This is a genomic window from Quadrisphaera granulorum, from assembly GCF_003149145.1.
Classification (GTDB): Bacteria; Actinomycetota; Actinomycetes; order Actinomycetales; family Quadrisphaeraceae; genus Quadrisphaera; species Quadrisphaera granulorum.
Genome location: NZ_QGDQ01000002.1, coordinates 1 through 115,343 on the forward strand (window position 1 = coordinate 1; position 115,343 = coordinate 115,343).

The window sequence follows — 115,343 nt, forward strand, 5'->3', positions numbered from 1 at the left end:
CCATCGTCGCCGCAGCGCTGGTGGTGCTGCACCTGGAGTACCACCGCACCGTGTGACGCAGCGTCACCACTCAAAGTCCTAGTGGCAAAGGCTCAGTGACTCCGAAGTCGCTGTCGCTCACGTGAGTCTGCCTGACGAGGGTGACCGACATGTGCTCGCGGCCGCGGTCGCCGTCGACGCCGACGTGCTCTGCACCGACAACCTCAAGGACTTCCCGACCGACGTGATGGCGGAGTTCGGCATCCGACCCATGTCGGCGGACGCCCTGCTGGCCCACCTTGTCGCCGAGTTCCCGGTCGGCATGCTCGCCGCACACCGACTTGCGGTGTCGCGACTCCCTGGCGCGACCGACGCCTCGACTCTTGCCGCACTCCGCCGTGTGGGGGCACCGAACACGGCTGACCTCATGGCCGTGCTCCTCCGCGCCGATACGGGATGAACCGCCACCGCTGGCTGCTCCTTCTGGAGCAGGTCGCCGAGCTGGAGCGGAGCCGGTTCGAGGGTGGCCGCGCCTTCATCGGCCCTAGGCCGACGTGGGTCGCGTCCCGCGAGGCCTAGGTTGCTGCGCCGTGCTGCGTGACCCCGTCGACGTCGTCGTCGACGATGTCTCTTCCCGCCACCGGGAGGTCTGCAGAGACTGCCTGTGGGAACTGCTCGACGGGCGGCGGGTGCACCTGCACGCCGACAACCCGCGCCGCTGGCGTGCCGGTGATGTGAGGGCCGTCCTGGAGCTGACCGCCACCCGGCTTGTCGACTACTGCGACCTGCCGGCGCACGCCGTCCCCGCGTTGCGCGCCTACCTGGACGACCTCTCAACGCGCGACACGCTGCACCCCGGCAGCGCTCGCCCTGCTGCCCTGCAGAAGGAACTCGACAGAGAGGGGGAGACCTTCCCGGAGGCCATCACCGACAGGTCTCGCTGGATGTTGGCCAAGACGATCTACGCCGCCATGCGCGAGGACGGCGTCGACCTGCGCGATCCCCAGGCCACCGACCGGTGGGCCGCACGGTTCACCCAGCTCTCACCCGCCCAACGGGAACCGATCCTCGGTCACCTCGCCACGGAGCAGCCTGGGCTGCTGGTCGGTGAGCTGTTCGCCGCCGATGGCATCGCGGTCTTCGTCGAACCGCTCCCCCACGGCGAGCGGACGGCGACCAGCACCGAAGTGCTGGACGATATGCTGGACAGACCTGGCCCCGAGCTGGGCGTCGCCGCCGCCATGGCCGCTCTCAGCGGCGCCAACCGGCTCGCGGCGATCCTCGTGGCCCGAGACTCCGAACTGCTGGCTCACCTGCTCACGGTGAGCCACTGGCTCATCGGCAGGACGACGACGACGCGCGGCGGCCTGGTTCCCGCGGACATCACCGCGCTCGTCCACATCACGGGCGAGACGACGGCAGCGCAGCGCCCGCGATCTCCCGAGGAAGCCCCTCACTCCTCGCGTCTGGTGCGCATCGCCGAGGAGGTGGGGCTGGTGGTGGCCGGCACACCGCGATGGGCGCCGGGGCCTCGGCTGATCTCCGACCCGGAGGACGTCGACGGCGACGTCCTGCTCGACCTGTGGGTGGCCGTACTCGACGTGCTGTCACGCGAGACATGGGCACGTCCAGCGGCCACAGCCTCCGAGAACTCCGCGCTGAACGCCGGGTCCGCCCTCAACTGGTGAGCCCGCAGCCGCGGGCGATTCCCCGCCGGCTTCGTCAGAGCGGTCCGAGCGCCTCGGTCGCGGCGTGCTCACGCAGGTAGTCGCGGACATAGGGCAGCGTGAAGTCGACCTTGCCATGGCCGACCGGCTCGATCAGCTCTGCGGCGATCAGCCTGAGCCGGTACTGGCTGGCGTACGTGGCGTCGACACCGAGACGTTGAGCGATCACACCCATCGCTGAAGGGCCGTCGTCGACAGCCATGGCAGCGAGGAACGACTTGTCGACCGCTGACAGCGATGAGAGGGCGGGCTCATGCACAAGGTGGCCGACGCGTCGCACCGACCGCTCGATTCCCTCACGGACATGCTCCGCGGTCACTTCGGTGCTGCCTGGGTCGGCTCTCCACGAGTGGAAACCCACGAGCTGGACAAGGAAGGGGTAACGCTGCGTGCCCTCGACGGCCAGCGATAAGGCGTCATCGCCAATGGCCCGGCCCGACGACTCGATGGGCTCGCGCAGGGCGCGAGCGACGTCAGACGCCGGCACCTTGCCCAGGGTGAACCGCTCAGCACGACGTAGGAACGTCAGCACGTCGTCGTTGAGCAGGTCCGTGACAGCGGAGGGCAGCCCCGCAGCGACCAATGCGACCTCGCGGCCTTCTCGAAAGGCGTGCTGGACCGTGTGCGCGAGCTCGCGAAGGTCAGTGATGGCCGACCGGTGGACCTCATCGAGCGAGATGAGCACTCCGCTGCCGCGCGGGGCGATGGCCTCGGTGAGCTCATCCAGCCTGGACCGGAGCGACGCCGCGACAGGGTGGCGGTCCTCGTGGTGTCGGGTGACGCCACCGCCAACTCCGAAGACCGAGGCGCTTGCCTGGGTGAGACGGCGCCGCACAGCCTCGTCAGTGTGCTGCGCGAGGAGGGCGGTGAGGTGCGTGTCGGCGATGCGCTGGGCCACTCCCGGGCGCACCGTCTCCGAAACGACGAGCCAGCCCCGGTTCCGGGCGAGATCCTCCACGGCGTTGAGCAGAGCAGTCTTGCCGCATCCTCGGACGCCCGTGAAGAGCGTCGCTCGCGCTGGCGAACCGGGGCCGCCGTCAAGAGACTCAGCAACGGCTTCCAGCTCAGCATCGCGCCCCACGAGGAGCGGCGGGGAGACCCCGAAGGACGGGGTGAAGGGATTGGAAGCCACGAGCCCTCCAGCTTTAGACCCTTTTAGATCTTTTAGATATTAGCTGGAGGAGGTTGGTGGCAGCGGTGGTCTCGGTGGGGAAGTCACGAGACCACCGCTGCTGCTTGGGGGACCTCAGGCCAGCGCGGCCCAGGTGCCGGGCTCGGCCGGTGCGGCCGGAGCGGGGATTGCCGGCACGGGGCCGCGCACAACGGCTTCGGCCGTCTCGGGCAGGGCTGCGACCGGCATGACAGCCGCATGGGCAGCAACGGCCGCAAAGTAGGCCTGGCGGCGGCGGTCCACCACTCCCCCGGGCCGCTCGGCTGGCGTCACCAGCGATGGCTCGAGAGCGGAGTTCATGCCGTCGCGCATGAGCTGCAGCGCCTCGGTGCGCAGCTGGCTGATCCGCGACTCGGTGACGCTGAGCTCAGCGGCCACCTCGGCCACCGACCGGTCCTCGAGGAACAGGGCCTGCACCACGGTGCGCAGCCGCATGGGCAGCGACTCGATGGCCGCATGCAGGTAACGAACCTGCTCGTTCTGCAGCAGGTGCTCCTCAGGTCCGGGACCCTCGTGGGGCAGCACCTCGGCAACGACGCCGTCGTAGGCGTCCATGCTCACGAGCGCCCGCTCGGTGGTGGCGCGGGCGGCGTCCAGCTCTTCCGGCGAGCACCCCAGGGCCGCCGCCAGCTCTGCGCGCTCGGGCTTGCGCCCGAGCTGGCCGGCCAGCGTCTCCTCCGCGACGGCGAGCTGCCGCGTGCGGGTGCGGGCACCACGAGGAGCCCAGTCCATAGAGCGGAGCTCGTCGAGTAGCGCCCCGCGGATACGCAACGTGGCGTAGCGGCTGAAGGGCACGCCCGTCTCGGCGTCGTAGCTCATCGCGGCCTGCGCCAGCGCCGCCATGCCGGCGGAGACAAGGTCGTCACGCAGCACGTGCCCGGGAAGTCGAGCCATGGTCTCGCTGACCTGATACCCGACGATGGGCAGGTGGGCGCGGACAAGCTCGTCCACCTCACGGCCCGACCGGCGCGGCCGGCTGGCTGGGGTGCTCGCTGAGTTGCTCACGGAGAGTGTTTCGGCCGCCCGGGTGACTTCCTTGAGCCACTCGGGTCACACGCGCCTCCGTAGCCTCGGGAACGAGCAGTGAGAGCCGAGAGAACGGTGTGGTCCGCCCCGTGACGAGGTGAGCGGACCGCAGAACCCTCAGGGACGGGGGGTCACCGCCGATGGACTGGCGAGGAAGACCCGACCGAAAGTTCCAAGGGGGTGTTCGTGGGCGTCGCCGAAGTGTCCAACGTGCTGTGGCGCGAGCGAGAGCAGCTGGACCTACTGCTGTTCAAGCTCGAGGAGGAGCAGCTGGTGCTCAACAGCGGACGCACCCGCTGGGTGGCTCACGCCACCCGTGAGGTGGAGATCGTGCTGGAGCAGGTGCGCCAGAGCGAGCTCCTGCGCGCCGTCGAGGTGGACGCCTACGCCGAGTCTGTCGGCCTGGGCCCCAACCCGAGCCTCAAGGACCTAGCAACCGCCGCTGGGGAGCCGTGGAGCGAGCTGCTGCTCGCCCACCGCGATGCCCTGGTCGAGGTGACGGATGAGATCCGGCGCCTGTCCGAGAGCAATCGGATCATCCTCTCCGCCGCTGCGCGGGCCACCCACGAGACGCTCCTGAGCATCAACGGGACACTCGAAACCTACGCCCCGACGGGACGGACGACCTCTGCCGCCCCCGCCAACCTCGTCGACCGATCCCTGTAGAGGACCCCACCCATGAGCTCCTTCTCCGGCCTGTCGACGGCGCTGTCCGCGCTGCAGGCGACCCGCAAGGCCCTCGACGTCACGGGCAACAACATCGCCAACGTGGCGACGCCGGGCTACACCCGTCAGCGGGTGGACCTCCAGCCGGCCACCACGGCCGTCGGTCTCATGACCACCGGGCAGCAGGGTGGCAATGGCGTCATGCTGACCGGCGTCAGCCGGCTGGCCAGCGCCTTCTGGGACGCCCAGGTGCGCTCCCAGACGTCCCTGCACGCTGACCTGGCCTCCCGCGCTGACACCCTCAATACCCTTCAGGACCTCACCGGCGAGCCCAGCGACACGGCCCTGGCCGGCAGCTTGTCGAAGATGTGGTCAGCGTTCGCCAACCTGGCTAGCAACGCGACCGGCACCAACAAGGACGCCGCGCGCTCCGTGGTGGTCTCTTCCGCCGAGAACGTCGCCAACTCCCTCAAGAACGGCTACGCCGGCATCGTGGCGATGTGGAACGACCAGCGCACACAGGCCACCTCCATCGCCAACGAGGTGAACGCCACCGCCCAGGCCGTCGCCACCTTCAACCAGCAGATCAAGACGGCGGTCGCCGCCGGCAACAGCGCCAACGAGCTGATGGACCAGCGCGACCAGCTCGTGGTCCGCCTCGCCGAGCTGACCGGCGCGACCACCGTTCAGGCGCCGAACGGCGTGGTGGACGTCTACCTGGGGTCCAACGCTCTGGTTCAGGGCGGCTCCTCCTACACCGTCGCGATGAGCGCCCCGACCACCACCAACACGCTGCCGCCGACCGGCTCGCCGTCGCTGAAGTTCACCGACGGCTCCGTGGCCTCGGTCCGCGGCGGCCAGCTGGCCGGCGTGCTCGACGCCCTGCGGGTGGGCGGCACGCTGGACACGGCGGCCGCCCAGTACGACACCGTCGCCAACACGGTCAAGTCTGTGGTCAACACCGCCTACGCCGCGACGCAGGTCGCCGCTGACGGCGCCACGGTGCCCGTCTTCTTTTCCACCAGCGGCACCGGCGCGACCGGCCTGTCCGTCGCGGTGACGACGTCGACCCTGCGGACCGGCAATACCGACACCAAGGGCGCCGGAGACGCGTCGGTCGCGCTAGCCATGAGCACGCTCGGCAAGGCCACGGGAAGCCCCGACAGCCTCTGGACGACCTACGTCTCCCAGCTCGGAGCCGACGCCGCCGGCGCCACCTCCCGTACCACGGCGACGGCCGCGACGCTAGCCAACTCGGTCTCGTCCAAGCAGTCCGAGACCGGCGTCTCCCTCGATGAGGAGACCGCCAACCTGCTCACACTCCAGCGCGCCTACCAGGCCGCTGCCCGAGTGCTCACGTCCGTGGACGAGGCACTCGACACCCTCATCAACAAGACCGGTCTGGTCGGGAGGTAACGGACATGAGCGGACTTAGCCGCGTCACCCACCGCACGATCCAGGAGCAGTCGCTCGCGAACCTGCAGAGCAACCTGTCGGCGATGGCCACACTCAGCGAGCAGCTGTCGACGGGCAAGCGCATCAACAGGCCGTCGGACGACCCGACCGGCACCGTCGACGCGCTGCGCCTGCGCACGCTGCAGCGCGACAACGAGCAGTACGGCAAGAACGCGAACGACGGGCTCGCCTGGCTCGGCGCCACCGACAGGGCGCTGCAGTCCACGCTGTCCCAGCTCAACGTCGCGACCAACCGTGCGATGCAGGCCCTCAACAGCGGCACCCAGAACACGACGTCGCGGGCTGCGCTCGCGGCGGAGGTCGACGGTGTGCTGTCCGCGGTCAAGGGGATGGCCAACAGCACCTACTCCGACCGTAACCTCTTCGCCGGAACCGCCACCGGTGACGCGGTCACGGCCACGGGCACGGCTCCGACTCAGACGTTCACCTGGGGAACGATCGGTCTCGGCACGGTCATGCGCCAGATCGGTCCGAACGACAGCGTGCGCGTGGACACCGACGGCAGGGACGTCTTCGGAGACGGAGCGACGTCCGTCTTCAAGACTCTGGAGGGCTTGGCCGCCGCCATCCGCTCCGGTGACGACGCCACCACCCGCACGCTGTACAGCCAGCTGCAGGACCGGCAGTCCACCGTCACCACGGCCCTGACCGAGGTCGGTGCTCGCTACAACCGGGTCACCGCTGCGCAGAACGCCGTGGCCGACCGCGACGTGGAGCTCACCAAGCAGCTCTCCGACGTGCAGGACCTCGACTTCCCGAAGGCTGTCATCGCCATGCAGTCGCAGAAGACCGCGTACGACGCGGCGCTGCAGGTCACGGCGAAGACGCTGCAGACGAGCCTGATGGACTTCATTCGATGACGGTCACAACGGGGGGTACGGTCACGATGACGAGCATGAGCGTTCAGGAGACCACGGAGGACCAGGTGTCCGTGATCGAGAGCACCGACGACGCCGCCTCGGCGCCCGAGGTCCGCTTCTCAGCGCCCCTGCTGGGTCTGGAGCACCTCACCCGGTTCGCCCTGGAGCAGGTCGAGGCTGACAGCCCGCTCTTCTCCCTGCGCAGCCTCGAGGACAACGACGTGAGCCTGCTCCTGCTCGCGCCGGACGCCGTCTTCGACGGGTACGCCCCGAAGATGGACGCCGTCTCCCGCGCCGCCGTGGGCCTGCCCACCGGTGACGACGGCATCATCCTCAACGTGGTCAACGCCGCCGGGGCGAAGTCCCTGGAGGAGGCCACGGTGAACCTGCTCGCGCCGATCCTCATCAACCCCAACAGCGGCACGGCGGCCCAGATCGTGCTGACCGGCAGCGACTACCCGCTGCGCCAGCCGCTGGCCGGCTGACGCCGTCTTCCGCTCGTCCTTCGCCGCGGGTCAGCCCGCGGCGAGGGACGACGCCGAACCCGACAGGTCCGACAACTCGCTGAGAATGCGCAGGTGCCGGGCCCGGATGGCCTCGACGTCGGCGGCGGCGCGCGCCAGCGCGGCCTTCGCTTCTTCACGCATCCGCTCTGCCTCAGCGGCGGCCTCCTCACGCAGCGAGGCGGCCGCCGCTGAGGCGTCGGCGAGCAGCTCGTCGCGCTCGGCGCGGGCAGCGGCGCGGTCACTCTCGGCCTCGGTGCGCAGCTGCTGGGCTGCGGCCTGCTCAGCAGCAGCGCGCTCGCTCGAGGCGGCAGCCTCTGAGAGCGCCTCGTGCAGGATGCGCTCCGCCTCCGCGCGGGCGGCGGAGAGGGCGTGTGCGGCAGCCTCGACCTGCTCCTCGGCCTGGGCCCGGAGCTCCTCGGCCTCCTCCTCAGCGGCCTCACGGACCGCGAGGGCGTGCGCCTTCGAGTCCGCGCGCAGACGCGCGGCCTCGTCCAGGAGCTCGCACGCCCGCTGCTCGGCGCTGACCAGGACGGCGTCAGCCTCCTCGCGGGACTCGCTGCGCAGCGTGGCTGCCTCGTCGAGGATCTCATCGGCGCGTTCCTGCGCAGCAGCCAGCGCATCGGCCGCCTCCTGCGAAGCGCGCGCCAGCTCCGCCTCACCCTCAGCACGAAGACCCGCCGCCTCAGACTCCGCAGCAGCACGCACCGCCGCAGCATCCTCATCAGCAGCCCCACGCACCGCCACGGCCTCCTGCGAGGCACGAACCAGCTCCGCCTCACCCTCAGCACGAAGAACCGCCGCCTCAGACTCCGCAGCAGCACGCACGCCGGCGGCATCCTGCGAGGCACGAACCAGCTCCGCCTCACCCTCAGCACGAAGAACCGCCGCCTCAGACTCCGCAGCAGCACGCACCGCCGCAGCGTCGTCATCAGCAGCCCCACGCACCGCCACGGCCTCCTGCGAGGCACGAACCAGCTCCGCCTCACCCTCAGCACGAAGACCCGCCGCCTCAGACTCCGCAGCAGCACGCACCGCCGCAGCGTCGTCCTCCGCCGCGGCCAGCAGCTGGGCGACGCGTGCATTGGCGCGCTCGCGCAGCGCGTGGAGGCGCTCCCGCACCTCTCGCGCGTGCTCGGCGGCGTCGGCGTGGCTGCGCTGGTCAGCGTCGGCGAGCATCGCTGCGACCTGCTCGGCGGCCTGCACGCGCTGCAGATCAGCCTCGGCGGTGAGGGCCTCGGCCCGCTCCAGGGTGTCCGCGAGCTGCTTCTCCGCCTCGGCCACCACACGTGCAGCGTCCTGCGCGGCAGCGGTCATGACCCGCGAGGCATCCTCGTGCGCGTCCCGCATGACCTGCTCGGCATCGCCGTGGGTACGGACGAGTACGGCGGCAGCCTCGGCCTCCGCGTGCTGCAGGGCAGCGTGCGCGCGCTCCTTGAGCCGGGCGACCTCGGCGCGCAGCTCCCCCGCCTGCGACATCGCCTTGGCGACGACCTCTTCGGCCTCGGCCTCGGCGCGCTGACGCACCTGCTCGGCCTCCGCCTCGGTACGCCCGAGCTCCACGCGAGCCTGCGCGAGCTCCGCGCGGGCCTGCTCGGCCTCTTCCTCGGCCTGCTCACGGATCGCAGCTGCCTCGCGCACCATGCGCTGCACCTGCTGCTGAGCCTGAACGCGAGCGCCCTCGACGAGCGCCTCGGCCGCGGCAGCGGCCCCCGCCTCGACCGCCTCACGGGCCCCCTCGGCGTCCTTGAGGAGCGCAGCCCCGCGCTCACGGGCGCGAGCAAGCATCTTGTCGGCATCGAGGTGTGCTGCGGCACGGATCTCCGCGGCGGCAGCAGCGGCAGAGGCAGCGATCTTGTCCGCTTCCACGTGCGCATCGGCCATAACCTGGTCGGCCAACTGCACGGTGTCTGCGTTGAGCCCGTCGGCGTCATCGGCAGCGATGCGCCAGAGACGGTCGGCTTCCTCGCGAGCCTCAGCCACCAGCTGGACGGCACGCTCGCGGTCTCGATCAGCCTCCGCCTGGAGCAGGTTCGCCGCGGCGCGCGCCGCCTGCAGCACCTCCTCGGCGTCACGCTGGACGTCGTCGCGCAGCGCCTGGACGTGGTTGCGTGACGTGGTGGCGTGCTCGCGCGCGCCGGCAAGCAGGTGATCGGCTTCGGCGCGGACCTCGACGGCGGTGGCGCGCGCCCGTGCGACCGCGGCCGTGGCCTCCTCGCGGAGCGTCGAAGCCTCGACACGAGCCGTGGCTAGCAGCTGCTCCGCCTCGCCACGCGCGACGAGACCCTGCCGGCGAGCGGCCTCGGTCTGCTCCTCGGCAGTGGAGCGCGACGCCGCCAGCAGCTCCTCTGCCTGGTCCCGCGCCGACTCGAGTAGCTTCTTCGCCCCGACGCGAGCCGCTTCCAGCAGGGCCTCGGACTCCGCGCGGCTGGAGGCGAGCACCTGCTCGGCCTCGGCCCGCACGGCCAGCCCTTGCAGACGGGCTGCCTCGGACTGCTCCTGCGCACTCGAACGCGTCGACTCCAGCAGCGCGTCGGACTCCGCACGCGCACGCTCGAGCAGCGCCTCGGCCTCGACGCGACTCGAGGCGAGCACCTGCTCGGCCTCAGCCCGAACAGCCGCACTCTCCTGACGCGAAACCTCCGACTGCTCCTGCGCACTCGACCGCGTCGACTCCAGCAGCGCCTCAGCCTCCAGGCGCGCCGACTCCAGCAGCGCCTCAGCCTCCACACGACTCGCCGCCAACACCTGCTCGGCCTCAGCCCGAACAGCCGCACTCTCCTGACGCGAAACCTCCGACTGCTCCTGCGCACTCGACCGCGTCGACTCCAGCAGCGCCTCAGCCTCCAGGCGCGCCGACTCCAGCAGCGCCTCAGCCTCCACACGACTCGCCGCCAACACCTGCTCGGCCTCAGCCCGAACAGCCGCACTCTCCTGACGCGAAACCTCCGACTGCTCCTGCGCACTCGACCGCGTCGACTCCAGCAGCGCCTCAGCCTCCAGGCGCGCCGACTCCAGCAGCGCCTCAGCCTCCACACGACTCGCCGCCAACACCTGCTCGGCCTCAGCCCGAACAGCCGCACTCTCCTGACGCGCAGCCTCGACCTGCCCCTCAGCCGTTGACCGCGTAGTGGCCAGCAGCTGCTCGGACTCGGCGCGGGCGCGCTCCAGCAGCACCTCCGCCTCGCTGCGGGCAGCGAAGAGCAGACGCTCGAGGTCTTCTTGGGCCCGCTCGCGGTCGGCGTCCAGCGACTGCAGCACCGCAGCGCGCTCGGCGTCGAGCTCCTCACGGACCCGGGCCTTCTCCTGCGCCGAGGCGGTGGCCGCCTCCACGCGGATGGCTTCAGCCTCGACGGCGGCGTCGGTGCGGAGGACCTCGGCCTCCGCACGCAGCAGCTCGGCCTCCGCGCGCAGCTGCTCTGCCAGCGAGGTGGCCTCGGCGCGCAGCCGGTGAGCGTCCTCCTCGGCGTCGGCCAGCAGCTGGCGCGAGTCCTGACGGGCCTGAGCCATGGCGCGGTCAGCGGCGTCAGCCGCCTCCGCGGCACGTGCCACGGCCTGGGCGCGGAGACGCTCCGCCTCCGCGAGGGCCTGGTCGCGCTGCTCCTCGGCCCGGACGACGAGCCTGATCGACTCGGTGCGCACCGCGTCGCGGTCAAGCTCGGCCCGCTCGCGTCGGCGCTGGACATCCCGCAGGTCGCCGACGACGTCGTCCGTGAGGCGTGACGCCCGCTGAGATGCCTCGTTGATGACGACGTCGGCGATCGACCGCAGCACGCTGATGCGGTCCTGCAGCGCCAGCGCCTGCGCGCTGACGCGCTGACGGCGGTCACGCAGGGCGCCGAGGTCGGTGCGCAGCAGCGTCACCTGCTCGCGCAGCTCGGCGTGCTGGGAGTGGACGGCGTTGAGCGCGCTAAAGCTCTCAGCGACGCGGGCCTCCGCCGCCTCCAGCACCTGGGCCGCCTCCTCGGCGGCACGGGCGCGCTCGGCAGCGCTGGCCTCGGCGCCGGCGTGGACGTCAGCCTCGGCCTCTTCGAGGATCTCCTCCGCGCGGGCTTCCGCCGCCCGCAGCACCTCGGCGGCCTCCTCGGCAGCACGAGCACGCTCGGCATCGGCCTCCTCGGCAGCACGAGCACGCTCGGCTGCGGCCTCCTCGGCAGCACGGGCACGCAGCTCGGCGGCCTCCTCGGCAGCACGAGCGCGCTCCTCTGCACTCGCCCCGGCGCGGGCCTCGGCATCCCCGACCACCTCGGCAGCGCGGGCCTCGGCGGCGCGGACCACGTCGGCGGCCTCCGCCGCGGCACGGGCGCGCGCCTCGGCGGCCTCCTCGGCAGCGCGGGCCAGCACGGTGCGGGCTTCTGCCTCGGCCTGGGCCCTGACCTGGTCGGCCCGCCCCTGAGCGAGGTCGAGCAGCATCGCCGCGTGCTCGTAGCTGGTGGGGGTCGCGACCGGTTCAGGCTGGCGGACGCCGTCGCGAAGGTCGATGACGGGCTGGCGGCGCTGTCGCGGAACGGCCGGCATGGAGCCTGTGCACTCGGGGCAGGCCCCGCATCCACCGCATCCGTCGGTATCAGCCAGGAAGTCGACGTCGTCGAGTCCGCTGCCGTAGCCGTCCCGCGTGTTCCACGGGGACAGCGGGGCGTGACGCCCGGTGCGGTCGCTGTCCATGCACGGATCGTGACACTGGGAGAGCGCGGAGTGTGGGACTTCCGTCGTCGTCGGCCTGTCACCGATCTTCGATGCCCTTGTCGAAGGCACGAGAAGAGGGGGCCGGGCCCGTAGGCCCGACCCCCTCCCCCGCTCGTCCTGGACCCGCCCGGCCCGGTGTTCGACCTGCGACGGGACCTCAGACGAGGACGATCGACAGCGTTCCCGTGCCGTAGCCCTTGACCGACACGGCCCAGTCCACGCGACCACCGAGAGCGGTCAGGTGGCCGATGACGTCGGTGGGGATCTGCTCGCCGAGCGCGTGGTGGGAGTACAGCTTCAGGTGCGCGGCGTCACCGACGTTGAACAGCGCCGCCATGACGTTGAGCACCTCGGCTGCGTTGGTGCGCAGGTTGGGGAACAGCTCCTTGTCGTCGACGGCGTCCGCCGCGGCGCCCGGGGGCAGCAGACCGATGGCCGCGCCGATGTACGCCGCCATCGGCAGGTCGAACGCGACCACGGCGCGCAGCTTGGTGGTCGAGTCGACGTAGGTGCCGACGACGCCGACGTTGCCCGAGGGACGGTTGCCGTCGGCGAAGGTGCACTCCTTGTTGAGGAGGCCCTCGAGCATGTCGCGCGCGTCCTTCGCCACCGGCAGCTGCGTGGCGCCGGTGCCGGTGGTGGTGACGTGCTCCAGCTCGGCGCTGGCGCTGCCGCCACCGAGCACCGGCCCGAGGGCCGCCTCGAACGTGTCGGCGGAGAACGGCTTGGCGATGAGGAACAGCGCGCCCGCGGCGGCCGCGGCGGAGCGCATCTCTTCGCTGCCCTCGGAGGTCACGAAGCCGAACGGCACGTCGGCGCCCGACGCGCGCAGCGCGCGCAGGCACTCGATGCCGGTCATCTCGGGCATGTTCCAGTCGGACAGCAGGAGGTCGGGAGCCTCGGAGCTGACCTTCTCGAAGGCGTCGCGGCCGTTCTCCGCCTCGATGACCTCGTGGTCGTCGAAGCCGGCCTGACGCAGGGTGCGGATCACGATCTGCCGCATGACGCGGCTGTCGTCAGCGATCAGGATCTTCACGGTGGGGTTCCTCGGGTCGTGGTGATCGGATGGGCGGGCGGGTACAGCGGGATGGTGCTAGGTCGGGTCTCAGTACTGCAGCGGCACGCTGGAGATGACGATGTCGACGCTCTGCCCGCGCCAGATGCTCTGGATGACGAACATGTCCTCGCCGTGGGCGGGCGGGTTGGCGCCGACCAGCGGCAGGGTCAGCCGCGAGGCCTCCGGCAGGAGGGCCTTGAGGCCGCCACCGACGACGTTGGCGAGCTCGCCGAAGCCGTCCTCGACGTCGTCCTGGGACAGCTCGCCGACGGTCTCCTCACCGAGGAGGCAGCGGGTGAGGTCCTGCGCGACGCTCTCGTCGCACGTGATGACCACGCGACCGCGCCACGGACCGTCGATGCCGACCCAGGCGCTGAACGGGTTGGCCGGAGCCTCGCCGTCCAGGGGGATGAGGAACTCCTCCTCACCGATGAAGGACAGCCAGATCTCCTCGGCCACCGCGCGCACCGACTCCTCGGGCAGCAGCTCCGCGGCGGACAGGGTGCAGGCCCCGTCCTGCGTGGTCGCCTCAAGCAGGTGCTCGCTCACGGCACCTCCACCGGCACCAGGCCGAGCAGCGACAGCTTGTCGCGCAGGGCGTCGGGCGTGAACGGCTTGATGAGGTACTCGTGAGCACCGGCGGCAAGGGCACGGACGATCTGCCCGTGCTCGCTCTCGGTGGTCACCATCATGAGCGTCATGTCGCGCCAGGCCGGGTTGGCCCGCACGGCGCTGACGAAGGACAACCCGTCCATGACGGGCATGTTCCAGTCGACGCAGGCCAGGTCGGGGACGCGCCCCGCCTCCAGCACGTTGAGCGCCTCCTGACCATCGCCGGCCTGCTCGACCTCGTAGCCGAGGTCACTGAGGATGCCGCCGACGATCCGGCGCATCGCGCGCGAGTCGTCGATCACCAGAGCGTGCACTGCACTCCCCTTTTCCGTGGATCCCCGCGCCGGTCGGCGCGAGGGGGTGTGGTTGGTCATGTCAACCGGCCGGTCAGTCGACCAGTCGGCCGGTGAGTCAGATGGGGAATCAGCCGACGGGTCAGCCGGCGATGGGCCGGTACGCGGAGGTGCGGCCGAGAGCGACGCGCTCCCAGCCGGCGTCGACGCCGAGGGTGGTCTCCGCCGCGCCGAGGAACAGCCAGCCGTCGGGGCGCATGAGGGTGCGAACCCGGCGCAGGATGTCCTGCTTGGTGGGCACGTCGAAGTAGATGAGCACGTTGCGCAGGAAGACCACGTCGAACGGGCCCATCCGCGGGTACGGCTGCGCGAGGTTGAGCTGGCTCGCGGTGACCATGGCGCGCAGCGCAGCCGCGACCTCCCACTCGGCGCCGGCGCGGGTGAAGTGCCGGACGAGCATGGGGGCGGGCAGGCCGCGGTTGACCTCGAGCTGGCTGAAGCGGCCGGCGCGAGTGCGCTCCACCATCTCCGTCGACAGGTCGGTGGCGGTGATCGCCACACGCGAGCTGCCGCCCGGGATGGTCTCGGAGGCGACCATCGCGATGGTGTACGGCTCCTGGCCACTGGACGACGCCGCCGACCAGATCCGCAGCTTCTCGCCCGCGGGCCGCGCGGCGAGCAGCTGCGGGAAGACCGTGGTGCCCAGCTGGGAGAACGGGTCTCCGTCGCGGTACCAGGAGGTCTCGTTCGTGGTCAGCGCCTCGACGATCGACTGCGTGGTGGCGCGGTCGGGGTGGCGACGGGCCTTCTCCACGAGCTCGGACACACCGGCGGCACCGGCCTTGCGGGCCAGGGGCAGCAGGCGCGCCTCGACGAGGTACTCCTTGCCGGGCGCCAGGACGATGGAGCTCTCACGTCGGACGAGGTCCGAGACGAAGGAGAAGTCCGCTGCGGCGAGCGTCATCACACACCTCCGGGGGTGGACGTGGGGGTCGGGAACGCGGTGGAACCCGCGGAGGCGGGCAGGGGCTGGCGAGGCAGGCGACGGATGATGGCGTCGGCGACGGAGCCCAGGGGCACGACCTCGTCGGCGAAGCCCGCGGTGGTGACGGCACCGGGCATGCCCCAGACCACCGAAGTCTCCCGGTCCTGGGCGATGACGTAGCCGCCCGCGGCGCGCACACGCCCCGCGCCGGCCTTGCCGTCAGAACCCATACCTGTGAGGACGACGGCGAGCACTCCGCCGTCGTAGGCGTCCACCGCGGACCGGAACAGCGGGTCGACGGCGGGCCGGCAGAAGTTCTCGCGGGCGCCCTGGGTCAGCACGGTGCGCCGGTCGCGCTTGTCCCCGGACACCGTGAGGTGCCAGTCACCAGGAGCCAGGTGGATGGTGCCGGGCTTGAGCGGCGTGCCGTCCTTGGCCTCGACGACGTCGAGGGCGCACAGCCTGTCGAGGCGCGCGGCGAACTGCGTGGTGAACACCGGCGGCATGTGCTGCACCAGCAGCACCGGCACGGGGAGGTTGCGGGGCAGCTTCGGCAGCACTGCCGAGAGCGCCTCGGGGCCCCCCGTGGAGGAGCCGATGACGAGGACGGCCGGCTGGCGGACGGCGCCGTTGCGGGGTGCGGGCACCACGGTCGGGGTGACGGGGGCCGGGGCGCCAGCTGCGGCAGCGCCAGCGTGGCCACCCGCGCCACCGGCACCGGGAGCACCGGCGACGGAGGGGGTGCGGCCGGTGAGGGCCAGCAGCTTGGGCAGCAGCTCCTCGCGCACCTGCGCCATGGAGGCCTGCACGCTGCCGACGTTGGCCGGCTTGGTGACGTAGTCCGACGCACCCGAGCTCAGGGCCTCCAGCGTGGCGCTGGCGCCGCGCTCGGTGAGCGTGCTGAACATGATGATCGGCAAGCGCTTGTTGAACTTGCGGATCTCCTTGACCGCGGAGATGCCATCCATCTCGGGCATCTCGATGTCCATGGTGACCACGTCAGGCTTCAGCGCGGTGATCTTGCCCAGGGCGAGCCGCCCGTTAGAGGCGGTCCCGACGACCTCGACCTGAGGGTCACCCGACAGACAGTCAGTGACGATCTTGCGGATGACGACTGAGTCGTCAACCACCAGGACCTTGACCGGCGTCACGCGGAGCCTCCCCACTTCAGGACGCCCCACGGTGCGGCGTACTGAGGGGATCGGCGGAAGACCCCGGGGAGTTGAGCAGTCCGTTCGACTTTGTGCCAGCTGTCCGCCGAGCGGGTGGCTAGCCCGTGCTCACCGCGTGCTGGGAGAGCGCTGGGCGAGCACGGGAAGGCTGGTCAGCGACCCACGGGAGCCTGACCTGTCACGACCGTCCACGGACGGGAGAGCACCTCGAGCGACTCCTCACCGAGCAGATCGCCCACGAGGGCCGCCTGCACGCACCCTGCGACGGCGTTCCAGGCGCCCGTGGCGCCGTCGTCGGGAGTGAACCCCCCGTCGAGGAAGGCCTGGACAGCCAGCATCTGCGCGGCGGCGGCAGCCTCGATGCGGCCGGAGGTGTGCGCGGCCCAGCACGCGTCGTGCATGGCGAGGGTCCAGCTGCGCTGCTCTGCGCCGGCACCGGCTGCGCCGCGACCGTGGGCACGTCCGGCCTCGACGGCGCGACGCCACCGCTGCCGGCCCGCCGCGTCGAGTTCGCGCAGCGACACGAGCAGCTCAGATAGGGCGGGTCCCCACGGGACGGCGGGGTCGGGGGCGACGTCGAACGTGCCGGGCACCGCCCCGGCGACGGCGCGCTCGTAGGGCTCCGACAGACGACGACGCAGCAAGCGCGGCAGCTGGCGGGCGGCGTACGCGGCCACGGCGGCGTCCGCGAGGACGTCGGCGGCCAACGCCCGGTCGAGAGCGGCGCCGTCGGGCCCGTCGGGGTGGTCGGTCGGCCAGGACGGGTCGGCCGGGTCGAGCGCCTGCTCGCGGATCAGACGCTCCAGGGAGGCGGCACTGCCGACCATGGAGCTGCGCAGGTGCTCGGCGAGGGCCGCCAGGCGCACCTGCTCCCCCGTGGGGCCCTCGGCGGGGGCCGTGGCGACCGGGTTCATCTCCGAGAGCTTGGGAGCCTGCTCGGCCAGCTCACGAGCGCTCGCGGCGTCGTCGGCGGCGGACAGCGGGTCGCTGGAAGGGTCGGAGGTGCGCAGCGGGTGGTGTGCGGCCAGGAGTCCCCACTCCGAGGGGCCACTACGGAGGGCGGCGACGACGACGCCCGCCGCCTGGCGCCCTCCCGGAAGCCGCACGAGGTCGTAACCGAGAGTGGCGGCGCTGGTGAGGGTGTACGGCATGGACGGAGTCTGCCCGTCACTCTCAGCCACGACCACCGCTCGGAGCGTGGTCTCACCCAGACGCGCTAACGCAGCGTGACGACTCTCGCCCCCCACCCCCGGGCGTGATCATGGGCGTCCGCCACCCCAGGGCGTGATCATGGGCGTCCGCCACCCATCGCCGTGATCGAGCCTGTTGCGAAATGCGATCTGAGGCGACCTGCGCTGAGAATCACCGCAGGTCAGAGCTTTGCCCTCATGCGCCGAAGGGCCCGGAATGGCCATTTCGCAACAGGATCGATCACGGGCGGTTGGCCACCTCGGCGACAGCGAGTTCACGCCATGTCGGCCAGCCACCGACCGCTTCGCCGAGCCCACCACCGACTCAAGCCGGCCCACGATGTCAGTATCCGGCCGCAGGTGTCGGAATCGAGACGCCATTCCGACACCTGCGGCCACATTGCTGCACCTACGGAACCGTCAACCCCGGCCAATGGGGCTCACCGGGAGTCCATGGGGCCGAGCGGGCGCCTCCATGACGCTGAGGACCCCGCCCAGATGCAGTTCGCGCCCCTTCGCCGCAGTTGACGCCCCATCACGCCGACTGATGGGGCGTCAACTGCGGCGAAGGGGCGCTTTCTGCTGGGCTCTCATCAGGGCGCGGCATCCCGATGCGACGTGCGGAACCTCTGCACCGACCCCAGAGAGGCCCCGGCGGGAAGTGCGCGGGAAGCCCATGATCACGGGCTGAAAGTGCTTCGGACGCCCATGATCACGGCGGGGGACGACGGAAGGCCCCCGCCCTGGGGAGGGCGGGGGCCTTTCGTCGTCGTCAGAACTGTCAGCCGGCGACGGCGCGCTGCACGTCGAGCGCCAGCAGCAGCCGGCCCTCGGTCTTGTACGCGCCGCGCAGGAGCTCGCGCACGTCACCGTCGAGGGTGTCGGGCACGGGCTCGAAGCTGCGGTCGTCGAGTTCGACGACGTCGGCGATCGAGTCGACGAGCAGGCTGATCGACTCGCCGTGCAGCCGCACGACGATGTTCACGGCGTCCTGGCCCTCGGGCCGGGGCGCCAGGGACAGGCGCGCCCGCAGGTCGATGGCCGTGACCACCTCACCACGCAGGTTGATCAGCCCGGCGATCGCGGCGCCGTGCAGCGGCACGCGAGTGACCTTCTGGGCCCGCAGCACCTCCTGCACGTGCTCGACCTCGAGTCCATACAGGCCTCCCGCCAGCTCGAAGGTGAGCAGGCGGGCGGCGGCCGCACCGGTGGCGGCGTTCGGCTTCGTCTTCGTCAAGCCAGACATGTCAGACCTCCACCACGTCGGCGCCGAGGGCGCCATCCAGCTGGGCGCCGAGGGCGCTGTGCGAGAAGAACCCGGGGTCGGCGGTGAGGATCGCGGCCCTCACGTCGAGCATCTCGGTCACGTGACCGGCGATGACCGCCGAGCCGAGCAGGCCGTGGTCGTCGATGTCCGACAGCACCGAGGCGCTGGCGCCGTCGACGACGTCGAGGATCGCTTCGACCACGATGGCGACACTGCGGCCGCCCTGGTGCGCGTCGGCGTAGACGACGACCTCGAGGTCTTCGCGGTCCGCCTCCGCATAGGCGCCGAGGAACCTGTCCAGACGGACGATCGGCAGGATCTCGCCGCGGTACTGGACCACCTCGCGGGAGCCCACCACCTCCAGGGTCTTCGCCGGGATGCGCTCCAGGCGGGTGACCATGTCGAGCGGGATCGCCACCTGGCGCGCGCCGCCGATGCCGGCCACGAGCAGCCGGTCACCGCCGCCGGCAACCTGGTCGGCGTGCTCGTAGCGCTCGGCCTCGAGGCGCTCCGCCGAGATGCCGCGCATGGCGCGACGCGCCAGCGACTGCACGTCGAGGATCAGCGCGACGGCGCCGTCGCCGAGGATGGTGGCCCCGGAGAACAGGCCCACCGCCTTCAGCTGGTTGCCGAGCGCCTTGACGACGATCTCCTCGGTGTTGAGCACCTTGTCGACCACGAGACCGAAGCGACGACCCTCGGAGGCGAGGACGGCGATGGTGATGCGGCCACCGTCGCGCGTGCCGGAGGTGACGCCCAGCACGTCGGCGAGGTTCACCAGCGGCAGCAGCTCACCGCGCAGGCGGTAGACGGGAGCCCCGCCGACCTCCTCGATGAGGCGGGGGTCGGCCTCGACGTCGAGGGTCACGAGCTCCTGCAGGTTGACCTGCGGGATCGCGTACTGCTCCGGCCCGGAGACCACGGTGAGCGCGGGCATGATCGCCAGCGTCAGCGGGATCCGGAGCCGGCAGGTGGTGCCGCGGCCCTTGGTCGACTCCACCTCGATGGTGCCGCCGATCGCCTCGACGTTGGTCTTCACCACGTCCATGCCCACACCACGGCCGGAGACGTTGGTGACGGCAGCGGCGGTGGAGAATCCGGGGGCGAAGATCAGCTGGAGGACGTCGTTCGGCGCCATACGGTCGAGGCGCTCCTGGGTGACGACGCCCTTGCGCACGGCCGAGGGGCCGATGATGTCGGGGTCGATGCCCTTGCCGTCGTCGGAGACCTCCACGACGACCTGGCCGCTCTCGTGACGGGCGGCCAGACGCAGCACACCCTCGCGGGGCTTGCCGGCGGCCTCACGGTCCGCGGGCGCTTCGATGCCGTGGTCGACGGCGTTGCGCACGAGGTGCGTCAGCGGGTCCTTCACGGCCTCGAGCAGCGTCCTGTCGAGCTCGGTCTCGCGGCCGATCATGTCCAGGCGGACCTGGCGGCCACACGTGGCTCCCAGGTCACGGACGACGCGCGGCAGCTTGGCCCACAGGGCGTCGATGGGCTGCATGCGCGTCTTCATGACGCCCTCCTGCAGCTCACCGGCGATGAGGTTCAGGCGCTGCGCGGCGCGGGTGAGCTCCAGGTCATCGGTAAGGATGGCGACCTGGCGCAGGATTTGGTTGCGGGCCAGCACCAGCTCGCCGGTGAGGCGCATGAGGTCGTCGAGGACGTCGACGTCCACGCGGATGGAGGAGTCCGCAGCGCTGCGGCGGTGCTCACCCTCCGCGGCCGGCGGGTGAGCGGCCGGAGCCGGGGCAGGAGCGGGAGCGGGAGCGGGAGCCGGGGCCGGGGCCGGGGCGGCAGCCACCGGGGCAGGGGCCGGGGCAGGAGCGGGTGCCGGAGTGGACTCGACAGCCGGCTCGACAGCAGCTGCGGGCTCCGGCTCGGCGGCGGGCACCTCGGCGGGCACGTCGACCTCAGCAGTCGCTTCCACGACCGGCTCAGCGGCAGCCTCGACGGCGGGCGCAGCAGCCGGCGCGTCAGCGGCGTCAGCCACGGGCGCAGCCTCGGCAGCAGGCGCCTCGACCTCGGCAGCGGGTGCAGCAGCCGGCGCAGCGGCGGGCGCTGCCGGCCCACGGCCCTCGAGCACGGCCTTGATCTGCTCGACCGTGGCGGTGACGTCGACGTCACCCTCGGAGCCCTGCTCCTCCAGGTTGCCCAGGAGCAGGCGGATGGTGTCGACCATCGCCAGCAGCGCGTCGGCGGTGGGCGGGTTCATGACCATCACGCCGTCGCGCAGCTTGGCGAGGAGGTTCTCGCCCACGTGCGCGACGCTCTCGAGCTTACTCAGGGCGAGGAAGCCACTGGTGCCCTTGATCGTGTGGATGGTGCGGAACACGCTCGCCAGCAGCTCTCGCGAGCCAGGCTCCTGCTCCAGGGCCACCAGGTCCCTGTCGAGCTGGTCGAGGTTCTCGTAGCTCTCGACGAGGAACTCGCCGATGATCTCATCCATGCCGTCCATGCGGCTTCCTCCTGCTCTCTGTCTCGTGCGCTTGTGCGTGGGGGGGGTCAGAGCTGGAACGAGCCGACGGCTGCCCGCAGCTCGTGAGCGGTGCGCGCCAGGTCGCTGGCCGTCGTCGTCGTCTCCGACGACGCGGCGGTGGTCTGCGCGGCAGCCGTGGCCACCCCGCTGATGTTGGCGCTGATCTCCTGTGTGCCAGCGGAGACCTCGGTGACGGAGCGGACCATCTCCGCCGTCGTCGCCGACTGCTCCTCCACCGCCGAGGCCACCGTCGCCTGGAGGGCGTCGATGCGGGCGATCACCTCGCTGATCTGCTGAATCGCCGCGGTGGCGTCAGCGGCGTCCGCCTGGGTGGCGGAGACCTTCCCGACGATCTCGTCGGTAGCTTGGGCGGTCTGGCGGGCCAGCTCCTTGACCTCGCCCGCCACGACGGCGAAGCCCTTGCCGAGCTCACCGGCCCGGGCGGCCTCGATCGTCGCGTTGAGCGCGAGCAGGTTGGTCTGTTCGGCAATGGAGGTGATCAGCTTGACCACCTCGCCGATCTCTCGTGAGGACGTGCCGAGCCGCACGAGGATCGCGTTGGCCTCTTCGGCCGTGCTCACCGCGTCGGCGGCGGTCTGAGCGGCTGTCGCGGTGGAGGAGGCGATCTCGCCGATGGCGGACGTCATCTGCTCACCGGCAGCGGCGATGGTCGACATCGAGGAGGAGATCTCCTCCGACGCGGCGGCCACGAGGTTCGCCTGCACCGAGGACTCCTCCGCGCCCGCGGACAGCTGGGACGAGACCGTGGTGAGGTTCGCGGAGGCCTCGGAGACGTGGTCGGCGCGCAGGCCGATGTCCCGCACGACGCCGGAGAGCTTGTCCAACGAGCTGTCGGTGGCGGCGGCCAGCTGGCCGACCTCGTCCGTGCTCGTGATGCCGGTGCGCTGGTCCAGGCGACCGTCGGCCATCGCCAGGACGACCGTCAGCACGCGGCTCAACGGGCGGGTGATGCCGCGGCTGATGGCCACCCCGAGCAGGATCACGAGCAGCAGGCCGGTGACGGCGATCACGCCGAAGGCGACGAGGCTCTGCCGGTACTCCGTCTTGCCGGCGACGACGAGGCGGTCAGCTGCTGTGGCCTCTGCCTTGAGCACGCTGGCGAGGGCCGTGAAAGCGGCGTCCGCCGCCGGCGTGACCTTGCTGTCACGCAGGGCCCTGTACCCGGCGGTGTCGCCGGCCACGGCCAGCTTCACGGACTGATCCCGCACCGTGCCCCAGGCGCCGACGGCGTCCCAGAGGGCCGTGCGGTCAGCCTCGGTGGCCTGCGGGGCACTGTCCTGGTAGGTCTTCCACGCCTCGCTGAGGACCTCGACGTCCTTCGCGAGAAGGTCCGCCGCCGCCTGCTTCTTGTCAGAATCGGCGAGGGCGACGAGCAGCACGTCAGTGCGCACGGTCAGCATGCCGGCGCGCACACTCGCGATATCCGACACGGAGTCGAGCTGGGAGTTGACTGCCTCAGTGCGCTCCTGAGCGTCCATGAGCTGCACCACGGCCGCCACGACGATGACGCCGACGAGCAGCACGCTCGACACCAGCATGATTGCGAGCTTGACCGCGATCTTCAGGTTGGCAAAGCGCTGAGACATCGTGCTACACCTCCACTTCGGTCCTCGACTCCGGAGGACTGCAAGCTCTTCATCGGCTGCCAGTGGGTCGGACCTGAGGAGGTCGGCGCACGGAGTAGTGCCCGGTCACCGAACGTGCGGTCTCCCGGATGGCCGACGCCTCGATCGGCCCCACCACTCCTCAACGGGGATCATGCTCGTACCGATGACTTCGGCTATGCGCTCCCCGCTACGCCAGCGAGCCCCGTGGCCGCTGCGTCGCGCCGGCACCCAGACCCCCCTGGTGGTCAAGGTGGCCGGCCCGGTGGTGGCGCTGTGCCTCGGAGCAGCTCTCGTGCTCGACGTCGGTCTGGCGAACCTCACCTGCACGACATCCGACTGCCAGCGGGTGAGCGACCGCCTCTCCTGGGGTGCCGCTGCGGGGACGGCGTTCGCCGTCGTCGTCCTCTGGGTGGTCTTCGTGGCGGTGGTCGGTCGTCCGACGCGGCGCCTCGCGGAGGTCGCTCGGCGCGTTGCCGACGGTGACCTGTCGGCGCGGGTCGGCGTCACGACCGACCCGACGCGACCGCCGCGGGACGAGCTCGTGCTCGTGGGCGACCAGTTCGACAGGATGCTCGACGCGCTCGTGGCGGAACAGGAGCGCCTGCGCCGGCTCACCGAGGAGCTGGAGCACCGAGCCACGCACGACCCCGCCTCCGGGCTGGGCAACCGTGCCCTGCTGAGCCATCAGCTGGACGCGGCGCTGACCACCCCCCGCAGCGCCCCGCTGGCCGTGGTGAAGCTGGAGCTGGACGGCGTCGACGTCATCGACGCGACGATCGGCCACGGCGTCGGCGAGCTCGTCATCAGCACCACCGCACTGCGCCTGTCGGCTGCGGTGCGCAGCGGTCAGTCCGTCTACCGCGCGGGCGGGTCGACGTTCGCCGTCGTCATCGACCATGCCACCGACGAGGCGACCGCCGCGGCGATCGCGCGGCGGCTGTTGGAGGTGGTGGAGCAGCCGGTAGACGTGGACGGGGCGACCGTCGTGCTCACCGCCTGCACGGGCACGGTGCTGCACCGCCCCGGCGACGTCAGGACGGCGGAGGACGTGCTGCGCGACGCCGCCCTGGCGCTGCACTCGGCCCAGACGACGACGTCAGCGGGCACCTCCGAGGTCCGCTCGGCGATGTACACGCCGTGCCTGCGCGAGGTCGCCGTGGAGCGCTCTCGCACGGCTGACGAGCTGCGCGCCGCGCTGGCCGGGACACCCGGCGCCGGTGAGCTGCTGGTGCACTACCAGCCGTACGTGCTGCTCAGCGACCCCTCGACGGTGGCCGGCTTCGAGGCACTCGTGCGCTGGCAGCACCCCGAGCGCGGGCTCGTCTCCCCCGCCGACTTCGTGCCGGTGGCCGAGGAGGTCGGCCTCATCCGCCCGATCGGGCTGCGGGTGCTGGAGCAGGCGGCCGCGCGCTCCGCCGCCTGGCACGGCCTCGACAGATCACGGCCGTGGACGACGAGCGTCAACCTCTCGCCGCAGCAGCTGCTCGACGTCGACCTCGTGCGCCGCGTCCGCGAGGTGCTGGACCGTACGGGCCTCCCGGCGGAGCTGCTCACCCTCGAGCTCACCGAGACGGCCATGATGCTCGACCTGGACGGCGCGGCCCGGCGCCTGCAGACGCTGCGCGACCTCGGCGTGCGCATCGCGCTGGACGACTTCGGCACCGGATCGTCGTCGCTGTCGTACCTGCACCAGCTGCCCGTCGACGTCGTCAAGCTCGACCAGGCCTTCATCTCCCGGCTGGGGCAGGACGCGACAGCGCTGGCCCTCGTGCGGGCTGTACTGGACATCGCCTCCGCCCTGGGCCTGACGACCATCGCCGAGGGCGTCGAGACGCCCAGCCAGCTCCGCATGCTCACCGAGCTGGGCTGCGACAAGGCGCAGGGGTACCTGCTCTCGCGCCCGGTGCCGGCTGACGTGGCGCAGGAGCTGCTGGTCGGCACCCGCGCGCTCGGCGGGGTTGGCGCCTTCACCTCAGGGGCTGTTGGCGGCGCGGCTCCGCGTCGCTAGCGTCGCAATTCGACAACTTTTCTTGTCAAACGCAGCCGTGTCGCCGATGGTTGTCACGTGAGGATCGCTGCGAGCGCGCTGCGCCACGGGGTCACTCCCGAGGACATCGAGCACGCAGCCCGGTTCGCCATGCGCCGCATCGATCAAGACGACGACGTGACCATGCTGCTCCGCCCTGGCCAAGACGGCACCCTCCTGGAAGTCGGGATTTTGACCCTCCATGGCCATGTGACCGTCATCCACGCCATGCCCGCCCGCCGCAAGTACCTGCGGCTGCTCTGAGACGAGGTGATCACGATGACCCACATCACCACCGGACACGAGATCGTCGAAGACACCGACGAGATCCTGGCCGCCGCCCGCCGCCTTGAGTCGCAGGGTGATGACGACGCAACCATTGACCCGACCCATGTCAGCCGTCCCGACAATCCCATGACCCGTTTGGAAGACGCTGTGGCTGCGTCACACCGGGCCGACGTCGCTCTCTTCGAGGCCGTTCAGTCCGCCGCAGCGGCAGGCGCCTCATGGGCTGCCATCGGCGCGGTCCTCGGCGTCAGCCGGCAGGCCGTGCGGCAACGGTTCGGCCCACTCATCAAGACGAAGTAGTCCGTCAAGAGCGAGCAGGGCCTCCCACCAGCGCGTGAGCGCCAGCGGGAGGCCCCGCGTCCGGGCGGAGGGCGTGGGATTCGAACCCACGGACTGTTTCCAGTCAACCGCTTTCAAGGCGGTCCAGTTCGGCCGCTCCTGCAGCCCTCCTCGGCGCGCCCATCCTGCCGCACCGTCGCCGTCGCTGTGCAGTCGGCAGGATCGGCGCGGCGTCAGAAGGACGTGCTGTACTGCGGTTCGCCGTCGCAGGCCAACGCGGAGTGGAGCCGAGCGACGACGGCGGGGGCGTCGGCCTGCACGAGCCCGGCCCGCGCCAGCGGCGCCAGACGCGGGCCGCCGAGGAACGCCGCGCCCAGGGTGCCCACGCCGAGGCGCACGTCGGCCGGGGTGTCGGTGCGCGTGCACTCCGCGCCGTCCGGGCCGCCGCGCAGGCGCACGCGGGCCGAGGCATCGACGCCGGGCAGGCCGCCGTCGTCGTCGACCTCCAGCACGACGTCGACCTCGCAGGCGTAGCTGCGGGCCGCGAGCGCGGCGGGCACGTCGAGCAGGCGCACCCACATGCCGTCGCGCAACGCGGTGGTGGTGACAGCCCGTGGGTCGGTGAGCAGGTGGGGCAGCGGGTCATCGAGGGGGACGGCGCGCCGGGCGACGACGTCCTCGACGAGGTCGAGGGCCAGCAGCGAGCGCCACAGGGAGGCGTGGGCGGCGGGCGTGGTGGCGACGACCTCGACGACGCGGGCGGTGTCGCCGTCGTCGGTGACCTGATAGGTCGCGTAACCGTCGGGGTGGACGAGCGCGAACAGTTCAGTGCCGCCGGAGCGCTGGTCCGGCGGGTCCGTAAGCACCCAGTCCCACCAGGCACTGCTGCGCGAGAGGGCCCCGGGGGTAGCGGCGCACCAGCGGTCATGGACGGCGGCGAGGTGGTTCTTGGCTGCCGCGATGCTGGCGTGGCGAGCCACGGCTGCGCCGGCGAGGGCCTCGGCGGCCGGAGTGAAGCGGGCGCAGCGCCTGTCGATGCTCACCGAGCGGTTGGTGGTGGCGGCGCCGTAGCCGAAGCGGCCGTAGATGCCGGCCTCGCTGGCAGTGAGCACCGCGAGGGCGGCGCCTTCCGCGACGAGCCCGGTATGCAGATCAGCGAACATCCTTCGCAGCAGCCCGCGGCGGCGCTGGTGCAGGGCGACGGCGACCCACGTGACGCCGGGCACGGGCAGCTGGGCGCCGCCGGGGAGCGTCATGGTGAAGGGGTAGGCACCGGCGGTGCCGGCCAGGGCGTCGATGCCGTCGATGCCCTGGGCGGCGTGATCGCCGGGCTCGACGGCGACCACGAACCGCTCGGCCTCGAAGAGGGCTTCGAACCCGGCGAATTCGTCGTCGGGCCAGCTGGCGCCGAAGGCGCGGCTGTCGAGCGCACGCAGGGCGGGGAGGTCGTCGCGGGTGGCGCGACGGATGACGGGGTCGACAGGAGCGCCGGCGGTGATGGCCGCGAGGGGGGTGGCGGTGGTGCTCACGCTGCCGAGCCTGTCAGGCCGTGTCACGGGCGCGCCACCGACTTCCCGTCCGTGATCATGGACTCTGTGCACGCTCGCATGGTCATGGTCATGGTCATGGTCATGAGGCGATGACGCTGCAAACCACCGACGATCAAGCACCGGAGCGCCACCAGTCGCTGGGGCTGCCGGCCACGTGGCCGCCCAGATGTGGCCCCCCGGACCTGGTCTCAGAAGCGTGCGGATCTTGGCGATCAATCGGGGCCTTGCGCAGGCGCCGTCCGACCGAACGCCAAGATCTGCACATCAGCCATGGCAACTGAGCTCGGGCAGCCCGGCGATCTCGGGATGTGGCGCACACTCGCGTGATCGTGGCCGGGACGGCGACACAGGGCCTCATCGCCCCCGTCCCGAGATGTACGTAGCGCCCATGATCACGGAGGGCGGGATGGATCTGGGGGGTCCGCGACGTTGAGCCGGGCAGACGCATGTCGCGCTGAGGACGGAGGAGCAGTGCTGGCACCGGAAGACCTGTACGAGGTGACCGACGAACCGTCGCCGGGGTCCGTGCTCGTGCACGCCCTCACCGGCTTCGTCGACGCCGGCGCGGCCTCGCAGCTCGTCGCCACCCACCTGCTCGGCCGGTTGGAGTCGCGAGTCATCGCGCGCTTCGACGTCGACCTCATGCATGACTACCGCGGCCGTCGTCCCCCGATGACCTTCACCGGAGACCGATTCGAGGACGTCGACCTGCCCGAGCTCGTGCTCCATGAGCTCCGCGACGAGGCCGACACCCCGTTCCTGCTGCTCGCCGGCGCCGAGCCCGACCTGCACTGGCAGCGATTCGCCGCCGCCATCCACCAGCTCACCCAGCGCGCCGAGGTGCGCCTGGCGGTGTCACTGCAGGGCATCCCGTGGGCAGCGCCGCACACGCGCCCGGCCGCGCTCACCGCGCACGCCAGCGACCGCGCGCTCATCACGGGGCGTCCGCGGTGGTTCGACGCCGTCGTCGTCCCCGGTCATGCCGGCGCCTTCGTGGAGCTTGCCCTCGCCAAGGCGGGGCTGCCGTCGATGGGCTTCTCCGTGCACGTGCCGCACTACCTGGGCGCCACTGCGTTCCCGCCGTCGGCGGTGGCGCTGCTGGAGGCGCTCTCCCAGGCCACGGGCCTGCAGCTGGACGGCGCCATCGCCGAGCTCGCCAACACCGGCGTGGCGGTGCTCGCCCAGGTCGACGAGCAGGTCGCGGCCTCGGCCGAGACCCGCGAGGCTGTCTCGGCGCTGGAGCACCAGTACGACGCCGTCGCCGCCGGCCGCGGCCTGACCGGCCCGTCGCTGGTCTCCCCGCACCTCCCCGAGGACGAGGTGGCCGACGGCGACGAGCTCGCCGCGCAGCTCGAGGCCTTCCTGCGTGCCCAGGAAGGCCCGCCGCAGGGTCAGGACGGGTCGGCCGCCGGCTCCTGAGGCTTGCCGCCGCCGGAACGCGGGAGCAGCACCCGCGCGGGCACCCCGACGGCGGTAGCGCCGTCGGGCACGTCGACCAGGACGACGGCGCCCGCACCCACGCGCGCGTCGTCGCCGACCCTCACGGCCCCCAGCACCGTCGCGCCGGCCCCGAGGACCACGCGGTCTCCGACCGCCGGGTGGCGGCGGCCCTGCTGCTCGGCCTGGAGGCCGCTGACGCGGCCCCCGAGCGTGGTGCCGTGGTACATGAGCACGTCGTCGCCGACGATCGCGGTCTCCCCGATCACCACGCCCATGCCGTGGTCGATGACGATGCGCCGACCCAGCCGCGCCGCGGGGTGCACCTCGACGCCGGTCCGCCGCCGCGCCCAGTGCGAGACCAGCCGCGCGGGCAACCGCCACGCCGGGCCCCGCTGCCACAGGACGTGCGCCACCCGGTGCGCCCACAGCGCGTGGAGCCCGGGGGCGGTGAGCACCACCTCCAGGCGCGAGCGGGCCGCGGGGTCGCGCAGGAGCACTGCGTCGACGTCTTCGCGGATCCGCTCGCGCCAGGAGGGCGGAGCATGGTCGATCACGGCTGAGTCACTCCCGCGTCGTTGCTGGGGGGGCCAGCGTCATTGCTGGAGGTCACTGCATGAGGTCGCTGTAGAGGACCGTCGACAGGTACCGCTCCCCGAAGCTGGGGATGACGACGACGACGAGCTTGCCCGCCATCTCCGGGCGGCTCGCCACCTGCACGGCGGCCGAGAGCGCGGCGCCGGAGGACAGGCCCGCGAGGATGCCCTCCTCGGCGGCCGCGCGGCGGGCCCAGGCGACGGAGGTGTCGATGTCGACGTCGACCACCTCGTCGTAGACGGAGGTGTCGAGGATCTCCGGCACGAAGTTGGGGCCGATGCCCTGGATCTTGTGGGGGCCGGGCTGCCCGCCGTTGAGGATCGGGCTCTCCTTCGGCTCCACCGCGACGACGCGCAGCCCGGGCTTGCGCTCCTTCAGCACCTGCCCGACGCCGGTGATGGTGCCGCCGGTGCCGATACCGGCGACGACGACGTCGACGCGGCCGTCCGTGTCGTCCCAGATCTCCTGCGCCGTGGTGCGGCGGTGCACCTCGGGGTTGGCGGCGTTGGCGAACTGGCGCACCTGCACCGCGCCACGCTCGGTGGCGACCTCGACGGCCTTGGCGACGGCGCCCTTCATGCCCTCGCTGCCCGGCGTGAGCACCACCTCGGCGCCGTACGCCTTGAGCAGCGCGCGCCGCTCCAGGCTCATCGTCTCCGGCATGGTCAGCACCACGCGGTAGCCGCGCGCCGCACCCGCCATCGCGAGCCCGATGCCGGTGTTGCCGCTGGTCGCCTCGACGACGGTGCCGCCCGGCTTCAGCTCCCCCGACGCTTCGGCGGCGTCGAGCATGGCGACCGCGATGCGGTCCTTCACGCTGGCCGAGGGGTTGTAGAACTCGAGCTTGGCCACCACCTCGGCCACCGCGCCTTCGGCGAGGCGGCCCAGGCGCACCAGCGGGGTACGGCCGACCAGCTGCGTGACGTCGTCGTAGATGCGCACGCTGGCATCGAACACCGTGGAGCTCGCAGATCTTCCGCGGGACCCTCGTCCGGCCCTACCGGACTCGTCCGAGGTGGCCAACTTCCCATGATCACCGCGGTCGGGGTGATCATGGGCGGTTGGCCACCGTCACGCAGCGAGCTGCTGCACCGCCATCTGCACGAGGGTCACCAGCGTCTGTTTGGTGGCGGGCCGGGCCCGCGCGTCCGTGTAGAGCACCGGCACGTGCGCGGGGACGGCGAGTGCCTCCCGCACGTCGTCGAGTTCATGCCGCGCGATCCCGTCGAAGCAATTCACCGCCACGACGAAGGGGATACCGCGCTGCTCGAAGTAGTCGACGGCGGCGAAGCACTGCTCCAGGCGCTCGGTGTCGACGAGGACGACGGCGCCGATCGCGCCGCGGACCAGGTCGTCCCACATGAAGAGGAACCGGTCCTGGCCGGGCGTGCCGAACAGGTACAGCCAGAGGTTGCCCGGCAGGGCGATGCGTCCGAAGTCCATGGCCACCGTGGTGGTGGTCTTGCGGTCGCGGCCGCCGGCGTCGTCGAGGCCCACGGAGTGCTCCGTCATGGCCGCCTCGGTGCTCAGCGGCTCGATGTCGGACAGCGAGCCGATGAACGTCGTCTTGCCGACCGCGAACCCACCGGCGATGACAATCTTGACGGTGGTGGGGGCGGCCTCCAGGGCCGTCTCAGAGGGTGCTGATGCCATCGAGGACGCTCTCCAGCAGTCGGCGGTCGGAGGTGGGCACCCACTCGCGGCGGTCCGCGGTACCCGAGCGCCGGTCTGCCGGCGGGAGGACGGGGGCGTGCACGCGCACGGCGCCCTGGCGTTGCAGGTCACCGATGACGACGCGCGCGACGGGCACCGGCAGACGCACGTGCGCCGACAGCTCAGCCACCGACAGCCATCCCGACGCCGTGAGCTCGAGAATGCGGCGGCACTCGCGGGTCATGCCCGTCAGGGGCGTACTGAGGGCCTGCACGAGGGCCTCCAGCGGCAGCTCGGTGGCACTCGGAGCTCGGCGACCGCCTGCCACCGCGTAGGGGCGGACGGTGGGGAGGTCCTCGCCGTCGTCGTTGCTGTCGTCACTGCCGGCGGCGACATGGCTGCCGGGGTGGCGGGCGGACACCCTCAGCCCTCCCGGCTGGTGCGCCCGGGGCCGTCCACCGGGAGCGTGGCGCGCATCTCCGCCACGAGCTGCGGGGTGAGCGCGGCGTCGGCGCGGGAGACGAGCATCGCCATCTCGTAGCCGACCAGGCCCACGTCGCAGGTGGCATCGGCGACGACGGCGAGCACCGACCCGTCCGAGACGCTCATGGTGAACAGGAACAGCTCGTCCATCTCGACGATCGCCTGCCGCACCTCTCCCCCGCGCAGCTGCCGCGCCGCGCCGCGCGTCAGGCTCGACATGCCGGCCACGATGGCGGACAGCTGGTCACCCTCGGTGCGGTCGAGGTCGGCCGACATGGCCATGAGCAGGCCATCCGCGGAGACCGCGAGGGTGTTGCGGGCTCCGGGGACGCGACGGACAAAGTCGTCCAGGAGCCAGCTGAAGCCCGCGGCAGTGGTGGTGTCCCCTCCCGCCTGCGCCGACGTCGTCACGCTGCCGGTCTGAGCTGTCACCGGTCCTCCTTGGTCTGGGCTTCGCCCGGGACCCCGGCGGGGGCGCGACGGGCTCGACTGACACCGCTCGTGTACCCCGCCAGCATGCTGCGAACCTCGGAGGGCTCGCGCCGGCGGGGCGGGTGCTGCCCTCCGGGCGGACGCTGCGTCACGGTCGGAGCCGACGCGGTGGGAGCGCGGCGGGCGAGCGGGGCGCCACCTGCGGACACCGCGGCCGGGCGGTAGGGCTCCCGGGGGATGCGGCCCGTCTCGAAGGCGGCGAGGGCCGGGGCCACGCCCGTGGCGGGCGGCATCGATCGCAGGGGCCGCAGCGGCGCGCCCGGCTGCGCGTGCCAGCTCGAGGCAGAGCTCCCCGTGCTGGGCGTCGCGCCAGATGTCGTGCCCTCCGCGGAGGCGGCCGTGGCGGAGGTGCGTCGCGGCAGCGCCACCGGAGTGTCCCCCGTGGTGGCGGGGGCGGTGACCGGCGTGAAGAGCTGGGCGGGCATCGCGGCGGCGAACCCGGCGGGCAGTCCGGACGCCAGACCGGCCGCGGCCGCCCCGGCACCCGGCGCATGCACACCGGTGGGCTCCGGGACCAGCGGCGAGGCCACGGGCACTGTCTCGGGGCGCGGCGCCTGAGTCGGCTGGGACGGCAGCGCGGAGGATCCAGGACGCCGGGCGACCGATTCCGAGCGGGCAGGAACCGGAGGGTTCTGCCCGGTGCGCCGGTTGCGGACCGCGGTTAGCTTTCCGCTGGCTTCCAGGGCTCGCAGCTCTCGGCGTGTCATGGGCCGGACCTCCTCCGAGGCCGGCGCTGCCGGAGCCGGGGCCGCCGAGGCCGGCGCTGCCTTTGCCGGCGCTGCGGCCGCGATCTCGTGGCTCCGCGTCGGCAGCGACGGAGCTGCGCCGGTGTCCCGGCTGACCGGCGCGTACGGCTCGGCCACCGCCTCGTCGAGGGCGCTCAGGGAGGTCGGGCGCGGAGCGCTACCGGCGCCGGACGGCCCGGTCGCCGTCGTCGTTCCCATCTCGGTCGCCGTCGCCGGGGAACTCGACGCGGACGCCGTGAGCGGCGAGCGCAGGGCGGTGAGGTCGATGTCGGGGACGGCGGTCGGGTCGAGCTGGCCGCGCCGGGCGGCGAAGGTCCGAAACACGGCGCTGCGCCGGGCGACGGCGGGATCGCCGGGCATGGCGGCCGGTGCGTCCTGCACGGCGTCCAACGATGCCGCAGGCACCGCGGGAAGCGCACCGGTGCGAGCTCGCCGAGCAGCCTGTGCCGCCTCCGCGGCCCGCGGGGCGCGGCGGGGTAGGCCACCGGTGGACCGCGTCCTCCCGGTGCTGGGCGCCACGGCGGAGGCCGGCTGGGCGCCACGGGCGACGGCGTGCTCCGGGACGGGTCCTGGGACGGCTGCGGGGCCCGTCTCGGGCAGACGCACTGCAGGCAGCGGCGCCGAGGGGAGTGGTGCCGCGGACAGCGCAGCGCCGGCAGCGGACACGGCCGGCAGGGCGCCGGTGGCGGTGCCGCGGACCGGCAGCGCCGGTCGGGCGGCCCGGTCGTCCGGGGCGATGGACTCCACGCTGCCCGCGAACACCGTCGCCGGGAGCGCCACCGCCACCACCGTGCCGCGGACGGCACCGGCGTGGACCTCCACGGAGGCACCGAGGCGCCGGGCGATGCGGCCCACCACGAAGTAGCCCAGCTCGGAAGCGCCGACCGCTGCGCTCGCCGAGGGGTCTGCCAGGCGGGCCGCCACCTCGGCGCGCTGCGTGGGCGTCATGCCGATGCCCTCGTCGGTGACGGTCAGCAGCACACCGGTCGGCATCGGGGAGGTCGCCACGCGCACGCGAGTGCTCGGGTCGGAGGAGCGGGTGGCGTTCTCGAGAAGCTCCGCCAGCAGGTGCGCCGCGGGCAGCGCGAGGTGTCCCAGCACCGCGGGGTCGGCCCCGAGGGCGAGGTCGACACGGCGGTAGTCCTCGATCTCGCTGGACGCCGTCCGCACGACGTCCGACAGCGGCATGGGCACCCTCAGGCGCCGGCCGCTGTCGATGCCCGCGAGCACCAGCAGCGACTCGGCGTTGCGGCGCATGCGGGTGGCGAGGTGGTCGAGAGTGAAGAGGTCCTCCAGGGTGTGGGGGTCCTCCTCGGCGCGCTCAAGGGTGTCGATGAACGACAGCTGCCGATTGAGCAGCGCCTGGTCGCGCCGGGCGACCGTGACGAAGGTGCTGGCGATGGCGGCGCGCAGCGCGGCCTGCTCCTGGGCCACCTGCACCGTGGTGGCGTTCACCTCGTTGAAGGCCGCGGCCAGGCGGCCGATCTCGTCGCGCCCTCGCACCGGGATCGGCTCGAGCTCGACCTCCGGTGCTGCGCCAGCGGTGCCGTCGGTGCCGTCGCCGGAGTGGGCGGCCTCCACGAGGCGGGGCAGGCGCTCGCGCACCTGACCGGCCGCGCGGGTGAGGGCGCGCAGCGGCTCGGTGATGCTGCGGACGATGAGCAGGGCGATGAACAGGGGGACGACGACGGCGGCCAGCGCGCCGGCCCCCAGCGTCAACGCCGACCGACGGGCGTCGGCGGCCTCTCGGGCGACAGCATCGGCACTGGTGGCAGCGAGGGCCTGAGCGGACGGCGTGAGGGCGGCGATCTCGGCGTTCAAGGCCGACCGCCACGACTCGACCGAGGGCAGCGGGAAGCCGGAGTCGGGATCGCCCTCGACGGCGGCGCGCATCTGGACCACGGCAACGCTGGGCTGCGGGATCTGGACGCCAGCGCTGCGGGACAGGCGCACCGCCTCCGGACGCGTGGTGGCGATCTGCGCGGCGATGCCCACGAGCGTGGTCCGCTCGGCACTGTCGACGGCGGCACCGGTCTGCAGCGCGCGGGAGCCGACGTCGCGCTCGTCGGCGAGGAAGCCCACGAGCTGCTGCAGGGACGTCGAAGCCCGCAGAGCATCCGCGGCGGCTGGGCCCGCGTCATCGGCGAGCGCCCCCGGCAGCGCGCTCTGGGCGCCGATGGCGGTCTCGTACGTGGCGGAGACGAGCGTGCCGCTCTGCTGGCCCTGGTCGACGACGGCGCGGACGTCGTCCACCTGCCCGAAAGTGGCGACCGCAGCCGCGATGGCACGGGCGGGGCCCTCGCTGAGGCGGGAGGCGTCGACCTGCTGCAGACCGGTCGTGACACCCTGGAGCAGGGGGTCGGTGGTGGCCCGGGCGCGGATGACGTCCTCGCTGGCCGAGGAGTCACCGTCGAGCAGGCGCGCGGACGCCGTGCGCTCGGCGTCCAGCGCGGCGACCAGCGCCGGGACCTCGCGCACCGCCTGGACGGCGCGCTGCATCGCCGCGGCGTCACGGGCTGCGGTGAGGCCGTTCCAGGAGAAGGTGGCGGCCGCCGCCACGAGCACCAGGACCGGGAGGGCCAGCACGGCCAGGATCCGGGACCTGATGCTGAGGTTGCGGACCATGTCCACCTTCCGAGGAGCGTGCTCACGATGAGTCCACCGATCACTCGACCGGCCCACTCGGAGCACATCCTCCCCCAGGACAGCGCCCGCGTCGACGGGCGAGACGTTGTCCGCTCACCCGGCGCCGCCCGAGTAGTCACCGACGGTGGCAGTCACCGGGACTTCGCGGGAGCGTCCGCTCGGGGCATCGGTGCCTCGGACCACGGCCTCTGGGGTGTCGTCGTGCCGGCCGGTGGCGGGGGCTCCCGGCTGGGCGGAGCCGACAAGCCCGGGCTGCAGCTGAGTGGTCGCAGCCTGCTGGAACGCCTGGTAGACAGCCTGCCGCGCGACGTGCCGGTGGCCGTGGTGGGACCTGACCGCGAGCTGCGACTCGAGCGCGACCGGCCGGTGCTGTGGTGCCGGGAGGACCCGCCCGGAGGCGGACCGGCGGCGGCCGTGGGCGCCGGACTCGCGGCCCTCGAGGACGACGACGCCGCCGGCCGGCTCGCCGTCGTCGTCGTCCTTCCTGGAGACGCTCCGTTCTCCGCGCTCGCCGTGCCCCGGCTGCTCGCCGCGCTCGACGCCGCGCCGCAGGCGCAGGCGGCGGTGGCCGTCGACGGCTCAGGACGGCGCCAGATGCTCCTCGCCGCGCAGCGGAGGACGGCGCTCGCCGCGCGCGTTGCGGCACTCCGCGCTCGCGACGGCGGCTTGGCGGGCCTGGCGGCGGCGCGGCTGCTGCCGAGCGACGGCGACCTCGTCGAGGTGACCGTGCCGGACACCGTGCTGGCCGACGTCGACCTGCCGGGAGACCTCGAGCGGCTCGCGTCCCTCGCCGCCGAGCTGCCGGGGCACCCCGACCAGCTCGACCGTCCCGACCAGCTCGACCAGCTCGGCCAGGCGCCGGGGTCTGCTCCTGCGTAGGGTCGACGACGTGCGAGCTGTGCTGGTCCCCGAACCGGGTGGGCCGGAGGCGCTGGTCGTGGTGGAGCTGCCCGACCCGGAGCCCGGGCCTGGCGAGGTGCTGCTCGACGTCGTCGCTTCGGGGGTAAACCGCGCCGACCTCCTGCAGCGGCAGGGGCACTACCCGCCGCCGCCGGGGGCCAGCGACGTGCTCGGCCTGGAGGTCTCGGGCGTGGTGGCCGCGCTCGGCGAGGGCGTCGAGAACGCCACCGAGCTGCGGGTCGGTGACGCCGCCTGCGCGCTGCTCGCCGGCGGCGGGTACGCCGAGCGGGTCGTGGTGCCCGCGGGCCAGGTCATGCCGGTGCCGACGGGAGTCGACCTGGTCGACGCCGCCGCGCTGCCCGAGGTGGCCGCCACCGTCTGGTCCACCGTGTTCATGAGCGCCGGGTTGCGCCCCGGTGAGGTGCTGCTCGTCCACGGCGGCGGCAGCGGCGTCGGCACGATGGCTGTCCAGCTGGCACGCCAGCTGCTCGGCCGTCGTGCCGTCGTCGCCGTGACCGCCGGCAGCGAGCGGAAGCTCCGCGCGTGCGCCGACCTGGGTGCCAGCGTGCTCATCGACTACACCCGCCAGGACTTCGTCGCGGAGATCCGCGCGGCCACGGGCGGGCGCGGGGCCGACGTCGTCGTCGACGTCGTGGGGGGTCCCTACCTGGAGCGGAACCTCGCGGCGCTCGCCACCGGCGGGCGACTCGTGCAGCTGGGGATGCAGGGCGGGCGGCGCGGCGAGGTCGACCTGGGCCTCATGGTGTCGCGGCGGCTGTCGCTGCTGGGCATCGCGCTGCGCCCGCGTCCGGTCGACGGGCCGGACGGCAAAGCGGCGATCTGCGCGAGCGTGGTCGAGCACGTGTGGCCACTGATCGCCGAGGGCACCGTGCGCCCGGTGGTCTCGGAGCGGGTGGTGATACCTGCCGGGGTCTCGGAGAGCGCAGCCGCGCAGGCGGTGGCGCGGGCCCACCGCGACCTGGAGGCGGGCGCGCACGTGGGCAAGGTCTTGCTGGTCTGGGAGAGGAGCGGTCGGTGAGCGAGCAGTCGCACGGTCAGGGTGGCGAGCCGGTGGTGGTCGTGTCGGGGACGGCGCTCTCGCACGGCGGAGGCGAAGACTCCGACGCCGCCCGCGCCGTCGGCAGCGTGGAGCAGCCGGCCAAGGTCATGCGGATCGGCAGCATGGTGCGCCAGCTGCTGGAGGAGGTGCGCGGGGCGCCCCTGGACGACGCTGGCCGGGCGCGTCTCGCGCAGGTGCACGAACGGTCGCTGGTCGAGCTGGAAGACGGCCTCTCGCCTGAGCTGGTGGCGGAGCTGCGCCGCATCACCCTCCCGTTCGGCGAGGGCGAGACCCCCACGGACGCGGAGCTGCGGATCGCCCAGGCGCAGCTGGTCGGCTGGCTGGAAGGGCTCTTCCACGGCATCCAGACGGCGCTCGTGGCGCAGCAGGTGGCGGCGCGCTCTCAGCTGGAGCAGATGCGGCGGGCGTTGCCGCCGGGCGCGGGCGGCCCGGACGGGCCCGGCGGGCCGCCGGCTCCGCCATCTCCCCCCTCGTCGACCGGCCAGTACCTGTAGCTGGCCCGTGCCTGCGCGGAGGCGGCTACGCGACGTCCTCGCGCGCCGCTCCCCCGACGACCTCGAGCTCGGTGAGGGCGGCGTCTGGCGTCGCCTGCACGACAGGTTCCGCCGCGCCGTCGACAGATACCACCAGCTGCTCGAGGGCGTGCCGGACGGCGCGCTGCGCGACGCACTGGAGGGGTGCGGAGCGCGGCTAGCCATCTGCCTCGACGACGTGCGCGCCGCATGCGTGGCCGAGCAGGCCTCCTCCCCCAGCTCGGGGCTCGAGGTGCCCGGCGGCGCGGCGGGCGAGCATCACGCCCGTCTGTCGCGTGCCGCCACGCTCGCGGCGCAGGCCGCTGAGGCCGTGACGATGGCGCGGGTGCGCGCCCGGACCGACTCGACGGTGCTGTCGGACGCCTCCGCCGCAGAGGCTGCTGACCGCGCGGTGGCGCAGGTCGAGGCACTCGTCCACACCTGACACCCCGTCCGTGGTCATGGACGCTGCGCACACCTCCGTGCGTGATCATGGGCGTCCGCCACCCTGGCGCGTGACGACGGACGTGCAGAAGTCTGCTCGACACCCCTCTGACGCGGCGTGGGTGGACTTCTGCCCGTCGGTCGTCACGCGGCCCTTACCTCGGCATCCCGTCGAGCATGCAGAACGTGGCCGAACCAGCCTCAGGCCGCCCGGGGCGCGACTTCTGCATGCTCGGCGGGACGAGCTTCCTTGAACGACCCTGGCCGGGGGCCGTCTCAGGCCTGGAAAAAGCGGACGCGTCACCGCATCCCTTGACGATCAAGGACGTGAGCGCCACAGCGCTGTCGTTGCGGCGTGGAGGGACCTGCCCATCAGAGATCACGCAGATCTTGGCAATCGATCGGCTCCCCGTGCGGGAGATCCCGATCGATCGCCAAGATCTGCGACCCATTGCTGCAGTAACTGTCCAGGTCACGGGCTGTTGTGACGCACATTTCCTTGATCGTCACCGAGGGGGCGGGACGACGACTTCTGCGACCAGGGAGAGGCATTTTCGAGTGATCGGGCCGGGGAGGTGGCGCGGGCAGGTCAGGGCGTGAGCTGCAGGAGTCGCTCCACGACCTGCGCGACGCCGTCCTCCTCGCACGGCGGCGTCACGCCGCTCGCCGCGGCGAGCACATCAGGATGACCGCCACCGACCGCGTAGGAGTGCCCCGCCCAGCGGAGCATGGGCACGTCGTTGGGCATGTCGCCGAACGCGGCGACCTCGGCGGCGTCGATGCCCAGGTCAGCAGCGAGCGCCGCGAGCGCGCTGGCCTTGCTGACGCCGCGGGCGGAGACCTCCACGAGACCGTCCATGCCCGAGTGGGTCGGTTCCACAAGATGGCCGGCGGCGCGCTGGACGACGGTGAGGAGCCGGTCCGACGGTGTGGACTCCTCGCGCAGCAGCAGCTTGACGACGCCGGGGTCGTCGCTGAGCAGTTCCGGCAGCTCCCCCACCACCGCGGTGCGGCGGGCGTCGTAGCGGGGCACGTACGCCGGCTCGTGCCGGAACCCCGCGAGGGTCTCCAGGGCGGCCGAGACGCCGGGCAGCTCGCGGCGCACCGCGGGCACGGCCTCGAGCACGGCGGCCGGGGGGACGGTGCGCGAGCTCAGCACCGAGCTCGTCGCGAGGTCGAAGGTGATCGCGCCGTTGGCGCAGACCACCACCACGGGGCCGAAGAGGTCGGCGAGGTCGACCACCCACCGCGGCGGGCGCCCGGTCACCGCGACCACGTGGACGCCGGCAGCGCGGCAGGCGTCGAAGGCGGCGCGGGTGCGGGGCGAGATAGTGCCGTCGCCACGGACGACGGTGCCGTCGAGGTCGGTGGCGACGAGCCGCACGCCCGCCGATCCGCTCGACCCGCTCATGAGGCGGCCCGGACGAGCAGCCCTTCGAGCACGTCGGCGAGACCGTCCTCGTCGACAGGGGCGGTGACCTCGTCCGCAGCCTCCCGCACCTCCAGCGGCCCCTGGCCCATGGCGACGCCGCGGGCCGCCCAGCGGAGCATCTCGATGTCGTTGCGGCCGTCCCCCACGGCCAGCGTGGCCCGCGACGGCACGCCCAGGCGCACCCTGACCTGCTCCAACGCGCTGGCCTTCGTGACGCCCAGGGGCGCGAGGTCGAGCCAGGCGGTCCAGCCGACGGCATAGTTGACGCCGTGCAGGCCGACCCTGCCGACCAGCTCGACGAAGTCGGCGGTGGTGTGCTCGGGGCTGCGGACCACCACGCGCGTGGCCTGCGCGCCCGCCAGCTCGGCGAACTCCACCGTGCGGAGGACGCCGTCGAGCTCCCCGGCGGGGAAGTCACCGGCGACGAGCACGCCACCGTCGGCGAGTTCGACGGCGAAGGCGGCGTCCGGGAGTTCGGCGTGCAGCAGGGACAGCGCCTCGGACGGGTCGAACGTCACGACGTCCACCACCTCGTAGCCGTTCGGGAGCTGCGGATCGAGCCGGGCGGTGACAGCACCGTTGCTGCACACGAGGTACCCGGAGTCGAGGCCGAGGGCGGCGAGGATCGGCCGTGTGGACGCCACCGAGCGTCCCGTGGCCACCACCACGTGGTGACCGGAAGCGGCGACGGCGCGGACGGCGTCGCGGACGCGCGCCGACAGGCCGAGGTCGTGGTCGACGATCGTCCCGTCGACATCCAGGGCCACGAGCACGCCGCCACCCTACGAGGCCGCGCGCAGCCAGGATCAGCGCGGCGCGCGCGGGGGGAGTTCCCCGGAGCCGCGCACGATGAGCTTCAGCGGCACCTGCTCGTGAACAGGCGGCGTGCGGTCACCGTCGATGCGGGCGAACAGCAGCTGCGCGGCGCGCGCACCGATGGCCTCGACGTCCTGCTCCAGCACCGTCAGGGGCGGGCTGAAGGCGTCGGCGCCGGCGAGGTCGTCGATGGCGGCGAAGGCGAGGTCGCGCAAGCCGAGGTGGGCCATGGCCGAGGCCAGCCCCATGGTGACGCGCGCGACGCCGGACAGGACGGCGGTGATGCCGCCGTCCTGAGCGCCCGGGTCGGTCAGTTCGCGCAGCACCGCCACCGCCCGCTCGGTGGTCTCACTGGGCAGGTACCCCAGCATGGTCGAGACGGGCTCCAGGCCGGCCGCGCGCATGGCCGCCTCGTAACCGCGGCGGCGGATCTCGACGGTGGTGGCGGCAGGCCCCGACCCGACAAAGAGGATCCGCCGGTGGCCGTGGGCGATGAGGTGCTCGGTGAGCAGCCGGCCGGCGGCCTCGTTGTCGATGCCGACGGTGTCGGAGGACGCGCTCGGCGCCGGGGCGTCGACCTGGACGACGGGCAGTTCCGCAGCCAGCTCCGCCAGGTACCCCTCGGGGGCACCTGCGGTTCCGGTGGCGACGACGAGCCCCGCGACGCTACGGGAGAGCAGCGGCTCGACGGCCTCTTCCTCCGAGCGCCCCGCTCCCGCGCACGTGATGACCACCCCGTAGCCGCGCTCGTGGGCGGCGCGCTCGACCTGCGCGACGATGCGCCCGAAGAACGGGATGGTGAAGTCCTCGCACGCCACGCCGATGGCGGTGTCCTTGCCGCGCCGCAGGGTGCGCGCCTGACGGTTGACGGAGTAGCCGAGCTCCCGGGCAGCCCGGCGCACACGTTCGGACAGCTCGTCGGTGACGCCGGCGCCGCCGTGCAGCACCCGCGAGACGGTCGAGGCGCTGGTACCCGCCGCTGTGGCGACGTCGACGAGGGTGGCTCGCGCTGCGCGCGGGGCGCGGGGCGCTGACGGTGGGATGCCGGTCATGGTGATCACGCTCGCGGACGTCGTCGTGGTGACTGGCTGAGGCGAGATCGAACCACGCGTGCCTGCGGACATCGCGCGAAGGTCCCCCCGATGGACGACGCATCAGCCTGTCAGCGGGTCAGCGCAGCCGCCGCAGCGTGGCGCGGGCGCCGTCGTCGTGAAGTCCTCGCAGTGCGTCGAGGTAGGCGTCGGTGAACCGAGCGTCGTCGACGAGGTCACCGAAGAGCTCGCGGTCGCGCAGGAAGGCCAGGGGGTCGTCCCCGAGCTGGCGCTGGGCGGCGGCCATGACGCGGTCGCGCCGCCGGTCGACGACGGTGATCGACTCGCCGTGCTCGTCGACGCCCTCGGCGTAGCGCGCCCAGCTCGCCACCACCGCGGCGGAGCGGTGCACGTCACGGCCTGCGGCGAGGTTGGCCCGCACCACCGGCACCAGCCACTTGGGGATGCGGTCCGAGCTCTCCGCGGCCAGGCGTGCGGTGGTGTCGCGCACGTGGGGGTTGCCGAACCGCTCCTCGAGGGTGTCCTTGTACTCGTCCAGGTCGACCCCGGGCACGGGCGCGAGCGTCGGGGTGGCCTCGGCGTCCATGTAGGCGCGCACGAACGGCTTCAGGTCGGGATCGGTGGCGGCGCCGTCGACCAGCTCGTGGTCGAGCAGGCGCCCGAAGTAGGCCAGCGCCTGGTGGCTGGCGTTGAGCAGCCGCAGCTTCATCAGCTCGTACGGCTCGACGTCGGGTACCACCTGCACGCCGACCTCCTCCAGCGGCGGACGACCGGCCCCGAAGGAGTCCTCCAGGGCCCACTGGGTGAAGGGCTCGCACACCACCGGCCAGGCGTCGACGATGCCGAACTCCCGCTCCACCAGCGCCACGTCGTCACCCGTGGTGGCCGGGGTGATCCTGTCGACCATGGAGTTGGGGAAGTGCACGTGCTCGCGCACCCACTCCCCCAGGGCCTCCTCGCGCAGGTCCGCGAAGGCGGCGAAGGCCGTCCGCGCGAGGTGGCCGTTGCCCTGGAGGTTGTCGCAGCTCATCACCGTGAACGGCTCCAGGCCGCGCTCCCGGCGGCGCACGAGCGCCTCGACCACGAGCCCGAAGACCGTGGTGAGCTTCCCGGCGTCGGACCCGGCGGCCGCGTCGGCGGCCACCGCGGGGGTGTCGGTGACGAACTCGCCGGTGATGTCGTCGAGGTTGTAGCCGCCCTCGGTGACCGTCAGCGAGACGATCCGTGTGGTGGGCGCGGCGAGCTTCTCGACCACGGCCTCGGGGTCGTCGGGGGCGAAGAGGTACTCGACGATCGAGCCGACGATGCGCGGCTCCAGCGAACCGTCGGGGTGCTTGAGCACGAGCGTGTAGAGGCAGTCCTGGGAGGCCATGGTGTCGCGCATGCGCGCGTCTCCGGGGAGCACGCCGACGCCGCAGATGCCGTAGTCCTTGGCGGCCTCGACGTCTTTGCTGAGCAGCCTGTCGAGGTACATCGCCTGGTGGGCCCGGTGGAACCCGCCCACGCCGAAGTGCACGACGCCGGCGGTGACGGCGGACCTGTCGTACCCGGGCACCGGGACGCGGGAGCCCACCTCCGCCAGGTTCTGGGCGTTGAGTGCGGTGGCGTGGTCAGGCATCGGTGCCTCCAAGGGAAATGGCGAGAGAGAGCCGACAGGTCAGCGGGCGGCCTCGAGGAAGCGCCGGTCGGCGTCCAGGGTCTGGGGGTGGGTGAGGAGCTCCTCGGCGAGCGCCGTGCCCAGGGTCGCGGCGGGCACGCCCGCGGCGGCCAGCGCCCCGACAGCGGCCAGGCTCCGCAGGCTGGCCGCGAGAACAGCGCACCCACTGCCGGTGCCGGTCCCACTGGAAAGGGCACGGTGCATGGCGACGACGACGTCGACGGCGGCGCCCTCGTCGTCGTCGACCTTGCTGACGTAGGGCGCCACCCACTGCGCACCGACAGCCCCCGCAAGAACAGCGTGGGCAACCGTGTGGGCTGCGGTGAGCAGCGTGGGAACGCCTTCGGCCGCGAGGCGCGCACACGCGGTGGTGCCGTCGAGCGTGGCGGGCAGCTTCACCACCACGTGGTCGCTGAGGGCGCGCAGCTGCCGCCCCCGCGCGGCCAGCTCGTCGGCGCTGGTGCCCCAGGTCTGGAGGAACACCAGCTCCGCGCCGTGCTCGACCGCCCACGCGTGGACGGCGGGGATGTCGGCGCTGCCCAGGCCCGCCCGCTGGAGGATCACCGGGTTGGTGGTGATGCCGCGGAACGCGCCGGTGACCAGCAGCGGCACGGCGGCGGCGCGGTCGGCGGTGTCGAGGTAGAGCTGCACGGGTCTTTCACGGTCCTCACGGTCGGGGTGGGGCGGGAGATCGAGCGGGCGGTGGCGTGGGCGGCAGCCTTCAGGAGAACCACATGCCGCCGTCGACGACGACGGACTGGCCCGTGATGTACGCCGCGTCGGGCGATGCGAGGAAGGACACCACACCCGCGACGTCGTCCGGGGTCTGCAGCCGCCCGAGCGCGATCTGGCCGGTCATCGCGGCCATCGGCGCCCCCGGCTGCGCGCCGGTCCGCTCGGCGACAGCGGCGTCGATGCCGTCCCACATGGCGGTCTGCACCACGCCGGGGCTGTAGCAGTTGGCGGTGATCTGGTGCTCGGCGAGCTCCAGGGCCACGGCCTGCGTGAGCCCCCGGACGGCGAACTTGGAGGCGGAGTAGGCGCTCTGCCAGCGGCCCGCGCGGTGGGCGGCCACGGAGGCCGCGCCGATGAGCCGCCCGCCGCGCCCCTGGGCGATCATGAGGCGAGCGCCGGACCGGTAGCAGTTGGCGACGCCGCGCACGTTGACGGCCATGGTGGTGTCCCACTGCTGCGTGGTGGTCTCCAGCAGTGGCGCCGTCATCGCGATGCCGGCATTGGCGACGACGACGTCGAGCCCTCCGAACGCCTCGGCGTGGGCCTGCAGCGCCCGTTCGACGGAGTGCTCGTCGGTCACGTCGGCGTGGTCGCTGCGCACCTGCGCGCCTGCGGCCTCCTGCAGGCGGTCCTCGACCGCGGCGAGCGCCGCGGCGCTGCGTTCGAGGTCGAGCAGGGTGACCGCGAGGCCGTCGGCGGCCAGGCGCGCAGCCACGGCCTGCCCGATCCCGCCCGCCGCTCCGGTGACGACGGCGGAGCGCCGTCCAGTCGGTCCGCTCGGTTGGCTCGGTCCGCTCACTTGACGGCGCCGAGGGAGAGGCCCTGGACGAGCTTGTCCTGCGCGGCGAAGCCCGCGGCGAGCACCGGCAGGGAGATGACGACGGCGGCCGCGCACACCTGCGCCAGGAACAGGCCCTGGCTGGTGGCGAAGCTCGTGAGGAACACCGGGGAGGTGCTCGCCACCGTCGACGTGAGGGTGCGCGCGAGCAGCAGCTCGTTCCAGCTGAAGATGAAGCAGATCAGCGAGGTCGCGGCGATGCCGGGCAGTGCCACCGGCGCCACCACCGAGCGGAGCATCGTGATGAGCCCGGCGCCGTCGAGCTGGGCCGCTTCCATCATCTCGACCGGCACCTCGGCGAGGAAGCTGCGCATCATCCACACCGCGATGGGCAGGTTCATCGAGGTGTAGAGCAGTACCAGGAAGCTGATGTTGTCGAGCACGCCGACGGAGTTGGCGAACAGGTACAGCGGCAGCAGACCCGCCACGATCGGCAGGAACTTGGTGGAGAGGAAGAAGAACAGCACGTCGGTCCACTTCTCGACCGGCTTGATGCTCAGCGCGTACGCCGCGGGCACCGCCAGCACCAGCACCAGCAGCGTGGAGACCACCGAGGCGGTGAGGGAGTTGATGAGCGGCGGCCACGGCTGGCCCGCGAAGAACGAGCGGTAGCCGTCGAGGGTGAGGGGCGCCAGCAGCGACGGCGGGTTGGTGGCCGCGTCGGTCTCGGAGTGGAACGACGTCAGCACCATGAACAGCACGGGAGCGGCGAAGAGGAGCCCGACCGCCCAGGCGGCGATGCCCCAGGCCGGGTGCCCGCCCTGCTCAGGCGTTCGCCGCTTCATGCGCGGACCCTTGAACGAGGTGGCGGCCACAGCGCTATTGGTGTGCGTGCTCATCGGCCGGTCTCCTCGTCGAACAGGCTGGACACGGTGCGCAGCGCGAAGGTCGCGATGATGATCGTTCCGATGACGACGACCACGCCCTGCGCCGAGGCCAGGCCGTAGTTCTGCTGCTGGAAGAAGGTCGCGTAGATCGTGTACGGCAGGTTCGCCGTGCCCAGGGCGCCGGCGGTCATGATGAAGACGGAGTCGAAGGCCTGGACGATGTAGATCGACCCGAGCAGGCCGCCCAGCTCCAGGTAGCGGCGCAGGTGCGGGAACGTGATGTAGCGGAAGATCTGCCACGCGCCGGCGCCGTCCATGCGGGCCGCCTCGACGACGTCACCTGGCTTGGACTGCAGGCCCGCCAGCAGGATCAGCATCATGAACGGCGTCCACTGCCAGATGAGCGACAGCTCGATGGACACGAGCGGGTAGTCGCTCAACCACTGGGGCTGCGGAGGGTTGCTGCATCCGAACAGGGACCAGATCCACGTCAGGACACCGTTGATGAGGCCGTAGCCGGAGTTGAGGATGCCGTGCTTCCACAGCAGCGCGGAGGCGACGGGGACGACGAGGAACGGCGCGATCATCATCGTGCGGACCGCTCCGCGGCCGATGAACTTGCGGTCCAGGAGCAGCGCGATGGCCGTTCCGAGGATCAGGCTGACGATGACGACGGTGGCCGTCAGCAGGATCGTGGTGAGCACCGCCTGGCGGATCGCCGGGTTGGTGAAGACCTGGACGTAGTTGTCGAAGCCGGTGAAGCCGCGCTGGTCGGGACGCAGGGCCCGGTAGTCCATGAACGAGATGACGATCGTCGCGAGGAACGGCAGCTGCGTGGCGGCGATGGTGAAGACGAGCGCCGGCAGCAGCGGGATCCGGCGGCGCCGGGCCTCCCGCCGGTCGCGGGCGGCCTGCCCCTGGGGGGCTTGGTAGGTGGTGCGCTGTTCCGGCGTCAGCTCCGACGCCGCAGGTGTGGCTGTGGTCACGGGAGTCCTTCTTCCGCCGGGTGGGCGTCCCCGCCGTCCGCCGTCCTCACACCGCAGGGCTCGAGGAGGACGGATGGCGGGGAGCGCTCACCACCGGATGGGGGGCCTACTTGTTGGCGTCGGCGGCGGCCTGCGCCAGCGGCTGCCCGGCGTCGAGGGCCTGCTGGACGGTCTGCTGACCGGCGATCGCCGCGCTCACACCCTGGGAGACCTGGGTCGCCATGCCGGCGAACTCGGGGATGGCGACGAACTGGATGCCCGGCGCCGGACGGGGCTGCACGCCCGGGTTGTTGGGGTCGGCCGCGTTGATGGCCGCCTCGGTGGCCGCGTAGAAGGCCTGCGCCGACGCCTGGTAGTCGGCGTTCTGGTAGGTCGAGGAGCGCTTGCCGGCGGGGACGTTGGACCAGCCGATCTGCTCACCGACCAGCTGCTCGTACTCCTTGCTGGTGGCCCAGGAGATGAACTTCCAGGCGGCGTCCTTCTTGGTGGAGGACTCCTGCGTGGCGAACGCCCAGCTGTACAGCCACCCGGAGGATGCGGTCTCCTTCACCGGGGCGGCGGCGTAGCCCATCTTGCCCTTGACCGGCGAGCTGTCGGCCTCGAGTGAGCCGGCGGCGGAGGTCGCGTCGTACCACATGGCCACGCCGCCCTGGGTCATGGCGTTGAGGCACTCGGTGAAGCCGGCGTTGGCGGCGTCGGGCTCACCGTGCTGCTGCACGAGGTTGACGTAGAAGTTGGTCGCCTCGACGAACGGCGGGGCGTTGACCTGGGCGTTCCAGTCCTTGTCGAACCAGGTGCCGCCGAAGGTGTTGACCACCGTGGTGAGCGGGGCGAAGACCTGGCCCCAGCCGGCCTGGCCGCGCAGGCAGATGCCGCGCATCTTGCCCGGGCCCTCGTCGACCTGGGCGGCGAGCTGGGCGACCTGGTCCCACGTGGGCTTCTCCGGCATCGTCAGGCCCTTGGCCGCGAAGACGTCCTTGCGGTACATGAGGAAGGAGCTCTCGCCGTAGAACGGCTCGGCGTACTGGGAGCCGTCGGCGCCCTTGAGGCCATCGGCGATGGGCTTGAGGATGTCGTTCTGGTCGTAGGCGGAGTCCGCGGCGATGTTCTCGTCGAGGTTGGCGATCCACTTGTTCGCCGAGAAGAACGGCACCTCGTAGTTGGAGATCGTGGCGACGTCGTACTGACCGGACTGCTGGCTGAAGTCGGTCTGGATGGTGTCGCGGGCGTCGTTCTCGGGCAGCACCTTGTAGTTGACCGTGATGCCGGTCTCCTTGGTGAAGTTGTCTGCCGTCAGCTTCTGCAGGTCGACCATCTGCGGGTTGTTGACCATCACCACGTTGATGGAGTTGGCCTCACCGCCACCGGTGCCGCCACCACTGCCGCTGCCACCGCCGCCTCCGGCGCCGGCGCAGCCCGAGGCGAGCACGGCGACGCCTGCGGCGGCGGCGATGGAGGCGAGGACACGTCGTCGTGCTGCCATGGGAGACCTTCTTCCTCGGAGGTGACCGAGCGCCGCCGTCGGCGCCGGGGTCGAGCTGTCGGTCGGTGGACGACCCGCCGGGAGTGCCGGTGGGTGCCGTCTGGGGGTGTGTGGGTGCTGCGGTGGTGTCTCGGGGCGGGCCTCTTGCGGCTCGCCCTCTCGACGTCGTCGTCGTGATGCACAGGAGTCTGCCGACATTCTGCAAACGTTGTCAACGCGAGCTGAGTCACGAACAGGTCACGCTGAGTCTCTCTTTCGGGGGTGGGTCTCAGCTGGCGACGAGGAGCGCGCGCGCCAGCGAAGCGTGGGTGACGAGGGTGTCGACGAGGCCGCTACGGACCACGGAACGCACGGCGAGGGCGCGCGAAGCGCCCACCGCCACGGCGACGACGCGGGCCCGGCGCAGCTGCGTCTCGCCCACCGCGACGACGCGGTCCGGGAGCGCATCGACGACGACACCCTCGGCGGTCAGCAGCAGCCCGGTCGTCTCGGCGACCACTCCGGCGCCGGTCACGCGGTCACGGTCGGCTTCCTCGAGGGCGTCATAGACCGTCGACTCCCGCGGTGACCACGCGCCGATGCTGACAACGGCTTTGGTGAGGCCGTCGAGGAGCCCGAAGGCCTCACGCACCCCGATCTGCTGCTGCAGCGCCGTGGCACTACCGGCGTCCGGCAGCACGATGGGGGCGTAGTAGCAGGCAGCCCGGCCGCCGGCGCGCTCCGCGGTGGTCCGCACCAGCTCCGGGGCGCCGAGGGCGAGGTCGGGGCGTGCGATGGAACCCGCCAGCTGGACGAAGGTGGCCGCGACCCGCTCGCTCCATGCACCGCCGAGAGCGGCCATGGCGTGCCCCCAGGCGAGCCCGACGACGTCGTCGGGGCCGACGAGGTGCTGCAGGTAGTCGCACGCGAGCTTGCCGACGGCGGCGCCGAGAGGTCCGCGCTCGCCGCCGTCGTCGTCATCGCCGTCGTCGTCGTCGGAGGACTTGCCGACTGGACCACGACCATCGGCCAGGACGACGGCGTGACGCAGGTCCAACGCGCGCCGCAGGCCCGCCGACAGGTACGGATCGACCTGCGGCGGCGCCCCGATGGTGATCTGCACGAGCCCAGCGGCCCGTGCGGTGTCGAGCAGGCGGGCCACCTTGAACCGGCTGACGCCGAGCTCATCGGCGATCTGGACCTTGGAGGCGCCCTCCACGTAGAAGCGGCGGGCCGCCTCCACCGCGAGGGCGAGGCCACCCGCCCCGTAGGAGCCGCCAGCCTTCGTCGCCACGCGGTCAACCTCCCACAGCGTTGACACGCTGGACTTCTGCCGCCGAGACTGGTGCTGCTCATCTGAAGCATAGGCGCTCATCTGAGCGCGCCACACGACGTCGTGGAGGTCCCAGTGCGTGCAGCGTTCTTGCCGGGAGGCAGCCGGGTCGACCTGCGAGAGGTCCCCGACCCCACCCCCGGCCACGGCCAGGTGCTGCTGGCCACCAAGGCCTCCACCATCTGCGGGTCGGACCTGCGGGCGATCTACCGCGAGCACCTTGGTGAGGGCCCGGAGGCCTACCAGGGCGTGGTCGGCGGCCACGAGCCCGCAGGCCTGGTGATCGCCGTCGGCACCGGGGTCGAGCGCATCACCGTGGGTGACCGCGTGGTCGTCTACCACATCTCCGGCTGCGGGCAGTGCGACGAGTGCCGGGCCGGCTACCAGATCTCCTGCACCGGCACCGGGCGCGCGGCCTACGGCTGGCAGCGCGACGGCGGGCACGCCGACCTGCTGCTGGCCGAGGAGCGCGACCTGCTCGTGCTGCCGGAGTCGCTGACCTACCTGGACGGTGCGGTGGTGGCCTGCGGCTTCGGCACCGCCTACGAGGCGTTGTGCCGGGTGGACGTCTCCGGGCGCGACCGGGTGCTCGTCACGGGGCTCGGCCCGGTCGGGTGCGCGGTCGGGCTGCTGGCCAAGGCGATGGGCTCGCCGCTGGTGGTGGGCACCGACCCCAGCCCCGAGCGCCGCGCCCTCGCACTGGACCTGGGCGCGGTGGACGTGGCGGTCTCGGGTGCCGATGACGACCTCGACGCCCTGCTCGACGGGCCCGGCGGTGGCGCGGAGGTGGCGGTCGACTGCTCCGGCAACGGCCGCGGGCAGCTGACGGCGCTGCGCCACACCCGCCGCTGGGGCCGTGTCGCACTGGTCGGCGAGGGCGGGCAGCTGTCGGTGGACGTGTCCGAGGTGCTCATCCACCGCCAGCTGACGGTGCACGGCTCATGGGTGACCTCGACCGGGCGGATGAGCGAGCTGCTGACCAACCTGGCCCGGTGGGGATTGCACCCCGAGCGCCTCGTCAGCGACACGTTCGGCATCACCGAGGCCGCGAAGGCCTACGAGGTGGCCGACGCCGCCACCGGCGGCAAGGTCGGCATCACCTGGCCCGACGACGACGCACCGGTGGCCGACCGTCCATGATCACGGCGGGGGTCTCCGGCTTCGTCCTGACATACGGCCTTCCGGTCCTCTGGACCACAGAGTCGTCGGTGCTGGTGACGGAGGCCTCCCGCCTGCGATGATGCGCCGATGAGCAGCCCGGCCGCGCCAGATGTCGCTGCGCTGCTGGCTCGCGGCATCGACAGGTCCAGTCCGGTTCCGCTCTACCACCAGCTCGCGGAGCGGCTCCGCGCCGCCATCGCCGACGGGACGCTGCCCCCGGGGTCACGCCTCGAGAACGAGGTGGCGCTCGCCGGCAAGCTGGGACTGTCACGCCCGACCATGCGCCAGGCGCTGCAGGAGCTGGTCGACAAGGGCCTTCTCGTGCGACGACGCGGGGTCGGCACCCAGGTGGTGCATCCCCACGTCAACAGGTCGATGGCGCTGACCAGCCTCCACGACGACCTCGCCCGCAGCGGACGGGTCCCCACCACGGAGGTGCTCGACTACGCGCTGGCACCCGCACCCCGCGAGCTGGCCGAGGCGCTGGCCATCGCAGCGGGAGTGGAGGTGGTGACGGTGCGGCGCCTGCGCTCTGCCGACGGTGAACCACTGGCCCTTATGATCAACCACATCCCCGCCAGTACGGCACCGACGCGCGAGCAGCTCGAGACCGAAGGGCTCTACGAGGCGATGCGGGCCCGCGGCATGCAGTTCCGGGTGGCACGGCAGACCGTAGGCGCCCGTCTCGCCACGGCGGCGGAGGCCCGCCTGCTGCACGAGCGGCCGCGCGCGGCGCTGGTGACCATGCACCGCACCGCTTACGACGACGCCGGCTCCGTCATCGAGGTGGGCGACCACATCTACCGGGCCAGCCGGTACGCCTTCGAGACTACCCTCGTCGACCGCTGAGACGGCCGGTCCGGCTGCTCAGACGGTGAAGCGCCCGGTGAGCTCCTGCAACCTGCTCGCGGAGGCGTTCAGGTCAACGGCCATGGACGCGGTCTCGCCGGCACTGCCCTTGTTCTGCTCGGCGCCTGCGGCGATCCCGGCGATGTTCGCCGAGATCTGCGCCGAGCCGGTGGAGACCTCGGTGACGTTCCTGACCATCTCCGACGTGGTGGCGGACTGCTCCTCCACTGCCGCCGCAATGGTCGACTGCAGCGCATCGACCTCACCGATGACGTCGCCGATGCCGCTCACCGCGGCGGCAGCCGCCGCCGCGTCACCCTGAGTGGCCGACACCTTGGCGGTGATGTCCTCGGTGGCCTGCGCCGTCTGACGTGCGAGCTCCTTGACCTCCCCCGCGACGACGGCGAAGCCCTTACCCAGCTCACCAGCGCGAGCCGCCTCGATGGTCGCGTTCAACGCCAGCAGGTTCGTCTGCTCGGCGATGCTCGTGATGAGCTTGACGACGTCACCGATCTCCTGGCTGGAGGCACCCAGCCGCTCGATCGCGTCACCAGCCTGACCCGCAGCGCGGACCGCCGAGGCGGCCATCGTCGAGGCATTGGCGGTAGCCGAAGCGATCTGGGAGATGGCGGCGGTCATCTCCTCCCCCGCGGCGGCCACGGTGGAGATGGAGACCGTGACCTCCTCGGAGGCGGCAGCCACCACCTGGGACTGGGCGGAGGACTCCTGGGCCCCCGTGGCGAGCTGGGCCGAGACACCGCTCAGGGAGACAGCGGAGGCGCTCAGAGCCGCCGCCTCGTCGCGGATCTCGCGCATCGCACCGGCGAGCGAGTCCAGAGAGGCGTCCGTGGACGAGGCGAGCTGGCCGACCTCGTCCTTGCGGACCAGACCCACCCGGCGGTCCAAGCGACCCTGGGCCACCCCGCGCATGACGTCGACGACCCGGGCCAGCGGACGCGTCACGGAGCGAGCCACCGTGAAGGCGATGCCGACGGCGAGCGCCAGGGCGACCACGGCGCACGCGACGAGCACAGCGACCGCCGTGCGGTGGTCAGCGCGGCCGTCAGCGGCGATGCGCAGCGCCGCCTGCTTCTCGGTCTTCGTCAGCTCCTCCAGGGCCGCGCTCGCGGCGGACGCGGCGGGGTCGGCGTTCGTCGTCCTCACGGTCACGAAGCCTGTGAGGTCGTTGGCCTCGGCCAGCGGGACCAGCTGGTCGGCCACCGTCCGCCAGGTGCCGAGCGCCGTGGTGAACGCCTCCTGCTGGGCCTTGCTGCCGGACGGGTCGCTGTCGAGGTAGGCCTTCCAGCGGACGTCGAGCTCCTTCTGGTCAGCGGCCAAACGGTCCAGCGCCTTCTGGGTGCCAGCGGCATCAGGCGTGAGCGCGGCATTGGCCAGGTCGAGCTGCACCTGGGTGAAGGCCTTGGCGGCGATGTCGGCGGCGTCCACGGACTCCAGCCCGCTCGTCGCGAGGTAGTCCATCCGCTCCTGGGCCGCCCCGAGGCGGCTGATGCCCAAGCCGGAGACCACGGCCAGGAGCAGGCACACGACACCGAAGCCGACGTAGAGCTTGTGAGCGATCTTCAAATCGGCGATGCGACGCATCTCTCTCACCTCCTGCTCGAGACTGGGTAGGTCCGCTGCTCGGACAGACCCCTGTTCAGGACATCGGAACTCTCAGCGCCCTTTTGACCTTGCACGCACAGCGACGGACGGCCGCCCGTGATGATCGGTCGGGGCGCTCCGGAACCCTGGCTCAGACGGTGAAGCGTCCGGTCAGCTCCTGCAGCCGACTCGCCGCGGAGGCCAGGTCACCCGCCGTGGTGGCGGTGTGACCCGCGGACTCGCGGTTCTGCTCGGTGCCCGCGGCGATGTCGGAGACGTTCTCCGAGATCTGCGCCGAGCCGGTGGCGACCTCGGTGACGTTCCTGACCATCTCCGACGTGGTGGCCGACTGCTCCTCCACGGCCGCGGCGATGGTGGCCTGCACCTCATCGATACGGGCGATGACGTCGCTGATCTGGGTCACGGCGGCCGCCGCTGCGGCGGCGTCGTTCTGGGTGGCCGAGACCTTGCCGACGATCTCGTCGGTGGCCTGCGCGGTCTGACGGGCCAGCTCCTTGACCTCACCGGCCACCACGGCGAAGCCCTTGCCGAGCTCTCCGGCCCGGGCGGCTTCGATGGTGGCGTTCAAGGCAAGCAGGTTGGTCTGCTCGGCGATGGAGGTAATGAGCTTGACGACATCACCGATCTCGCGGGAGGACACCCCGAGCCGCTCGATGGCCTGACCCGCCGACCCGGCTGCGCCTACCGCAGACGTGGCCATCTGGGAGGCCTCGCTCGTGGCCGAGGCGATCTGCGCGATCGCCGCGGTCATCTCCTCACCGGCGGCGGCGACGGTGGCGATCGAGACGGTGACCTCCTCGGATGCTGCGGCGACCACCTGGGTCTGGCTGGCGGCGTCCTGCACGCCGGAGGCCATCTGCGCGGAGACGCTGCTCAGCGTCGCCGAAGAGGCTGCCAGTGCCTGAGCCTCGGTGGTGATCTCGCGCATGGCCGCCGACAGGGCGTCCAGTGACTCGTCGGTGGAACCCGCGAGCTGACCGATCTCGTCCTTGCGCTGCAGTCCGACCCGGCGGTCCAACCGGCCCTGAGCGACGCTCTTCATGATTCCGACGACCTTGGACAGCGGGCTGGTGATGGAGCGGGACACCATGACCCCGATGACCACGGCCAGGACGACGGCGAGCGCCGAGATCCCGATGAGGAGAGCCAGCGCGGCGCGGTAGGCGCTCCGGCCCTCCTCCGCGATAGCCAGAGCAGCGCTGGTCTCAGTCTCCACGAGCGTCGTCAGCGCGGCCTCAGTGTCGGCAGCCGCGGGGATCATCGTGTCGGCCCGGGCCTGCATGAAGTCGTCCAGGTCAGAGTTGATCGCCAGGGGCTTCGCCTTCTCCCACGCCGCGATGAACCGGGCGGCCGCTGTCGTGTAGGCCTCCTGCTCGGCCTTCGAACTCGCGGGGTCGGTGCCCAGGTACTCCGTCCACGCTTGGTCGAGGGCTTTCTCTTCGGCCTGCAAGTCCTGGAGAGCCTTCTGGGTACTCGCCTCGTCGACGGCCAGGGCGACCGCGAGGCCATCGAGGCGGATCGCGCGGAACGCCAGTGCGGTCTGCTTGGCCGCGGACACCGACGCGATGCCGCTACCGGCGAGGTACTCGGTGGTCTCCTGCGCCTTCTGGAGCCGGAAGACCCCGACGCCACTCACCACGAGCAGGAGAAGACAGACAGTGGCGAAGCCGGCCGCAAGCTTGTGCGCAACCCGAAGATCAGCGAATCGCTGGAACACGAGGTCTCCCGAGGACGTGGACGTGGCGGTGCTGACAACAAGATCATCGACACCCGCCTCCCACTCTTTCGATCATCCTCCGTCTGCCCTTCGGGAGATACCGGAGAACCTGACGCCTGAGCGGTGGACGCCCCCTCGGGAGGGCCCCGTTGCGTACGCGCCCCGCACCGGACCACTTCCTCTTGACCTCCACCGCGACGTGATGCGCCCCGCACCGGAGTGCGTCCGCACCGTGGTGGGGCTCGCGCTGCCACTCGTCGAGCAGGACTGGTGGGGTCGCTCGAACGACTCGTTCGGGGTCGGCCAAGAACAGCTCGCGTGTCGCCGGCTCGTCCAGGCGGACGGTGGTGGATGCTCGCTGGCTCGCCGTAGCGGTCTTCCCGACACCCTTCGGACCATTGAGGCAGAGGGCGGGCAGCGCCACGAGGAGGTCGTCGAGCTCGTCGTCGATGACGCGCCGCCGGTAGCCGTCCACCTCTCAGGACGACCTTGAGCAGCCTTTCTAGGCTACCTATAGCAGGCCCTCTAGACGACCATCAGCAGAACCCGTGGGCCCGGGGAGGCCGGGCCCCCCGGGCCCAGGACCTCAGCGGGCTCCCGCTGCCTCGGGCCGCAGGTCAAGGAGCAGGGGCGCCTCGACGTCGTCCCCCGCCGCCGGAGGCGCGCTGGTGGCGCGCTCGGCGAGGCGCAGCCAGGTGGCCACCACCGTGTCGGGGTTGAGCGAGACCGACGAGATGCCCTGGTCGACCAGCCACTCCGCGAGGTCGGGGTGGTCACTGGGGCCCTGACCACAGATGCCCACGTACTTCCCGCGCTCGCGCGCCGCACTGATGGCCATCGAGAGCAGCTTGAGGACGGCGGGGTCGCGCTCGTCGAAGCCGGCCGCCACGAGGGCGCTGTCCCTGTCGAGGCCGAGGGTGAGCTGCGTCATGTCGTTGGAACCGATAGAGAAGCCGTCGAAGTGCTCGAGGAACTCCTCCGCCAGCAGCGCGTTGGAGGGCAGCTCGCACATCATGACGACCTCGAGCCCGTTCTCTCCTCGCACGAGGCCGTTCTGCGCGAGCAGCTCGACCACCGCCTCGCCCTCGGTGACCGTCCGCACGAACGGCACCATGATCTTGACGTTGGTGAAGCCCATCGCGTCGCGGACGTGCTTGAGGGCTTCGCACTCCATCTCGAAGCAGGGCGTGAAGTCGGGCGAGAGGTACCGCGAGGCGCCGCGGTAGCCCAGCATCGGGTTCTCCTCGTGCGGCTCGTAGAGCTCCCCGGCCACGAGGTTGGCGTACTCGTTGGACTTGAAGTCGCTCAGGCGCACGATGACCGGCTCGGGCCAGAACGCCGCGGCGATGGTGGAGACCCCTTCGGCCACCCGGCGCACGAAGTACTCCCGCGGCGAGGGGTGCGCGGCGGTGCGCTGGTCGATCTGCGCAGCGACGTCCTCGGGCAGCTGGTCGCGCTCGAGCAGCGCGCGCGGGTGCACGCCGATCTGCCGGTTGATGATGAACTCCAACCGCGCTAGGCCGACCCCGGCGTTCGGCAGGCGGGAGAAGGAAAACGCCTGGTCGGGCGTCCCGACGTTCATCATGATCTTGACCGGGCTCTCGGGCATCGAGTCCAGCTGGGTGACGACCTCCTCGAAGGGAAGCAGCCCCTCGTAGACGAGCCCGGTGTCACCCTCGGCGCACGAGACAGTCACCTCGGTGCCCTCGGCCAGCAGACGCGTGGCATCACCGGTACCGACGACGGCGGGGATACCGAGCTCGCGAGCGATGATCGCGGCGTGGCAGGTGCGCCCGCCACGGTCGGTGACGATGGCGCTGGCCCGCTTCATGATCGGCTCCCAGTCGGGATCGGTCATGTCGGCCACGAGCACGTCGCCCGCGCGGAACTCGTGCATCTGCTCCACGCTGCGTAGCACTCTCACCGCACCAGCGCCGATGCGCTGGCCGATGGCCCGTCCGGAGACCAGCACGTCACTGCTGCCCTGCAGCTCGAAGCGGCGCAGCGCCCCGTGACCGGTCCGCGAGACCACCGTCTCGGGCCGCGCCTGGAGTACGTACAACTGGCCGTCAAGGCCGTCCTTGGCCCACTCGACGTCCATCGGACGGCCGTAGTGCTCCTCGATGACAAGGGCGTGCCGAGCGAGCTGCTCCACCTCCTCATCGGTGAGCGAGAAACGCAACCGCTGCTCGGCGGGCACGTCCTCGAAGGCAGTGCTGGCCCCGGCCACGCGGGAGTCGGTGTAGCGCATGGCGATCGCCTTCTCCCCCACCGAGCGGCTCAGCACCGCCGGCCGCCCGGCGCGCAGCGCCCGCTTGGAGACGTAGAACTCATCGGGGTTCACCGCCCCCTGCACCACGGCCTCACCAAGACCGTAGGAGCTGGTTACGAAGACCACCTCGTCGAAACCGGACTCAGTGTCCACCGTGAAGAGGACGCCGGACGCGCCCACGTCGGACCTCACCATGCGCTGCACACCCGCGGACAGCGCGACGTCGTGGTCGAAGCCGTGGTGGGCCCGGTAGGCGATGGCCCGGTCGTTGTAGAGGGAGGCGTAGACGCTGCGGACGGCGGCGAGCACGTTCTCCACCCCGCCCACGTTGAGGAACGTCTCCTGCTGGCCCGCGAAGGAGGCGTCGGGCAGATCCTCGGCGGTAGCCGAGGAGCGCACCGCCCACGTCACCGCATCGGGGTCGGGCTCGCGCTCCAGCAGCGCGGCGTAGGCGCGGCGGATCTCGGCCTCGAGATCGGCGGGGAACGGCTGCTCCTCCACCCAGCCGCGCACCTGCGCCCCGACACGTGCCAGCTGGGTAACGTCCTCGACGTCGACGGCGTTGACGGCGTCGATGATGCGGGCGTCCAGCCCCTCGTGCGCCAGGAACCGCCGGTAGGCGTCGGAGGTGGTGGCAAAGCCACCGGGCACCTTCACCCCCAGCGAGGCAAGGTGGCTGACCATCTCCCCGAGGGAGGCGTTCTTGCCACCGACCCGGGGCAGGTCGGCCATGGTGATCTGCTCGAACCACAGGACGTCGGTCATGACGGCTCTTCTCCGGACAGGCGCTCGCGGCGCAGCTCGAGGGACTGGAGGATCACGGCGGACATCTCCTCCACGCTCTTGGTGGAGGAGTTCACGAAGGGGACGCGGTTGCGCTGGTAGAGCTGCTCGGCGCGGCGCAGCTCGAGCGTGCACTGCGCGAGGCTGGCGTAGCGGGACTGCGGGCGGCGCTCGTGCCGCACCTGGCTGAGCCGCAGTGGCGTGGTGGTCACCCCGAAGCAGCGGTGCGTGTAGGGGGCGATGAGCGGCGGCAGGCCGTCGGTGGGGAAGTCGTCGTCGGTGAGCGGGTAGTTGGCCACGAGCACCCCGTGCTGCAGCGCGAGGTACATCGTCGTGGGCGTCTTCCCGCACCGGCTCGGCGCCACGATGATCACCTCCGCTTGGTCGAGGGCACGGGCGCTCTGCCCGTCGTCGTGCTCGATGGCGAACTCCACCGCTCGCATCCGCGCGAAGTAGGCGGTGGTGTCGCCCAGGGTGTGGAACTGCCCGAGCTGCTCGGACGCCGTCGTCCCGAGCACCTCCTCCAGCTCGGTGAGGTGCCCACCGAGCAGGTCGATGCGGGCCCCCGGTGCCGCGGCCAGCGCCGCCCGCACCGCCGGGTCCTTCACCGTGGTGAAGACGATCGGCGCGAGGCCGGCCGCCTCGGCGCGCTCCAGCGCCTTCACCATCTGCGCGGCGCCCGAGGCCCCGGAGACGAACGGCAGCGTCCGTCGCTGGAACTGCACCCCGGGGAAGTTGGCGAGCAGTGCGCTACCGAGGGTCTGGGCGGTGATGCCGGTGCCGTCGGAGACGAAGAACGCCGCGCGGCGCACCGGTGGCGCGCCCGGAGGTGGTGAAGGGTCCGGTGGGTCTGGCTGCGCCGTCAGGCCCACGCGACCGGGGAGCCGCAGGTCCACACCTCGGTGCCGGAGCGCAGCTCACCGGCGAAGCGGGTACCGCACGGCCAGGGGACGTCGTCGCGTACGGGCTGGCCGTCCTCGTCGTCGAGGGGCAGACCCACCGAGTGCACGTACGCCGTCCACGGCGCACCGTCCTCGATGCGCCGCAGCGGGCCGGCGCCCACTTCGGCGCGCTCCTGGAGGGCCAGCACCGCGACGAGCGAATCGGTGACCAGCACGCCCAGGGCGCCCGTCGGCAGGGCGAACGGGACCAACCACGCGGTGCGTCCGCGGCTGACGCCGGAGAAAGCACGCAGCACGTGCGCCTCGACGGTGGCCTCGTCGGGGTTCCCCTCGAGGCTGCCGGCCGGCTCCGGGGCGGTGGCGAGTTCCAGGTCGTGCAGCTCGCGATGTGCGGCGGGGAGCAGGTCCTCCAGGCGCAGCTCCGACAGGTCGGCACGCGAGTCGGTGCGAGAGGCGGTCGCGTGCGGTACCTCGAGCATGCCGCGACGCACCCCGGCGGCGACCAGCCGGTGCCGCTGCGCGCTCGTGCCGTCGACCAGCTCCACGGTGACCGGCCGCAGGATCCTGCGGACCCGGGCCTCCCAGACGTGAACGTCGCGGGAGGTGGCCGCGCGGGAGGTGGCCGCGCGGGGGGCGGTCGTGGTGGCACTGCGGTGGGCCAGGACGGTCACGCTGTCTCCTCGTGGTCCGGACGACGGGTTCATGAGCATGACCGTGGAGGAGGCGAGATCACCAGGGGTTGATGACGTCAAGAAATGCACTTCTTGCGCTCCCGTCATGCATGACAGAGCGCGACCATTCAGTCACTCCGACCGAAAACCGCCTGCGCGGATTCAGGCCGGTTCGTTGACGCGCGGGAACGCCGCAGCGGGCATGCGGTGCCGCGGCACCCTGTCGCGGGCGTAGGTGACCTCGGTGTAGCCGTGCGGGGCGGGCCGGCCGTCGTCGCCGAGGTTGACGAACACGATCTCGTCGATGGTGACGATCTCCTCGCGGGTCACCATGTTGCGGACCTCGGCGCGCAGGGTCAGCGACGTCCGCCCGAACCGCACCACGCGCAGGCCGAGCTCGATGAGATCGCCGACCTGCGCGGGCGCGCTGAACGCCGCCGACGAGATGAGCTTGGTGACCACCCGGTAGCTGCCCAACTGGAGGAACGCGTAGATCGACGCCTCCTCGTCGACCCAACGCACGATGCTGCCCGCGGACGTGGTCCCGTTGGCGTTGAGGTGCTCGGGTCGCACCCACGTCCGTGTGCGGAAGCTGATGGGCGCGACGTCCTCAGCACCCTCTACAGAGCCGATCACGCCACCGAAACTACCTGGCCTCCCCCTCAGAACAGCTCGATGGCCACGGCCGGAGCAGTAGCCGCCACCTCGGGGGCATGCGATGCACCGGCCGACGACACCCGGCCAGCACTGCCGTGCACCTGCCGCTGACGTGCGGAGACGTAGGAGGCGAAGAGGGTCTCGACGGCGTCGTCGAGTGCTGCGAGGGCGGCGGAGTCCGCCGTCCCCTCGAGGTGGTCGCGCAGCGTGCCGAGGTTGCCGCTCAGCCCGTCGAGCGACCCGACGATGCCCTCGACGGACTGCCGCGTCATGTCCTGGAACTGGGCCTGCGCCAGCACCTGGGACGTGCGACCGCTCAGCGAGGTCACCGACGTCGCCATGGACCGCGCCGCCCCCTCGATGCCGCGGCCACTGTCGGCCAACGTCTGCGCCGCGCTCCGCTGCGCCGCGGCCAGCGCCTCCAGGCGCTGCGCCAGGTAGGCGGCCGTGCCGACGTCCTGGCTCTCCCCGCCCACGCCGAGCCGCTCCTCCATGAGGCCGGTGACCCGCGCGATGCCGGCGCGGATGGTCTCCGCGGCCAGGCTCGACTGGCTGGACAGGTCGCGCACCTCGTCGGCGACGACGGAGAAGCCGCGCCCCGCCTCGCCGGCGCGAGCTGCCTCGATCTTGGCGTTGAGCGCGAGGAGCGCGGTGGTCTTGGCGATGGCGTTCACCGCCTCGATGTCCTGGTCCAGGCTGCGGACCTGGCCGATGAGCTCGAGCACGGCGGCGTCGCGGTCGGTGACCACGCCCACCAGGTGCGCCACCTCTTCGGAGGCGTCGTCGCTGGCGGCGAGCACGGTGTCGGCGCCCTGCTGGCACTGCGCCACGAGCCCGTCGAGCTCGGCGGACAGCTCCAGCAAGCCGGAGGTCGCCTCGTCGATGCCGAGCACGCCCTCCATGACGCCGAAGGCGGCCTCCTCGGTGACGGACACGACGTCACCGAGCTGGCCGGTGAGGATGCCGAGCAGCTCCTGGGAACGCGCGAGCAGCGCCGTCGACTTCTCGGTGTCGACGACGCCGGCGGGGTCAGCCACCTGTCCCCGCCTCCAGAACACCCATGCCACTCATGCCCCCGGGACCACTTGGCGGACGACGGCGAGCAGCGCGTCGGCCTGGATGGGCTTGACGAGCCAGCCGGTGGCGCCGGCGGTCTTGGCCGCGTCGCGCTTGGTCTGCTCGGACTCCGTGGTCAGCATGAGGATGGGCGTGAACCGCAGCCCCGCCTTGCGCGCCTCACGGACGAAGCTGATGCCGTCGAGGCGAGGCATGTTCACGTCGGAGATGACGAGGTCGGGCTTGAGGCCGCCCTTCACGCGGTCGAGCGCCTCCTGCCCGTCCGCAGCCGTCTCCACCCCCAGGCCGCCCTTGGTGAGCATCGACTTGACGCTCATGAGCATGGTCGGCGAGTCGTCGATCAACAGGACGGTCTTCACTCGGACTCCTCAGTCGTGAGGGCGACCTCTTCACCCTCGGCTCCAGCAGTGCCGTCAGCCGAGTCGGTGACGGTGTCTTCGGGGGAGACGGCCTCGGGTTCCGGGGTCGGCTCGACAGTGGGCTCGGCGAGTTCCTGGGTCCGCAGGATCGGGACGACGACGTCACGCAGGAACGGGTCGGTGGGCTCCGCCACGACGGCCGCCCCTGCGGCCATCACTGCCTGCAGCACCGCGGTGTGCAGGTGCTCGCAGCCGGACAGGTCGACCTGCGGCTCGACGGTGCCGCGCAGCCAGGCGGCCAAGCTCTCGGCGTCTTCGACGGTCACCGCACCCGTGAGCACGGCGGTGCGGTCAGCGGTGGTCAGCGGCACGGGAGTTCAGCTCCTTGACGTCGAGGACGAGCAGGACCAGGCCGTCACCCAGGAGGGCCGTGCCGCAGTAGCCGGGGGTGCCGGCGAGCAGGCCTTCCAGCGGTTTGAGGATGACGTCGGTGTTCTGGTGGAAGGTGTCCACCACCAGGCCCAGCGGTCCGGTGGCGGTGCGGACCACCAGCACGTTGAGCGGAGCGTCGGTGGTCTGGTCGCCCAAGGCACTGAGCTTGTCCAGTGCGCGGGGTGTCGCTCCGAGCAGCTCGTCGAGCCGCACCAGCGGCACCACCGTGTCGCGCAGCGCGAGGGCGGGATACCCGGCGACGCGCGTGACCTCGTGACGGTCCACCCGGACGGTCTCGACGACGTCGTCCAGCGGCACCCCGAACCGCTGCGCGCCCGTGGTGAGCAGCAGCACGCGGGAGACGGCCATGGTCAGCGGCAGGCGCAGCCTCACCAGGAGGCCCTCGCCGGGGCGGTTCACCGTGACCACCGAGCCACCGAGGCCCTCGATGAAGGCGCGGACGGCGTCCATGCCCACGCCGCGGCCCGAGACGTCGGAGACGACGGCGGCGGTGGAGAAGCCGGGCGCGAAGATCAGCGCGGCGGCGTCCTCGTCGGACATCGTCTCCAGCGCGCTCTCGTCGATGAGACCGCGCTCGTAGGCCTTGCGACGGACGACGGCGGTGTCGATGCCGCGTCCGTCGTCCTCGATCTCGATGACCACCGAGTCGCCGTCGGGAGCAGCGCGCAGGGTGAGAATGGCCTCCTCGGGCTTGCCCGCTGCGAGACGGCTCTCGGGGGTCTCGATGCCGTGGTCGAGGCTGTTGCGCACGAGGTGCACGAGCGGCTCGGCGAGCTGCTCGATGACGTCCTTGTCCGCGGCGGTGTCCTCGCCCTCCTGCACCAGCCGGACCTTCTTGCCCAGCTTGTGCGACAGGTCGCGGACCAGACGGGGTACGCGGGCGAAGGCGGTGGAGACCGGCAGCATCCGGACCTCCATGACCGCCGCCTGCAGCTCCTCGCTGACGCGGCTGACCACGGCGTACTCGTCCATGACCCGGCGGGCCAGGCCGCGGGATCCGGCGGTCTCGGCCTCGGCCGCCACGAACGGCAGGGCGTTCTTGGCGACGGCGAGCTCCCCGACGAGGTCGAGCAGCTTGTCGACCTTCGCCTGGTCAATCTTGAGGATGCGGGTGCGGGGGACGTCGTCCCCGCTGGTGGCCGGTGCCTCGGTCACGGGACCCGTGGTGGCTCCGGAGCTGGCCCCCGCGGGGGCTGCGGAGGCGGCCTCGGCGGACGCCCGCGGCGCCGGCACGGCGGCAGTGGCCGGGTGTGAAGCCCCGGGAGCGCCGCCCGTGGGAACAGCAGCCGCAGCGGCGCGAGCGCCCCCGCTGGTGTCCGCCTCGCCCACGAGGTCGAGCACGAGCAGCGCCGAGCGGACGGCGGCCTCGCTGACTCCCTCGCGCTCGAGCAGCCTGTCCTGCCAGACCATGAGCTGGCCCAGCAGCGCGTCGGACTCGGCGGGAGCGTCGCTGGCTCCGGTGGAGGCCGCACCGTCGATCGCGCTGTCGTTCAGCGGCCCAGCGGGCACCCCGTCGATCAGGCGCCCGAGCCCGAGCGCACCGACCTCGACGACCTCGACCTGGTCCGGCACGTAGCGGAACACATGCGCCAGCTCGCCCGCCGCGGCGCGCGTCAGCGCCGTGAAACGCAGCAGGCACTCGTACTCGTCGAGCTCGGCCATCGGCGCGAACGGTTCCTCGGGCGCCACGTGGAGCAGCTCGAGGGCCGGCACCTGGCGGAACAGGGAGAGCGGGTCGTCGCCGCGGAAGTAGCAGCCGGCATCGGGCTCGTAGCGCACCGCGCGCACGGTCGAGGAGGTGGTCTCCAGCCAGGTGCGCAGCTGCGCGAGGTGCTCGGAGGGCAGGTCGGCCACCCAGCCGGGCAGGTCGGCGGGAGCAGCGGCGGTACCGCTGACCGTCGCCGTCGCCGTCGTCGTCCCACTCGCCGACGCAGCGACCGGCTCCGGCTCGGCGCCGGTGAAAGAGCGCAGCACACCGGCGCGGAACGCCGTCACGGCGGCGGCGTCGTCAGGGGTGCGGCCGGTCGCCTCGATGGTGGGCATCCAGCGGCGCACGGTGTCGAAGGCCTGCAGCAGCGCGTCGACCATCTCGGTGGTCAGCGCCAGCTGGCCCGAACGCACCTGGTCGAGGAGGTCCTCGGCGGCGTGGGTGAGGCGGGTCAGCTCGGGCAGGTCGAACAGGCCCGAGGAGCCCTTGAAGGTGTGCGCGGCCCGGAAGACCGCATTGACGATCTCGGCGTCCTCAGGGTCGGCCTCCAGGCGCAGCAGGCCGGAGTCGACGTCGGCCAGCAGGTCGGCCGACTCGTTGATGAACTGCTCGAGCAGCGGGTTGCTCACGAGGCGCTCCCCACGCTGACAGGGCTGCTGACAGGGCTGCTGACAGGGCCAGCGACACGGGCGGTGAGCACCTGCGCGATGCGCACGAGCACCTCGGGCGCCGCCGGCTTGGACAGGTGGAAGTTGGCGCCGGAGGCCAGTGCCGCCTCGTTGTCGGCGTCGCGGGCCTCGGTGGTCATGACGACGACGGGTACCGCCGGCTCGAGAGCGCGCTCGCGCAGGTGGCGGACCAGCTCGTAGCCGTCCATCTGCGGCATGTTCACGTCGGTGACCACGAGGTCGACCGTGCGCGCCACGAGCAGCTCCATCGCCTCGAGGCCGTTGCAGGCCTCCTCGACGGTGAACCCGGCCGCGCGCAGCACCCCGCTGGCGTAGGCGCGCACGGTGGGCGCGTCGTCCACGACGAGCACCGTCGGGCTGGCACCTCCACCAGCATCGACATCGGTGGCGCTCATGGACGGGCTCCGTTCGAGGGGCGGGAGTAGCGGCTGGTCATCCGGGTCGCGGGACGCTGGTAGGCGATGCCGTCGGGCAGTCGGACGGCGTCGAAGATCGGCGAGATGCGGCTCATCGACTCCGAGTGGCCCAGGAACAGCAGGCCGCCGGGGCGCAGCGCACCGAAGAGGTGCTCGGCGGCGCGGCGCGCGGAGACCTCGTCGAAGTAGATGAGGAGGTTGCGGCAGAAGGCGACGTCGAAGTCGCGGAAGGACCGCATGGCCTCGGTGTCGGTGATGTTCATGAGGGTGAAGTCGATGGCGCCGCGGATGTCCTCGGCGACGCGGTAGCGGTCTCCGATCCGCTCGAAGTGCTCGCGCAGCACCGCCGGGGGGACCTTCTGCACGGACCGCTGGCCGTACTCGCCGCGCCGGGCCTGGTCGAGCACGCGGGTGTCGATGTCTCCGGCGACGATCTCGACGTCCATCTCGGCGATGTCCGCCCAGTCGGTGAGCAGGCGCAGGGCGATGGAGTACGGCTCCTCACCGGTGGAGCACGGCAGCGACAGGATGCGGACCGGACTGGTGTCGCCCGTGGCTCGCCGCTCCGCCGCCACCTGCGGCAGCACGTGCTTCACCAGCGAGTCGAACTGGTGGTCCTCCCGCAGGAAGTACGTCTCGTTGACGGTGAGCTCGTTGACGAGGGCCTGCGCGGCGCGCTCGTCGGCGCCGGTGCGCAGCGAGGCGAACCAGGCGTTGAAGTCGCCTCCGTGATCACGCACGCAGGACAGGACGCGCTTGTCCACGAAGTAGCGCTTGGAGTCGGCGAAGCGCATGCCGGTGCGGCGGTAGACCCACTCGCGCACCCGCAGGAACTGCGCGTCGGTGAGCTGGTCCGACGCTGCTCCCGCAGCAGCGCTGCCGGTGCTGGTGGGCCGGGCGGAGAGTGAGGTCACGGGGCACCCACTTCGGAGAGCGAAGCGGTGGGCGCGACCGACGCCGCGAGAAACGCGAGGTAGGGGTTGTCGGGGAAGCGCGCGGCACCTTCGGTGGCGAGCTGGTGGCCGAGGGCGTCGTCCACCAGCACGCCGGCGTCGATGGCTGCCGCGACGACGTTCTCGTCGGCATCGCCCTCGGCGATGCGGAGCAGCCAGCGCGGCACCTCCGGACGCGGGAGCGCGGTGATGACCATGACGGCCATGAGGCGGGCTCGGACGTCTGCGCCGGCCAGCACGTGCTCGAGCACCGAGGCGACGCAGGAGGGCATGGACTGCAGGGCGACGACGGCGGCGTTGCGGCGTGCGGCGTCGTCCAGACCCAGCCACCCGGCCAGCTCGCGGGCCACCTCGACGAGGTCGAACGAGGCGACCGTGGCGAGGGCGGCGTCGCGAGCGGCGGGGTCGTCCTCTTCACGGGCCGCAGCCAGCAGGGCGGGCGCGGCGCGCAGCTCACCGTGCAGGTCGAGGGCGGCGCGGCGGCGCGCCTCCGGGTCGGGATGACGCAGCTGCTCGACGAGCACCGACCACGTGCGCTCGGCGCGGCGCGGTGCGTCGGCGTCACGCTCGGCGGGCGCGGTCTTGCGGACCAGTGCCATCGGGTCTCCTCGGTCGGGGGCTGCAGCGGGAAAGGGACTGGAGTGGGGGACGGGGAAGGAGCTCAGACCCAGGCGTTGACCTGGGCGGCGACCTGCTCGGCGTCGAGGACGCGGGTGGCTCCGCCGCGGGCGACGAGCTGCCCGGGCATGCCCCAGACCACCGCCGACTCCTCGGACTCGGCCACCGTGCGCCCGCCCAGGGCGTGCAGGCGGGAGAACTGCTCGGCGCCGTCGTCGCCCATGCCCGTGAGCAGCACCCCGACCGTGCGGTGGGGGTCCACCCGGTCCAGGGCGCTCGCCACGAGCCTGTCGACGCTGGGGTGCCAGCGGTACTGCGGCCCCGCGGGTGCGGGCCTCGCCATGAGCTGGCCGTCGCGGTCGCTGATGACGATGTCGGCGTCGCCGCGGGCGATGTAGACGTTGCCGCGTTCGAGCGCCACCAGCCCGGTGACCTCCTGCACCCGCAGGGCGCAGCAGGCGTCGAGTCGCTGGGCCAGGGCCGCGGTGAAGGAGGCCGGCATGTGCTGGGCGATGACGACGGGCGCGCCGAGGTCGTGGCGCAGGCCTTCGGCCAGCATGGTCAGGACGGCGGGGCCGCCCGTGCTGGACCCGACGAGCACGAGGTCGGTGAGCGCCGAGAGCTCCCCCGGCGCACCGCCGCCCGTAGGCTCCGCCGGGGCGCTCCACGTGGCCGTCGGTGTCCGGGGCGTCCGGGGCGTGCGCGGCACCCGTGCTGTCAGGTCATGCGCCGACGTGGTGCCCGCCGTCGTCGTCCTCATCGCCGAGGTGCGACGGCTCGACGACGATGAGGACGACGCCGACGCGGCGGCCGCCTGCTCGCGCCGGCTGCGCAGCCGCGAGAGCAGCGAGGTTCCGCTGCTCACGCGGGCCTGTGCCGCCGAGCGCACCTTGCGGCGGATCTCCTCGCCGGCCTCGGCGAGGTTGAGCGAGACCGTGCCGCCGGGCTTGGCGACGTAGTCGACAGCACCCAGCTCGAGGGCCTCGAGGGTGGCGATGGCGCCCTTCTCGGTGATGGAGGAGACCATCACCACCGGGCGGGGAAAGTCGGCCATGATCCGCGACAGGCAGGTGATGCCGTCCATCACGGGCATGTTGACGTCGAGGGTGACGACGTCGGGCTGCTCCCGGGCGATCACGTCGAGGGCGTCCTCGCCGTTGCGGGCGAGGACGACCTCGACGTCGTCGTCGACGGTGAGGATGCCCGTGAGGGCCTTCCTCATGAGGGCGGAGTCATCGACGACAAGCACCTTGATCCCTGCACCTGCCATGTCGAACACCCGCTCTCGTCGTCGTCGTGGTGGTTGTCGTGATGGGTCGGGTCAGGCAGCGGCGCTGAGCTGCCCGTCCAGCTGCTCGGACAGCTGGGCGACCTGGTCGCCCCCGAGCAGCTGGGAGGGCTCGAGCACGAGGAGCATCCGCTCCTGCGCCGGGAGGTTGGCCACGCGCGTGACGAGCTTGGCCTGCTCCTCGGACAGCTCCGGGGCGCATTCGAGGTCGCTCGACGACACGCGCAGCACCTCGGCCACGGAGTCGACGACGAAGCCCGTGCGAACCCCCTGGACGATGAGGACGACGATGCGCTGGCGCTCGTCGCGCTCGCTGCGCTCCAGGCCGAGTCGCGTGCGCAGGTCGACCGCGGGGAGCACCGCGCCGCGCAGGTTGACGAGACCCTCGACGAAGTCGAGCGCCCGCGGCACCTTCACGAGCTGCTCGGGCACGCGGATGATCTCCTGCACCTCGTCGACAGCCACGCAGTACTCCTCGCCCTGCAGGCGGAAGACCACGAGGATCTCGTCGTCGCCACGGCCGTCGTCCTGCACGTCGGTGTTCTCCTCGTCGCTGCTGCTCGCACCGGTGCGGTCGACGAGCTGGTCAGTCAGGTCCGCGGGCACGTCGCCGGCCCCGACCAGGGAGTCGGCGGCCAGGACGGACACCAGGCGCTCGCCCTTGTCCAGACGGCACACCGACTCCACCTCGCGCCCGCGTCCCCCTGCGATGACCGCCGGCAGCGGGTCCACGAGGTCGGTGGAGACGCGCAGCACCTCGCGGACCTGGTCGACCCGGACCCCGAAGACCGTCTCGCGGCCTTCGCGCTCCGTGGTGACCACGGCGATGCGCTGCGACGGCAGGATCTCCGGCACCTCGAGGCCGAAGATGCGGCGCAGGCTGATGACCGGCAGCAACCGGCCCCGCAGGTCCATCACGCCGAGCACCCGCGACGCCGCGTTCGGCACCGAGGTGAACTGCTCGGGCACCTGGACGATCTCGCGGACCCTGTCGATGGGCAGCGCGTACTCCTGCCCGTCCACGGCAAAGCTCACCAGCTCGAGCGTGGCGGAGGAGTCCTCGCCCGCCAGCTCGCCGGTCGCGTCCGCCGACCGGGTGGCCGCCGGGGCGCCGGCCGCCGCCGTGCTGCGAGCGGCGAGCACCGCCAGCTGGGAGGTAACCAGGCGCTGTACGTCGAGCACCGTGGTCATCCGGCCGTCGTCACCGGCGACGCCCTTGAGCACCGCCGCCAGCAGGTCCGAACGCACCGCGCCCTGCACGGACTCCGCGCTCTCGAGCCGGTCCGGCTCCACGGAGACGACGGCGGCCACCCTGTCGACCACGAGGCCGATGGCCGCACCCGCGGCCTCGACCACCACCACGCGCGTGGCTTCGTCGTGCTCGACGTCGGCCAGACCGCAGCAGGCGCGCAGCCCCATGATGGGGAGCACCCGCCCGCGCAGGTTGGCCAGGCCCTCCAGGGCTGGCGGCCCCAGCGGCACCCGCACCAGCTCGGGCATGCGGATGATCTCCTGCACCCGCTCCATCGGCAGGGCGTAGGACTCCCCCGCCATCTCGAACGTCACGAAGTCGGCGGTGCTGCTCGCGGCGTCGTCGTCGTGCTCCTCCACGCCCGCAGGCGTGGTCGCCGTCGTCGTCGGCTCGATGGTCTCTGTCATGTCAGTCCTCCTCGCACTCCTCGTCGGGCCGTGCGGGGTCAGGGCTGCTGGAGCTCGTCGGCGAGTGCGGCGATCTCCTCGATGGCGGTGGCCAGCTGCTCCGCGCCGGCCGCCTGCTGCTGGGCCGCCGCCGAGGCGGTGCCCGAGAGGGTGGCGGCCTGCTTGCTCGCGGCGGAGATCTGGTCCAGGGCGGTCTTGACCTGCACCAGGCCGGAGGCGATCTCGGCGCTCGCGGCGCGGACCTCCTCGTTGCCGGTGCGGACCACGCCCATGTCGCGCTCCACCTCGATGAGGCGGGCGGTGCTCGCCTTGGCGCGCTCGACCTCCACGAGGGCCTGGCGGGAGGTCTCCTCCAGGTCGGCGCGGACCACGCCGATGCGGTCCTGGACCTCCTTGACGAGGTCCTTGATGCGCTCGGCGTTGTCGGCGGAGTCGCGGGCGAGGTTGCGGATGTCGGTGGAGACCACCGCGAAGCCCTTGCCGAACTCCCCGGCGCGGGCGGACTCGACCGAGCCGTTGACGGCGAGCATGTTGGTCTGGATGGAGACGTTGGCGATGGCGTCGACGATCTTGTCGATCTTGCGGGAGACGATCTCCAGCTCGACGACCTGCTTGACGCTCTCCTTGGCCGCGGACGACGCGGTGGCGATGGCGGTGATCATCGCGTCGACGGCGTCCTTGTTCACCGCCAGCAGCTCGACCATCTCGTCGGCCTTGGTGATGGCCGCGCCGGCGCGCGTCTCCGCGAGCTGGGCGCCGGTCTCGATCTGGTTGATGGCGGCGGCCGACTCCTGGGTCTTCGCGGCCTGGGCCTTGGCCCCGCTGGAGATGTCACCGATGGCCTGGGAGATCTGCGACGCGGCGCGGTTGATCTCCTCGGTGGCCGCGGCGAGCTCCTCGGCGGCGCCGGCGACCTCCTCGGCGCTCTTGCCGATGTCGGCCGAGCCGCGCAACTCGTCAGCGATCTCCGAGAGCGCCTCGGAGCCCTTCTGCGCCTGGCTCAGGGCGGCGCCCTGCTGGTCGACGGTCTGGAGGATCTCCTCGGCGGCGGCCGACTGCTCCTCGGACGCGGCGGCGATCTCCTCGGCGCGCAGCTGCGCGTCCTGCGAGGCGCGCTCGGCCTGGGCGGCGGCGGTGGCGATCTCCGTGGCCCCGTCGATGATGACCACCATGTCCTTGCTCACGGACGCGAGCTGGGCGGTGATGCTCTTGCCCTTGTCGACCTCACCGCGGGAGGTCTCGGCGGAAGCCTGAACACCCTCGGCGACGGCGACGACGCCGGCGCGGATGACGTCGATGAGCTCGCGGATCTGGCTGGCGGACCGCTCGGAGGTCTCGGCCAGGGTGCGCACCTCGTCGGCCACCACGGCGAAGCCCTTGCCGTGCTGGCGGGCGCGGGCCGCCTCGATGGCGGCATTGAGGGCCAGCAGGTTGGTCTGGTCGGCGATGCGGGCGACGGCGGCGACGATCGCGCCGATCTCCTCGGCCTGCTTCTCCAGCTCGGAGATCATCTCGACGGAGGCGGCCTGACGGTCAGCGGCGTCACTGACGTTGGCGACGAGGCTCGCGATGCCCTCGGCGGTCTCCACGAGCAGGGCCTGGAGGGTGACGGTGGTGTCCTTGACCCGCACGCTGGTCTGCTGCTGAGCGCGGATCTTCACGCCGATCTGCGTGGTGGCGGCCAGCGACTCCTGCGTGGCGCCCGAGGCCTCCTCGGCACCGGCGGCAATCTGCTCCATGGCCTCACGCAGTTGGGCGGAAGCGGCCGCGGCCTGCGTCGTCACCGAAGCGAGCTCGGTGGTGGCCGAGGCAATGCGCTCAGCAGCCTGCTGCTGCTTCGCGACCGTGCGGGCGCGGCGACGGGCCTCGTCGGACTCACGCGAGGTGGTGGCGCGCTGCGCCGGGACGGCGGAGGTCGCGGGGCGAGTGGCCGACGCGCTCGCGGCGCCGCCGTTCCGGGTGAGGGGCATGCCGAGGCTCCTGAAGTCGAGGGTGACCGCGGAGGCTTCTCGTGCCCTCTGCGGGTGACCCCCCACTCATCGACCTGCCCAGAGTCACCGTGAACGTGGTACCCCCACCCCTTTAGGGATACGCAGAGTAATTGGTTGGCAGTGCCCACCCAGACCGCGGCGAACACCCGCCTGGCCTGGAGAAAGGCCCATTCCCTCGACAAACGTGCTGTATGCCGCTCGGCAGACGGCGCAGAGGCTGTCCTGTGAGCGACAACGTTGTCCTCACGTCCCCCCGACGGCAGTCACGAAGAGTAATCGACTGCCCTTCAGATCACTGGGCGGGGTGCTGCCTGCCCAACGGCGTGCAGATGCAGACCCGATCGCCGCACGGGTCGGTGAGCACTGTGAAGGCGGGGGCCTCAGCGGGGTCCGCGGAAGCCCCCGCTGCCGTCACTGCGGCGACGACGTCGTCCGCAATCTCCGAGGCAACGCTGACATCGAGGTGCCACCGGCTCGCGGCCGGCGTACTCGTCCTCTGGAACCAGACGCTCGGACCGCGGTCGTGGGGGTCGTAGAGGGAGTCCTCGTCACCGGGGCGCTGCTCGTACCCGAGCGCCGTGGCCCACACACCCCTCACCAGGGCGGGATCGGTGGTGTCGAGCGCCAACTCGAGCGAACGCGGCAGAGCCGGCTCGGCGACGGCACCCAACGCCTGCGCGATCTGCGAGGTGCGCTCGGCGGCGGCCACGTCGAACGCCGTCACCCGCCAACCCGCGCTGTGTGTCGTCCAGCTGATGAAGACCAGGTCGTAGCGCCAGTCGAGGCTGGGGTGGTGGTCCAGCTCCTCGGCCAGCTCCCCGACCCGCGCCACCAGCTTCAGCGCCACGGCCGCCGACGGTGCACGGAACGCCGTGCGCAGCGCACCGAGGCGACCCCGCCAATCCGGCAGCGCGTCCAGCGCGGCCTGGGTGGCGGCGGCATCCAACGGGGTCCGGTTCACCGGCGGCACGCTAGCCGCGGTCAGCGGACGGGCTCGAGCACCTCAAGCCCACCCATGAACGGCCGCAGAGCCTTCGGCACCACCACGGAACCGTCGGGCTGCTGGTGGTTCTCCAGGATCGCTACCAGCCAGCGCGTCGTGGCCAGGGTGCCGTTGAGGGTGGCGACGGGGCGGGTCGCTCCCCCTTCGCCGTCGGTGCGCTCTCGCACCGACAGGCGCCGCGCCTGGAAGGTGGTGCAGTTCGACGTCGAGGTGAGCTCGCGGTAGCGGCCCTGCGAGGGCACCCACCCCTCGCAGTCGAACTTGCGGGCAGCGCTGGTGCCGAGGTCACCCGCGGCGACGTCGATGACGCGGTAGGGCACCTCGACCGCCTGCAGCACCTCCTCTTCCCAGGCGAGGAGCCGCTCATGCTCAGCGGCGGCGTCTTCCAGGCGGCAGAAGCTGAACATCTCCACCTTGTGGAACTGGTGGACGCGGATGATGCCGCGGGTGTCGCGCCCGTGGCTGCCCGCCTCGCGGCGGTAGCAGGCTGACCAGCCGGCGTACCGGAGCGGGCCGTCGGAGAGGTCGAGGATCTCGTCGGCGTGGTAGCCGGCGAGAGCCACCTCGGAGGTTCCGACGAGGTAGAGGTCGTCGGCGGCGAGCCGGTACACCTCGTCGGCGTGCTCCCCCAGGAAGCCGGTGCCGGCCATGACCTCGGGCTTGACGAGCGTCGGGGTGATCATCGGGCTGAAGCCGTTGGCGACGGCCCTGTCGACGGCGAGGTTCAGCAGCGCCAGCTCGAGCCGCGCGCCCACACCGGTCAGGAAGTAGAAGCGCGATCCGGAGACCTTCGCACCACGCTCGACGTCGATGGCGCGCAGCAGTTCGCCGAGCTCGAGGTGGTCCTTCGGGGCGTCCAGCGTCGGCAGGGTGCCCACCTCGCGGAGGACGACGTAGTCGTCCTCGCCACCGGTGGGCGCGCCTTCGACGACGTTCGCGATGCTGCGGATGAGCCTGTCGAACTCGGCGCCCTGCACCTCGGCCTCGGCGGCAGCGGCCTTGGCCTGCTCCGCGAGCTCCTTGGCCTTGGCCAGCAGCGTGGTCTTCTCGTCACCCTTGGCCTGCGCGACCTGCTTGCCGAGGGCCTTCTGCTCGGCACGCAGCCCCTCGGAGGTCGTCATCGCCGATCGGCGGGCGGTGTCGGCCGCTAGCACGGCGTCGACGACGCCCTCGTCAGCTCCGCGGGCGCGCTGGCTGGCGCGCACCGCCTCCGGGTCATCGCGCAGAAGGCGCACGTCGATCACCCACGGAAGCCTAGTCCGCCGAGTGAGTGAACACCTGAGGACGGCGGGCGCGTCGCGCAGCGGAGCCCCAGGACGTCGTCCTGCTCGCTCAGAAGGTGGGTTCGTCGGGGAAGGCGATGACCGTTCTGGTGCGGGGTGTGCGGTCCTCGGCGGTGTTCAGCAGGTCGAGGAGCTGGCCGGGGGAGCTGTCGTTGCGGCGTCGTCCCCGCATCTCTTCTTCGGTGGGGTTGCGCGGGGGCCACGGCGGGGGCCGGTACCGCTCAGCGGGTCCAGCGCACCACAGGGTGCGTGCCTCAACCTGCTGGTTCTGCCCTGCGTCGTCTTGAAGTTCGGGCCCACGATGCCGATACTTGTCGTGCGGACCCGCCCAGCGAGCGTTGGATCACGGGTCTAGCTGCGCGACAGGCCTCACCTACGGGTGAGGCCTTCGTGTTTCCGGGCTCAGGTGCGAGCGCCGAAAGGTTCCCGCAGTTGCATCTGCAACGCTCGTTCGAGATGCGTCGCGGCGGCTCAGTTGGGTGCTAGACGCGCAGGGGTGGGAGGGGTCACCGCGGCCGTTGAGGAACTTGGTCGCGTGCAGCTCAGTTTCGACCGCGATGGCGTCGGAGGTGTACAGCTCTCGACGCCAGGTGATGAGCCGGCGTAGGCAGGTGCTCCAGTCCTGAGCCGCCACGGCGACCCAGCTGTAGGTCACGAAACCGGTCTGATCTGAGCCGGAATCGTCCACGTAGATGATCTGCACTGCCGCGCCTCCCCTCGAGTCGCCTGTGGTGCGGTGGCGTCAGTTGCGCTCAACGACGATCCGCACGCTGGGGGGCGGAAATGATCAACTGGTCGTCAGTGCGGCTCACGGTCACGTTGCCCAGGCGGGCGGCCCGTGCATCGCGGCCCGCTCCGCCACCACCGCCCCCACCTCAGTCGTCGGAGGGGACCTCGTGCGGGATCTGCTGGGGAAAGTCCTCACCGACCTCGTCGGCGGCGGTCACCACCCGCCAGTCACCCACGGTCGGGCCCCAGCACCACTCCGCCTCCGGCACCGCCCGAGCCGTCACGGCGAAGTCGATCAGGGACGGGTCCATCCCCTCCGGGCCGGGAAGGCCACGGCGGGCGACATCCTTGCGGGTGGCCGCGTGCACCCGCCGCGCCGGACCCCGCGGCGGCAACAACGACGCTGCGGCCCGGCAGCGGCGTGCCTGAGCGCGGGTGTGGGGAGCACGGTCGGGGCGGGTCGGGTCATCACAACGCGCCGGAGCCTGAGCTGCAGGCACGGCTGAGGCATCAGGGTCGGCTTCTGAGCCAGCCTCGCGGGCCTCATCGGCAGCGGTGGCGTTCTCCGCGGGGCAGTCGTGCGCGCTACTGCCGGTGGTGTTCGCCGCCTCCTCCGCGCCACCGATCATAGCGACACATGTTCGATAAAGCAACATCAACAAGGCTCTGAGCTGCAATGATGCCGCCGCAGCAAAGAGTCAAGGTGGGCCCAGCGTCGACCCTAGCCACCACCACCGACAGCCCTCGCGCAGCGCCGAACGGACCAGCTCCTCAAGACCACGCTGCCCCGACCGCCGTCCGCCGTTACCGTGGCGCGTCGTGACGACCATCGAACTGATCTCCCTGGTCGTCGCCTCCATCGCGCTCCTCCTGTCGGTGATCGCCACCACCGTCGCGGTCCAGCTGCGCCGCAGCATCGCCGCACGGATCGCCCAGCGCGCCGCCGCACTGGAGCGCACCGCGCCGGACCGGCGCCCGCTGGCCGCCGTCGTCGTCAATCCCACCAAGGTCAGCGACACCAGTCCGGTCCGCGCAGCCCTGGAACGCGCCTGCCGTGACCTGGAGTGGCGCGAGCCGCTGTGGCTGGAGACCACCGCGGAAGACCCGGGCACCAGCCAGGCGCGGCGCGCGCTGGCCGCCGGGGCCGACGTCGTCGTCGCCTTCGGGGGTGACGGCACTGTCCGGCGCGTCGCCTCGGTGCTGGCCGGAACGGGCACCCCGCTCGGCCTGGTTCCCGCGGGCACCGGCAACCTCCTGGCCCGCAACCTCGACGTCGTGACGTCGCGCGCCGCGGAGATCGCCCCGGACGACGTCGAGGCCGCCATGCGCGTGGTGCTCTCCGGCATCGACCGACGCATCGACGTCGGGTGGATCTCCGTGGAGCGGCCCGGCGCAACCCAGCCCGAGCCCGAGGAGTGCTTCCTCGTCATGGCAGGCATGGGCTTCGACGCGGAGATCATGGCCAACGCACCGGAGGCCCTCAAGGCCAAGGTCGGGCCCGCCGCGTACTTCGTCTCGGGGCTGCAGCGGTTCAACGGTGACCGCGTGCGGATGGACATCGTCGTCGACGGCGTCCCCCACCGCCGGCGCGTGCGCACCGCCGTCGTCGGCAATGTCGGTCGGGTTCAGGGCGGCCTCGCGCTCATGCCTGACGCAGAGGTCGACGACGGCTACCTCGACGTGCTGGCCGTGGGCCCGCGGGGCTTCGTGGGGTGGCTCGACGTCGCCGGTCGCGTCATCACCCGGCGCACCTGGGGAGACCAGCGCCTCGCACACTGGCGCGGCCAGCGCATCGACCTCTTGGCGGAGCAGCCGCAAGAGGCACAGATCGACGGCGATCCCATCGGCGAGGCCGTGGCGATGCGCGTCCGTGTCGACGAAGAAGCGCTGGTGGTGCGCGTCTCCAACCGCGCTCCGCGCCGCCCGATCATCGCGAGGGCGCGGTTCACGCGGAAGCTCAGGAGCTGACCTCCCCGCATTCCAGCAGCTGCGAGAGCCACGAGCGCGCGGCGGTGAAGTCGTCATCGGATGTGCCCGGCGGCGGCACGGGGGCGAGCCCGTCGGCACGCGGGTAGGAACCGAGGTACCGCACCTGCGGGCACACCCGGTGCAGCCCCATGAGCGCCTCGCCGACCCGCGGATCAGCGACGTGGCCCTCGCAGTCGATGGAGAACGTGTACCGGCCCAGCGCCGTCCCCACCGGACGCGACTCGATGCGCGTGAGGTTGATACCCCGCGTGGCGAACTGCTCCAGCAGCTCCAGCAGCGCACCGGAACGGTCTTCCGCCAGCGCCGCCACCACGGTGGTCTTGTCGGAACCCGTCGGAGCCGGAGGGGCAGCAGGTCGACTGACGACGACGAAGCGCGTCACCGCACCGGCGTTGTCGGCGACGTCGCGCGCGAGCACGTCGAGCCCGGCGGCCACCGCGGCCGGCTCGGCGCAGAGTGCGGCGTCGTACGGGGCCTCACCCTCCCCCGCGAGCACCTGCGCCGCGGCCGCCGTGGACAAGGCTGGGACGGTGACCGCCTGCGGCAGGTTCTGGGCGACCCACCCGCGGCACTGCGCGAGAGCGTGCGGATGACTACCGACCCGCAGGATGTCGCGCATCGTCGTCCCCGGTCGGACCGCCAGCACGAAGGCCACCGGCACGAGCACCTCGGCGCGGATGGACAGGGGCCGCCCAGCGCCCAGCGCGTCAAGTGTGGACGTGACGCCACCCTCGACGGAGTTCTCGATGGGGACGACGGCGAGGTCAGCTTCTCCGTCACGCACGGCTGCCAGCGCGGCATCGACGCTCGCGACCGGAACCCGCTCGGCGCCCGCGGTGCCCGGGGCACGACCCACGGCGGTCTCGGTGAACGTCCCCGCCGGACCCAGGTACACGACGCGCCGCGACGGCGCGGAGCCGGAGGGAGAGATGCCGGGGGCTGCCACCCCGGCACGGTACCGAGGTCGGGTGCCCGAGCTGGTTGGGCCGGCCGAGCCAGTCAGGCGCTAACGCGCTCCGCTGCCGGCTCGGTGAGGAACGGGACGAACGCCCAGACCGTCCGACGGCCCTCGGCGTCCAGCGAGCTGCCCCAGCGGCGGGTCAGGGTCTGCACGATGTGCAGGCCGCGCCCGCTCGTCGCCAGAGGGTCAGCGTCGTACGCGGCAACGTCATGCCCCGGTGCGCCACCCGTGCCGCCGTCGACAACTTCGACGGAGACCTCGTCATCGGTGATTCGCCACCTGACGATGAGCCCACCATCCAGGGGAGACCCGTGTCGCACAGCGTTGCCGACGAGCTCGCTGGTCACCACGGCCACGTCATCGGCAACCTGCGCCGCCCGCGGGTCGCGGAGCAGATCCTCGTGGAGGGCGCGCCTCACCGAGGAGACCTCGCGAGGTTCATGGAGGACTCGGACGCACCGGACGGCACTGAACGGCACTTCGATGGTGACCGGCACGCTGCTCCACCCCTCGTCTCAGCCTCGTCTCGACTCGACCCCTCAGGGATACCCGTTGATCGCCAGGTGAAACCGCCGCCGCCGCATCGGCGTCTCACCGTGACCGGATTGCGACCCGTCCGGCCCCTTCGTCAGACCCGTCAGGCAGTGACATCCACGAGCACCTTGCCGACGGCGCCGCCCTCGACGGCGGCCTGCGCCTGCGCGGTCTCGGCCAGGGGCAGCACGGTGAGCGGAAGTCCCGCCTCGCGGCCGATGCGAACGGCTCCCGCGGCGACGGCAGCCTCGACGTCCTCGACCGCGGCGGCCTTCGCCGCCCGCGGTGCGGTGTAGACCAGCACGAAGTGCCACTGCCCGTTCAGCGTCATCTGGTCACGCAGCGGAATGGTGATCGACTCGCCGGGCGTGCCCGCGTACAGGGCGACGGTCCCGTGCGGAGCCAGCACGGCGGAGTCGAGACCGGCGTTGACTCCGGAGACTTCGACGACGACGTCGACCCCGCGCGGCGCCACCTCACGCACGCGCGCGGCGACGTCCTCGCGGCGGTAGTCGATGACGTCGTGAGCCCCCGCGGCAGCCGCGAGCTGCGCCTTCTCGGGTCCCGACACGGTGGTGAGCACCCGGGCGCCCGCCCAGGAAGCCAGCTGGACGGCAGCGTTGCCCACCGCTCCGGCGCCGCCCTGGACCAGCACGGTGCGGCCCTCGAAGGTGCCCGGTCCGATCCGGGAGGGAGCCGACTCACCCAGCGTGAGGCACCGGTGGGCGGTGAGGAAGGGGATGCCCAGCGAGGCACCCAGCTGGAACGACGTGTGGTCGGGCAGGGGCACCACGTGGGCCACGGGCACGAGGACCAGCTCCGCCGCGGTCCCCCACGGTCGCCCGAAGGCGGCCTCCCAGATCCACACGCGCCGCCCGACCAGCGCGGCGTCGACACCCTGACCGACGGCGTCGACCACGCCCGCGCCGTCCTGATGGGGAATCTGCCACCCCGCGGCCGGCGCGGCGGTGGCGCGGACCTTCCAGTCGGTGGGGTTCACCCCGGACACCGCGACGCGGACCCTGACCTCACCCGGGCCGGGTTCGGGGACCTCACGCTCGACCAGCTGGAGCACCTCGGGCCCACCGGCCCGCTCGTAGACGACGGCTCGCACGCCCTCCATCCTGCGGATCCGCGCCCGAGCCGCACTCCGAGCCCTCCCCCATCTCGCACTTTCCGCGGCACGTGCGGCGTGGGGGGCAGGGCGAGATGGCCGATGATGGGGCGGTGAGCGGCGGCGGGATCCATACGCAGGTGCGTGTCAGCGTGGTGCCGCTGACGTGCGCGCGGTGCAAGCTTCCCGTTCCCGCTGGTCAGCGGCACCTGAGGCACATCGACACCCGCGCCACGCCGACGGTGCGCTTCGTGGAGTGCGGAGACTGCGCGCGACGCGCGGGCCGCGGCGACCTGCTCGACATCCGCCCGGGCGCGCGACCGGCCCCCTGACGGGCCAGCGCTCCTGCGTGAGGCATGAGCTGGCAGACCTGAGCTCTCAGACTTGAGGGGCGGTCCACTGCTCCCAACTCAACACCCAATCCCCCAACCCATTCGTCAACTCCATCGGACGATCCGTCCCCGTGATATCCACCACATCACCACGACGCGACAGATCAAAGAACCACTTCGCGTTCGCATCCGACACATTCAAACACCCATGCGACACATTCCGCTTCCCCTGCGACGCCACCGACCACGGCGCCCCATGCACAAACTCCCCCGAATTCGCAATCCGCGTCGCCCACTTCACCTGCGTCGCATAATCCTGACCCACCGTCCGACCATCCATCAAATAATCAGCATGCTTCTCCAACACCAGATGCACACCCGACCGCGTCACAAACGCCGGATCAGAATCCTCCCGACCCGCCGAAATCGGGATCACCCTCGCCACCTCACCATTGACCCGCACCGTCATCTGATGCGTATTCGTGTCCGCCGTCGACACATGCGCATCACCCACCGTGAACGTCACATCCCGATCCGCAGCACCCCACGCACCACCGACCTGAACCTTCGTCAACGGCACCTTCACACTCACACTCGTCCCAGAAGGCCAATACACCTTCGGACGCCAATGCACCCGATCCGCCCCGATCCACCGCCACGCACCCTCAACACTCGACCCATCCGGCGCCTTCGAGACCAGCTGAATCGCCTCGACCAACCTCGCCCGCTCAGCCTTCGGGACCTCCCGCGTGAAAATCACCACCACGGGCATCCCCACCCCCACCACCTCGCCGTCCAACGGCATCAACTTCGCCCGCACCGCGCCGTCCTCACCGGTCACCGTGAACGGCAACGACACCGACGCCACCTGCCCATCAACGTTCACCGCCGACGCCACCGCCGTATACGACCCGCCCAGCTCCAACGGCTCCTCCGGAGACCACGACCCATCCGCAGCACCCGTCCCCGTGATCTGAGAACCATCAGCAGCGGTCACCACCACCCCCTGCAACGTCCCCGACACCACCGCCGGACGCAGCACCGGCACCGGAGACGTCACACCCCCCGCACCCACACCCTCCGCCACCAACGACACCTGCGCCGCCGGTGCAGAAGACTTTGACGGTGAGGCTCCGGCAGCGCCCGCATCGGCCTTGCCACCCGCGGGACCGCACCCCGCCAACAACCCCGTCCCACCGACGATCCCGCCGGCCACCGCCAGCAGGAACGCCCGCCGGCTCGCGGCCGACACCCCCGTGTGCTCCACGCACCTAGCGTAGGTCGGCGACCTCCGCCAACTGGGACGTTCGCGGAGAGCGACGCCCTCCCTCGGACGCCGACGCACGTCCCGTCACCGCCCTGCGACGACCGGGTCGACCATGAGAGGGACGACGGACGTCGACGCGCAGCCGGTCAGCCCGTCCGCAGGAACGAACGCCGACGCCGTCTGTCCCGGCGGGTACACCCGCAGCCCCTTGGCAGCCTGCGGCTGGCACTGCGCGGCGTCGTAGTCGCCCACCTGCGCCAGGCTGACATCGGCGTAGGCCGAGGCCCCCGGCCCCAGCCTGACCAGGGACGGAGTCCCTTCGCGCGCGGCCGCCGCACCCAGCTGCTGACCGGACTCCCCGGTGACCAGCGAGACGCCGGGGTGCCCGTCGAGCGTGCACGCGGTGGCACCCCGGTTGGTGAACTGGATCGTGTAGTGCAGGTGACCGGCGCTGGCGCCACCTTCGCCAGGCAACAGGGAGAGCGCCAGGTCCGCGGTGCGACAGGGTGCCGGTCCGCCGGAAGCGCTGGACCCTGACGTGGACGCGGAGCCGGGCGATGTGCTGGACGCAGAGCTGGACCCGGCACTGGACGAGGCTCCGCTGTTCGACGGTGAGCTGTTGCCCGACCCCGAGGCTGACACCGACGCCGATGCCGACGTGGTGGTCGTGGGCGTCACGCTCATCGACGGGGGCGGGCTGCCGGCGGTGCCAGCGTCCTCGACGCTGCCGGAGAAGGAGCACCCGGTCAGCGACCCGGCCAGCACTCCAGCCGTGCCCACCGCTGCCGCCCACCGCGTGGCGCCACTGCGCGGCCGTCGCGCCGCGGATCCCGTCGTCGTCCTTGTCACCCCACCAAGATAGGTCGCTGAGGCAACTTCCGTCAGATGACGCGCGGCTCGCTGCCGTCCTCGGAGACCACAGGGCGGCCGGCGTCCTGCCAGGCACCCATGCCACCTTCGACGACCACCGCGTCGTAGCCGTTCTCCAGCAGCCACGACGCCGCCCGCGACGCACGGCCACCGGCGCGGCAGAGCACCTGCAGCTCAGCCTCTTCGGGGAGGTCGGCCAGACGCGAGGGCAGGTCACCCAGGGGCACGTGGATGGCGCCGGGCGCGTGGCCGGCGTCCCACTCGTCCTGCTCGCGGACGTCCAGCAGCACAGCGCCGTCGGGCACCTGGGCGGCGGTGACCACGGGGGCGGGCTCGGTCATGCGGGGCTCCTCGTCGATTCGGGCTGCTCGTCCTCGGCACCGCCGGGACGGGCGTCGCGGTCGGCGTCGCCGTCCTGATCGGTGTCGTCCTGATCGGTGCTGTTCTCGTCACCATCCTGCGGCAGCGGCTCCACGCGGATGCGGGAGGGGCGCCGCCCGTCGAGCTCCACGACGGTGAAGTGGTGCCCGAGGTCACGGACCTCGTCACCGAGCCCCGGCAGGCGACCCAGGGAGGTCATGACGAAGCCGGCGAGGGTCTCGTACGGACCTTCCGGCAGCTCGACGCCGGTGGCCTCCTCCACCTCGTCGCGGTGCAGCAGTCCGTCGAGCTCCACGGGCCCGGCAGCGGAGCTGGACCAGCGGGGCTCTCCGGCGTGGGGGTCGTACTCGTCCTCGATCTCACCGACGAGCTCTTCGACGAGGTCTTCGAGGGTGACGATGCCGTCGGTGCCGCCGTACTCGTCGACGACGACGGCGAGGTGGCGGCCACTGCGCCGCATCTCCGTCAGCGACGGCAGCAGCGTCTTGCTGCCGGGTAGCAGCGACACCGGCCGCACGAGGTCACGCACGGTGCCCTCCTGGCCGCGGTGCACGGCCGTCAGCACGTCGCGCACGTGCACGAAGCCGAGCACGTCATCGGACGACTCCCCCGTCACGGGGTAGCGGGAGTGGGGCTGGTCCTCCACCACGGCGGCGGCTTCCTCCAGGTCGAGGTCCGCTGCGAGGAAGGCGACCTCGGTGCGGGGCACCATGACCTCGGACAGGCGGCGGTCGGCGGCGTCGAAGACGTCGGCGACGATGCGGCGCTCGGCCTCGTCGAGCTGCTCGTGCGTGGAGACCATGTCACGCAGCTCCTCCTCGCTGACCTCCTCGCGGGAGGCGTTCGGGTCGAGCCCGATGAGGCGGCCGACGAGGTCGGTGGAGCGCCCGAGCAGCCACACCACGGGCGTGGTGACGGCGGCGATCCTGTCGAGGATGGGCGCCACGAACAGCGAGACGCCCTCGGACCGCTGCAGCGCGAGGCGCTTGGGCACCAGCTCGCCGAGCACCAGCGACACGTACGTGACCAGCGCGGTCACCACCACGAGGGCGACGACGTCCGCCACGCCCTGGCTCAGACCGAGGGAGACCAGCCAGGGGGCGACGACGACGGCGATCTGGCTCCCGCCGAACGCGGAGGCGAGAAAGCCCGACAGCGTCACGCCGATCTGCACCGCGGACAGGAACCGGTTGGTATCTCCGGTGAGCCGCCCCACCGCGGTGCCGCGGCCGCCCTTGGCCGCCATCGCGCGGACCTGGCTCTCGCGCAGCGAGACCACCGCCAGCTCCGAGCAGGAGAAGAACCCGCCCACCAGCACCAGGACGACGACAACGGTGATGTTCAGGAGCAAGCCAGGTTCCACGCCGTCCAGTCTGGGGCAGACAGCAGGCGGAGACCCGTCGGCTGTCGCCCTTCCGTGGTCAGCGGAGGAACGTGGAGGTGCGCCGGTCGGCCAGGGGCTTCCCACCGGTCTGGCAGGTCGCGCAGTACTGCAGGGACCTGTCCGCGAACGACACCTCGCGCACCACGTCACCGCACACGGGACAGGTTTCGCCGGTGCGGCCGTGCACCCGCATCCCGGCGCGCTTGGCGTCCTTGAGCTGGGACGCCGGCTTGCCGGACGCCGCCGCGACCGCCGACCGCAGGACGTCCTTCAGCGCCGCGAACAGGCGGGACACCTCGTCGTCGTCGAGCTTCCCCGAGACCGCGAACGGTGAGATCCGCGCGGCGTGGAGCACCTCGTCGGAGTAGGCGTTGCCCACCCCCGCGAGCACCGACTGCTCGCGCAGCAGCCCCTTGACCTGCTGGCGTGACCCGGCGAGCAGCGCCTGCAGGGCTGCGAGGTCGAAGGAATCGTCAAGGGGATCGGGGCCCAGCGAGGCGATCGCGGGGATCTGCGACGGGTCGCGCACCACGTGCACCGCCAGCCGCTTCTGGGTGCCCTGCTCGGTGAGGTCGAAGCCCGGGCGTCCGCCGTCGCCGTCGTCGTTTTCTGTGTCGATGGCGAACCGCACCCGCAGGGCCAGCGGGCTCTTGCCGGGCCGCACGGGCGTGGTCGGCAGCTGCTCGGACCAGCGCAGCCACCCGGCGCGCGAGAGGTGGACGACGACGTGCAGGCCGTCGAGGTCGAGGTCGAGCCACTTGCCGTGCCGGGCCACGCCCGTGACCGGCAGCCCCGCGAGCGCCGACGGCGGCGGGTCGAAGGTCTTCAGCACGTTGATCGCGCCGACCCCCACCTCCGCGACGACGGCAGCGCCACCCTCAGCGGCGGGGCGCTCCACCAGGCGCTGGCGCAGGAAGCCGGCCAGCGCCTCGACCTCGGGCAGCTCGGGCATGTCGCCAGCGTGACAGCCCAGGGTGGCGCTGACGCGCGGAGTCACCCGTCCTGCGGCACAGTAATTGGATGGTTAGCGGGACGTCGGGGAGTGCGGGACTGGTCCGCCCCCGCAACGGAAAGATCATCGCCGGCGTGTGCGCCGGCCTGGCGCGGCGCTGGGGCATGAGCCCCACCCTGCTGCGGCTGCTCGCGGTGCTCTCGTGCCTCCTGCCGGGCCCGCAGTTCATCGCCTACATCGTCATGTGGATCGTCATCCCCCAGGAGCGCTAGGCCGGCGCGAGCACTGTTCTCGCTACGAGAGCAGTGCACTCACGCCGCACGTGCGGCCGGGCCGGCATTGCGCCGCGCCGTGTGCGCGAGGTGGGATGTCCGGCATGCACCCCCGCGCCGGCCAGAAGGCCCGTCCCGAGGACCTCGTCGACCTCGACGCCCTGCTCACCGCCTACACCGAGCGGCGCCCGGACCCGTCCGACCCCGGTCAGCGCGTGGTCTTCGGCACCTCCGGGCACCGAGGCTCCAGCCTGGACTCCGCCTTCAACGAGGCCCACATCCTTGCCACCACGCAGGCGATCGTGGAGTACCGCGCCGACGAGGGCGTGAGCGGACCGCTGGTCATCGGGCGTGACACCCACGCCCTGTCGGAGCCGGCGTGGCGCAGCGCGCTGGAGGTGCTGGTCGCGAACGGCGTCGACGTCCTGGTCGACAGCCGCGACGGCTACACCCCGACCCCCGCGGTCTCCCACGCGATCCTGCGGCTCAACGCCCAGAGAGGCAGCGGAGGAGCGGGCCCTGTTGATGGAATCGTCGTCACACCGTCCCACAACCCGCCCCGCGACGGCGGCTTCAAGTACAACCCACCCACGGGCGGCCCCGCCGGCTCGGACGCGACGAAGAAGATCGCCGCCCGCGCCAACGAGCTCCTCGAGCACGACCTCGCCGGCGTCAAGCGCGTCACCTTCGACGAGGCGCGGGGTCAGGCCGGCTCCTACGACTTCCTGGCCCACTACGTGGACGATCTGCCCTCCGTGCTCGACCTCGCCGCGGTGAAGAAGGCCGGGGTCCGCGTCGGCGCCGACCCGCTGGGCGGCGCCGCGGTCGGGTACTGGGGCGAGATCGCCTCCCGCCACGGGCTCGACCTCACCGTGGTGAACCCCGATGTCGACCCGCGCTGGTCGTTCATGACCCTCGACACCGACGGCAAGATCCGCATGGACTGCTCCTCGCCGTCGGCGATGGCGTCGCTGCGGGCAATCATGGCCACCGCCGACGGCGGACGCGCCCCGTACGACATCGCCACCGGCAACGACGCCGACGCCGACCGTCACGGCATCGTCACGCCCGACGGCGGCCTCATGAACCCCAACCACTACCTCGCGGTGGCGATCTCCTACCTCTTCGCGCACCGGCCGGGCTGGGGCGCGCGAACGGCCGTTGGCAAGACGCTCGTCTCGTCGTCCATGATCGACAGAGTGGTCGCGGCGCTGGGCCGCACACTGCTCGAGGTGCCCGTCGGGTTCAAGTACTTCGTACCGGGCCTGCTCGACGGATCCGTCGGCTTCGGCGGGGAGGAGTCCGCAGGCGCCTCGTTCTTGCGGCACGACGGCACCACGTGGACCACCGACAAGGACGGCATCCTCCTGGCGCTGCTGGCCAGCGAGATCCAGGCCGTGACCGGCCGCAGCCCCAGCGAGCTGTACGCCGAGCTCGTCGCCCAGCACGGAGACCCGGCCTACGCCCGCGTCGATGCACCCGCCTCCCGCGAGGAGAAGGCCCGGCTCGCGGCGCTCTCGCCCTCCGACGTCACCGCCGACACCCTCGCCGGCGAGCGCATCACCGCCGTCCTCACCGAGGCACCCGGCAACGGCGAGTCCATCGGTGGCCTCAAGGTAGTCACCGAGAACGCCTGGTTCGCGGCCCGCCCGTCGGGCACCGAGGACGTCTACAAGATCTACGCCGAGTCGTTCAAGGGCGCCGACCACCTGGCCGCCGTGCAGTCCGAGGCGCGCGACGTCGTCGGCAGGGCCCTGGTCGGCTGACGCAGTCCCCTGCGAGGATCAGGTATGCCGTCCCCCGCCGCCCGGCCGCTGCGCCTGGTGCGGTGGGGGGCGCCCGTCGCGCTCGGCTTCGGCATCGTGGGGCTCGACTGGTGGCAGAAGCCCGACGTGCAGTACCCGGGCACGCTCGTCTCCGTGCCGCTGCTCGCGGCGGCCCTCGGCGGCCCCCTGGCGACGGCGGGATCGGGGGTGCTGGCGCTGGCGCTCTCCTACGGCATCGGGCTGGCGGAGTCGATGCGGAGCACGTACGACCCGAACAGCGAGACGGCGCTGACGCGCCTGCTGATCATCGTCGTCCTCACCGTCGTGGCCGTGGTGGCCGCCCGTCACCGACGACGACGCGAGCGCAGCGCTGCCCAGCTCGCCACCGTGGCCGACGCCGCTCAGCTGGCGATCCTCCAGCCGCCGCCGCGCCGCATCGGAGGGCTGCGATGTGCGAGTACGTATCGGTCGGCCACGCAGCTGGCGCGGATCGGGGGTGACCTCGTCGCCGTCGTCGAGACACCCCAGGGCGTCCGCGCGCTGGTCGGCGACGTGCAGGGCAAAGGCCTGGAGGCGGTGCGGCTCGCCGGCTACGTGCTCGGAAGCTTCCGCGAGCGCGCGTACGACGGGATGCCCCTCGACGAGCTGGCCGTCGCCCTGGACACCACTGTGCGGCGGGCGTCGCTGGGCCAGGAGGTGTTCGTCACCGCAGCACTGGTTCAGGTCGACGGCGCCACCGGGGCCCTCGAGACCGTCTCGTGCGGCCACCCGGCCCCGTACGTGGTGAAGCCCGGATCTCGGCGTGCCCAGGCGCTCCCGGTGACGCCCGGGCCGCCCCTGGGGCTTCTGGAGCTCGTCGGGCCACCGGAGGTCTTCACAGGACGACTGGAGCCTCGCGACCGGCTCGTACTCGTCACCGACGGACTGCTGGAGGCGCGGCGGCCCCACCTGTTCTCCCGCGACCCCGCCGGGCCGTTCATCGACACCGAGGCGCTGCTGGCCCAGCACCTGGCGAAGGGGTCGCTGTCAGCCGGGCTGGACGGCATCGTCAAGGGCGCCACGAAGTAGTCACGGGGTCGCCTCCGCGACGATCTCGCCGTCCTCGTGCTCGAGCGGCCGACGGCGCAGCCGGCAGCACGGCAGCGAGACGACACGCCGGCGTCGTCGTCCTCGGTTGTCACTCCAGGCGGCTTTCAGGGCCGCATCTCGCGCCACCACGCGTGACCATCTGACACGCGATCACCGGCCTGCTGGCAGGCTGTTGCGTCGCCCCGGCGGGGGCGCTGCCCGATCGGCTGCTCGATGAGCGAGTCACGCCGGGCGGAGCGGGTGACGGCAGCACAGGCAGCACAGACGGAGGCACCGGTGAGCGGCACTGCGAGCGGCTTGGCCCGCGAGACGGCCGGCGAGCAGGCCCGGGTCGACGAGCGGTACGCCCGGCTGGACCTGCTGCGCTCGTCCACGGAAGCGCGCCTGCGTGACGTCCGTGCAGCCGGGTCGAGTGGCACCCCCGCGGCACGCATGGAGCGTGACGCCTTCGCCACCCTCTACGAAGACCGGCTCGCCCAGCTGCGCGCCGTGGAGGACCGGCTGGTCTTCGGCCGCCTCGACCTCGAGGGCGGCGACGTGCGCTACGTCGGCCGCATCGGGCTCTCGGACGAGACACAGGAGCAGCTGCTCACCGACTGGCGCGCTCCCGCCGCGGAGCCGTTCTACCGCGCCACCGCAGCCGACCCGCTCGGCGTGGTCCGCCGTCGCCACCTCACGCTGACGGGCCGCACGGTCACGGCCCTGGAGGACGACGTCGTCGCGGACGGCGCCGCCCTGCCCGAGGGCATGGTGGTGGCCGGAGGCGGCGCGCTCATGGCCGCGGTCACCGCGGCACGGACGGGGCGGATGCGCGACGTCGTCGCCACCCTGCAGGCCGAGCAGGACGCCGTCGTCAGAGCACCCCTGCCGGGCGTGCTCGTGGTGCAGGGCGGGCCGGGCACCGGCAAGACGGCCGTCGCGCTGCACCGCGCCGCGTACCTGCTGTACGCCCACCGAGACCGGATCGCGAAGTCCGGCGTGCTCGTGGTCGGACCCAACCGCGCCTTCCTGCGCTACATCGACCAGGTGCTCCCGGCGCTCGGCGAGACCGGGGTGGTCATGGCCAGCCTGGGCGAGCTGTTCCCGGGGGTGAGGGCCACCGCGGTGGACGACGACGACGTCGCCGCGCTCAAGGGCGACGTCCGCATGGTCGAGCTGCTGGCGGCCGCAGTGAGGCAGCGGCAGCGCGTGCCGCTGCGTCCGGTGCGGCTGTCCGTAGGTACGCACGCGGTGGTGCTGCGTCCGCGTACGGTGCGGGCCGCCCGAGACGCCGCGCGTGACTCCCGCCAGCCGCACAACGTGGCGCGTGCCTCGTTCGTGCGCCGGGTGCTGAACGACCTGGTGCGCCAGCTCGCCTCGGCGCAGGGCACCCGCGGGGACGACCTCGACGCCGACACGCGCCAGTCGCTGGAGGCGGAGCTGCGCGAGTCGCCGGACGTGCGCCGCGAGGTCAACCTCTGCTGGATGCCGCTGACGCCCTCCGGTCTGCTGCGCGACCTGTGGGCTAAGCGTGACCACCTTGCGGGTGCTGCCGCCGAGGCGTCACGCCAGGCCGGTCACCACGGCCGCGGCTCCGCTCAGGGGTGGCGTCGTGAGGAGCTGGCACGGCTAGCGCGCCCCAAGGACGCTCCGTTCACGGTGGCCGACGTCCCCCTGCTCGACGAGCTGGCCGAGCTGCTCGGGGAAGACCCCTCCTCGGGCGCGGTAGAGGCGGCCCGCGCGGCCCGTGAGCGCGCCGACCTCGTGGCGCAGGCGCGTGGCGTGCTGCAGTCGGGCATGGTCGACCCCAGCGGCGGTGGCGCGCTCACCGCCGAGGGCCTCGCGGAGCGGTGGGCTTTCGACGGGCCGCGCGGCAGCGTCGCGGAGCGTGCCGAGGCCGATCGCACCTGGGCGTACGGGCACGTGGTGGTCGACGAGGCGCAGGAGCTGTCGGCCATGGTGTGGCGTCTGCTGGCCCGGCGTTGCCCGTCGCGGTCGATGACGGTGGTGGGCGACCTGGCGCAGACGTCCAGCGCCGCTGGCGCCCGCGACTGGGGCGAGGCCCTGGCGCCCGTCCTGGGTACCGGCACGCGCACGCGCAGCGGCGTCGACCTGTCCCGGACGTTCACGCTCTCGCGCCTGACGGTGAACTACCGCACCCCGCGGCAGGTCATGGACCTCGCCAGCCGCGTGCTGGAGGCCCACGGCCTGCCGGAGGAAGCACCCCGCTCCATCCGTGACGCCGAGGTACCGCCGGCCGCGGTGCCGACGCACGCCCCGGCGGGCTCGGCGGCCTGGACGGACGCGGTGGTCTCCGCGGTGCGCGATCAGGTGGCCGTGCTCGGTGCCGGGCGGATGGCCGTCGTGGCACCGCACCCCCTGGTGGCTGGCCTGCGGACCGCGCTGGGCAAGGCTCTGGACGACGGCGACGTGCGCGGCGTCGACGACCCTGCTGACGCCGCCGTCACCGTCTCCGACGTCACGGGCGTCAAAGGCCTGGAGTTCGACGCGGTGGTGCTGTGCGAGCCCGGCGCCATCCTGGATGCCTCCCCGCGCGGCGCCGGCGACCTCTACGTGGCGCTGACCCGCCCCACGCAGCGCCTGCTCGTCGTCTCCTCCGGTCCGCTCCCCGCCGGAATGGAAGAGCTGGACAGGCCGATCCCCCGCACGTAGGTGGTTGATTCCCGGCCCCCCCCCCCCGCGAAGGCCCCCTGACCACCGTGATCATGGGCAGTCGGCCACGTCGAGCTCTCGCGCTCAGCGAAGCTGGCCCGATGAGGCCTGATCGTCGCCCGTGGCGCGCTGCACGTCATGCAGCAAGGCGCACGACCGGGACTTTCACCGGGGCTTTCCCTCCGCCCTGTACGCCTTCGCAGGTGATCACATCGATCGACGAGCCGTTGCGGGGCGACGCTGAGCCCGCGGGCCTCCCGGTGGGTGGGCTGCCTGCCGGTGGGTGGGCTGGCTCCCGGGTGTCAGGGCTCTACCCGGGAGTGAGCGAACCCAGTGGGCATCTGGCCACCCAGTACCACCGAGCGAACCGAGCTCACCGGACCAAGGCCTCAGCGGGTGTCGGTGTCCTCACGGGTGAGCTGCGCGGGCAGGCCGCAACCCTCGAAGAGGCCGCGCTGGGCATCGAGGAAGAACACCAGGTCGCCGATGCGCGGGTCGCCGTCGTCGTCCTGACGGACCCCGAGCACCACGAGCGCCCAGGGGAACCAGCGGGTCGGCTGGCCGTCCGGACCTGCGGAGGCGTGGTCGGGGCGGTACTGCGCCAGCGCCAGCTGCCCGTTGAACCGGGTGTGCAGCACGCGCGAGCCCCGGCAGCCGGCACCTGGCCCGACCAGCCACGCGGCGACGTCGGCGGGGCTGCGCAACCACAGGCTGTAGGGCGGCATCGACATCGTGGCCTCGGCGTGGAGGAGCGCGACGATCGCGTCGACGTCGTAGCGCTCGAAAGCTGCGGCGTACCGCTCCAGCAGCGCGGCGTGCTCGTCGCTCAGGGGCGTGACCGATGCCTGCTGCGCGTCGCGAGCGGCGATGGTGGCCCGGGCGCGCTGCAGGAGGCTGTTGACCGACGCGACGGACGTGTCCAAGAGCGCGGCGACCTCGTCCGCGTGCCAGTGCAGCACCTCGCGCAGCACGAGCACGGCGCGCTGGCGCGGCGGCAGCAGCTGCAGCGCGGCCACCAGCGCCAGGCGCACGGACTCGCGCTCCTCGGCGACGGCGGCAGGGTCAGCCGCGGGCGCCGTCCCGAGGATGCGGGCGTCAGGGGCGGGCTCGACCCACGCCGCGCGCTCCAGCGGTGCACCCAGGGAACCGATGACGGGCGGCGAGGGCGCCGGCGACATGTCCACGGGCAGCGCGCGGCGCTTGCGACCCTCGAGGTGGTCGAAGCACACGCGGGTGGCGATCCGGTACAACCACCCGCGCTGCGCGGAGGCATCGCGCAGGGAATCGGCGTGGCGCCAGGCGCGAACCATCGCGTCTTGCACCGCGTCTTCGGCGTCGGCCAGGGAGCCGAGCATCCGGTAGCAGTACGCGGTGAGCTCCCGGCGGAAACCCTCCAGCTGCAGGTCGAACCCCTCGACGCCGGTGTCGAGGCCCCCCTCGATCGCTGTCATGCCCCCACGGTGGCAGACCCCACCGACACCGGGGTCACCCGTTCGGCCCAGCCCCTCGGGACCGGGTCAGCGGACCACGTACCGCCCCGGGCGGTGGTTCATCGCCACGACGAGATTGAGGACGACGACGCCGACCAGCGAGGCCAGCACCAGGCGCCACCCCACCACCGCGAGCGCCACGAGCATCACGACCAGGTCGAGCGACATCTGCACGTATCCGGCACGCCAGCCGTACCGTTCCTGGAGGTGGAAGGCGAGGATGCCGAAGCCTCCGGCACTCGCCCGGTGGCGGAACAGCACGAGGAAGCCCAGCCCCAGGCACAACCCGGCGAAGGCCGTGGCCAGCACCACGGGCATGTGCACCTCGACGACGTGGCCCAGAACGTCTGCCAGCACCGAGGTCAGCGCCACGCAGACGAGGGTCTTGACCGCGAACGCCCAGCCGAGCCGCTTCACGGCCAGTCCGTAGAAGGGCAGGTTGAGCACGAAGAACGCCACCCCCAGCGGCACGGGCGTGAGCCCGGCGACGAGGAACGCGACCCCGGCAAGCCCACCCGAGACGGCCCCTGCCTGCTGGAGCAGGAGCAGCGCCCATCCCAGCAGGAACGATCCGACGACCAGCGCCGCCGCATCCTCCAGGGGCGTATGAGGCGGTGGGGCCGGCACCGACGGCGCCGTCGCGGGGGGTGTGGTGGCGCTGCTCACGCCGCGCACGGTAGAGCCGTGGGCGGCCGCCCGGCAGGCCGTGACGAGCATCTGCCCTTAGGGTTGGCCGGACATGATCCTCTTGCTGACGGCGCACTGCGCCGCCGCTGCCCTGGCCGTGCCCGTCGTGCGCCGCTGGGGCCCTCGGGGGGTCCTCCTGACGGCACTGGCTCCGCTGGCGGTGCTCGCCTGGCTCATCGTGCAGTGGGCGTCAGGCACCGCGGGCTCGAACGGCTCCGCGCTGCGCGAGTCGGTGCCGTGGATCCCCGACCTCGGTGTCGAGCTGGCACTCCGCCTCGACCCACTCTCGGCGATCATGGTGCTGATCGTCGCGGGGGTCGGTGCGCTGGTCCTCGCCTACTCCTCCGGCTACTTCGCGGGTGAGGCGCAGGCACGCACCCGGCAGCGCACCGTGCCGCTGCTGGTGGCGTTCTGCGCCGTCATGCTCGTGCTCGTCCTCGCGGACGACCTCGTGCTCCTCTACGTCGCGTGGGAACTCACGACGGTGCTGTCGTGGCTGCTCATCGGCGGTGACGGCAGATCACGCGCCGCCCGCTACGCGGCCAGCCAGGCGCTCGTGGTCACCACGGCCGGTGGCCTGGCGATGCTCGTCGGCATCGTCATCCTCGCCGTGACCACGGGGACGACGTCGATCAGCGCTCTCCTGGCCGATCCCCCGCCCGCGGGCACCGCCACCACGGCGGCGGCCCTGCTGCTCCTGGCCGGCGCCGTCACCAAGTCGGCGCTGCTGCCCACCACGGCATGGCTGCCGGGCGCCATGGTCGCGCCGACCCCCATCAGCGCCTACCTGCACGCCGCAGCGATGGTGAAGGCCGGCGTCTACCTCATCGCGCGGTTCGGACCGGTGTTCACCGAGGTGCCGGCCTGGCGGTGGACCATCGTCGTCCTCGGGGGCGCCACGATGATCGTCGGCGCATGGCGGGCCCTGCGCCAGCACGACCTCAAGCTCCTCCTCGCCCACGGCACCGTCAGCGAGCTCGGCTTCATCGCCCTGCTCGTGGGCGCCGGGGGGCGCACCGGCGCCATGGCCGGGGTCGGCCTGCTGCTGGCCCACGCGATGTTCAAGTCGTGCCTGTTCATGGTGGTCGGCGCCATCGACCACGGCGCACACACCCGTGACCTGCGCAAGCTCTCCGGGCTGGCGCGCCGCGCTCCGGCGCTCTTCGTGGCGTCGCTGCTGGCCGCCGGGTCGATGGCCGGCGTCCCGCCGATGCTCGGCTTCATCACGCACGAGGCCGCCTTCGAGGGCTTCGTCGCCGGTGGTGGGTGGCCTCCGGGCGCCACCGCCGGAGCCGACCTGTTCGTGCTCGTGGTGCTGCTCGTCGGTTCCGTGCTCACCGCCGCCTACAGCGCCCGCTTCGTGTGGGGCGCCTTCGCCACCCGCGAGCTACCCGAGGGCGCTCCCGACCCCGCCGACTTCCACGCCCCCAGCGCCGTGATGCTCCTGCCGCTGCTCGTCGCCGCGGGTGGTGGGCTGTTCACGGGTCTGTTCCCGGCTCCTGTCGACGGCGTCGTCGCCGCAGCGACCAGTGGCTTCCCCGCGCCCGCGGAGGGCTACTACCTGGCGCTGTGGCACGGCTTCACGCCCACGCTGGCGCTGTCGGCCGTGGCACTGGGCCTGGGCGCGGTGTTCTTCGCGGCGCGCGCCCAGGTGCTGGCGCTGCAGCGCCGCCTCGACGTCCCCGCCCTCACCGCCCTCACCGGTGGCCGCCTCCAGGACCGCGCCCGCGGCTGGATCGACGCCATCGCCGCGACCACCACGCTCGTCTACCAGCGGGGATCCCTGCCGCAGTACGTGCTCACGGCCGCGGCCGTGCTCGTGCTGGGGCCGGGTAGCGCCCTGGTGGTGGCGTCGGCCACCGGCTCCTGGCCCGCGGTGTGGCGGTGGTGGGACGAGCCGCTCCAGGCCGCGCTCGTCGTCGTCGCCCTCGTCACCGCCGTCGCAACGGCGGCAACCCGCAACCGCCGCGCCGCCTTCGTCATGGCGGGTGTGTCCGGGTACGCGGTGGCCGGCCTGTTCGTGGTGGCCGGGGCGCCCGACGTCGCCCTGACCCAGGCCTTGGTCGAGAGCGTGACGCTGGCCGCCGCCGTCCTCGTGCTGCGCGGGCTCCCCTCGACGTTCGAGCCGTCCCCCGACAGTCTCGTCAACGGGCCAACCCCCTGGCTGCGCGCGCTGCTGGCCATCGGTGCGGGCGCCGTGGCCTCGCTGCTGGCTGCCGTCGCACTGTCAGCTCGCCAGGCCACCCCGGTCTCTGTCGACTTCGCCGCACTCGCCTACAAGTTCGGCTACGGCGAGAACGTCGTCAACGTCACCCTCGTCGACCTGCGCGCCTGGGACACCTTCGGGGAGATCACCGTCCTCACGGTGGCCGCCACGGGGATCGCCAGCCTCGTCTTCCTGCGGCACCGCACCGGCCGAGCCCCACGCCTGCGCGGCGGGGGTTCCAGCAGCGCTCCCGGTACGGCCCGCCAGCCCGCGGGTGCCACCCAGGTCGCCCTGACGTGGCGCTCCTCGCAAGACTTCGCCCCCGGCCCGGACGCCGCGCCGTCCACGCGCTGGCTGCCCGCGGTGAAGACGCTGGCGCCCGCGCGGCGCAGCCTGCTGCTGGAGATCGTCGTCAGGTTGGTCTTCGGCACCGTGCTCGTGCTCGGCGTCTACCTGCTCTTCGCAGGCCACAACCTGCCCGGCGGCGGCTTCGCGGCGGGCCTGGTCACAGGCCTGGCACTGTTCCTGCGCTACCTCGCGGGCGGTCGGTACGAGCTGGGTGAGGCCGCCCGGGTCGACGTCGGCGTGCTCCTCGGCTCGGGGCTGCTCATCGCCGCCGCCTCGACAGGTGTTCCGCTGCTGCTGGGTGCCCAGGCCACCCAGACCGCCGACGCCTACCTGCACATCCCTCTGCTCGGCGAGGTGCACCTCGTGAGCTCGCTGGCCTTCGACGTGGGCGTCTACCTCGTCGTCGTCGGAACCGTGCTCGACGTGCTCCGCAGCCTGGGAGCGGGCATCGACGCGCAGCAGGAGGAGATCGAGGCCGACCCCTCTGCCCTCCACGACCACGATCACGACGACGGCGACGACGACGGCGAGCCGGGTCCCGACGAGACGCCCGGGCCCGGCATCGAGGCCGACGGGACGGCCCCGGCAGATCTGGCCACCGCCGACGTCGAGGAGGTGCCCACCCCGTGAGCCCGACAATCGTCTTGACCGTCGCCATCGGCGGCCTGGTCGCCACCGGCGTCTATCTGCTGACGTCGCGCCACCTCACGCGCGTGGTACTCGGTGTGCTGGTGGCGGGCAACGGGGTCAACCTGTTGCTCATCGCCGCCGCCGGGCCAGCCGGACGGGCGCCCATCCTCGACCCCGACGGCGAGATCACCCTGGACACCGCGAGCACCTCCAGCGATCCGCTGCCGCAGGCGCTGGTGCTGACGGCCATCGTCATCACGTTCGCCGTCACGGCGTTCCTGCTGGCCATGGCCTACCGGACCAGCCGCATCGAAGGCACCAAGGGCGACGACGTCGTCCGTGACACCTCCCCGCAGGGCCGCTCCCGCGGGGAAGCCGCCCCGCCCGGTGAGGCCGCGGAACCCGGTACAGCCGCGGCCGTGGGCTCGCCGCAGGAGAAGGCGTTCTGATGCGCGTCCTCCTGCCCCTCGTCGTGCTGCTGCCCGTGCTGGGGGCCGCGTTGACCCTCGTGCTGGGCAGCCACCCGGTGGCCCAGCGCTGGGTCAGCGTGGTGGTGCTGTCCGGGGTCACGGCCACCGCGGCCGCCTTGCTCGTCAGCGCCGCGTCGGACGGACCTCAGTCGGTGGTGCTGGGCGCCTGGCCGGCGGGGGTGGGCATCTCGCTCGTCGTCGACAGGTTGTCGGGTCTCATGCTGCTGACCTCGTCGATCGTCACGCTGTCGGTGATGCTCTACTCCGTCGGGCAGGGCAGCACGGGCGACGGCGAGCGGACGCCGGTTTCGATCTACCACCCGACATTCCTCACGCTGTCTGCCGGCGTCTCCATCGCCTTCCTCGCGGGCGACCTGTTCAACCTCTACGTCGGCTTCGAGGTGCTGCTGGTCTCCAGCTACGTGCTGTTGACGCTGGGCGGCACCGCGGCGCGGGTGCGGGCCGGCATGACGTACGTCGTCGTGTCCATCGTCTCCTCGCTGCTCTTCCTCACCGGCATCGGCGTGGTCTACGCCGCGACGGGCACGGTCTCGATGGCCGATCTCCCCGGGCGCCTCTCCGGGCTCCCGCTGGCGGTGGCCGTCGGGCTGCAGCTGGTGCTGCTGCTGGCGTTCGGCCTCAAGGCTGCGGCGTTCCCGCTGTCGGGGTGGTTGCCTGACAGCTACCCGACAGCGTCAGCGCCCGTCGCGGCGGTGTTCGCCGGGCTGCTCACCAAGGTGGGCGTCTACGCGATCTTCAGGACGCAGACCGTGCTGTTCGGCGGCGTCTCCACACCCGAGGTGACGACGGCTCTGGTGGTGGTGGCCGTCGCGACGATGCTGGTCGGCATCCTCGGGGCCATCGCCCAGAACGACCTCAAGCGGCTGCTGTCGTTCACGCTGGTCAGCCACATCGGCTACATGCTCTTCGGAGTGGCCCTGGGCAGCACCGCAGCGCTGGGGGCGGCCGTCTTCTACGCGGTGCACCACATCCTCGTGCAGACGGCGCTCTTCCTGGTGGTCGGCCTCGTGGAGCGGGCGGCAGGAACTACCTCGCTGCGGCGTCTGGGAGGGCTCGGGGGCGCGGCTCCGGGCATCGCGCTGCTCTTCCTCCTGCCGGCGCTCAACCTGGCCGGCATCCCGCCGTTCTCGGGCTTCGTCGGCAAGCTGGCGCTGCTGCGGGCGGGCGCGGACGATGGCAGCACCTCCGCCTGGGTGCTCATCGTCGCGGGCGTGATCACGAGTCTGCTCACGCTGTACGCGATCTCCCGCGCCTGGGCGGCCACGTTCTGGTCCGGGCGCGCCACCCGACAAGACCCCGAGGTCAGCCCGGAGGCCGCCGCCGCACACGCCCACCGTGTGCCACCGGCGATGGTGGCCGCGGCGGCGGGCGTCGTCGTCGTCGTGACGTCCTTGACCTTGGTGGCAGGCCCTCTGCTCGCCCTGGCCGACGGCGCCGCCGCCGACACCCTCGACGTGCCGGGGTACACGTCCACCGTGGGTGGGCTCGACATCGCCACTGCCGACGGCGGCGCTGAGAACGGCAGCGCTGAGAACGGGGCAAAGACGCCGTGAGCCCCCACGAAGCACCGTTGACCACGTCCGGGCTGCGGGGTCGTCTGCCGAACCGGCGCCAGCTGCCGCTCCTGGCGTGGATGGTGGTGTTCTGGTGCGGCCTGTGGGGCTCGATCAGCCCTGTCGTCGTGGTCGGTGGGGTGCTCGTGGCGCTGGCGCTGGTGGCTGTCTTCCCCATGCCCACGCTGCCGCCCGCCCCGCTGCCGTCGCTGGTCGGTTCGGTTGGTCTTGCGGCCTACCTCACGTGGGACCTGGTGCGCGCCAGCCTGCAGGTGGCGTGGCTGGCCGTCCGCCCGGGACCCGTGCCGCCGAGCGCCATCGTGGCGGCCCCGCTGCGATCCCGCTCCGACGCCATGATCGCGGCGACGGCGGAGCTGGTGAGCCTCGTCCCGGGGACCCTCGTCGTCGACATCGACGTCCCCACCGGCACGCTCTACCTGCACGCCCTCGTCACGGGAGACCCGGAGCGCGTCGGAGACGACGTGCGCGCCTCGGTCCGGCGCATGGAGGAACGGGTGCTAGCCGCACTGGCACCGGGGTCGCTGTCCGGCGGTGTCGACATTGCGGACGACGTGAGGGAGGCGCGGCGCTGATGGACGTGGTGACCGACGTCGCGCTGGGCGTCCTGCTGGTGTCCGCGCTCCTGGTGGTGGTGAGGCTCGTCCGCGGCCCGACCACGCTGGACCGGGCGGCCGCCGCCGACGTCTTCGTGGCGATCCTCCTGTGCGGCGTCGCCGTGCTGGTGGCGCGACGCGGCTCCACGGTGTTCGTGCCCGTGCTGCTCGCGCTGTCGCTGCTCGGCTTCGCCAGTTCGGTGGCGGTGGTGCGCTTCCTCTCCCACGGCGACCCCAGCAACGAGAGGAAGGCGCCGTGAGCGTGGCGGACTGGATCTCGGCGGTGTTCCTCCTGTCCGGTTCACTACTGGCGCTGGCAGCTGGCATCGGCATGCTGCGGTTCCCCGACCTGTGGACGCGCATGCACGCGGGCACCAAGCCGCAGGTGCTGGGCCTGCTGCTCGTGCTCGCCGGGGTCGCGGTGCAGCTGGCGCCGGACGCGGGCGCCGTCGTCGCCCTGCTCTTCGTGGGACTGTTCCAGCTGGTCACCGCCCCGGTCGCGAGCCACCTGCTGGCCCGCGCCGGGCACCGCTCGGGGGTGGTTCCGCGTGACCACCTGGTCCAGGACGACCTGCGAGTCTTCGAGCTGGAATGCGCTGCCGGCGAGCATCCACGGCCGTCAGGTTCACCAGCGTCGGCACCGGCAGACGAACCGGCGGCCAGACCGGCAGAGAGTTAGCGCAGGAACGGCGCCGCGCCGTCCCGCCAGGCGTCGAACGCGGGCTTCGGGCTCCCGTCGCCGCGCACCAGGCCGTACCCGGAGGCGTTCGCCGGTGCCTGGCTGGGGGCTGCCGTGGCATCGTCAGGTTGTGGGGGAAGGTCCACCACCGAGTACCAGAGCAGCGACCGGACCCAGGGCATCCCGGTGAGCTGCTGGAAGGCGGCGGTGACCGTCGCCGCCTGCAGGTCCGGGCTGACGTGGTCGGCTTTCCGGTCGTAGTTCCGGTCGGAGAGCGTGGCGAGCGCGCCCGCACCGGAGGTGGGCGCCCCGAACTCGGTGATCCACACGCCCTTGCCGGCGTCGCCCTGAGCCTCCAGGAGCGCCCGGACGTCGAGCATCTGCTGCCACCCCGCCCAGGGCTCGTTCTCGCCGGGCAGCGCGGGGAAGCAGTACGGGTGCACTCCCACCCCGTCGAAGGAGCCCTGGGCGCCCTGCTGGTAGACGACCCGGAGGAAGTCCGCCGGGCTCAGGTGCCCGGACGGGCCACTGGTCGTCGGGGCAAGGCCCCCCAGGAGGACGGGCGTCCCCGGCGCAGCGGCGCGCACGGCGGCCGCGGTCACCTGGAGGAGCTTGGCGTAGCGCACCGGGTCGGGGGAGGGAGTCCAGAAGGCGGCGTTGGGCTCGTTCCAGACCTCCCAGGCGACGACGTCGGCGGGGGCGTACCGAGCGGCGGCAGCAGCCGCGAACCTGGCGAACGCCTGGGGATCTGCGGGCGGGCAACTGGTCCGGGCACAGCCGGGGTCACGCGCCCACTCGGGCGTGTACCCGATCACCGGCAGCAGCCGCAGGCCCGCGTCGTGCACCGACCGCACCGCGTCGTCGACGGGGCCCCAGGTCCACCGGCGAGGCCCTGATGGCTGCACGGTCGCCCAGGAGATGTCGATCCGGATGGTGTTCGCCCCGGCCACCTTGGCCGCGTCCAGCAGCTCGGTCCGCTCGGCCGCGGACCCTTCGACGAGCTCCCCCAGGGAAAAACCCACCCGCACCCTCGGATTCTCTCCGGTGGTCGGTGACACCCCTGTCGCCGACGCTGACGGCGAGAGGGGTGTCGGCGACGGCTGCGCAAACGGCGAGGCGGAGCGACCCACCGGAGAGCCGTTGAAGGGGTTCCACGCCAGCACCCCAGAGACGACGACGATGACGACGGCGATCGCCAGGAGTACCAGGCTCCGCCGCCCGGAACCCCGCGCGGACCTGTGGCCCACGTCAGCCCGCTGGATCCGTGGCGGGGCGGACGCGGGGCGGGAAGGATCGGCCCCGCCGCCAGGGCAACCGGCGCCGCCACCCAGGACACGAGCAACGGGCGCACTCGCTGCCGGCGCGGAGGTGCTCGTGGCTGGTACGGGGATGCCCACACACGCACGTGGGCGGGCGGGGGGGCACCGGCATCATGATGCGGGGCCCACCTCGAGATCGCCAAGTTCCCGCACCGCAACCACGAGAGCTAATTCTCACTCAGAGTGACCATTTGATCACCAAACGGCTCAAAGGTCGGCTCTGGGTGACGTTTCCCATCACCGACCGTGTTCCCACGCCGCACCAAAACCCGCTACTTTCCTCACGCACGCGTGTCGAGCCGGGCCCGCCTGCGGGGTGTACCACGACTCCACCGCTCTCCGACGGAGAGCACGACGGCGTAAGGAATCTGCACTGACGCGGACCCCCGCGGGGTCTGCTCGACCCCGAAGGACGGCGCACCGGCCATGTCTGCAGGAGCACCGACCACACTGTCGATCGTCATCCCGGCGCTCAACGAGAGCGAGAACATGCCAGCCCTCATGGCCGGGCTGCCCCTGGGCGAACTCGGCGCGCTGGGCTGGGACGTCGAGGTGATCGTCGTCGACAACGCCTCCGAAGACGGCACCGGAGACCTCGCCCGCGCGCTGGGCGCGACGGTCGTCGAGCAGCCTCGGCGCGGCTACGGCAACGCGTACGCCGCGGGGTTCGACGCCGCGCGCGGCGACATCATCGCCACCGGTGACGCTGACCTCACCTACCCGTTCGACCACCTCCCGGACCTCCTGCGCGAACTGGTCGACGGCGGTGTCGACTTCCTCACCACCGACCGCCTCCACCGCGCCAACGCGGCGGCCATGAAGACCTCCCACGCCATCGGCAACGCGGTGCTGTCGACGGTGTCCCGCGCGCTGTTCGGCTCCGCGTTCCGCGACTCCCAGTCCGGCATGTGGATCTTCCGGCGCAGCGTGTGGTCGTCGCTCGACGTCCGCTCCCCCGGGATGGCGTTCTCCCAGGAGATCAAGAACGAGGCGTGGCGCCGCGGATTCACCTGCCGCGAGGTTCCGATCGAGTACCGACCGCGCGGCGGCGTCGTCAAGCTCAACGCCACACGAGACGGACTCACCAACCTCGCCCAGCTGTTCGCGCACCGCCTGCGCCGTCCGGTGGACCTCGCGAGCACCTCGCAGGACGTCGTGAGCACGGCGATCCCGGCCCCGGCCAGCCCCCTCGCGTCGCAGGGCCCTTCCATCGGCGGCGGTGCGCCGCGCCGCGTGATCGACCTCCGTGAGCCCCAGGATGCGACGCTCGCGTCCGACGGCGTCAGCTGAGGTGACCTCGACCCTCCCGTCGAGCACGCCGTCGGATCTGCTCCCCTCGTCGCCGGCGGAAGGCGATGACGTCCGGTTCGACGCGGACGAGAGCACCGGGCCTGACAAAGACACTGCGCCTCACGAAGACACCGAGACCGCGGTCGCGGCTCCGCCGGCCGCGCGAGTGCGCGAGCCGGTCCCCGTGCTGGACGTGCCGGCGTGGATGCTCCTCGTGCTCGTCCTGGCGGGCCTGTGGGCGGCTGCCGTCGTCGGGCGCCCGGTCCCGGTACCGCTCGGCGCTGCGCTCGTCGTCGCCGTCCTCCTCCTCCTCGGTGACCAAGCCGTCGCGGCGCTGCGGCTCGTGGTGCGCGGCCGGATCTCGCGAGTCCTCGTGGCGGTCGGTGTCGGAACCACCGTGCTCATGACGGCCCTGCTCGCGCTGAACACCGTCGGTCCGCTCGTCGGTGTTGCCCGGCCGCTGAGCGCCGTCCCGGTCGCGGTGACCGTGACGCTGACCGCGCTCCTCCTGCACCTGCCGCAGGCAAGGCGCACCCGGCAGACGGGGCTGACCCGGCACGTGGGGCTGCCCGTACCTCGAGCGGGCGCGGTGCTGGGCGGGGCTGCCCTGGCCCTGATCCCCCTCGCCGGCGGGGCCAGCGCCGTGGCCCTGGACAACGGCCGCGGGCCGGTGCTCGGCGTCGTCGTCATCAGCACCGGACTGGTGCTGCTGGCGGTGCTGGGACTGCGCCGCCAACCCCCCTCGCGAGGGTGGATCGCCGCGGCCGTCTACGCGGTGTCGCTGTCCTGGCTGCTGATGTCCTCCCTGCGCGGGCCGAGCATCACCGGGCACGACGTGCAGACCGAGCACTACGCCGCTCAGCTGGCGGCGACCGCGGGCCACTGGTCACCGAGTGCCTTCCCCTCCGACTACAACGCGTGCCTGTCGGTCACGGTGCTGCCAGCGGCCCTCGGCGCCCTGCTCCACATCGGCGTGGTGCCCTGGTTCACCGCCGTCGCGCAGATCCTCTTCGCGCTGTGCCCGGTGGCCGTTGCCGTCGCCGGAGATCGCCTGGCCGGCCCCCGGTTGGGGTTGGCCGCTGCGGTGCTGTTCGCGGCGTTCCCCACCTTCGTCGTGGACCTGTCGATGATGGTCCGCCAGGAGGTTGCCTTTCTCCTGGTGGCGGTGATCGTGCTGCTGCTGGTCCAGCGCCACGACGACGCCACCCCCGGCGCGCTGGGACGCCTCCGCCTCGCGGTGCTCCTGGTCGGGGCGGGAGTCGTGCTGTCGCACTACTCGACCTCCTATGTGCTCATGGTGCAGCTGGGCGTGGCGGCCATCGCGTGCGCGGCGCTGAAGCTGTTCCGCATCCAGCGCGGCGTGCGGCCGGTGTTCACGCTGCCGCTGGTCGCCGTCCTCGCGTCCGTGGCGCTGCTGTGGGGGGGCTCCGCGACCGGCACGGGCGGCAGCGCGGTGCATGTTGCGGGGCAGGTGATCGGCGTCCTGACGGGCCGGGTGGTCGACCAGGTGGGATCCGGCGACGCCTCCGTGAGCATCTTCGGTGGCGGCAAGCGGCCGACCCCTCAGGACAGGCTCGACAACGCCGTCGACGACATCGTCGACGGCGCCTCGCCCGAGCAGAAGACCGCAATCCGTTCCGTGCTGACGCAGTTCCCGCTGGCTGCCCCGCCGGAGGAGGTTCAGCCCCTGACCCCCGTCGGGCGGTTCCTGCGGGGCGCCGGGATCGACGTCGACACGGTGATCGCCGGCATCCGCACGGCCTCGGCCCAGCTGCTGCAGGTGCTGGTCGGATTCGGGGTGCTCGCCGCCCTGTGGCAAGCGCTGCGGCGCCGACGCGACCCTGAGCTGGCACTGATGGCGGCGGGCGCGCTGGTGGTGCTGGCCAGCTTCGTGCTCATGCCCCTGCTGACCGCCGCGTACGGACTACTACGCGTGTTCCAGCAGGGGCTTCTCGTGGCCGCGGTGCCGACCGTCGTGGTTCTGGCGCGATCGCTGCAGCTGGCACCGGGGGCAGCACTCCTGGCTACCGGCAGGTGGCGCAGGGCTGGCCGGGTCCGTGGCCGGGTCTCTCGCTGGAGTTCCGGGCGAGACCTGCCCGCACGGGTGGCACTGCTCGTGGTGATCGCCTTCGCGGTGAGTTCCACCAGCCTGCTGTCGGCGCTGACCGGCGGCTACCAGCCCGCGCTCACCCTGGCCAGCACCGGACCTTACGCCCGCTCCTTCACCACCAGCAACGGCGAGCTGGCGATGTTCCACTGGGTGGCGCGCCAACCCGCGGTGAAGGCGCAGGGGGGCCAAGCGGTGCAGGCCGATCTGTGGACGGGCATCCGCTTCTGGAGCCAGACGCAGGTGTCATCGCCACCGTTGGGGATGCTGCCCCTGGAGCTCCGCGACGGCACGTACGTGCTGGTCGGTAGCGCGCTCCTCAAGGACGGCACCGCCACCACCGGCACGCCGAACCTCGCAGCCGACTACGCCTACCCGGTGCCGGGCCTGACCAGCAACCGCGACCTCGTCTACAACGACACCAGCGCGCAGGTGTGGCGATGAGCGCCGCGGCCGACCGCCTGCTCGTGCTGAGCGGGTACTACCCGCCGCATGTCGGCGGCGTCGAGGTGTGCGCGCAGCGGTACGCGGAGGCCCTCGCACGGCGCGGCTGGGCTGTGCACGTGCTCACCAGCACCCTCGGGGCGTCGCCTGATCGCACCGAGCGGCCACGGAAGAACCCCACACCCGGGCAGGTCGTGGTGTCGCGGCTGGAGGGGTGGGAGGTCGCCCACACCCCGCTCCTCCCGGGTCTGCTGACCGCCGCGTGGCGAGCTGCCAGGGGCGCCACCGTCCACCTGCACACCGGCCACGCCACCACCGACGTGGCGGCGTGGGTGGCGGCGCGCCTGCGGCGGAGCCCTCTGGTCGTGCACTTCCACATGGACCTCCCGGCCTCCGGTGTCGTGGGAGCGGTCGTCCTGCCGCTCTACAAGCGCTGGGTGCTCAGCGCTGTGCTGCGCTCGGCGACCCGGGTCGTGGTGCTCACGGACGCTCAGCGCGAGCACGTGGTCGGCACCCACGGCGTGCGCCCTGAGCGCGTCGCCGTCGTCCCCAACGGCGTCGACGAGCTGTTCGCAGCCCTTCCCCGCTCAGAACGCCGTTCGGACGAGCCGCTGCGCGTGCTGTCGGTGTGCCGTCTGGTGCCGCAGAAGGAGCCCGGCGTGCTGCTGCAGTCCCTCGCACTGACCGGCGGGGCGCTCACGGCAACCCTCGTCGGAGACGGCGAGCTGGCGCCGGCGCTGGCGGACCTCGCGGACGAGCTGGACCTGGGCGAGCGCCTGCGCCTCACCGGTGCACTGTCCGGGAAGGCACTGCACGCGGAGTTCTCCGCGGCGCAGGTCTTCGTCGTGACGTCCGCGGTCGAGGGCATGCCGCTGGCGCTGCTCGAGGCGATGGCCGCGGGGCTCACCCCCGTGGTGCGCGACCTGCCCGAGCTGCGCTCCGTGGTCGGGGACGCCGGGGTGCTCGTACCTGTCGACGACCCTGCCGACGCCCCCGCCGCCTTCGCCGCGGCCCTCGATGCACTGGCGGCGGACCCCGCCCGCTGCGCCGAGCTGGGTCGGGCCGCACGCGTGGCGGCGGCTGGCCGCACCTGGGAGCAGAGCGCGGACCTGCTGGATGACGTCCTGCTGGCGGAGGTGGTGGTCTGATGCGGATCGCCATCGTCTACGACGCCGTCCACCCCTGGGTGACCGGAGGCGGCGAGCGACGCTTCCACGAGCTCGCCGTGCGGCTGGCCGCCGCGGGGCATGAGGTGCACTGGTACGGCATGCGCTGGTGGGACGGGCCTTCGGTGATCGAGCGCGACGGCGTCGTCCTGCATGGCGTCTGCCGGGCGCTGCCCCTCTACACGCCCACCGGTCGACGCTCCGTGGTCCAGGCCCTCGTCTTCGGGTTGGCGTGCCTGCGCCTGCTGGGCGCCCGCTACGACGTCGTCGACTGCTGCGGCTTCCCCTACTTCTCGCTGTTCGCGGCGCGACTCGCGACCTGGCTGCGGGGCGGCCGGCTGGTGAGCACCTGGCACGAGGTGTGGGGCCCGGACTACTGGCGCACCTACCTGGGGCGCCTCGGCATCGTCGGCGCCGTGGTGGAGCGCCTGGCCGCGCAGCTGCCCGACACCGTGGTCCCGGTCTCACCGCAGACCGCCGGACGGCTCACCGAGTTGGGGGTGAGGGCTCCCGCCACCGTCGTCGTCAACGGTGTCGACCACACCGCCGTGGCGGCGGCCGAGCCGGCGGCCCGCGGGTACGACGTGGTCTGCGCCGGGCGGCTGTGCGACTTCAAGGACGTCGAGCTGCTGCTCGACGCCCACGCACTGCTGCTCGCCGAGAGGCCCGGCACCACCCTGGGGGTGGTCGGTGACGGCCCGCATCGCGAGGCGCTGCAGGCCCGCGTCGAGGCGCTCGGCACCGGGGCGCACGTGGAGTTCACCGGCTGGCTCCCCACCGAGAGCGACGTGCACGGCGTGCTGAAGTCTTCCGGGGTGCTCGCGCTCACCTCGCAGCGCGAGGGCTTCGGCATCGTGGTGGTCGAGGCTCACGCGTGCGGTGTGCCCGCGGTCGTGGCGGACCACCCCGGCAACCTCGCGACGGCCCTGGTCGCCCCCGGAACCGGCACGGTCTGCGCCCCGCAGCCTGCTGCTGTAGCCGCGGCACTGCTCGCCCAGCTGGCGATCCTCGACGACGACGACGCCCGCGCCGAGGTGCGAGCCGCCGCACGGCGCAACGCCGACCGCTACCACTGGGACACGGTGGCCCGTGAGTACGCCGACGTCCTGCAGGGGGCGAAATGATCAGCGACGAGCGCGTGACCAGCGACGACGTGCCGCTGGCACCGCTCGAGCCGGGCCGCTCGGCCACGTTTGCCGCGCTCCGCGCGCGCGAGGCCGCCGAGAAGGAGGCCTCCGCCGCTCGGCAGACGGTCGCCCGACGCAGCGCCCTCCGCGCGGGCGTCCTCGTCGTCGTCGTCCTCGTCGTCGGGGTGCTGGTCTGGTGGGCGGCGCGGCTGCCCGGCTCGCCCGTGCGCGACTGGGTCGAGCGGCGTCCCGCTGACGTCACCGCGATGAGCTTCGTGGATCCCGAGGAGCTGCCCAGCACATTCGTCCCCGGTGACGACGTGGAAGTGAAGGTCCAGGTGCAGCGGACCACGGCCCCCGGCGCGCCGGACACGAGCAAACAGCTGCGCTGGCAGGCGCGGTGGGAAGCGCCCGACGGGACGACGAAGCCGCTGAAGGACGGCACGGTGACCGTCGCGCCCGACGGGCGCCAGGTTCTCGATCTCAGCGTCGAGCCACCGGGAAAGGCGTCGGGGCGCCTCGTCGTCGCGTTCGACTCGGGCCAGTGGCTCGCCCTGCGGCTGGAGGCCATCGATGGCTGAAGAGCAACTGCACGTGCTGCACGTCACCAAGCGGATGCCGAGCGCAACCGGCGGTGACGCCGTCGTGGTGAGCGAACTCCGCCGCGCCCAGCACGCCGCAGGCATGACCACCAGCGTGCTGACCAGCCGATGCCGCGACATCGACGACGCCCCCGGCCTGCACCGCACGGGCCTGCCGCTGCAACAGCACCAGATCGACGTCATCTCCCTGCGCCGCATCGTCTCGCTGCTCCTCACGGCGGTGCACGCGTGGTTCCTGGTGCGCCGGACGCGGCCCGACGTCGTCCACGTCCACACCGTCGACCTGGGCGCAGCCATCGCTCCCGCGTGCCTGCTGCTCGGCGTGCCCCGGGTGATCACCCTGCACGGCACGAGCATCGGCAACGCCTACTTCTCGCCCGCCAAGCAGCGCCTCGAGGCGCTCCTGCTGCGCCTCGGCGGCTACGCCGAGATCATGACCGTGGACCCCACCACCCTGCCGGCGCTGCGGGAGGCCGGAGCTACCGCTGCGAAGGCCGTGCTCAATGCGGTTCCCCTCGACCAGCCATCACGCCTCGACGCCGAGGCCGCTGCACCGGGGGGAGAGGCGGCACCGCTGCTCTTCGTGGGACGGCTCGAGCGGGTCAAGGGCGTCGACGTGCTACTCGACGCGCTCGCCCTGCTGGCCGCCGGCGGTCGCCGTCCCCGCCTCGACGTCGTCGGCGAGGGCAGCGAGCGTGAGGCTCTTGTCGCACAGGCTGCTCGCCTCGGGATCGCGGAGCAGGTGCGCTTCCTCGGGCGCCTGGATCAGCCTGCGGTGGCTGAGCTGCGCCGCAGCGCGAGCGCGCTGGTACTGCCCAGCCGCTACGAGGGGCTGGCGCTCGTGCTTCTCGAGGCGTGGGCCAGTGAGCTTCCCGTGGTGACCAGCGACGCCGGGGCGGTGCCGGAGGTGTGCCGCGACGGTGTCGACGCCCTCGTCGTCCCTGTCGACGATGCCGCAGCGCTGGCCGGTGCCCTGGAACGGCACCTCGACGACCCGGCCGCCGCTGCCCAGCGCGCTCGTACCGCGCGGCGCACCGCGCAGGAGCGGCACTCCTACCCGGCGCTGGCCACCGCACTGGAGGACATCTACGCCGACGCGCGGGCCGCGTCCGGGTCGTCAGCGCTGGTGGTGAACTCCCTGGCCCAAGTGCTGGCCACGGCGGCCATGGCTGCATCCGGGGCGCTGTTCTGGTTCCTGTGCGCACGGCTCTACCCGGCTCACGACGTCGGCCTGGCCACCGCGCTGATCTCGGCGAGCTCCGTGGTCTCGCTGGCCAGCCTGGCCGGCTTCCACACGACGTTCCTGCGGTACCTGCCGGGCAGCGCGCACCGCAGCAGGTACCTCGACACCGGGTTCCTTGTCTCCGCCGTCACCGGGGTGGTGCTCTCGATCGGCCTGGTGCTCGTGCTGCCGGAGGTCGCCCCCGAACTCTCCCGGCTGCGGACCGACTGGACGGCGGCCGCCGCGTTCGTGCTCGTGACCGTCGCGACGAGCGTCAACACCCTCACCGATGCGGCGTTCATGGCCCTGCGCGCCGCGAAGTACAACCTCCTCTTCGACGGGGTGCTGCAGAGCGCGGGGCGCCTGCTCGGGGTCGCGCTGCTGGCCAGCGGCGGGTACCTGGGGATCTTCAGTGCTTCAGGTGCCGGAACGCTCCTCGCGACGGCGGCGAGCGTCGTCGTCCTGGTCCGCAGGTTCGCCTACCGGCCCCGCGGTCGCATCGACATCTCGGTGCTCACGCACGTGCGCGCGTACGCCGCCGGCAACCACCTCGCCTTCGTCGTCAACCTCGTGCCGACGTTGGCGATCCCGGTGCTGGCGCTGCATCAGTTGGGGGCAACGCAGGCGGCTCACCTGTCGATGGCCTTCACGGTGTCCAACGTCTTCTTCGGTGCCGCCTACGCCATCACCGCTGCCACCTTCGCCGAGGCGTCCTACGCCGAGCAGCCCCTCGCGCAGGTGCTGCGGCGCTCCGCGCGGGTACTCGCCGTGGTCGTCGTCCCGGCGACCCTGATCATGGTCGTGTTCGCCGGGCCGCTCCTGTCGGTGTTCGGCCCCGGGTACGCCGACGGCGCGAGCACCGCGCTCGTCGTGTTCGGGCTGAGCACGCCGCTGGTCGCCGCGTACGACCTCGCGACGGTGGTGCTGCGCTCCCGGCAGCGGTCGCTGCCGCACGTGGTGGTCCAGTCGGTGTACTGCGTCACGGTGGTGGGCTGCATCGTCGCGTGGAGGGGCGCCGGCCCCGTCGGCACCGCGGCGGCGTGGGCCACCGGCACCGCTGTGGGTCTGGTGGCCGCGCTGATCGCGGTGGCTCGCACGCCCCGGGCCGAGGTGCCTGATACCAACAACACCCCTGACACCACCAACACCGCCGACAGCACAGCCAGTACTGACGGCGCCGACAGCCGGATCCCGGCCACTCCTCCCCCCTCCGTCTCCGTCGTCCAGGGAGCACCATGAGCACGCTGACGCTGTTCCAGGCACTGCGCACGGGCACTCTCCGCCGCGGTACAGGTGCCGAACCCGGCACGCACGCCGCCTCCGGGGAGCCGGGCGGCTCCCTGCTGGTGCGCGACAGCCTGTGGGACGGCTACCACTTCGTGATCCTCGCCGGTCCGCTGAGCGGCCTGGACCTCGACCTGGGGCGGCGGCGTCTTGTCGAGCTCTGCGACCAGCTGCGGCCCGCCCTGGGGGTGCGCTCGCAGGGCCGGCGCTCCGTGCCGCAGAACGCGACGGAGGCCGCCGCACTCGCCGAGCGGCTCGTCGTCACTGACCCGCTCCTCGACGACGACGACGACGACGACGGCGACGACGGCCACGCCGGCCAGGTGGCGCGCCTGCTCGGCGAGCCGTTGGACGGGCTGCCCTTCCGCATCAGCGTCGGCAAGCGGTACGTGGCCATCCACATCGACCACGTCGTCGGTGACGGCACCGCGATGTACGAGCTCGCCCCGTGGCTGGTCAGCCTCGTCTGCGGCGCCGAGCTCCGGCCGGTGCCGTCGCTGCAGACGACCCCGAAGCCGCACATCGCGGCGCTGCGCAACACCTTCGACAGGACGACGCTGCCCACGGCCGTACGCCGCACCGTGGCGGGCGTCCTCGCGGAGCGGCTCGCGCAGGCCAGCCCGGCGCCAGCAGGGTGGGACGCACGCCCGTCGGTGGAGTCCGTGGTGGATCCCCGCGGCACGGCGGAGGCCCTCAAAGCGTTCCGGCAGGCCCACGCCAAGGGCCTGTCGAGCGGGATGGCGCTCATGGCCGCGGTGTGGTTCGCCCTGGTCGAGCACTCCGCCGTCGCCCCGGACCTGCGACCCGGCATCGGCGTGGACCTGCGGCGCTACCTGCCGCGGCGGACCCCGGTCTTCGGCAACTTCTCCGCGTGCGTGAGGCTCCCGGAGGGTACCCCGCGGCACCCGGTGGACCTGCGCGACGCGCTGGAAGCCGAGGCCGCGACGGGGGTATCGCTCCTGGCGGCGAGCGCGCAGTGGGGTCTCGCGTCCGTGCGCGCCCAGCTGCGGTCCGCCGTCCCCGCTCCCCTGCGCAGCCTCACGGATCGCCCACGTGGCTCGTCAGGCTCCACCCACCACGGCGCGAGCCTGGTCCTCAACCACCTCGGCCGACCCACGGGCTGGGAGAAGCTGCCCTGGGAGTCGGGGGCTCCGCGTGTGCTGATCAACGCGCCGAGCGTCGACAGCAGCCGTGCGATCACGGTGAACATCGTCGAGATGTCCGACGGGCCGCACATCGCGGCGTCGTTCTTCGAGTCCGTGGTGCCACGTGCCGCCGTGCGCGCCGCGCTGGAGGACGTCACGCACCACCTCGACGACGTGCTCGCTGAGATGGTGCGCCGCCGCTGAAGCGGCTTCTCAGCGGGGGTCGTGCTCGGCGTACCAGGCGGCGACGCGGCGGAAGCCCTCGTCGAGGTCGACCTGCGGACGCCACCGGAGCACCCGCTGCGTCTCGCGCTGGTCGAACCAGTGGGCGGTGCCCAGCTGCTCGGCCAGGAACGACGTCAGCGGGGGCTCCTCGGCTCCCAGCGGGTGACCGGCGAGCCGCAGGCCCTTCCAGATCGCCTCGACAGCGTGCCCCGCGGCGCTGGCCGCGCGCGTGGGAATCCGCCGGGTCGGCACGGGCGCACCACCGGCTACAGCCATCTTCGCGAGCAGCTCCCCCACGGTGCGAGGCTGACCGCTGGAGATGACGAAGGCGCGGCCGTGGGCGTCGTCGTCGGCGGCGTGGTCGAGTGCTGCGGCGATCGCCGCGGCAGCGTCGTCCATGTACGTGGTGTCGATGAGGGCGGTGCCGTCACCGATGACCACCATGCGGCCGACCCGGGCCCGCTCGACCACGCGGCCGACCAGCTGCGTGTCGCCAGGGCCCCACACGATGTGCGGGCGGACGGCGACGACGGCGAAGCCCCCCTCACGGCCGGTGTCAGCGGCCAGGGCGATGAGCTCAGCGGCAGCCTTGGTGCGCGCGTACGGGCCTCGCGCGTGCTCGGGATCGGCCACGCCGGCTCCCTCGCCCACCAGCGACGACCCGGTGTGCGCCACCGATGGCGACGACACCTGGACGAACCGGGTCGCGCCAGCCTCGCGGGCCGCTGCCAGCAGCGCGCGGGTCCCCTCGACGTTGATCGCCCGGTACTCCTCCTCCGGGCCGGTCAGCGCGACCTTGGCGGCCAGGTGCACCACCGCGTCGATGCCGTCGCAGGCGCGGCGGAGGGCCGCAGAGTCGGACATGTCGCCCTGCACGTCGCGCACTCCCGCGACGCCGCTCGGGCGGCGCTGGAAGGTGGTGACGTCATGGCCGCGGGCGGCGAGCACGGAGGCCGTCGTGCCGCCGAGCAGGCCGCTGGCGCCGGTCACGAGCACCTTCACCGGGGCACCTCCACAGCGCCGACGATCCGGCTGTCGGCCGGGGTGCTGCCGGTGAGCACGCCGTCGGCCCAGGCGGCCACCCGCGTCCTGTCGACCTTGGAGCGGTGGCGGACGTCGGTGGGCAGCTCAGCGGTGACGAGCACGGCAGCCACCGGCACGGGCGTGCCCGCGGCGCGGCGGACGGCGTCGACCAGTTCCACCGATGCCGGTCCCGGAACGGGCGCCCCGGGCTGTCCCGTGGTTTCGACGACGACGACGGGCTGCTGCGTTCCGACAGGGCCGACGCCCACGACCGCTGCCCTCGCGATGCCCGGCAGCTGCAGCACGCGCTGCTCCGGACCGACCGGGGTCAGCGGCCCCGCAGCGGTGGTGATCACGTGGGCGAGGCGCCCCTCGACCCAGATCCGTCCCGCGGCGTCGAGGTGGCCGACGTCGCCGGTGCGGTGCCAGCCAGGCTCACCGTTCTCTCCGGGGGTGTCGCGGATGCTCTCGCGCTGGACGTCCCAGAGCTGGTCGTAGTGGTCCTTCATGATGGGCGAGCAGACCACCAGCTCGCCCATCGGCGCATCGGCACCCTCGACCAGCGGCCCGACCGCCCGGCCGGTCTCGTCCAGGGCGGAGGTCGCCACTCGGGTGCCGGGCAGCGGAGACCCGACCAGCACGCCCTCGCCGGGGCCCGCGGCCTGCAGTTCGGTGAGGTTGGTCTGGGCCACGAGCAGGCCCTCGGTCATGCCGTAGGGGGTCCGGCACTCCGCGTGCGGCAGCACGTCACCCGCCGCAGCGAGCAGTTCGGTACCCACGGGAGCCCCGGCCGAGAGCAGCAGCCTGACGCGGGCGAGTGCGGCGCGGCCGGCGTCGTCGACGTCGTCAGCGGTGGCCACCACCCGCCGCAGCGCGGCGGGTGAGGCGAACACCACCGGCGCTGCCGCCTCCGCGGTGTCGTCATCCGGGGCGACAGCGACCACCGCGCGCGCCAGGGCGGCCGCGGTGAGCGTGTCGGGCTTGGTGACGTCGGTCTCGGGGACCGCGGCCGTCGCGCCGAGCAGCGGCGCCAGGATGGCAAACGGCGCGAACGCCGCCACGAGTGATCCGCCCGGACCCAGCCCGCAGGTCTGCGCTGCGGCGTCACGCAGGGCCTGCAGCGTGGCGTGCGTGTGCACGACGCCCTTGGCGGGCCCGGTGGAACCCGAGGTGAAGAGCACCGCGGCCTCGTCGGACGACGACGGCTCGGGGAGCGGCTGGTAGCCCGTCGTCCCGCGACGGGCGCGACCCACGGCCTCGAGGTCGGCCAGGTGCTCGACAGGTCCGAGTGCACGGCGCTTCAGCCCCGTGCTGGGGCCGGCGAGCACGCGCCGTCCAGGCCAGTTCAGAGCTCGAGCGGCCAGCAGCGCCCTCTCGATGCCGATGACGACGGCGGGGTCGGCGCTGGCGACGGCCCGCGTGAGGCCCTTGACGCCGAGACCGGCGTCCGCGACCACCACCACCGCTCCCAGGCGCAGGCAGGCGCTGAACAGCGCGGACAGGTCCGGGCCCGGAGGCACGAGCAGAGCCACCCGCTGACCGGGCACGACGCCGGAGGCAGCGAGACCCTCGGCGAGGTCTTCGACGCGGGCGGCGAGCTGCTTCCAGGTGAGCGTCTCGGCGGGTGCGCCGGGGCGCAGCTGGGCAACGGCGACGGCGTCGTCCTGGGAACGCTCGCGCAGCGCTGCCCACAGCGGCGGACGCTTGGGGGCCGGGGTAAACGTGCTGGTCGGGCTGATCGGGGACGACGCGCCATGGAGCTGCTTCAGCCAGCGGACCACGGTTCCGGCGACTCCGCGCTCGGGCTCGACGTCCTCCACGAGCAGGTGGCCGGTGCCTTCGAACCGGTGGACGTCGGCCTGGGGCAGGCGGGCGCGCAGGTCTTGGAAGTACCGCTGCCGGAACACCGGGTCCGCCGGACCCCACAGGAGCAGCGAGGGCACTGCGTCAGCGCCGATGGCCGACAGGCCCGCCGCCACCCGGTCCAGCTCGGGCGCACTCGGGTGGCCGGGTGTCACGGGGATGTCAGCGACGAAGGCCCCGACGCCCGCCCGGCGCGCGGCGCCGCGGTAGGGCGCCAGGTAGCCCTCGGCTACACCCGGCGCCAGCGGCTTGCGGGCCGTGGCCACCGTCGCACGCATGAAGGCGTCGGTGGTGGTGGTGCCGAGCAGATGCAGGCCTTTGCTGGTGAAGGGCACGAGGATCGCCGGGAGGGCTGCGTCCTCGGGTTGGTGCACCGCGGTGTTGAGGAGGACGACGCCGTCCAGCACCTCGCGGTGACGGCCCGCCCACCCGGAGGAGATGACACCGCCCCAGTCGTGACCGATGGTCACCACGCGGGAGGGGCTCTCGCCGCCGGTGATGCCCAGGGCGTCGGTGAGACGGCCGAGGTCGTCGATGCGGCGCTCCAGACGGCGGCGCGTGCCGGTGCGCTCGGAGAAGCCCATGTCGAGCTGGTCCGGTGCCACCAGCCGCCACCCGGCCGCGGCGACGCGGGGGAGCAGCGAACGCCACAGGAACGACCACGTCGGGTTGCCGTGCACCGCGAGGAGCACGCCCACCGGCGGGGCACCGGTGGCCTCGTAGACCGCGTCGGCGCCGTCGAGGAGGTGGACGGTGCGGGTGATGCCATCAGCGTCGGTGAAGCTGACCAGGCGCGACCAGGCCGGGTCCAGGCCGGGAAGGCCGGCCGGGGGTAGCGCCGCAGGGGCGCGGGTCACCAGACGATCTCGCAGAACGCCGAGTTCAGGCCCGAGCCGACGCCCAGGCACAGCACCCGGTCACCCGGCTCGAGCGAGTCAGCCTCGCGCGCCAGTGTCATGGGCAGGGACGCCGGCCCCACGTTGCCGAGCACCGGGTAGCTCTCCGGCACCTTCGACCACGGCACGCCGGTGCGCTCCACCAGCGCCGCCATGTGGATCTTGGAGACCTGGTGGAAGACGTACCGGGCTACGCCCGTGCTCCATCCCCACTCGGGCTCGGCGGCATCGAATGCCTCGCCGACCAGCGCCACGCCGTGCTCGAGCAGGCCGCGACCGTCCGCCACCATCTGCTCCGCGCTCGCCACGCACAGGCCGTGGTGGGAGCTGCCACTGCGGCCCACGCCGCCGGTGATGCGGTGGCCCTCGGGGTGCTCGTCGGCCCGGCCCAGCACGGCGGCGACCGCACCCGACCCCAGGGTCAGCGACGCGAACTCGTCGAGGTACTCCTGGCGCGTGACGGGCTGGTTGGCCAGTCTGTCGAGGGTCCTGTCGAACATCGGGCTGATGTCTTCGGCGCCCACCACGACGGCGTACCGGACCTGTCCGGAGTCGATCATGGCCGAGGCCGTCTGCAGCCCGTTGATGAAGCCCAGGCAGGCATTGGTGATGTCGAAGTTCATCGCCGACGTCGGAAGGCCCATCGCCTCGTGGACGACGGCGGACACCGCCGGCTCGAGGTGATACCTCGTCACGGAGGTGTTGATGACCATCCCGACGTCCGAGGCGTCGATCCCGGACTCCGAGAGCGCCTTCGACCCCGCCATGGCCGCCGCCTCGCCGCAGGAGACGTCAGCCGGGTAGAGGCGGCGCTCGCGGATGCCGGTCACGCGCTCGAGCAGGCCCGCGCGGATGCCGAGCCTCGCCATGGTGCCGGCGAGTCGCTCGTCCAGCTCGTCGGACGTGACGACGATCGGCGCCTCGATGGCGGTGATGGAGAGCAGGGCGGTGTTGGCCGCCCGCCAGCTCGTGTTGCCGTTCACGCACACCTCGTTCCAGGGCTCAGGACCCCCGAGGTTATCGGTCTCAGAGGGGTGGTGCCCGTGTCGCGAGATGCATCAGGGCCCGGCCGCTGTCTGCGACCGGGCCCTGAACTCGCGGTGCGCGAGGGGGGAGTTGAACCCCCACGCCCTTCCGGGCACACGGACCTGAACCGTGCGCGTCTGCCTATTCCGCCACTCGCGCGAGCACCAGAAAAGCTAGCACGCTGGGCGCGGCACCCCGCGCAACACCCGCGGGAGGGGCTTCACGCCGCGCGGAGGACGCCATGAGCCAGCACTGCCACCACGCCGCGGATACGATCCAGAACCGGCTGCCGCACGCTGAGGGGAGGGGCCGTGGGAGTGCTCGACCGCTTCGAGCGCAGCGTCGAGCGCGTCGTCAACGGCGTCTTCGCGAAGGCTTTCAAGAGCGAGGTGCAGCCCGTCGAGCTGGCCAGCGCCCTGCGGCGCGAGGTCGA

100 protein-coding genes, 2 tRNA genes and 1 pseudogene (1 of these 103 running past the window's edge) are annotated in these 115,343 nt (G+C 72.3%); 37 read left to right on the plus strand and 66 right to left on the minus strand.

What is annotated here, in order from left to right; all coding sequences use genetic code 11:
- Positions 1-121: 121 nt before the first annotated feature.
- Complete coding sequence (locus tag BXY45_RS23680; RefSeq protein ID WP_211319165.1) at positions 122-439, plus strand: hypothetical protein; 318 nt, start codon at positions 122-124, stop codon at positions 437-439.
- Positions 440-569: 130 nt separating this feature from the next.
- On the plus strand, positions 570-1,667 hold the full coding sequence (locus BXY45_RS02415; protein WP_109772733.1) for a hypothetical protein: 1,098 nt from the start codon (positions 570-572) through the stop codon (positions 1,665-1,667).
- Between the two features lie 34 nt (positions 1,668-1,701).
- On the opposite strand, the gene BXY45_RS02420 is transcribed toward BXY45_RS02415, so the two are convergent.
- Together BXY45_RS02420 and BXY45_RS02425 are read right to left on the minus strand one after the other, a co-directional pair.
- Positions 1,702-2,838 (minus strand): ATP-binding protein, encoded by a 1,137-nt coding sequence (locus BXY45_RS02420; RefSeq protein WP_109772734.1) that lies wholly within the window; start codon positions 2,836-2,838, stop codon positions 1,702-1,704.
- A gap of 114 nt (positions 2,839-2,952) precedes the next feature.
- Positions 2,953-3,882, minus strand: a complete 930-nt coding sequence (locus tag BXY45_RS02425) for a sigma-70 family RNA polymerase sigma factor (RefSeq protein ID WP_211319166.1) — start codon at positions 3,880-3,882, stop codon at positions 2,953-2,955.
- Positions 3,883-4,089: 207 nt separating this feature from the next.
- On the opposite strand from BXY45_RS02425, the gene BXY45_RS02430 reads away from it, so the two are divergent.
- Genes BXY45_RS02430 through BXY45_RS02445 form a run of 4 tightly spaced genes read left to right on the plus strand, consistent with a single transcriptional unit; the run spans position 4,090 to position 7,390 of the window.
- Positions 4,090-4,569 (plus strand): flagellar protein FlgN, encoded by a 480-nt coding sequence (locus BXY45_RS02430; RefSeq protein WP_109772932.1) that lies wholly within the window; start codon positions 4,090-4,092, stop codon positions 4,567-4,569.
- Positions 4,570-4,581: 12 nt separating this feature from the next.
- On the plus strand, positions 4,582-5,985 hold the full coding sequence (gene flgK, locus BXY45_RS02435) for a flagellar hook-associated protein FlgK (RefSeq protein WP_109772736.1): 1,404 nt from the start codon (positions 4,582-4,584) through the stop codon (positions 5,983-5,985).
- A 5-nt stretch (positions 5,986-5,990) separates the two neighbouring features.
- Positions 5,991-6,905 (plus strand): flagellin N-terminal helical domain-containing protein, encoded by a 915-nt coding sequence (locus BXY45_RS02440; protein WP_109772737.1) that lies wholly within the window; start codon positions 5,991-5,993, stop codon positions 6,903-6,905.
- A 35-nt stretch (positions 6,906-6,940) separates the two neighbouring features.
- Positions 6,941-7,390 (plus strand): flagellar assembly protein FliW, encoded by a 450-nt coding sequence (locus tag BXY45_RS02445; RefSeq protein WP_170131278.1) that lies wholly within the window; start codon positions 6,941-6,943, stop codon positions 7,388-7,390.
- Positions 7,391-7,420: 30 nt separating this feature from the next.
- Here BXY45_RS02445 and BXY45_RS02450 read toward each other — a convergent pair whose 3' ends face one another.
- From BXY45_RS02450 to BXY45_RS02495, 10 genes and pseudogenes are all read right to left on the minus strand, one after another.
- On the minus strand, positions 7,421-12,073 hold the full coding sequence (locus BXY45_RS02450; RefSeq protein WP_109772739.1) for a hypothetical protein: 4,653 nt from the start codon (positions 12,071-12,073) through the stop codon (positions 7,421-7,423).
- A gap of 697 nt (positions 12,074-12,770) precedes the next feature.
- Positions 12,771-13,130, minus strand: a pseudogene (locus BXY45_RS24665) (response regulator); the annotation flags it as partial.
- Between the two features lie 69 nt (positions 13,131-13,199).
- Entirely contained in the window at positions 13,200-13,700 is a 501-nt protein-coding gene (locus BXY45_RS02460) for a chemotaxis protein CheX (protein WP_109772740.1), read from the minus strand.
- Positions 13,697-14,077, minus strand: coding sequence for a response regulator (locus BXY45_RS02465; protein WP_109772741.1), 381 nt, complete (start codon positions 14,075-14,077; stop codon positions 13,697-13,699). The genes BXY45_RS02460 and BXY45_RS02465 overlap by 4 nt, the downstream gene beginning before the upstream one ends.
- A gap of 121 nt (positions 14,078-14,198) precedes the next feature.
- The gene (locus BXY45_RS02470; RefSeq protein ID WP_109772742.1) at positions 14,199-15,020 is read right to left on the minus strand and encodes a CheR family methyltransferase; all 822 of its coding nucleotides are present in this window, start codon (positions 15,018-15,020) and stop codon (positions 14,199-14,201) included.
- Positions 15,020-16,192 carry a protein-glutamate methylesterase/protein-glutamine glutaminase gene (locus BXY45_RS02475; RefSeq protein ID WP_109772743.1) on the minus strand — a complete coding sequence of 391 codons (1,173 nt, stop codon included), beginning with the start codon at positions 16,190-16,192 and terminating at the stop codon, positions 15,020-15,022. Before BXY45_RS02475 ends, BXY45_RS02470 begins: the two co-directional genes overlap by 1 nt.
- Before the next feature lie 173 nt (positions 16,193-16,365).
- Positions 16,366-17,364, minus strand: a complete 999-nt coding sequence (locus tag BXY45_RS02480; protein WP_119700363.1) for a hypothetical protein — start codon at positions 17,362-17,364, stop codon at positions 16,366-16,368.
- Between the two features lie 820 nt (positions 17,365-18,184).
- Positions 18,185-18,649 carry a chemotaxis protein CheW gene (locus BXY45_RS02485; protein ID WP_109772745.1) on the minus strand — a complete coding sequence of 155 codons (465 nt, stop codon included), beginning with the start codon at positions 18,647-18,649 and terminating at the stop codon, positions 18,185-18,187.
- A 1-nt stretch (position 18,650) separates the two neighbouring features.
- Positions 18,651-21,128, minus strand: a complete 2,478-nt coding sequence (locus tag BXY45_RS02490; protein ID WP_109772746.1) for a chemotaxis protein CheA — start codon at positions 21,126-21,128, stop codon at positions 18,651-18,653.
- Positions 21,129-21,175: 47 nt separating this feature from the next.
- Positions 21,176-22,756, minus strand: a complete 1,581-nt coding sequence (locus tag BXY45_RS02495; RefSeq protein WP_109772747.1) for a methyl-accepting chemotaxis protein — start codon at positions 22,754-22,756, stop codon at positions 21,176-21,178.
- A gap of 184 nt (positions 22,757-22,940) precedes the next feature.
- Here BXY45_RS02495 and BXY45_RS02500 point away from each other — a divergent pair, with 184 nt between their 5' ends.
- Genes BXY45_RS02500 through BXY45_RS02510 form a run of 3 tightly spaced genes read left to right on the plus strand, consistent with a single transcriptional unit; the run spans position 22,941 to position 25,391 of the window.
- A complete protein-coding gene (locus BXY45_RS02500; protein WP_170131279.1) occupies positions 22,941-24,785 on the plus strand; it encodes a putative bifunctional diguanylate cyclase/phosphodiesterase in 1,845 nt (614 codons plus the stop codon).
- A gap of 57 nt (positions 24,786-24,842) precedes the next feature.
- Complete coding sequence (locus BXY45_RS02505) at positions 24,843-25,067, plus strand: hypothetical protein (protein ID WP_109772749.1); 225 nt, start codon at positions 24,843-24,845, stop codon at positions 25,065-25,067.
- Between the two features lie 15 nt (positions 25,068-25,082).
- Positions 25,083-25,391, plus strand: a complete 309-nt coding sequence (locus BXY45_RS02510; protein ID WP_146211049.1) for a hypothetical protein — start codon at positions 25,083-25,085, stop codon at positions 25,389-25,391.
- A gap of 65 nt (positions 25,392-25,456) precedes the next feature.
- Here BXY45_RS02510 and BXY45_RS02515 read toward each other — a convergent pair.
- Positions 25,457-25,541: transfer RNA gene (locus BXY45_RS02515), tRNA-Ser, on the minus strand.
- A gap of 62 nt (positions 25,542-25,603) precedes the next feature.
- On the minus strand, positions 25,604-26,899 hold the full coding sequence (locus BXY45_RS02520) for a GNAT family N-acetyltransferase (protein WP_170131280.1): 1,296 nt from the start codon (positions 26,897-26,899) through the stop codon (positions 25,604-25,606).
- A gap of 492 nt (positions 26,900-27,391) precedes the next feature.
- On the opposite strand from BXY45_RS02520, the gene BXY45_RS02525 reads away from it, so the two are divergent.
- Positions 27,392-28,339, plus strand: a complete 948-nt coding sequence (locus BXY45_RS02525) for a PAC2 family protein (RefSeq protein WP_109772752.1) — start codon at positions 27,392-27,394, stop codon at positions 28,337-28,339.
- Here the strand turns inward: BXY45_RS02525 and cysE are convergent.
- The 6 genes from cysE to BXY45_RS24445 form a co-directional block, all read right to left on the minus strand.
- A complete protein-coding gene (cysE, locus tag BXY45_RS02530) occupies positions 28,312-28,914 on the minus strand; it encodes a serine O-acetyltransferase (protein ID WP_170131281.1) in 603 nt (200 codons plus the stop codon). The two genes, BXY45_RS02525 and cysE, sit on opposite strands and share 28 nt — an antisense overlap.
- A gap of 52 nt (positions 28,915-28,966) precedes the next feature.
- Entirely contained in the window at positions 28,967-29,896 is a 930-nt protein-coding gene (cysK, locus tag BXY45_RS02535) for a cysteine synthase A (RefSeq protein ID WP_109772934.1), read from the minus strand.
- A 129-nt stretch (positions 29,897-30,025) separates the two neighbouring features.
- Positions 30,026-30,607, minus strand: coding sequence for a GTP-binding protein (locus tag BXY45_RS02540; RefSeq protein ID WP_109772753.1), 582 nt, complete (start codon positions 30,605-30,607; stop codon positions 30,026-30,028).
- Positions 30,588-31,028, minus strand: coding sequence for a DUF742 domain-containing protein (locus BXY45_RS02545; protein ID WP_211319168.1), 441 nt, complete (start codon positions 31,026-31,028; stop codon positions 30,588-30,590). The genes BXY45_RS02540 and BXY45_RS02545 overlap by 20 nt, the downstream gene beginning before the upstream one ends.
- Before the next feature lie 2 nt (positions 31,029-31,030).
- Positions 31,031-31,522, minus strand: a complete 492-nt coding sequence (locus tag BXY45_RS02550; RefSeq protein ID WP_245961632.1) for a roadblock/LC7 domain-containing protein — start codon at positions 31,520-31,522, stop codon at positions 31,031-31,033.
- A complete protein-coding gene (locus tag BXY45_RS24445) occupies positions 31,519-34,953 on the minus strand; it encodes a HAMP domain-containing histidine kinase (RefSeq protein WP_146211050.1) in 3,435 nt (1,144 codons plus the stop codon). Before BXY45_RS24445 ends, BXY45_RS02550 begins: the two co-directional genes overlap by 4 nt.
- A gap of 27 nt (positions 34,954-34,980) precedes the next feature.
- Between BXY45_RS24445 and BXY45_RS02560 the strand changes: the two genes are divergently transcribed.
- Genes BXY45_RS02560 through BXY45_RS02575 form a run of 4 tightly spaced genes read left to right on the plus strand, consistent with a single transcriptional unit; the run spans position 34,981 to position 37,912 of the window.
- Positions 34,981-35,853 (plus strand): NTP transferase domain-containing protein, encoded by an 873-nt coding sequence (locus BXY45_RS02560; protein WP_146211051.1) that lies wholly within the window; start codon positions 34,981-34,983, stop codon positions 35,851-35,853.
- A 10-nt stretch (positions 35,854-35,863) separates the two neighbouring features.
- Positions 35,864-36,913, plus strand: coding sequence for an NAD(P)H-quinone oxidoreductase (locus BXY45_RS02565; protein WP_109772757.1), 1,050 nt, complete (start codon positions 35,864-35,866; stop codon positions 36,911-36,913).
- A complete protein-coding gene (locus BXY45_RS02570) occupies positions 36,910-37,449 on the plus strand; it encodes a bacterial proteasome activator family protein (RefSeq protein WP_109772758.1) in 540 nt (179 codons plus the stop codon). The genes BXY45_RS02565 and BXY45_RS02570 overlap by 4 nt, the downstream gene beginning before the upstream one ends.
- Before the next feature lie 7 nt (positions 37,450-37,456).
- Positions 37,457-37,912: a hypothetical protein gene (locus BXY45_RS02575; RefSeq protein WP_109772759.1), complete on the plus strand. Its 456-nt coding sequence runs from the start codon at positions 37,457-37,459 to the stop codon at positions 37,910-37,912.
- Between the two features lie 588 nt (positions 37,913-38,500).
- On the opposite strand, the gene BXY45_RS02585 is transcribed toward BXY45_RS02575, so the two are convergent.
- The 10 genes from BXY45_RS02585 to BXY45_RS02630 all read right to left on the minus strand — a co-directional run bounded on the left by BXY45_RS02585 (position 38,501) and on the right by BXY45_RS02630 (position 49,010).
- Positions 38,501-39,322, minus strand: coding sequence for an HAD family hydrolase (locus tag BXY45_RS02585; RefSeq protein WP_109772761.1), 822 nt, complete (start codon positions 39,320-39,322; stop codon positions 38,501-38,503).
- The gene (locus tag BXY45_RS02590) at positions 39,319-40,116 is read right to left on the minus strand and encodes an HAD family hydrolase (RefSeq protein ID WP_109772762.1); all 798 of its coding nucleotides are present in this window, start codon (positions 40,114-40,116) and stop codon (positions 39,319-39,321) included. Before BXY45_RS02590 ends, BXY45_RS02585 begins: the two co-directional genes overlap by 4 nt.
- A 33-nt stretch (positions 40,117-40,149) precedes the next feature.
- Positions 40,150-41,211: a LacI family DNA-binding transcriptional regulator gene (locus BXY45_RS02595; RefSeq protein ID WP_170131282.1), complete on the minus strand. Its 1,062-nt coding sequence runs from the start codon at positions 41,209-41,211 to the stop codon at positions 40,150-40,152.
- Between the two features lie 118 nt (positions 41,212-41,329).
- Positions 41,330-42,829 (minus strand): mannitol dehydrogenase family protein, encoded by a 1,500-nt coding sequence (locus tag BXY45_RS02600; RefSeq protein ID WP_109772764.1) that lies wholly within the window; start codon positions 42,827-42,829, stop codon positions 41,330-41,332.
- A gap of 39 nt (positions 42,830-42,868) precedes the next feature.
- A complete protein-coding gene (locus tag BXY45_RS02605) occupies positions 42,869-43,519 on the minus strand; it encodes a transaldolase family protein (protein ID WP_170131283.1) in 651 nt (216 codons plus the stop codon).
- Between the two features lie 70 nt (positions 43,520-43,589).
- Positions 43,590-44,402 (minus strand): SDR family oxidoreductase, encoded by an 813-nt coding sequence (locus BXY45_RS02610; RefSeq protein WP_109772766.1) that lies wholly within the window; start codon positions 44,400-44,402, stop codon positions 43,590-43,592.
- Entirely contained in the window at positions 44,399-45,226 is an 828-nt protein-coding gene (locus BXY45_RS02615) for a carbohydrate ABC transporter permease (RefSeq protein WP_342799503.1), read from the minus strand. The genes BXY45_RS02610 and BXY45_RS02615 overlap by 4 nt, the downstream gene beginning before the upstream one ends.
- Before the next feature lie 50 nt (positions 45,227-45,276).
- On the minus strand, positions 45,277-46,254 hold the full coding sequence (locus BXY45_RS02620) for a carbohydrate ABC transporter permease (protein ID WP_245961614.1): 978 nt from the start codon (positions 46,252-46,254) through the stop codon (positions 45,277-45,279).
- A 106-nt stretch (positions 46,255-46,360) separates the two neighbouring features.
- Complete coding sequence (locus BXY45_RS02625; RefSeq protein ID WP_109772768.1) at positions 46,361-47,737, minus strand: ABC transporter substrate-binding protein; 1,377 nt, start codon at positions 47,735-47,737, stop codon at positions 46,361-46,363.
- A 268-nt stretch (positions 47,738-48,005) separates the two neighbouring features.
- Positions 48,006-49,010, minus strand: a complete 1,005-nt coding sequence (locus BXY45_RS02630; protein ID WP_170131284.1) for a sugar-binding domain-containing protein — start codon at positions 49,008-49,010, stop codon at positions 48,006-48,008.
- Positions 49,011-49,124: 114 nt separating this feature from the next.
- Between BXY45_RS02630 and BXY45_RS02635 the strand changes: the two genes are divergently transcribed.
- Entirely contained in the window at positions 49,125-50,189 is a 1,065-nt protein-coding gene (locus BXY45_RS02635) for a zinc-dependent alcohol dehydrogenase family protein (protein WP_109772770.1), read from the plus strand.
- A gap of 108 nt (positions 50,190-50,297) precedes the next feature.
- A complete protein-coding gene (locus BXY45_RS02640) occupies positions 50,298-51,059 on the plus strand; it encodes a GntR family transcriptional regulator (protein WP_109772771.1) in 762 nt (253 codons plus the stop codon).
- Positions 51,060-51,077: 18 nt separating this feature from the next.
- Here the strand turns inward: BXY45_RS02640 and BXY45_RS02645 are convergent, their stop codons facing one another.
- From BXY45_RS02645 to BXY45_RS22830, 21 genes are all read right to left on the minus strand, one after another.
- The gene (locus tag BXY45_RS02645) at positions 51,078-52,661 is read right to left on the minus strand and encodes a methyl-accepting chemotaxis protein (protein WP_109772772.1); all 1,584 of its coding nucleotides are present in this window, start codon (positions 52,659-52,661) and stop codon (positions 51,078-51,080) included.
- 151 nt (positions 52,662-52,812) lie between these two features.
- Positions 52,813-54,399, minus strand: coding sequence for a methyl-accepting chemotaxis protein (locus BXY45_RS02650; protein WP_109772773.1), 1,587 nt, complete (start codon positions 54,397-54,399; stop codon positions 52,813-52,815).
- Positions 54,400-54,442: 43 nt separating this feature from the next.
- A complete protein-coding gene (locus BXY45_RS22825) occupies positions 54,443-54,874 on the minus strand; it encodes a hypothetical protein (protein ID WP_146211053.1) in 432 nt (143 codons plus the stop codon).
- Between the two features lie 111 nt (positions 54,875-54,985).
- The gene (ppsA, locus tag BXY45_RS02660) at positions 54,986-57,436 is read right to left on the minus strand and encodes a phosphoenolpyruvate synthase (RefSeq protein ID WP_109772775.1); all 2,451 of its coding nucleotides are present in this window, start codon (positions 57,434-57,436) and stop codon (positions 54,986-54,988) included.
- On the minus strand, positions 57,433-58,350 hold the full coding sequence (locus BXY45_RS02665) for a pyruvate, water dikinase regulatory protein (RefSeq protein WP_211319169.1): 918 nt from the start codon (positions 58,348-58,350) through the stop codon (positions 57,433-57,435). The genes ppsA and BXY45_RS02665 overlap by 4 nt, the downstream gene beginning before the upstream one ends.
- Positions 58,317-59,027 (minus strand): phosphoenolpyruvate carboxykinase (ATP), encoded by a 711-nt coding sequence (locus BXY45_RS02670; RefSeq protein ID WP_170131285.1) that lies wholly within the window; start codon positions 59,025-59,027, stop codon positions 58,317-58,319. Before BXY45_RS02670 ends, BXY45_RS02665 begins: the two co-directional genes overlap by 34 nt.
- 162 nt (positions 59,028-59,189) lie before the next feature.
- Positions 59,190-59,663 (minus strand): acyl-CoA thioesterase, encoded by a 474-nt coding sequence (locus BXY45_RS02675; RefSeq protein ID WP_245961616.1) that lies wholly within the window; start codon positions 59,661-59,663, stop codon positions 59,190-59,192.
- 26 nt (positions 59,664-59,689) lie between these two features.
- A complete protein-coding gene (locus BXY45_RS02680; protein WP_109772778.1) occupies positions 59,690-60,721 on the minus strand; it encodes a methyl-accepting chemotaxis protein in 1,032 nt (343 codons plus the stop codon).
- Positions 60,722-60,751: 30 nt separating this feature from the next.
- The gene (locus tag BXY45_RS02685) at positions 60,752-61,120 is read right to left on the minus strand and encodes a response regulator (protein ID WP_109772779.1); all 369 of its coding nucleotides are present in this window, start codon (positions 61,118-61,120) and stop codon (positions 60,752-60,754) included.
- Positions 61,117-61,491, minus strand: a complete 375-nt coding sequence (locus BXY45_RS23690; RefSeq protein ID WP_174976634.1) for a hypothetical protein — start codon at positions 61,489-61,491, stop codon at positions 61,117-61,119. The genes BXY45_RS02685 and BXY45_RS23690 overlap by 4 nt, the downstream gene beginning before the upstream one ends.
- Positions 61,472-63,910 carry a chemotaxis protein CheA gene (locus BXY45_RS02695; protein ID WP_109772780.1) on the minus strand — a complete coding sequence of 813 codons (2,439 nt, stop codon included), beginning with the start codon at positions 63,908-63,910 and terminating at the stop codon, positions 61,472-61,474. Before BXY45_RS02695 ends, BXY45_RS23690 begins: the two co-directional genes overlap by 20 nt.
- Entirely contained in the window at positions 63,907-64,365 is a 459-nt protein-coding gene (locus tag BXY45_RS02700; protein ID WP_109772781.1) for a response regulator, read from the minus strand. Before BXY45_RS02700 ends, BXY45_RS02695 begins: the two co-directional genes overlap by 4 nt.
- Entirely contained in the window at positions 64,362-65,300 is a 939-nt protein-coding gene (locus BXY45_RS02705; protein ID WP_245961617.1) for a CheR family methyltransferase, read from the minus strand. Before BXY45_RS02705 ends, BXY45_RS02700 begins: the two co-directional genes overlap by 4 nt.
- Entirely contained in the window at positions 65,297-65,938 is a 642-nt protein-coding gene (locus BXY45_RS02710; protein WP_109772782.1) for a HEAT repeat domain-containing protein, read from the minus strand. Before BXY45_RS02710 ends, BXY45_RS02705 begins: the two co-directional genes overlap by 4 nt.
- Positions 65,939-66,000: 62 nt before the next feature.
- On the minus strand, positions 66,001-67,227 hold the full coding sequence (gene cheB / locus BXY45_RS02715) for a chemotaxis-specific protein-glutamate methyltransferase CheB (protein WP_109772939.1): 1,227 nt from the start codon (positions 67,225-67,227) through the stop codon (positions 66,001-66,003).
- A 51-nt stretch (positions 67,228-67,278) separates the two neighbouring features.
- Positions 67,279-68,904 carry a chemotaxis protein CheW gene (locus BXY45_RS02720; protein WP_109772783.1) on the minus strand — a complete coding sequence of 542 codons (1,626 nt, stop codon included), beginning with the start codon at positions 68,902-68,904 and terminating at the stop codon, positions 67,279-67,281.
- A gap of 38 nt (positions 68,905-68,942) precedes the next feature.
- Entirely contained in the window at positions 68,943-70,874 is a 1,932-nt protein-coding gene (locus tag BXY45_RS02725) for a methyl-accepting chemotaxis protein (RefSeq protein WP_109772784.1), read from the minus strand.
- Positions 70,875-71,187: 313 nt separating this feature from the next.
- Entirely contained in the window at positions 71,188-71,856 is a 669-nt protein-coding gene (locus BXY45_RS02730) for a 4a-hydroxytetrahydrobiopterin dehydratase (protein WP_170131286.1), read from the minus strand.
- 20 nt (positions 71,857-71,876) lie between these two features.
- Positions 71,877-73,142, minus strand: a complete 1,266-nt coding sequence (gene serS, locus BXY45_RS02735; protein WP_109772786.1) for a serine--tRNA ligase — start codon at positions 73,140-73,142, stop codon at positions 71,877-71,879.
- Between the two features lie 88 nt (positions 73,143-73,230).
- The gene (locus BXY45_RS24450; protein ID WP_281270538.1) at positions 73,231-73,353 is read right to left on the minus strand and encodes a hypothetical protein; all 123 of its coding nucleotides are present in this window, start codon (positions 73,351-73,353) and stop codon (positions 73,231-73,233) included.
- 703 nt (positions 73,354-74,056) lie between these two features.
- Positions 74,057-74,539: a hypothetical protein gene (locus tag BXY45_RS22830; RefSeq protein WP_146211055.1), complete on the minus strand. Its 483-nt coding sequence runs from the start codon at positions 74,537-74,539 to the stop codon at positions 74,057-74,059.
- A 190-nt stretch (positions 74,540-74,729) separates the two neighbouring features.
- Between BXY45_RS22830 and BXY45_RS02740 the strand changes: the two genes are divergently transcribed.
- Entirely contained in the window at positions 74,730-75,878 is a 1,149-nt protein-coding gene (locus tag BXY45_RS02740) for a diacylglycerol/lipid kinase family protein (protein WP_211319170.1), read from the plus strand.
- On the opposite strand, the gene pheA is transcribed toward BXY45_RS02740, so the two are convergent.
- The 3 genes from pheA to BXY45_RS02755 all read right to left on the minus strand — a co-directional run bounded on the left by pheA (position 75,868) and on the right by BXY45_RS02755 (position 78,508).
- Complete coding sequence (pheA, locus tag BXY45_RS02745; RefSeq protein ID WP_109772787.1) at positions 75,868-76,845, minus strand: prephenate dehydratase; 978 nt, start codon at positions 76,843-76,845, stop codon at positions 75,868-75,870. The genes BXY45_RS02740 and pheA overlap by 11 nt on opposite strands.
- Positions 76,846-76,898: 53 nt before the next feature.
- A complete protein-coding gene (locus BXY45_RS02750) occupies positions 76,899-77,357 on the minus strand; it encodes an ATP-binding protein (protein WP_109772788.1) in 459 nt (152 codons plus the stop codon).
- 140 nt (positions 77,358-77,497) lie between these two features.
- A complete protein-coding gene (locus BXY45_RS02755; RefSeq protein ID WP_109772941.1) occupies positions 77,498-78,508 on the minus strand; it encodes an NADPH:quinone reductase in 1,011 nt (336 codons plus the stop codon).
- 113 nt (positions 78,509-78,621) lie between these two features.
- Between BXY45_RS02755 and BXY45_RS02760 the strand changes: the two genes are divergently transcribed.
- Positions 78,622-78,840 carry a hypothetical protein gene (locus BXY45_RS02760; protein WP_109772789.1) on the plus strand — a complete coding sequence of 73 codons (219 nt, stop codon included), beginning with the start codon at positions 78,622-78,624 and terminating at the stop codon, positions 78,838-78,840.
- A 46-nt stretch (positions 78,841-78,886) separates the two neighbouring features.
- Here the strand turns inward: BXY45_RS02760 and BXY45_RS02765 are convergent, their stop codons facing one another.
- A complete protein-coding gene (locus tag BXY45_RS02765; protein WP_109772790.1) occupies positions 78,887-80,107 on the minus strand; it encodes a L,D-transpeptidase in 1,221 nt (406 codons plus the stop codon).
- 84 nt (positions 80,108-80,191) lie between these two features.
- A complete protein-coding gene (locus tag BXY45_RS23090; protein ID WP_281270539.1) occupies positions 80,192-80,749 on the minus strand; it encodes a DUF4232 domain-containing protein in 558 nt (185 codons plus the stop codon).
- On the opposite strand from BXY45_RS23090, the gene BXY45_RS23095 reads away from it, so the two are divergent.
- Positions 80,646-80,969: a hypothetical protein gene (locus BXY45_RS23095; RefSeq protein WP_170131289.1), complete on the plus strand. Its 324-nt coding sequence runs from the start codon at positions 80,646-80,648 to the stop codon at positions 80,967-80,969. The genes BXY45_RS23090 and BXY45_RS23095 overlap by 104 nt on opposite strands.
- Before the next feature lie 19 nt (positions 80,970-80,988).
- On the opposite strand, the gene BXY45_RS02775 is transcribed toward BXY45_RS23095, so the two are convergent.
- Genes BXY45_RS02775 through BXY45_RS02785 form a run of 3 tightly spaced genes read right to left on the minus strand, consistent with a single transcriptional unit; the run spans position 80,989 to position 83,694 of the window.
- The gene (locus tag BXY45_RS02775) at positions 80,989-81,318 is read right to left on the minus strand and encodes a rhodanese-like domain-containing protein (protein WP_109772792.1); all 330 of its coding nucleotides are present in this window, start codon (positions 81,316-81,318) and stop codon (positions 80,989-80,991) included.
- Positions 81,315-82,721: a hemolysin family protein gene (locus BXY45_RS02780; RefSeq protein WP_211319171.1), complete on the minus strand. Its 1,407-nt coding sequence runs from the start codon at positions 82,719-82,721 to the stop codon at positions 81,315-81,317. Before BXY45_RS02780 ends, BXY45_RS02775 begins: the two co-directional genes overlap by 4 nt.
- Positions 82,722-82,779: 58 nt before the next feature.
- Complete coding sequence (locus BXY45_RS02785) at positions 82,780-83,694, minus strand: DNA-formamidopyrimidine glycosylase family protein (protein ID WP_109772943.1); 915 nt, start codon at positions 83,692-83,694, stop codon at positions 82,780-82,782.
- A gap of 68 nt (positions 83,695-83,762) precedes the next feature.
- Here BXY45_RS02785 and BXY45_RS02790 point away from each other — a divergent pair, with 68 nt between their 5' ends.
- The 4 genes from BXY45_RS02790 (at position 83,763) to BXY45_RS23100 (ending at position 89,473) form a co-directional block, all read left to right on the plus strand.
- A complete protein-coding gene (locus tag BXY45_RS02790; protein ID WP_109772793.1) occupies positions 83,763-83,966 on the plus strand; it encodes a PspC domain-containing protein in 204 nt (67 codons plus the stop codon).
- Between the two features lie 104 nt (positions 83,967-84,070).
- The gene (pgm, locus tag BXY45_RS02795; protein ID WP_109772944.1) at positions 84,071-85,732 is read left to right on the plus strand and encodes a phosphoglucomutase (alpha-D-glucose-1,6-bisphosphate-dependent); all 1,662 of its coding nucleotides are present in this window, start codon (positions 84,071-84,073) and stop codon (positions 85,730-85,732) included.
- Positions 85,733-85,756: 24 nt separating this feature from the next.
- Positions 85,757-86,800, plus strand: coding sequence for a PP2C family protein-serine/threonine phosphatase (locus BXY45_RS02800; protein ID WP_109772794.1), 1,044 nt, complete (start codon positions 85,757-85,759; stop codon positions 86,798-86,800).
- A 297-nt stretch (positions 86,801-87,097) separates the two neighbouring features.
- Positions 87,098-89,473 (plus strand): HelD family protein, encoded by a 2,376-nt coding sequence (locus tag BXY45_RS23100; RefSeq protein ID WP_109772945.1) that lies wholly within the window; start codon positions 87,098-87,100, stop codon positions 89,471-89,473.
- A gap of 389 nt (positions 89,474-89,862) precedes the next feature.
- Here the strand turns inward: BXY45_RS23100 and BXY45_RS02810 are convergent, their stop codons facing one another.
- Both BXY45_RS02810 and BXY45_RS02815 read right to left on the minus strand, forming a co-directional pair.
- Positions 89,863-90,924, minus strand: coding sequence for an RNA polymerase subunit sigma-70 (locus tag BXY45_RS02810; protein ID WP_109772795.1), 1,062 nt, complete (start codon positions 90,922-90,924; stop codon positions 89,863-89,865).
- Positions 90,925-90,990: 66 nt separating this feature from the next.
- The gene (locus BXY45_RS02815; protein WP_211319172.1) at positions 90,991-91,629 is read right to left on the minus strand and encodes a YitT family protein; all 639 of its coding nucleotides are present in this window, start codon (positions 91,627-91,629) and stop codon (positions 90,991-90,993) included.
- Positions 91,630-91,702: 73 nt separating this feature from the next.
- Here BXY45_RS02815 and BXY45_RS02820 point away from each other — a divergent pair, with 73 nt between their 5' ends.
- The 6 genes from BXY45_RS02820 to mnhG are packed head-to-tail and all read left to right on the plus strand — an operon-like array spanning position 91,703 to position 98,171.
- On the plus strand, positions 91,703-94,834 hold the full coding sequence (locus tag BXY45_RS02820; protein WP_109772797.1) for a Na+/H+ antiporter subunit A: 3,132 nt from the start codon (positions 91,703-91,705) through the stop codon (positions 94,832-94,834).
- The gene (locus BXY45_RS02825) at positions 94,831-95,283 is read left to right on the plus strand and encodes an NADH-quinone oxidoreductase subunit K (RefSeq protein WP_109772798.1); all 453 of its coding nucleotides are present in this window, start codon (positions 94,831-94,833) and stop codon (positions 95,281-95,283) included. The genes BXY45_RS02820 and BXY45_RS02825 overlap by 4 nt, the downstream gene beginning before the upstream one ends.
- Positions 95,283-96,878, plus strand: coding sequence for a Na+/H+ antiporter subunit D (locus tag BXY45_RS02830; protein WP_109772799.1), 1,596 nt, complete (start codon positions 95,283-95,285; stop codon positions 96,876-96,878). The genes BXY45_RS02825 and BXY45_RS02830 overlap by 1 nt, the downstream gene beginning before the upstream one ends.
- Positions 96,879-96,895: 17 nt before the next feature.
- Entirely contained in the window at positions 96,896-97,471 is a 576-nt protein-coding gene (locus BXY45_RS02835) for a Na+/H+ antiporter subunit E (RefSeq protein ID WP_109772800.1), read from the plus strand.
- Positions 97,471-97,752 carry an MrpF/PhaF family protein gene (locus BXY45_RS02840; RefSeq protein WP_109772801.1) on the plus strand — a complete coding sequence of 94 codons (282 nt, stop codon included), beginning with the start codon at positions 97,471-97,473 and terminating at the stop codon, positions 97,750-97,752. Before BXY45_RS02835 ends, BXY45_RS02840 begins: the two co-directional genes overlap by 1 nt.
- Positions 97,749-98,171 carry a monovalent cation/H(+) antiporter subunit G gene (mnhG, locus tag BXY45_RS02845; RefSeq protein WP_109772802.1) on the plus strand — a complete coding sequence of 141 codons (423 nt, stop codon included), beginning with the start codon at positions 97,749-97,751 and terminating at the stop codon, positions 98,169-98,171. The genes BXY45_RS02840 and mnhG overlap by 4 nt, the downstream gene beginning before the upstream one ends.
- Here mnhG and BXY45_RS02850 read toward each other — a convergent pair.
- The gene (locus BXY45_RS02850; RefSeq protein ID WP_170131290.1) at positions 98,168-99,418 is read right to left on the minus strand and encodes a cellulase family glycosylhydrolase; all 1,251 of its coding nucleotides are present in this window, start codon (positions 99,416-99,418) and stop codon (positions 98,168-98,170) included. The two genes, mnhG and BXY45_RS02850, sit on opposite strands and share 4 nt — an antisense overlap.
- A 498-nt stretch (positions 99,419-99,916) precedes the next feature.
- Between BXY45_RS02850 and BXY45_RS02855 the strand changes: the two genes are divergently transcribed.
- The 7 genes from BXY45_RS02855 (at position 99,917) to BXY45_RS02885 (ending at position 110,081) form a co-directional block, all read left to right on the plus strand.
- Positions 99,917-100,780, plus strand: a complete 864-nt coding sequence (locus tag BXY45_RS02855; protein ID WP_109772804.1) for a glycosyltransferase family 2 protein — start codon at positions 99,917-99,919, stop codon at positions 100,778-100,780.
- Positions 100,781-100,964: 184 nt separating this feature from the next.
- Positions 100,965-103,331 (plus strand): hypothetical protein, encoded by a 2,367-nt coding sequence (locus BXY45_RS02860; protein ID WP_146211057.1) that lies wholly within the window; start codon positions 100,965-100,967, stop codon positions 103,329-103,331.
- Entirely contained in the window at positions 103,328-104,479 is a 1,152-nt protein-coding gene (locus BXY45_RS02865) for a glycosyltransferase family 4 protein (RefSeq protein ID WP_146211058.1), read from the plus strand. Before BXY45_RS02860 ends, BXY45_RS02865 begins: the two co-directional genes overlap by 4 nt.
- Positions 104,479-105,621 (plus strand): glycosyltransferase family 4 protein, encoded by a 1,143-nt coding sequence (locus BXY45_RS02870; protein ID WP_109772807.1) that lies wholly within the window; start codon positions 104,479-104,481, stop codon positions 105,619-105,621. The genes BXY45_RS02865 and BXY45_RS02870 overlap by 1 nt, the downstream gene beginning before the upstream one ends.
- On the plus strand, positions 105,618-106,205 hold the full coding sequence (locus BXY45_RS02875) for a hypothetical protein (protein WP_109772808.1): 588 nt from the start codon (positions 105,618-105,620) through the stop codon (positions 106,203-106,205). The genes BXY45_RS02870 and BXY45_RS02875 overlap by 4 nt, the downstream gene beginning before the upstream one ends.
- Positions 106,198-108,687, plus strand: coding sequence for a glycosyltransferase (locus BXY45_RS02880; RefSeq protein WP_109772809.1), 2,490 nt, complete (start codon positions 106,198-106,200; stop codon positions 108,685-108,687). The genes BXY45_RS02875 and BXY45_RS02880 overlap by 8 nt, the downstream gene beginning before the upstream one ends.
- A complete protein-coding gene (locus BXY45_RS02885) occupies positions 108,684-110,081 on the plus strand; it encodes a hypothetical protein (protein ID WP_109772810.1) in 1,398 nt (465 codons plus the stop codon). Before BXY45_RS02880 ends, BXY45_RS02885 begins: the two co-directional genes overlap by 4 nt.
- Positions 110,082-110,090: 9 nt before the next feature.
- On the opposite strand, the gene BXY45_RS02890 is transcribed toward BXY45_RS02885, so the two are convergent.
- The 4 genes from BXY45_RS02890 to BXY45_RS02905 all read right to left on the minus strand — a co-directional run bounded on the left by BXY45_RS02890 (position 110,091) and on the right by BXY45_RS02905 (position 115,069).
- Positions 110,091-111,104 carry an NAD-dependent epimerase/dehydratase family protein gene (locus BXY45_RS02890; RefSeq protein ID WP_109772811.1) on the minus strand — a complete coding sequence of 338 codons (1,014 nt, stop codon included), beginning with the start codon at positions 111,102-111,104 and terminating at the stop codon, positions 110,091-110,093.
- Entirely contained in the window at positions 111,101-113,845 is a 2,745-nt protein-coding gene (locus BXY45_RS02895; RefSeq protein WP_211319173.1) for an alpha/beta fold hydrolase, read from the minus strand. The genes BXY45_RS02890 and BXY45_RS02895 overlap by 4 nt, the downstream gene beginning before the upstream one ends.
- A complete protein-coding gene (locus tag BXY45_RS02900; RefSeq protein WP_109772812.1) occupies positions 113,842-114,867 on the minus strand; it encodes a 3-oxoacyl-ACP synthase III in 1,026 nt (341 codons plus the stop codon). The genes BXY45_RS02895 and BXY45_RS02900 overlap by 4 nt, the downstream gene beginning before the upstream one ends.
- Before the next feature lie 118 nt (positions 114,868-114,985).
- A tRNA-Leu gene (locus tag BXY45_RS02905) sits at positions 114,986-115,069 on the minus strand.
- Positions 115,070-115,221: 152 nt separating this feature from the next.
- On the opposite strand from BXY45_RS02905, the gene BXY45_RS02910 reads away from it, so the two are divergent.
- Positions 115,222-115,343: the start of an FHA domain-containing protein gene (locus BXY45_RS02910; protein ID WP_109772813.1), read on the plus strand. 607 nt of this gene lie beyond the right edge of the window; only the first 122 of its 729 coding nucleotides appear in the window; it begins with the start codon at positions 115,222-115,224; its stop codon lies off the right edge, out of view.

Excerpts from the sequence above, each read along its gene's own strand:
- flgK (WP_109772736.1), top strand. The coding sequence starts at position 4,582 with ATGAGCTCCTTCTCCGGCCTGTCGACGGCGCTGTCCGCGCTGCAGGCG.
- BXY45_RS02440 (WP_109772737.1), top strand. The coding sequence starts at position 5,991 with ATGAGCGGACTTAGCCGCGTCACCCACCGCACGATCCAGGAGCAGTCG.
- BXY45_RS02445 (WP_170131278.1), top strand. The coding sequence starts at position 6,941 with ATGAGCGTTCAGGAGACCACGGAGGACCAGGTGTCCGTGATCGAGAGC.
- BXY45_RS02450 (WP_109772739.1), bottom strand. The coding sequence starts at position 12,073 with ATGGACAGCGACCGCACCGGGCGTCACGCCCCGCTGTCCCCGTGGAAC.
- BXY45_RS02470 (WP_109772742.1), bottom strand. The coding sequence starts at position 15,020 with ATGACGCTCGCCGCAGCGGACTTCTCCTTCGTCTCGGACCTCGTCCGA.
- BXY45_RS02480 (WP_119700363.1), bottom strand. The coding sequence starts at position 17,364 with ATGCCGTACACCCTCACCAGCGCCGCCACTCTCGGTTACGACCTCGTG.
- BXY45_RS02485 (WP_109772745.1), bottom strand. The coding sequence starts at position 18,649 with ATGTCTGGCTTGACGAAGACGAAGCCGAACGCCGCCACCGGTGCGGCC.
- BXY45_RS02490 (WP_109772746.1), bottom strand. The coding sequence starts at position 21,128 with ATGGACGGCATGGATGAGATCATCGGCGAGTTCCTCGTCGAGAGCTAC.
- BXY45_RS02495 (WP_109772747.1), bottom strand. The coding sequence starts at position 22,756 with ATGTCTCAGCGCTTTGCCAACCTGAAGATCGCGGTCAAGCTCGCAATC.
- BXY45_RS02500 (WP_170131279.1), top strand. The coding sequence starts at position 22,941 with ATGACTTCGGCTATGCGCTCCCCGCTACGCCAGCGAGCCCCGTGGCCG.
- BXY45_RS02510 (WP_146211049.1), top strand. The coding sequence starts at position 25,083 with ATGACCCACATCACCACCGGACACGAGATCGTCGAAGACACCGACGAG.
- BXY45_RS02540 (WP_109772753.1), bottom strand. The coding sequence starts at position 30,607 with ATGGCATCAGCACCCTCTGAGACGGCCCTGGAGGCCGCCCCCACCACC.
- BXY45_RS24445 (WP_146211050.1), bottom strand. The coding sequence starts at position 34,953 with ATGGTCCGCAACCTCAGCATCAGGTCCCGGATCCTGGCCGTGCTGGCC.
- BXY45_RS02560 (WP_146211051.1), top strand. The coding sequence starts at position 34,981 with ATGAGTCCACCGATCACTCGACCGGCCCACTCGGAGCACATCCTCCCC.
- BXY45_RS02585 (WP_109772761.1), bottom strand. The coding sequence starts at position 39,322 with ATGAGCGGGTCGAGCGGATCGGCGGGCGTGCGGCTCGTCGCCACCGAC.
- BXY45_RS02595 (WP_170131282.1), bottom strand. The coding sequence starts at position 41,211 with ATGACCGGCATCCCACCGTCAGCGCCCCGCGCCCCGCGCGCAGCGCGA.
- BXY45_RS02600 (WP_109772764.1), bottom strand. The coding sequence starts at position 42,829 with ATGCCTGACCACGCCACCGCACTCAACGCCCAGAACCTGGCGGAGGTG.
- BXY45_RS02615 (WP_342799503.1), bottom strand. The coding sequence starts at position 45,226 with ATGAAGCGGCGAACGCCTGAGCAGGGCGGGCACCCGGCCTGGGGCATC.
- BXY45_RS02625 (WP_109772768.1), bottom strand. The coding sequence starts at position 47,737 with ATGGCAGCACGACGACGTGTCCTCGCCTCCATCGCCGCCGCCGCAGGC.
- BXY45_RS02640 (WP_109772771.1), top strand. The coding sequence starts at position 50,298 with ATGAGCAGCCCGGCCGCGCCAGATGTCGCTGCGCTGCTGGCTCGCGGC.
- BXY45_RS02645 (WP_109772772.1), bottom strand. The coding sequence starts at position 52,661 with ATGCGTCGCATCGCCGATTTGAAGATCGCTCACAAGCTCTACGTCGGC.
- ppsA (WP_109772775.1), bottom strand. The coding sequence starts at position 57,436 with ATGACCGACGTCCTGTGGTTCGAGCAGATCACCATGGCCGACCTGCCC.
- BXY45_RS02700 (WP_109772781.1), bottom strand. The coding sequence starts at position 64,365 with ATGAGCGCCACCGATGTCGATGCTGGTGGAGGTGCCAGCCCGACGGTG.
- BXY45_RS02710 (WP_109772782.1), bottom strand. The coding sequence starts at position 65,938 with ATGGCACTGGTCCGCAAGACCGCGCCCGCCGAGCGTGACGCCGACGCA.
- cheB (WP_109772939.1), bottom strand. The coding sequence starts at position 67,227 with ATGGCAGGTGCAGGGATCAAGGTGCTTGTCGTCGATGACTCCGCCCTC.
- BXY45_RS02720 (WP_109772783.1), bottom strand. The coding sequence starts at position 68,904 with ATGACAGAGACCATCGAGCCGACGACGACGGCGACCACGCCTGCGGGC.
- BXY45_RS02725 (WP_109772784.1), bottom strand. The coding sequence starts at position 70,874 with ATGCCCCTCACCCGGAACGGCGGCGCCGCGAGCGCGTCGGCCACTCGC.
- BXY45_RS24450 (WP_281270538.1), bottom strand. The coding sequence starts at position 73,353 with ATGCGGGGACGACGCCGCAACGACAGCTCCCCCGGCCAGCTCCTCGAC.
- BXY45_RS22830 (WP_146211055.1), bottom strand. The coding sequence starts at position 74,539 with ATGATCGGTGGCGCGGAGGAGGCGGCGAACACCACCGGCAGTAGCGCG.
- BXY45_RS02775 (WP_109772792.1), bottom strand. The coding sequence starts at position 81,318 with ATGACCGAGCCCGCCCCCGTGGTCACCGCCGCCCAGGTGCCCGACGGC.
- BXY45_RS02785 (WP_109772943.1), bottom strand. The coding sequence starts at position 83,694 with ATGCCCGAGCTGCCCGAGGTCGAGGCGCTGGCCGGCTTCCTGCGCCAG.
- BXY45_RS02790 (WP_109772793.1), top strand. The coding sequence starts at position 83,763 with ATGGTTAGCGGGACGTCGGGGAGTGCGGGACTGGTCCGCCCCCGCAAC.
- pgm (WP_109772944.1), top strand. The coding sequence starts at position 84,071 with ATGCACCCCCGCGCCGGCCAGAAGGCCCGTCCCGAGGACCTCGTCGAC.
- BXY45_RS02800 (WP_109772794.1), top strand. The coding sequence starts at position 85,757 with ATGCCGTCCCCCGCCGCCCGGCCGCTGCGCCTGGTGCGGTGGGGGGCG.
- BXY45_RS02810 (WP_109772795.1), bottom strand. The coding sequence starts at position 90,924 with ATGACAGCGATCGAGGGGGGCCTCGACACCGGCGTCGAGGGGTTCGAC.
- BXY45_RS02820 (WP_109772797.1), top strand. The coding sequence starts at position 91,703 with ATGATCCTCTTGCTGACGGCGCACTGCGCCGCCGCTGCCCTGGCCGTG.
- BXY45_RS02830 (WP_109772799.1), top strand. The coding sequence starts at position 95,283 with ATGCGCGTCCTCCTGCCCCTCGTCGTGCTGCTGCCCGTGCTGGGGGCC.
- BXY45_RS02840 (WP_109772801.1), top strand. The coding sequence starts at position 97,471 with ATGGACGTGGTGACCGACGTCGCGCTGGGCGTCCTGCTGGTGTCCGCG.
- BXY45_RS02855 (WP_109772804.1), top strand. The coding sequence starts at position 99,917 with ATGTCTGCAGGAGCACCGACCACACTGTCGATCGTCATCCCGGCGCTC.
- BXY45_RS02865 (WP_146211058.1), top strand. The coding sequence starts at position 103,328 with ATGAGCGCCGCGGCCGACCGCCTGCTCGTGCTGAGCGGGTACTACCCG.
- BXY45_RS02870 (WP_109772807.1), top strand. The coding sequence starts at position 104,479 with ATGCGGATCGCCATCGTCTACGACGCCGTCCACCCCTGGGTGACCGGA.
- BXY45_RS02875 (WP_109772808.1), top strand. The coding sequence starts at position 105,618 with ATGATCAGCGACGAGCGCGTGACCAGCGACGACGTGCCGCTGGCACCG.
- BXY45_RS02880 (WP_109772809.1), top strand. The coding sequence starts at position 106,198 with ATGGCTGAAGAGCAACTGCACGTGCTGCACGTCACCAAGCGGATGCCG.
- BXY45_RS02885 (WP_109772810.1), top strand. The coding sequence starts at position 108,684 with ATGAGCACGCTGACGCTGTTCCAGGCACTGCGCACGGGCACTCTCCGC.